The organism is Micromonospora chalcea (genome assembly GCF_028768405.1).
GTDB lineage: Bacteria > Actinomycetota > Actinomycetes > Mycobacteriales > Micromonosporaceae > Micromonospora > Micromonospora chalcea.
The window spans coordinates 1954840-2068349 of record NZ_CP118233.1 but is presented as its reverse complement, the minus strand read 5'-3'; the positions used below and the strand labels follow the sequence as shown (position 1 = coordinate 2068349).

109 protein-coding genes (2 of these 109 only partly in view) are annotated in these 113510 nt (G+C 72.7%); 60 read left to right on the top strand and 49 right to left on the bottom strand.

Annotated elements, in window-relative coordinates:
• The 13 genes from mvk to PVK74_RS09495 all read left to right on the top strand — a co-directional run.
• A protein-coding gene (gene mvk / locus PVK74_RS09555) for a mevalonate kinase (protein WP_274478846.1) crosses the window boundary here: on the top strand, positions 1–859 show its 3' portion. It extends 197 nt beyond the left edge of the window; the window shows 859 of its 1056 coding nt (coding positions 198–1056); the start codon falls outside the window, past its left edge; it ends in the stop codon at positions 857–859.
• Positions 849–1889, top strand: a complete 1041-nt coding sequence (gene mvaD, locus PVK74_RS09550; protein ID WP_274478845.1) for a diphosphomevalonate decarboxylase — start codon at positions 849–851, stop codon at positions 1887–1889. The genes mvk and mvaD overlap by 11 nt, the downstream gene beginning before the upstream one ends.
• The gene (locus PVK74_RS09545; protein ID WP_043323053.1) at positions 1886–2995 is read left to right on the top strand and encodes a phosphomevalonate kinase; all 1110 of its coding nucleotides are present in this window, start codon (positions 1886–1888) and stop codon (positions 2993–2995) included. The genes mvaD and PVK74_RS09545 overlap by 4 nt, the downstream gene beginning before the upstream one ends.
• Positions 2992–4074: a type 2 isopentenyl-diphosphate Delta-isomerase gene (gene fni, locus PVK74_RS09540; RefSeq protein ID WP_069088370.1), complete on the top strand. Its 1083-nt coding sequence runs from the start codon at positions 2992–2994 to the stop codon at positions 4072–4074. The genes PVK74_RS09545 and fni overlap by 4 nt, the downstream gene beginning before the upstream one ends.
• Positions 4071–5126, top strand: a complete 1056-nt coding sequence (locus PVK74_RS09535) for a hydroxymethylglutaryl-CoA reductase (RefSeq protein WP_113973015.1) — start codon at positions 4071–4073, stop codon at positions 5124–5126. The genes fni and PVK74_RS09535 overlap by 4 nt, the downstream gene beginning before the upstream one ends.
• Before the next feature lie 2 nt (positions 5127–5128).
• Complete coding sequence (locus PVK74_RS09530) at positions 5129–6304, top strand: hydroxymethylglutaryl-CoA synthase (protein ID WP_069088371.1); 1176 nt, start codon at positions 5129–5131, stop codon at positions 6302–6304.
• 51 nt (positions 6305–6355) lie between these two features.
• Positions 6356–7246 (top strand): aromatic prenyltransferase, encoded by an 891-nt coding sequence (locus tag PVK74_RS09525; RefSeq protein WP_274478843.1) that lies wholly within the window; start codon positions 6356–6358, stop codon positions 7244–7246.
• A 90-nt stretch (positions 7247–7336) separates the two neighbouring features.
• On the top strand, positions 7337–8470 hold the full coding sequence (locus tag PVK74_RS09520) for a sensor histidine kinase (RefSeq protein ID WP_069088373.1): 1134 nt from the start codon (positions 7337–7339) through the stop codon (positions 8468–8470).
• Positions 8467–9129: a response regulator gene (locus PVK74_RS09515; RefSeq protein ID WP_030499014.1), complete on the top strand. Its 663-nt coding sequence runs from the start codon at positions 8467–8469 to the stop codon at positions 9127–9129. The genes PVK74_RS09520 and PVK74_RS09515 overlap by 4 nt, the downstream gene beginning before the upstream one ends.
• A 191-nt stretch (positions 9130–9320) precedes the next feature.
• Positions 9321–9716 (top strand): DUF6223 family protein, encoded by a 396-nt coding sequence (locus PVK74_RS09510; protein WP_043323068.1) that lies wholly within the window; start codon positions 9321–9323, stop codon positions 9714–9716.
• 54 nt (positions 9717–9770) lie between these two features.
• Entirely contained in the window at positions 9771–10235 is a 465-nt protein-coding gene (locus PVK74_RS09505; protein ID WP_043323072.1) for a DUF6220 domain-containing protein, read from the top strand.
• Entirely contained in the window at positions 10232–12283 is a 2052-nt protein-coding gene (locus PVK74_RS09500; protein WP_274478841.1) for a multicopper oxidase family protein, read from the top strand. Before PVK74_RS09505 ends, PVK74_RS09500 begins: the two co-directional genes overlap by 4 nt.
• Before the next feature lie 11 nt (positions 12284–12294).
• Positions 12295–12684, top strand: coding sequence for a VOC family protein (locus PVK74_RS09495; RefSeq protein ID WP_043323075.1), 390 nt, complete (start codon positions 12295–12297; stop codon positions 12682–12684).
• A gap of 141 nt (positions 12685–12825) precedes the next feature.
• Here PVK74_RS09495 and PVK74_RS09490 read toward each other — a convergent pair whose 3' ends face one another.
• Positions 12826–13293, bottom strand: a complete 468-nt coding sequence (locus tag PVK74_RS09490) for a DUF6069 family protein (protein WP_210882358.1) — start codon at positions 13291–13293, stop codon at positions 12826–12828.
• Between the two features lie 95 nt (positions 13294–13388).
• Entirely contained in the window at positions 13389–15374 is a 1986-nt protein-coding gene (locus tag PVK74_RS09485) for an anthranilate synthase family protein (protein WP_274478839.1), read from the bottom strand.
• 214 nt (positions 15375–15588) lie between these two features.
• Here PVK74_RS09485 and PVK74_RS09480 point away from each other — a divergent pair, with 214 nt between their 5' ends.
• From PVK74_RS09480 to PVK74_RS09440, 9 genes are read left to right on the top strand one after another with little or no spacing between them, the layout of a single operon-like run.
• Positions 15589–16881, top strand: a complete 1293-nt coding sequence (locus tag PVK74_RS09480; protein ID WP_274478837.1) for an aspartate kinase — start codon at positions 15589–15591, stop codon at positions 16879–16881.
• A gap of 6 nt (positions 16882–16887) precedes the next feature.
• Positions 16888–17709, top strand: coding sequence for a 2-amino-3,7-dideoxy-D-threo-hept-6-ulosonate synthase (locus tag PVK74_RS09475; protein ID WP_064445544.1), 822 nt, complete (start codon positions 16888–16890; stop codon positions 17707–17709).
• Between the two features lie 31 nt (positions 17710–17740).
• Positions 17741–18844, top strand: a complete 1104-nt coding sequence (locus PVK74_RS09470) for a 3-dehydroquinate synthase II family protein (RefSeq protein ID WP_274478836.1) — start codon at positions 17741–17743, stop codon at positions 18842–18844.
• Between the two features lie 26 nt (positions 18845–18870).
• The gene (locus PVK74_RS09465; RefSeq protein ID WP_274478835.1) at positions 18871–19632 is read left to right on the top strand and encodes an amidohydrolase family protein; all 762 of its coding nucleotides are present in this window, start codon (positions 18871–18873) and stop codon (positions 19630–19632) included.
• Positions 19629–20945, top strand: coding sequence for a phenylacetate--CoA ligase family protein (locus tag PVK74_RS09460; RefSeq protein ID WP_187692351.1), 1317 nt, complete (start codon positions 19629–19631; stop codon positions 20943–20945). The genes PVK74_RS09465 and PVK74_RS09460 overlap by 4 nt, the downstream gene beginning before the upstream one ends.
• A 10-nt stretch (positions 20946–20955) precedes the next feature.
• A complete protein-coding gene (locus PVK74_RS09455) occupies positions 20956–22146 on the top strand; it encodes an FAD-dependent monooxygenase (protein WP_187692350.1) in 1191 nt (396 codons plus the stop codon).
• A complete protein-coding gene (locus PVK74_RS09450; RefSeq protein WP_064445549.1) occupies positions 22146–22931 on the top strand; it encodes a 2,3-dihydro-2,3-dihydroxybenzoate dehydrogenase in 786 nt (261 codons plus the stop codon). Before PVK74_RS09455 ends, PVK74_RS09450 begins: the two co-directional genes overlap by 1 nt.
• 33 nt (positions 22932–22964) lie before the next feature.
• A complete protein-coding gene (locus PVK74_RS09445) occupies positions 22965–23645 on the top strand; it encodes an isochorismatase family protein (protein WP_069088381.1) in 681 nt (226 codons plus the stop codon).
• 11 nt (positions 23646–23656) lie between these two features.
• Positions 23657–24358, top strand: coding sequence for an SDR family NAD(P)-dependent oxidoreductase (locus PVK74_RS09440; RefSeq protein WP_064445551.1), 702 nt, complete (start codon positions 23657–23659; stop codon positions 24356–24358).
• Here the strand turns inward: PVK74_RS09440 and PVK74_RS09435 are convergent.
• Entirely contained in the window at positions 24351–25091 is a 741-nt protein-coding gene (locus tag PVK74_RS09435; protein WP_069088382.1) for a DUF6081 family protein, read from the bottom strand. The two genes, PVK74_RS09440 and PVK74_RS09435, sit on opposite strands and share 8 nt — an antisense overlap.
• Before the next feature lie 195 nt (positions 25092–25286).
• Between PVK74_RS09435 and PVK74_RS09430 the strand changes: the two genes are divergently transcribed.
• From PVK74_RS09430 to PVK74_RS09395, 8 genes are all read left to right on the top strand, one after another.
• Positions 25287–25622: a DUF485 domain-containing protein gene (locus tag PVK74_RS09430; RefSeq protein ID WP_069088383.1), complete on the top strand. Its 336-nt coding sequence runs from the start codon at positions 25287–25289 to the stop codon at positions 25620–25622.
• A complete protein-coding gene (locus PVK74_RS09425) occupies positions 25619–27298 on the top strand; it encodes a solute symporter family protein (RefSeq protein WP_051610899.1) in 1680 nt (559 codons plus the stop codon). The genes PVK74_RS09430 and PVK74_RS09425 overlap by 4 nt, the downstream gene beginning before the upstream one ends.
• Positions 27299–27358: 60 nt before the next feature.
• A complete protein-coding gene (locus PVK74_RS09420) occupies positions 27359–28957 on the top strand; it encodes an FAD-dependent monooxygenase (RefSeq protein ID WP_199495996.1) in 1599 nt (532 codons plus the stop codon).
• A gap of 78 nt (positions 28958–29035) precedes the next feature.
• Positions 29036–30277: a 3-deoxy-7-phosphoheptulonate synthase gene (locus PVK74_RS09415; protein WP_274478831.1), complete on the top strand. Its 1242-nt coding sequence runs from the start codon at positions 29036–29038 to the stop codon at positions 30275–30277.
• 358 nt (positions 30278–30635) lie between these two features.
• Complete coding sequence (locus PVK74_RS09410) at positions 30636–31574, top strand: ParB/RepB/Spo0J family partition protein (protein ID WP_274478829.1); 939 nt, start codon at positions 30636–30638, stop codon at positions 31572–31574.
• 180 nt (positions 31575–31754) lie between these two features.
• The gene (locus tag PVK74_RS09405; RefSeq protein ID WP_274478828.1) at positions 31755–33236 is read left to right on the top strand and encodes a DUF6851 domain-containing protein; all 1482 of its coding nucleotides are present in this window, start codon (positions 31755–31757) and stop codon (positions 33234–33236) included.
• A gap of 108 nt (positions 33237–33344) precedes the next feature.
• Positions 33345–33683 carry a PadR family transcriptional regulator gene (locus tag PVK74_RS09400; RefSeq protein WP_043323114.1) on the top strand — a complete coding sequence of 113 codons (339 nt, stop codon included), beginning with the start codon at positions 33345–33347 and terminating at the stop codon, positions 33681–33683.
• Positions 33680–34741 (top strand): DUF1700 domain-containing protein, encoded by a 1062-nt coding sequence (locus PVK74_RS09395; RefSeq protein ID WP_274478826.1) that lies wholly within the window; start codon positions 33680–33682, stop codon positions 34739–34741. Before PVK74_RS09400 ends, PVK74_RS09395 begins: the two co-directional genes overlap by 4 nt.
• On the opposite strand, the gene PVK74_RS09390 is transcribed toward PVK74_RS09395, so the two are convergent.
• Positions 34738–36729, bottom strand: a complete 1992-nt coding sequence (locus tag PVK74_RS09390; RefSeq protein WP_064445557.1) for an acyl-CoA dehydrogenase family protein — start codon at positions 36727–36729, stop codon at positions 34738–34740. The genes PVK74_RS09395 and PVK74_RS09390 overlap by 4 nt on opposite strands.
• Before the next feature lie 176 nt (positions 36730–36905).
• Between PVK74_RS09390 and PVK74_RS09385 the strand changes: the two genes are divergently transcribed.
• From PVK74_RS09385 to PVK74_RS09375, 3 genes are read left to right on the top strand one after another with little or no spacing between them, the layout of a single operon-like run.
• Positions 36906–38627, top strand: coding sequence for an ABC transporter ATP-binding protein (locus PVK74_RS09385; protein ID WP_113972998.1), 1722 nt, complete (start codon positions 36906–36908; stop codon positions 38625–38627).
• Entirely contained in the window at positions 38624–40408 is a 1785-nt protein-coding gene (locus tag PVK74_RS09380; protein ID WP_274478825.1) for an ABC transporter ATP-binding protein, read from the top strand. The genes PVK74_RS09385 and PVK74_RS09380 overlap by 4 nt, the downstream gene beginning before the upstream one ends.
• A 34-nt stretch (positions 40409–40442) precedes the next feature.
• Positions 40443–41966: a class I SAM-dependent methyltransferase gene (locus PVK74_RS09375; RefSeq protein ID WP_274478824.1), complete on the top strand. Its 1524-nt coding sequence runs from the start codon at positions 40443–40445 to the stop codon at positions 41964–41966.
• Between the two features lie 41 nt (positions 41967–42007).
• Here PVK74_RS09375 and PVK74_RS09370 read toward each other — a convergent pair whose 3' ends face one another.
• The 7 genes from PVK74_RS09370 to PVK74_RS09340 are packed head-to-tail and all read right to left on the bottom strand — an operon-like array spanning position 42008 to position 47109.
• Positions 42008–42706: a LysE family translocator gene (locus PVK74_RS09370; protein ID WP_113972995.1), complete on the bottom strand. Its 699-nt coding sequence runs from the start codon at positions 42704–42706 to the stop codon at positions 42008–42010.
• Positions 42699–43079 carry an avidin-fold protein gene (locus PVK74_RS09365; protein ID WP_233607666.1) on the bottom strand — a complete coding sequence of 127 codons (381 nt, stop codon included), beginning with the start codon at positions 43077–43079 and terminating at the stop codon, positions 42699–42701. The genes PVK74_RS09370 and PVK74_RS09365 overlap by 8 nt, the downstream gene beginning before the upstream one ends.
• Positions 43080–43084: 5 nt before the next feature.
• On the bottom strand, positions 43085–44344 hold the full coding sequence (locus PVK74_RS09360) for a lysine N(6)-hydroxylase/L-ornithine N(5)-oxygenase family protein (RefSeq protein ID WP_104112319.1): 1260 nt from the start codon (positions 44342–44344) through the stop codon (positions 43085–43087).
• Positions 44345–44360: 16 nt separating this feature from the next.
• Complete coding sequence (locus tag PVK74_RS09355; protein ID WP_274479260.1) at positions 44361–45119, bottom strand: FAD-dependent oxidoreductase; 759 nt, start codon at positions 45117–45119, stop codon at positions 44361–44363.
• The gene (locus PVK74_RS09350) at positions 45062–45382 is read right to left on the bottom strand and encodes a hypothetical protein (protein ID WP_274478821.1); all 321 of its coding nucleotides are present in this window, start codon (positions 45380–45382) and stop codon (positions 45062–45064) included. The genes PVK74_RS09355 and PVK74_RS09350 overlap by 58 nt, the downstream gene beginning before the upstream one ends.
• Complete coding sequence (locus tag PVK74_RS09345; RefSeq protein ID WP_166456214.1) at positions 45375–46739, bottom strand: class I tRNA ligase family protein; 1365 nt, start codon at positions 46737–46739, stop codon at positions 45375–45377. Before PVK74_RS09345 ends, PVK74_RS09350 begins: the two co-directional genes overlap by 8 nt.
• Positions 46732–47109, bottom strand: coding sequence for a cupin domain-containing protein (locus tag PVK74_RS09340; RefSeq protein ID WP_166456215.1), 378 nt, complete (start codon positions 47107–47109; stop codon positions 46732–46734). The genes PVK74_RS09345 and PVK74_RS09340 overlap by 8 nt, the downstream gene beginning before the upstream one ends.
• A 298-nt stretch (positions 47110–47407) precedes the next feature.
• Here PVK74_RS09340 and PVK74_RS09335 point away from each other — a divergent pair, with 298 nt between their 5' ends.
• Positions 47408–48313, top strand: a complete 906-nt coding sequence (locus PVK74_RS09335) for a helix-turn-helix domain-containing protein (RefSeq protein ID WP_205796698.1) — start codon at positions 47408–47410, stop codon at positions 48311–48313.
• A 31-nt stretch (positions 48314–48344) separates the two neighbouring features.
• Here the strand turns inward: PVK74_RS09335 and PVK74_RS09330 are convergent, their stop codons facing one another.
• From PVK74_RS09330 to PVK74_RS09305, 6 genes are all read right to left on the bottom strand, one after another.
• Positions 48345–49019 (bottom strand): pyridoxamine 5'-phosphate oxidase family protein, encoded by a 675-nt coding sequence (locus tag PVK74_RS09330; protein WP_069088392.1) that lies wholly within the window; start codon positions 49017–49019, stop codon positions 48345–48347.
• 118 nt (positions 49020–49137) lie between these two features.
• Entirely contained in the window at positions 49138–49500 is a 363-nt protein-coding gene (locus tag PVK74_RS09325) for an ArsR/SmtB family transcription factor (protein ID WP_043323144.1), read from the bottom strand.
• Positions 49501–49578: 78 nt separating this feature from the next.
• On the bottom strand, positions 49579–49986 hold the full coding sequence (locus PVK74_RS09320; protein WP_210882423.1) for an arsenate reductase ArsC: 408 nt from the start codon (positions 49984–49986) through the stop codon (positions 49579–49581).
• 56 nt (positions 49987–50042) lie between these two features.
• Positions 50043–51128: an ACR3 family arsenite efflux transporter gene (gene arsB / locus PVK74_RS09315; RefSeq protein WP_113972990.1), complete on the bottom strand. Its 1086-nt coding sequence runs from the start codon at positions 51126–51128 to the stop codon at positions 50043–50045.
• A 100-nt stretch (positions 51129–51228) separates the two neighbouring features.
• Positions 51229–51921, bottom strand: a complete 693-nt coding sequence (locus tag PVK74_RS09310) for an arsenate reductase/protein-tyrosine-phosphatase family protein (RefSeq protein WP_069088395.1) — start codon at positions 51919–51921, stop codon at positions 51229–51231.
• 83 nt (positions 51922–52004) lie between these two features.
• A complete protein-coding gene (locus tag PVK74_RS09305) occupies positions 52005–52388 on the bottom strand; it encodes an ArsR/SmtB family transcription factor (RefSeq protein ID WP_064445568.1) in 384 nt (127 codons plus the stop codon).
• A 328-nt stretch (positions 52389–52716) separates the two neighbouring features.
• On the opposite strand from PVK74_RS09305, the gene PVK74_RS09300 reads away from it, so the two are divergent.
• The 3 genes from PVK74_RS09300 to PVK74_RS09290 are packed head-to-tail and all read left to right on the top strand — an operon-like array spanning position 52717 to position 54699.
• Positions 52717–53043 (top strand): ArsR/SmtB family transcription factor, encoded by a 327-nt coding sequence (locus PVK74_RS09300; RefSeq protein WP_369799347.1) that lies wholly within the window; start codon positions 52717–52719, stop codon positions 53041–53043.
• 55 nt (positions 53044–53098) lie between these two features.
• Entirely contained in the window at positions 53099–54514 is a 1416-nt protein-coding gene (locus PVK74_RS09295) for an NAD(P)-binding domain-containing protein (RefSeq protein ID WP_104112323.1), read from the top strand.
• A complete protein-coding gene (locus PVK74_RS09290; protein ID WP_274478816.1) occupies positions 54514–54699 on the top strand; it encodes a hypothetical protein in 186 nt (61 codons plus the stop codon). Before PVK74_RS09295 ends, PVK74_RS09290 begins: the two co-directional genes overlap by 1 nt.
• Here PVK74_RS09290 and PVK74_RS09285 read toward each other — a convergent pair.
• Together PVK74_RS09285 and PVK74_RS09280 are read right to left on the bottom strand one after the other, a co-directional pair.
• Positions 54696–55478, bottom strand: coding sequence for a DUF2470 domain-containing protein (locus PVK74_RS09285; RefSeq protein ID WP_274478815.1), 783 nt, complete (start codon positions 55476–55478; stop codon positions 54696–54698). The two genes, PVK74_RS09290 and PVK74_RS09285, sit on opposite strands and share 4 nt — an antisense overlap.
• A gap of 151 nt (positions 55479–55629) precedes the next feature.
• Positions 55630–55926, bottom strand: a complete 297-nt coding sequence (locus PVK74_RS09280) for a DUF1540 domain-containing protein (protein ID WP_064445572.1) — start codon at positions 55924–55926, stop codon at positions 55630–55632.
• Positions 55927–56561: 635 nt separating this feature from the next.
• On the opposite strand from PVK74_RS09280, the gene PVK74_RS09275 reads away from it, so the two are divergent.
• Positions 56562–57137 carry a VanZ family protein gene (locus PVK74_RS09275; protein WP_113972987.1) on the top strand — a complete coding sequence of 192 codons (576 nt, stop codon included), beginning with the start codon at positions 56562–56564 and terminating at the stop codon, positions 57135–57137.
• A gap of 84 nt (positions 57138–57221) precedes the next feature.
• Here the strand turns inward: PVK74_RS09275 and PVK74_RS09270 are convergent, their stop codons facing one another.
• Positions 57222–59942, bottom strand: a complete 2721-nt coding sequence (locus PVK74_RS09270) for a sugar-binding protein (RefSeq protein WP_043323166.1) — start codon at positions 59940–59942, stop codon at positions 57222–57224.
• 508 nt (positions 59943–60450) lie between these two features.
• Between PVK74_RS09270 and PVK74_RS09265 the strand changes: the two genes are divergently transcribed.
• The 7 genes from PVK74_RS09265 (at position 60451) to PVK74_RS09235 (ending at position 69093) form a co-directional block, all read left to right on the top strand.
• Complete coding sequence (locus tag PVK74_RS09265; RefSeq protein ID WP_043323169.1) at positions 60451–61599, top strand: ROK family transcriptional regulator; 1149 nt, start codon at positions 60451–60453, stop codon at positions 61597–61599.
• Positions 61600–61854: 255 nt separating this feature from the next.
• Positions 61855–62907, top strand: coding sequence for an extracellular solute-binding protein (locus PVK74_RS09260; RefSeq protein ID WP_064445575.1), 1053 nt, complete (start codon positions 61855–61857; stop codon positions 62905–62907).
• Positions 62908–62968: 61 nt separating this feature from the next.
• Positions 62969–64042 carry an ABC transporter ATP-binding protein gene (locus tag PVK74_RS09255; protein WP_187693398.1) on the top strand — a complete coding sequence of 358 codons (1074 nt, stop codon included), beginning with the start codon at positions 62969–62971 and terminating at the stop codon, positions 64040–64042.
• Positions 64039–65787: an ABC transporter permease gene (locus PVK74_RS09250; protein WP_064445576.1), complete on the top strand. Its 1749-nt coding sequence runs from the start codon at positions 64039–64041 to the stop codon at positions 65785–65787. The genes PVK74_RS09255 and PVK74_RS09250 overlap by 4 nt, the downstream gene beginning before the upstream one ends.
• A complete protein-coding gene (locus tag PVK74_RS09245) occupies positions 65775–66596 on the top strand; it encodes a creatininase family protein (protein WP_209962362.1) in 822 nt (273 codons plus the stop codon). Before PVK74_RS09250 ends, PVK74_RS09245 begins: the two co-directional genes overlap by 13 nt.
• A gap of 47 nt (positions 66597–66643) precedes the next feature.
• The gene (locus PVK74_RS09240) at positions 66644–68098 is read left to right on the top strand and encodes an argininosuccinate lyase (protein WP_043330003.1); all 1455 of its coding nucleotides are present in this window, start codon (positions 66644–66646) and stop codon (positions 68096–68098) included.
• Between the two features lie 95 nt (positions 68099–68193).
• Positions 68194–69093: an ROK family protein gene (locus PVK74_RS09235; protein ID WP_043323180.1), complete on the top strand. Its 900-nt coding sequence runs from the start codon at positions 68194–68196 to the stop codon at positions 69091–69093.
• A gap of 70 nt (positions 69094–69163) precedes the next feature.
• Here the strand turns inward: PVK74_RS09235 and PVK74_RS09230 are convergent, their stop codons facing one another.
• From PVK74_RS09230 to PVK74_RS09120, 23 genes are all read right to left on the bottom strand, one after another.
• Positions 69164–70024: an HpcH/HpaI aldolase/citrate lyase family protein gene (locus PVK74_RS09230; RefSeq protein ID WP_274478813.1), complete on the bottom strand. Its 861-nt coding sequence runs from the start codon at positions 70022–70024 to the stop codon at positions 69164–69166.
• Between the two features lie 11 nt (positions 70025–70035).
• Positions 70036–71499 carry a dihydroorotase gene (locus PVK74_RS09225; protein WP_274478812.1) on the bottom strand — a complete coding sequence of 488 codons (1464 nt, stop codon included), beginning with the start codon at positions 71497–71499 and terminating at the stop codon, positions 70036–70038.
• A 22-nt stretch (positions 71500–71521) separates the two neighbouring features.
• A complete protein-coding gene (locus PVK74_RS09220; RefSeq protein ID WP_064445579.1) occupies positions 71522–72928 on the bottom strand; it encodes an MmgE/PrpD family protein in 1407 nt (468 codons plus the stop codon).
• Positions 72921–73760: a cyclase family protein gene (locus PVK74_RS09215; RefSeq protein ID WP_043323192.1), complete on the bottom strand. Its 840-nt coding sequence runs from the start codon at positions 73758–73760 to the stop codon at positions 72921–72923. Before PVK74_RS09215 ends, PVK74_RS09220 begins: the two co-directional genes overlap by 8 nt.
• 31 nt (positions 73761–73791) lie before the next feature.
• Positions 73792–74991, bottom strand: coding sequence for a CaiB/BaiF CoA transferase family protein (locus PVK74_RS09210; RefSeq protein WP_043330005.1), 1200 nt, complete (start codon positions 74989–74991; stop codon positions 73792–73794).
• Positions 74984–75844 (bottom strand): IclR family transcriptional regulator, encoded by an 861-nt coding sequence (locus PVK74_RS09205; protein ID WP_043323194.1) that lies wholly within the window; start codon positions 75842–75844, stop codon positions 74984–74986. Before PVK74_RS09205 ends, PVK74_RS09210 begins: the two co-directional genes overlap by 8 nt.
• Before the next feature lie 42 nt (positions 75845–75886).
• Positions 75887–76876, bottom strand: coding sequence for an EamA family transporter (locus PVK74_RS09200; protein WP_069088405.1), 990 nt, complete (start codon positions 76874–76876; stop codon positions 75887–75889).
• Positions 76863–77327: an Ohr family peroxiredoxin gene (locus PVK74_RS09195; RefSeq protein WP_274478810.1), complete on the bottom strand. Its 465-nt coding sequence runs from the start codon at positions 77325–77327 to the stop codon at positions 76863–76865. The genes PVK74_RS09200 and PVK74_RS09195 overlap by 14 nt, the downstream gene beginning before the upstream one ends.
• Positions 77324–78151: an alpha/beta fold hydrolase gene (locus PVK74_RS09190; protein ID WP_064445582.1), complete on the bottom strand. Its 828-nt coding sequence runs from the start codon at positions 78149–78151 to the stop codon at positions 77324–77326. Before PVK74_RS09190 ends, PVK74_RS09195 begins: the two co-directional genes overlap by 4 nt.
• Complete coding sequence (locus PVK74_RS09185) at positions 78148–79512, bottom strand: M20/M25/M40 family metallo-hydrolase (RefSeq protein WP_274478809.1); 1365 nt, start codon at positions 79510–79512, stop codon at positions 78148–78150. The genes PVK74_RS09190 and PVK74_RS09185 overlap by 4 nt, the downstream gene beginning before the upstream one ends.
• 34 nt (positions 79513–79546) lie before the next feature.
• The gene (locus tag PVK74_RS09180) at positions 79547–80293 is read right to left on the bottom strand and encodes an SDR family NAD(P)-dependent oxidoreductase (protein ID WP_043323206.1); all 747 of its coding nucleotides are present in this window, start codon (positions 80291–80293) and stop codon (positions 79547–79549) included.
• A 100-nt stretch (positions 80294–80393) separates the two neighbouring features.
• Positions 80394–81245 (bottom strand): ABC transporter permease, encoded by an 852-nt coding sequence (locus PVK74_RS09175; RefSeq protein ID WP_043323208.1) that lies wholly within the window; start codon positions 81243–81245, stop codon positions 80394–80396.
• A gap of 12 nt (positions 81246–81257) precedes the next feature.
• Entirely contained in the window at positions 81258–82037 is a 780-nt protein-coding gene (locus PVK74_RS09170; RefSeq protein WP_043330007.1) for an ABC transporter ATP-binding protein, read from the bottom strand.
• Positions 82038–82112: 75 nt separating this feature from the next.
• The gene (locus PVK74_RS09165) at positions 82113–83222 is read right to left on the bottom strand and encodes an ABC transporter substrate-binding protein (RefSeq protein WP_043323209.1); all 1110 of its coding nucleotides are present in this window, start codon (positions 83220–83222) and stop codon (positions 82113–82115) included.
• A gap of 128 nt (positions 83223–83350) precedes the next feature.
• On the bottom strand, positions 83351–83737 hold the full coding sequence (locus PVK74_RS09160) for a nuclear transport factor 2-like protein (RefSeq protein ID WP_043323211.1): 387 nt from the start codon (positions 83735–83737) through the stop codon (positions 83351–83353).
• Complete coding sequence (locus PVK74_RS09155) at positions 83737–84048, bottom strand: hypothetical protein (RefSeq protein WP_064445583.1); 312 nt, start codon at positions 84046–84048, stop codon at positions 83737–83739. Before PVK74_RS09155 ends, PVK74_RS09160 begins: the two co-directional genes overlap by 1 nt.
• A complete protein-coding gene (locus PVK74_RS09150) occupies positions 84048–85124 on the bottom strand; it encodes a class I SAM-dependent methyltransferase (protein WP_043323216.1) in 1077 nt (358 codons plus the stop codon). Before PVK74_RS09150 ends, PVK74_RS09155 begins: the two co-directional genes overlap by 1 nt.
• Before the next feature lie 63 nt (positions 85125–85187).
• Entirely contained in the window at positions 85188–87215 is a 2028-nt protein-coding gene (locus tag PVK74_RS09145) for an oxidoreductase (RefSeq protein WP_274478807.1), read from the bottom strand.
• Positions 87216–87576: 361 nt separating this feature from the next.
• On the bottom strand, positions 87577–88161 hold the full coding sequence (locus PVK74_RS09140) for a TetR/AcrR family transcriptional regulator (protein WP_043323222.1): 585 nt from the start codon (positions 88159–88161) through the stop codon (positions 87577–87579).
• Positions 88162–88219: 58 nt separating this feature from the next.
• On the bottom strand, positions 88220–88945 hold the full coding sequence (locus PVK74_RS09135) for an ABC transporter ATP-binding protein (RefSeq protein WP_069088408.1): 726 nt from the start codon (positions 88943–88945) through the stop codon (positions 88220–88222).
• Positions 88942–90072 carry an ABC transporter permease gene (locus PVK74_RS09130; RefSeq protein ID WP_166456226.1) on the bottom strand — a complete coding sequence of 377 codons (1131 nt, stop codon included), beginning with the start codon at positions 90070–90072 and terminating at the stop codon, positions 88942–88944. Before PVK74_RS09130 ends, PVK74_RS09135 begins: the two co-directional genes overlap by 4 nt.
• A 115-nt stretch (positions 90073–90187) precedes the next feature.
• Complete coding sequence (locus PVK74_RS09125) at positions 90188–90655, bottom strand: SRPBCC family protein (RefSeq protein WP_069088410.1); 468 nt, start codon at positions 90653–90655, stop codon at positions 90188–90190.
• Positions 90609–90989 (bottom strand): ArsR/SmtB family transcription factor, encoded by a 381-nt coding sequence (locus PVK74_RS09120; protein ID WP_176722809.1) that lies wholly within the window; start codon positions 90987–90989, stop codon positions 90609–90611. The genes PVK74_RS09125 and PVK74_RS09120 overlap by 47 nt, the downstream gene beginning before the upstream one ends.
• Positions 90990–91313: 324 nt before the next feature.
• On the opposite strand from PVK74_RS09120, the gene PVK74_RS09115 reads away from it, so the two are divergent.
• The 10 genes from PVK74_RS09115 to PVK74_RS09070 all read left to right on the top strand — a co-directional run bounded on the left by PVK74_RS09115 (position 91314) and on the right by PVK74_RS09070 (position 102116).
• Positions 91314–92516, top strand: a complete 1203-nt coding sequence (locus PVK74_RS09115; RefSeq protein ID WP_274478804.1) for a dipeptidase — start codon at positions 91314–91316, stop codon at positions 92514–92516.
• Positions 92513–94138: an ABC transporter substrate-binding protein gene (locus tag PVK74_RS09110; RefSeq protein ID WP_043323235.1), complete on the top strand. Its 1626-nt coding sequence runs from the start codon at positions 92513–92515 to the stop codon at positions 94136–94138. Before PVK74_RS09115 ends, PVK74_RS09110 begins: the two co-directional genes overlap by 4 nt.
• A 32-nt stretch (positions 94139–94170) precedes the next feature.
• Positions 94171–95124, top strand: a complete 954-nt coding sequence (locus PVK74_RS09105; RefSeq protein WP_043323238.1) for an ABC transporter permease — start codon at positions 94171–94173, stop codon at positions 95122–95124.
• A 64-nt stretch (positions 95125–95188) separates the two neighbouring features.
• Positions 95189–96070, top strand: coding sequence for an ABC transporter permease (locus PVK74_RS09100; RefSeq protein ID WP_223200978.1), 882 nt, complete (start codon positions 95189–95191; stop codon positions 96068–96070).
• 2 nt (positions 96071–96072) lie between these two features.
• A complete protein-coding gene (locus PVK74_RS09095) occupies positions 96073–97254 on the top strand; it encodes a M24 family metallopeptidase (protein WP_210869383.1) in 1182 nt (393 codons plus the stop codon).
• Positions 97251–98087, top strand: a complete 837-nt coding sequence (locus PVK74_RS09090) for an alpha/beta fold hydrolase (RefSeq protein WP_043323247.1) — start codon at positions 97251–97253, stop codon at positions 98085–98087. Before PVK74_RS09095 ends, PVK74_RS09090 begins: the two co-directional genes overlap by 4 nt.
• Complete coding sequence (locus PVK74_RS09085; protein ID WP_043323248.1) at positions 98084–99067, top strand: ABC transporter ATP-binding protein; 984 nt, start codon at positions 98084–98086, stop codon at positions 99065–99067. Before PVK74_RS09090 ends, PVK74_RS09085 begins: the two co-directional genes overlap by 4 nt.
• The gene (locus PVK74_RS09080; protein ID WP_043323250.1) at positions 99051–100040 is read left to right on the top strand and encodes an ABC transporter ATP-binding protein; all 990 of its coding nucleotides are present in this window, start codon (positions 99051–99053) and stop codon (positions 100038–100040) included. Before PVK74_RS09085 ends, PVK74_RS09080 begins: the two co-directional genes overlap by 17 nt.
• A 30-nt stretch (positions 100041–100070) precedes the next feature.
• Positions 100071–101273 (top strand): dipeptidase, encoded by a 1203-nt coding sequence (locus PVK74_RS09075; RefSeq protein ID WP_274478800.1) that lies wholly within the window; start codon positions 100071–100073, stop codon positions 101271–101273.
• An 87-nt stretch (positions 101274–101360) separates the two neighbouring features.
• Complete coding sequence (locus PVK74_RS09070; RefSeq protein WP_064445588.1) at positions 101361–102116, top strand: GntR family transcriptional regulator; 756 nt, start codon at positions 101361–101363, stop codon at positions 102114–102116.
• A gap of 67 nt (positions 102117–102183) precedes the next feature.
• Here PVK74_RS09070 and PVK74_RS09065 read toward each other — a convergent pair whose 3' ends face one another.
• Positions 102184–103551, bottom strand: a complete 1368-nt coding sequence (locus tag PVK74_RS09065) for an extracellular catalytic domain type 1 short-chain-length polyhydroxyalkanoate depolymerase (RefSeq protein ID WP_082930904.1) — start codon at positions 103549–103551, stop codon at positions 102184–102186.
• Between the two features lie 242 nt (positions 103552–103793).
• On the opposite strand from PVK74_RS09065, the gene PVK74_RS09060 reads away from it, so the two are divergent.
• The 4 genes from PVK74_RS09060 to PVK74_RS09045 all read left to right on the top strand — a co-directional run bounded on the left by PVK74_RS09060 (position 103794) and on the right by PVK74_RS09045 (position 107743).
• On the top strand, positions 103794–104765 hold the full coding sequence (locus PVK74_RS09060) for a PaaX family transcriptional regulator (protein ID WP_064445590.1): 972 nt from the start codon (positions 103794–103796) through the stop codon (positions 104763–104765).
• A gap of 76 nt (positions 104766–104841) precedes the next feature.
• The gene (locus PVK74_RS09055) at positions 104842–106095 is read left to right on the top strand and encodes a cytochrome P450 (RefSeq protein ID WP_274478798.1); all 1254 of its coding nucleotides are present in this window, start codon (positions 104842–104844) and stop codon (positions 106093–106095) included.
• Positions 106096–106190: 95 nt separating this feature from the next.
• The gene (locus PVK74_RS09050) at positions 106191–106451 is read left to right on the top strand and encodes an acyl carrier protein (protein ID WP_030499102.1); all 261 of its coding nucleotides are present in this window, start codon (positions 106191–106193) and stop codon (positions 106449–106451) included.
• A 53-nt stretch (positions 106452–106504) separates the two neighbouring features.
• A complete protein-coding gene (locus PVK74_RS09045) occupies positions 106505–107743 on the top strand; it encodes a beta-ketoacyl-[acyl-carrier-protein] synthase family protein (RefSeq protein ID WP_274478796.1) in 1239 nt (412 codons plus the stop codon).
• A gap of 8 nt (positions 107744–107751) precedes the next feature.
• Here PVK74_RS09045 and PVK74_RS09040 read toward each other — a convergent pair whose 3' ends face one another.
• The 3 genes from PVK74_RS09040 to PVK74_RS09030 form a co-directional block, all read right to left on the bottom strand.
• On the bottom strand, positions 107752–109074 hold the full coding sequence (locus PVK74_RS09040) for a glycosyltransferase family 2 protein (RefSeq protein WP_274478795.1): 1323 nt from the start codon (positions 109072–109074) through the stop codon (positions 107752–107754).
• Between the two features lie 2 nt (positions 109075–109076).
• Complete coding sequence (locus PVK74_RS09035) at positions 109077–109346, bottom strand: phosphopantetheine-binding protein (protein WP_030499105.1); 270 nt, start codon at positions 109344–109346, stop codon at positions 109077–109079.
• Positions 109347–109432: 86 nt separating this feature from the next.
• A complete protein-coding gene (locus tag PVK74_RS09030; protein ID WP_274478793.1) occupies positions 109433–110113 on the bottom strand; it encodes a 4'-phosphopantetheinyl transferase family protein in 681 nt (226 codons plus the stop codon).
• Positions 110114–110178: 65 nt separating this feature from the next.
• On the opposite strand from PVK74_RS09030, the gene PVK74_RS09025 reads away from it, so the two are divergent.
• Complete coding sequence (locus PVK74_RS09025) at positions 110179–111585, top strand: condensation domain-containing protein (RefSeq protein ID WP_187692816.1); 1407 nt, start codon at positions 110179–110181, stop codon at positions 111583–111585.
• Between the two features lie 16 nt (positions 111586–111601).
• Here the strand turns inward: PVK74_RS09025 and PVK74_RS09020 are convergent, their stop codons facing one another.
• Positions 111602–112804: a cytochrome P450 gene (locus PVK74_RS09020; RefSeq protein ID WP_043323260.1), complete on the bottom strand. Its 1203-nt coding sequence runs from the start codon at positions 112802–112804 to the stop codon at positions 111602–111604.
• A gap of 10 nt (positions 112805–112814) precedes the next feature.
• Positions 112815–113510, bottom strand: the 3' portion of a protein-coding gene (locus PVK74_RS09015) for a nucleotide disphospho-sugar-binding domain-containing protein (RefSeq protein ID WP_274478792.1). 468 nt of this gene lie beyond the right edge of the window; 696 of the gene's 1164 nt are visible here — the last part of the coding sequence; the start codon falls outside the window, past its right edge — the gene reads right to left on this strand; it ends in the stop codon at positions 112815–112817.

The following is a 113510-nucleotide window of genomic DNA, read 5'->3' as shown; positions in this document are numbered from 1 at the left end:
CGACGGCCCGGACGAGATCTCGTTCGCCATCGCCGGGCTGGAGAGCCCGGAGGTGACGTCGCTGCCGACCGACGGTCTGCAGCACCTGGTGACGGAGTTCCGGCAGCGGGCCGCCGTCACCGAGCCGATGCGCGTCGACGTGCTCGTGGACTGCGCGATCCCGCAGGGCCGGGGGCTCGGGTCGAGCGCCGCCTGCGCCCGCGCCGCGGTGCTGGCCCTCGCGGACGCGTTCGACCGCCGCCTCGACGCCGGCACGGTGTTCGATCTGGTGCAGGCCTCGGAGAACGTGGCGCACGGCCGGGCCAGCGGCATCGACGCGCTGGCCACCGGCGCGACCGCGCCGCTGATCTTCCGCGACGGCGTCGGCCGGGAACTGCCGGTCGCCATGGCGGGCTCCGCGCGGCTGTCCGACCCGGCCGGGTTCGACGCGGTGCTCGTCATCGCGGACAGCGGCGTCAGCGGCAGCACCAGGGACGCGGTGGAGTTGCTGCGTGGGGCTTTCGAACGCTCCCCGCGCACGCGCGACGAGTTCGTCAGCCGGGTCACCAGCCTGACCGAGGCGGCGGCGCACGACCTGCTCCAGGGCCGGGTCGCCGACTTCGGCGCGCGGCTGACCGAGAACCACCGGCTGTTGCGTGACGTGGGGGTCAGCACCGACCGGATCGACCGGATGGTCGACGCCGCGCTCGCCGCGGGCAGCCCGGGCGCCAAGATCAGTGGCGGTGGGCTGGGCGGCTGCATGATCGCGCTGGCCGGGGACCGCCGGGAGTCCGCGGCGGTGGTGCGCGGCGTCCGGCAGGCGGGCGCCGTCCGCACCTGGGTCGTCCCGATGGGGAGGTTCGCCGGCCATGACGACTGACCACCGGACGCAGCAGCCCACGCCGGCGCTGGACCGGCGGGCGACCGCGGTGGCCCATCCGAACATCGCACTGATCAAGTACTGGGGCAAGCGCGACGAGCAGCTCATGATCCCGTACGCCGACAGCCTGTCGATGACGCTCGACATCTTCCCGACCACCACCACCGTCCGGATCGACAGCGGCGCGCCGGCCGACGAGGTGGTCCTCGACGGCTCACCCGCCGGCGGCGAGCGGCGACAGCGCGTCGTCGCCTTCCTGGACCTGCTGCGGCAACTGGCGGGGCGCACGGAACGGGCCCACGTCGACACCCGCAACTCCGTACCGACCGGCGCCGGCCTGGCGTCCTCGGCGAGCGGATTCGCCGCCCTCGCGCTCGCCGGCGCCGCCGCGTACGGCCTCGACCTGGACGCCACCGCGCTGTCCCGGCTGGCCCGGCGGGGGTCCGTGTCGGCCTCCCGGTCGGTCTTCGGCGGCTTCGCGATCTGCCACGCGGGCCCCGGCGCCGGGGCCGCCGCGGACCTCGGCTCCTACGCCGAGCCGGTGCCGGTCGCGCCGTTCGACGTCGTGCTGGTGGTCGCCATCGTCGACGCCGAGCCGAAGGCGGTGTCGAGCCGTGAGGGGATGCGGCGGACCGTCCGGACCTCGCCGCTCTATCCGTCGTGGGTGGCCTCCGGCCGGGCCGACCTGGCCGAGATGCGGACCGCGCTGCTGCGGGGCGACCTGGACGCCGTCGGCGAGATCGCCGAACGCAACGCCCTCGGCATGCACGCCACCATGCTGGCGGCCCGGCCGGCGGTGCGCTACCTGGCGCCGGTCACGGTGGCCGTGCTCGACAGCGTGCTGCGCCTGCGCGCCGACGGCGTCGGCGCCTACGCCACCATGGACGCGGGACCGAACGTCAAGGTGCTCTGCCGCCGTGCCGACGCCGACCGGGTGGCCGACACCCTGCGCGACGTCGCGCCGGGCTGCGCCGTGGTCGTCGCCGGACCGGGCCCGGCGGCCGCGCCGGACCCGGGCAGCCGGCCGTGACCGGGCCGGGCGCCGTGCGCCACCACGCGCCGGGCAAGCTGTTCATCGCCGGTGAGTACGCGGTGCTGGAGCCGGGTCACCCGGCGCTGCTGGTGGCTGTCGACAGGGGAGTGGACGTCACCGTCTCCGGCGCCGACGCCCACCTCGTGGTCGACTCCGACCTCCGCCCGGACCGGGCGCGCCTGCGGTGGCAGGACGGCCGGCTCGTCGCCGCGGACGACGGGCAGCCGGCGCCCGCCGACCTCGGCGCCGTGACCTCCGCGATCGAGGTGGTCGGCGAACTCCTGGCCGGGCGCGGACTGCGCCCGCTGCCGATGCGGGTGGCGATCACCAGCCGGCTGCACCGGGCCGGGACGAAGTTCGGGCTCGGGTCGAGCGGGGCGGTGAGCGTCGCCACGGTGACCGCCGTGGCCGCGTACCACGGGGTGGAGCTGTCGCTCGAATCGCGGTTCCGGCTGGCGATGCTGGCGACGGTGCGCGACGGCGCCGACGCCTCCGGCGGTGACCTGGCCGCGAGCGTCTGGGGCGGCTGGATCGCCTACCAGGCGCCCGACCGCGCCGCCGTACGCGACATGGCGCGGCGGCGCGGCGTGGAGGAGACGATGCGCGCGCCCTGGCCGGGCCTGCGGGTCCGGCGGCTGCCGCCACCGCGTGGCCTCGCGCTGGAGGTGGGCTGGACCGGGGAGCCGGCCAGCAGCAGCGCGCTGACCGGGCGGCTGGCCGCCTCCCGGTGGCGGGGCAGCGCCGCGCGGTGGAGCTTCACCAGCCGCAGCCAGGAGTGCGTACGCACCGCGATCGACGCGCTGGAGCGGGGCGACGACCAGGAACTGCTGCACCAGGTCCGGCGGGCCCGGCACGTGCTCGCCGAGCTGGACGACGAGGTCCGGCTCGGCATCTTCACCCCCCGCCTGACGGCGCTGTGCGACGCCGCCGAGACCGTCGGCGGCGCGGCCAAACCGTCCGGCGCCGGCGGCGGCGACTGCGGCATCGCGTTGCTGGACGCCGCCGCCGCGACGCAGACCGCGCGGCTGCGCGAGCAGTGGGCCGCCGCCGGGGTGCTCCCCATGCCGGTCCAGGTCCACCAGACGAACGGGAGCGCGCGATGATCGCCAACCGCAAGGACGACCACGTCCGGCTCGCCGCCGAGCAGCAGGACCGGCTCGGCGGTCACCACGAGTTCGACGACGTGTCGTTCGTGCACCACGCACTGGCCGGCATCGACCGGTCCGACGTCTCGCTGGCCACCTCGTTCGGCGGCATCGACTGGCCGGTGCCACTGTGCATCAACGCGATGACCGGCGGCAGCACCAAGACCGGCCTGATCAACCGGGACCTGGCGATCGCGGCCCGGGAGACCGGCGTACCCGTCGCGACCGGGTCGATGAGCGCCTACTTCGCCGACGAGTCGGTGGCCGAGACGTTCAGCGTGATGCGCCGGGAGAACCCGGACGGGTTCATCATGGCCAACGTCAACGCCACCGCCACGGTCGAGCGGGCCCGGCGGGCCGTCGACCTGATGCGGGCCGACGCGCTGCAGATCCACCTGAACACCATCCAGGAGACGGTGATGCCGGAGGGCGACAGGTCGTTCGCCGCCTGGGGACCGCGGATCGAACAGATCGTCGCCGGCGTCGGTGTCCCGGTGATCGTCAAGGAGGTCGGCTTCGGGCTCAGCCGCGAGACGCTGCTGCGGCTGCGGGACATGGGTGTCCGGGTGGCCGACGTCGCCGGCCGGGGCGGCACGAACTTCGCCCGGATCGAGAACGACCGGCGCGACGCCGCCGACTACTCCTTCCTCGACGGGTGGGGGCAGTCGACACCCGCCTGCCTGCTCGACGCCCAGGGCGTCGACCTGCCCGTGCTGGCCTCCGGCGGGGTCCGTAACCCGCTCGACGTGGTCCGTGGGCTGGCGCTCGGCGCCGGCGCCGCCGGGGTGTCCGGGCTGTTCCTGCGGACGCTCCTGGACGGCGGCGTGCCGGCGCTGCTGTCGCTGATCTCCACCTGGCTCGACCAGATCGAAGCCCTGATGACCGCCCTGGGCGCGCGCACGCCGGCCGACCTGACCCGGTGCGACCTGCTGATCCACGGACGGCTGAGCGCGTTCTGCGCGGCCCGGGGCATCGACACCCACCGCCTCGCCACCCGCTCCGGCGCCACCCACGAGATGATCGGAGGCATTCGATGAACGACGCCATCGCCGGTGTGCCCATGAAATGGGTGGGTCCCGTGCGGATCTCGGGCAACGTGGCACAGGTCGAGACGGAGGTCCCGCTCGCCACGTACGAGTCGCCGCTGTGGCCGTCCGTGGGCCGGGGCGCGAAGATCTCCCGGCTGGTCGAGGCGGGCATCGTCGCCACGCTCGTCGACGAGCGCATGACCCGCTCGGTGTTCGTGCGCGCCAAGGACGCGCAGACCGCCTACCTGGCCTCGCTGGAGGTCGACGCGCGGTTCGACGAGCTGCGTGACATCGTGCGCACCTGCGGCAGGTTCGTCGAGCTGATCGGGTTCCACCACGAGATCACCGCGAATCTGCTGTTCCTGCGGTTCAGTTTCACCACCGGTGACGCGTCCGGGCACAACATGGCGACGCTGGCCGCCGACGCGCTGCTGAAGCACATCCTGGACACCATTCCCGGAATCTCGTACGGCTCGATCTCGGGCAACTACTGCACCGACAAGAAGGCCACCGCGATAAACGGCATTCTCGGCCGGGGCAAGAACGTGGTCACCGAACTGGTGGTGCCACGGGAGATCGTCCACGACAGACTGCACACGACGGCGGCCGCGATCGCCCAGTTGAACGTGCACAAGAACATGATCGGCACATTGCTCGCCGGCGGTGTCCGCTCGGCCAACGCGCACTACGCGAACATGCTGCTCGGGTTCTACCTGGCGACCGGGCAGGACGCCGCGAACATCGTCGAGGGCTCCCAGGGAGTGACGGTCGCCGAGGACCGCGACGGCGACCTCTATTTCTCCTGCACGCTGCCCAACCTGATCGTGGGCACCGTCGGCAACGGCAAGGGTCTCGGCTTCGTGGCGGAGAACCTGGAACGGCTCGGCTGCCGCGCCGCGCGTGATCCGGGCGAGAACGCCCGGCGGCTCGCGGTCATCGCGGCCGCGACGGTGCTCTGCGGCGAACTGTCCCTGCTCGCCGCGCAGACCAACCCGGGCGAGCTGATGCGGGCGCACGTCCGGCTCGAACGCCCGACCGAGACCACGAAGATCGGAGCCTGACGATGGCCGCGAGACCCGCCGTCGGCATCCACGACCTGTCCGCCGCGACGACGCACCACGTGCTGACGCATGCCACGCTGGCCGCCACCAACGGCACCGACGTGGCCAAGTACCACCGGGGCATCGGCCTGCGGGCGATGAGCGTGCCCGCCCCGGACGAGGACATCGTGACCATGGCCGCTGCCGCCGCCGCGCCGGTCGTCGCCCGCCACGGCACCGACCGGATCCGGACCATCGTGTTCGCCACCGAGTCGTCGGTCGACCAGGCGAAGGCGGCCGGGATACACGTCCACTCCCTGCTCGGCTTCCCCTCGGCCACCCGGGTGGTCGAGCTGAAGCAGGCCTGCTACGGCGGTACGGCGGGACTGCAGTTCGCCGTCGGCCTGGTGCACCGCGACCCGTCGCAGCAGGTCCTGGTGATCGCCAGCGACGTGTCGAAGTACGCGCTGGGCGAGCCCGGCGAGGCGACCCAGGGCGCCGCGGCGGTCGCCATGCTCGTCGGCGCGGACCCGGCGCTGGTACGCGTCGAGGACCCGTCGGGCATGTTCACCGCCGACGTCATGGACTTCTGGCGGCCGAACTACCGCACCACCGCCCTGGTCGACGGGCACGAGTCCATCTCCGCCTACCTGCAGGCGGTGGAGGGCTCGTGGAAGGACTACACCGAGCGCGGCGGCCGCGCGCTGGACGAGTTCGGCGCGTTCTGCTACCACCAGCCGTTCCCCAGGATGGCCGACAAGGCGCACCGGCACCTGCTCAACTACTGCGGGCGCGACGTCGACGACGCGCTGGTCGCCGGCGCCATCGGGCACACCACCGGGTACAACGCCGAGATCGGCAACAGCTACACCGCGTCGATGTACCTCGGGCTCGCGGCGCTGCTCGACACCGCCGACGACCTGAGCGGCCGGACCATCGGCTTCCTCAGCTACGGGTCCGGCAGCGTCGCCGAGTTCTTCGCCGGCACCGTCGTGCCCGGGTACCGCGAGCACACGCGACCCGACCAGCACCGCGCGGCGATCGACCGGCGGCAGGAGGTCGACTACGACACGTACCGGGAGCTGCACGAGCACGCCTTCCCGGTCGACGGCGGTGACTATCCCGTGCCGGCGGTGACCACCGGCCCGTACCGGCTGGCCGGGCTCTCCGGCCACAAGCGCGTCTACGAGCCGCGATAGCGACCGGCCACGCCGGGCGCCCCGACCGAACGACACATGCTTGGAGGATCGATGTCCGGAACTCCCGAGGTGGCCGAGCTCTACTCGACCATCGAGGAATCGGCCCGGCAGCTGGACGTGCCCTGTTCGCGCGACCGGGTCTGGCCCGTCCTGTCCGCGTACGGCGACGCGTTCGCGCATCCCGAGGCGGTGGTCGCCTTCCGGGTGGCGACCGCGCTGCGTCACGCGGGCGAGCTGGACTGCCGGTTCCGGACGCATCCGGACGACCGGGACCCGTACGCCTCGGCGATCGCCCGGGGCCTCACCCCGCGGACCGACCACCCCATCGGCGGCCTGCTCGCCGAGGTGCACCGGCGCTGCCCGGTGGAGAGCCACGGCATCGACTTCGGGGTGGTCGGCGGCTTCAAGAAGATCTACGCGGCCTTCGCCCCGGACGAGCTGCAGGTGGCCTCGGTGCTCGCCGGCATCCCGGCGATGCCCCGCAGTCTCGCCGCGAACGCCGGGTTCTTCACCCGGCACGGTCTCGACGACCGGGTCGGCGTGCTGGGCTTCGACTACCCGGCCCGGACCGTGAACGTCTACTTCAACGACGTACCGCGCGAGTGCTTCGAGCCGGAGACGATCCGGTCGACGCTGCGGCGGACCGGGATGGCCGAGCCGAGCGAGCAGATGCTGCGGCTCGGCGCCGGGGCGTTCGGGCTCTACGTGACGCTGGGCTGGGACTCCCCGGGGATCGAACGGATCTGCTACGCCGCGGCGACAACGGATCTGACCACGCTTCCCGTACCCGTGGAACCGGAGATCGAGAAGTTCGTGAAAAGCGTTCCGTACGGCGGCGGGGACCGCAAGTTCGTCTACGGCGTGGCGCTGACCCCGAAGGGCGAGTACTACAAACTCGAGTCGCACTACAAATGGAAGCCGGGCGCGGTGAACTTCATTTGAACACCCGCCGGTGCCGCCCGGCCGGCGGCACCGGGATCAATGCCTGTTCGCTCGGGGCTCAACCCTGGCACCCTCCGCTAAAGTGCGATTATGAGGACTGGACTGTCCAGTGTGTGGGCCCGGGTGAAGAACTGGGTCATCGCGGTCGGTGTGGCGGCGGTGCTGCTGATCAGCGCGCTGGCCGGTGACCATCCCGCCCCCGACGGCCTCGGGCTGCTCGGCTACGCGCTGGTGGTGGCGAGCGGCCTGGCGCTGGCCGCCAGTCGCCGGGCTCCGGTCGCCGTGCTGGTCGCCACCGGGCTGTGCGTGGTGGGCTACAACGCGGTCGGCTTCGGGGTGCCGGCCATCGCGTACCTGTTCGCGGTGTACGCGGCGGTCCGGGCCGGGCACCGGCTCGTCACGCTCGGGGTGAGCGCGGCCCTGCTCGTCGTGCTGCCGCTGGCGATCATGGTCTCGCCGGCGGACGGCGCCCTCAAGGAGGCGCTCGCGCAGTCGCGGGGCGTGCTCGAACTGGCCTGGCTGGTCGCCGCGGCGGCGGCCGGTGAGGCGTTGCGGCAGGCCGAGCGGCGGGCGGACGAGGCGGAGCGCACCCGCGAGGAGACCGCCCGGCTGCGCGCGACCCAGGAGCGGCTGCACATCGCACGGGAGCTGCACGACTCGCTCACCCACCAGATCTCGATCATCAAGGTGCAGGCGGAGGTCGCGGTCCACCTGGCCCGTAAGCGCGGCGAGCAGGTGCCGGAGTCGCTGCTGGCGATCCAGGAGGCCGGCCGGGCGGCGACCCGGGAGCTGCGCGCGACCCTGGAGACGCTGCGCGACCTGACCAAGTCCCCGTCGCACGGTCTCGACCACCTCCCGGAACTGCTGGCCGGGGCCGAGAAGATCGGCCTGGCCACCACGCTGACGATCGAGGGTGACCAGCGGGACGTGCCGGAGGCGGTGGGCCGCACCGCGTACCGGATCGTCCAGGAGTCGCTCACCAACACGGCCCGGCACGCCTCCGCCGCGGCCGCCGCGGTCCGCATCGACTACCGCCCGGACGCGCTGAGCATCCGGATCGACGACGACGGCACGGCCCGGCCGGGCGCCGCCCCGGTGCCCGGCGTCGGACTGCTCGGGATGCACGAGCGGGTCCTCGCGCTGGGTGGCCGGCTCCGGGCGGAACCCCGCAGCGGCGGCGGGTTCACCGTCCAGGCCGAACTACCGGTGGTGCGCGTCCCATGATCAGGATCATGCTGCTCGACGACCAGCCGCTGCTGCGCAGCGGGTTCCGCGCGCTGCTGGACGCCGAGGACGACATCGAGGTGGTGGCCGAGGGCGGGAACGGCCGGGAGGGCCTGGCCCTGGCCCGGCACCACCTGCCCGACCTCGCCCTGATCGACATCCAGATGCCGGTCATGGACGGCGTCGAGACGACCCGGCAGATCGTCGCGGACCCGGCGCTGGCCGGGGTACGCGTGGTCATCCTGACCAACTACGGCCTCGACGAGTACGTCTTCCACGCGCTGCGCGCCGGCGCCACCGGCTTCCTGGTCAAGGACATCGAGCCGGACGACCTGCTGCACGCCGTGCGGGTAGCCGCGCGCGGGGACGCGCTGCTCGCGCCGTCGATCACCCGGATGCTGATCAACAGGTACGTGTCGGAGCCGCTCTGCGCGGACGTCACGCCCGGCATGGAGGAGCTGACCAACCGGGAACGCGAGGCGGTCGCGCTGGCCGCCCGGGGCCTGTCCAACGACGAGATCGCCGATCGCATGGTGATCAGCCCGCTGACCGCGAAGACCCACGTCAACCGCGCCATGACCAAGCTCCAGGCCCGTGACCGCGCACAGCTGGTGGTGTTCGCCTACGAGTCCGGCCTGGTGTCACCCGGCAATCGCTGACCGGGCGGCACGGCCCGGTCTGTCGCTCGCAGTGCTGCGACTGCGGTATACGGCTGCTCCGCGCGCAGACGCCGCACCGCGGGAATACCGTCACCGCAGTAGATCGATTGTCTCCATCGGCATGACGACCCGTAGCGGAGTCGTTACCTACGCTGGCGCAGATGCCTGTTCCCACAGCCGAAGGGGCTCCCATGTTCATCCGTCGTCTGCTCACCGCCGCCGCAACCGGCGTCCTCGGTGGGCTCGCACTCGTCGCGCCGGCGGCCGCGCAGGTGACGGCCGCCGACGGTGACGGTGGTTCCGGCCGGGCCGGGTCCGTGCTGGCGCTCGCGCTCGCGTTGCTCGGCCTCGTCCTGGGCGTGTGGGCGTTGCGCTCCGCGGGGCGCGGCGGCGGTCGTGGCAACGCGATCGCCGCGCTGGTGCTCGCGGTGGCCGGCCTGATCGCCGGTGTGGTCGCCCTGGCCGGCTCCGACGGCGGTGTCGGCAGCGGCAACGGCCGTGGCGGCGCCATCGTGTCCGTCGTGCTGGCGCTGATCGGGATCGCCGTCGGCGGTCTGGCATTCACCCGCTCCCGGCGCGCCGCCTGACCGGCGCCGCCGACCGAACACCCCGGTGACCCAACCGACCCGAAGGGGAGTCCCATGCGCAAAGTGTTCGCCGGACTGGCAGCGTTCCTGCTGCTCGTGCTCGTGGTGCAGTTCTTCCTGGCCGCCAGCGGCGCGTTCAGCAACGAGGCCAACGAGGAGGCGTTCCGCCCCCACCGGATCCTCGGTCTGGGGAGCATCCTCGTCGCCGTGGTGCTGACGGTGGCCGCCGCGGTGATGCGGATGCCCGGCCGGATCATCGGCCTGTCCGGCCTGGTCGCCGGGCTGGGGATCCTGCAGGCCCTGATCGCGGTCATCGCCAAGGCGTTCGGCGACTCGGCCGGCGACTCGGCCGTCGGCCGGTACGTGTTCGGCCTGCACGCGGTCAACGGGCTGGTGATGGTGGCCGTCGCCCGCGTCATCCTGCGCAGCGTCCGGCCGGGGCCGGACACGACGACCACGCCCGGCGTGGACACCACTGTGACCGGCCCGGCGGCCGACTCGGCGCGAACGGCCTCATGAGCACGCTCCAATGGATCCTCGTGGACCACGTCGTGGCACTGCTCGGTGTCGCGACGTGGTTCGCGGCAGGCGTGACCGCCGCGCTCGGCCGCAACCGCCTCGCGCTGGGCCTGCTCGCCGCCGCGGTGCTCGTGACGATCACCCGGCTGGGCACCGTGGCGCTGCTGGCCGGGCGCGGCTGGTGGTTTGTCCAGGAGAAGGTTCTGCTGGGGCTGCCGCTGCTCTTCGCCGCCGGGATCGTCGCGGTGCTCCTCGCCGGCCCGCGGCTGCTCGCGGCCCGGCAGTCGCCGGCCACGGGCCTGCCGGCCGGCGGGCTCGTCGCGCTGCTGACCGCCGGTTACGCCGCGCTGGCCGGCCTGGTGGTGACGTTCACCGCCGGCTACCCGTTGACGTTGAGCACCTCGCTGATCGCCGTCGCCGTCGTCTGCGCCGGCGCGCTGCTCACCGCCCGGGTGGTCGGACGACCCACCGGGCAGGGCGCGGACGCGGGCGCCCCGGAACGCTCGGCGGTGGCGGACGCGGCTTCCGCCGAACGCTCGGCGGCGGCGGACGCGGGCTCTCCCGAACAAGCGCCGGTGGCGGCCGGGGCGTCGGCGCTGTCCCGCCGCCGGTTCCTCGGCGTGGCCGGGGGCGTCGTCGCGGCGGGCGCCGGCGCCACCGGCGTCGGCCTGCTCTTCCGGGAGCCCGAGGCGATGGTCACCGGAGGCGGCCCCGGACACGCTGGTGGCGCCGGCCCGAAGGTTTCCGTGGCGGACCTGCGCGGCCCCGGCGCTCCGGCGGCGGGCGGCACCGCGCGACGCCACGTGCTCACCGCCCGGACGGGCACCGTCACGCTGCCGGAAGGGCGTCCGATCGACGCCTGGAGCTACGAGGGCCGGCTGCCCGGGCCGGCCATCACCGCGACCGAGGGCGACCTGATCGAGGTGACGCTCCGCAACGCCGACATCGAGAACGGTGTCACCCTGCACTGGCACGGGTACGACGTGCCGTGCGGCGAGGACGGCGCGCCGGGCGCCACGCAGCACGCGGTGCGGCCCGGCGGAGAGTTCGTCTACCGGTTCCAGGCGGACCAGGTGGGAACGTACTGGTACCACACCCACCAGGCGTCGCACCCCGCCGTGCGCAAGGGGCTGTACGGGACGCTCGTCGTGACGCCGCGCGAGGACCGGCCGGACGCGGAGCGCGGGCTGGACCTGACGCTGCCGGTGCACACCTTCGACGACGTCGTGATCCTCGGCGACCAGGAGGGACGCGCCGTCCACGACGTCCGCCCGGGACAGCCGGTGCGGCTGCGTCTGATCAACACCGACTCGAACCCGCACTGGTTCGCCGTCGCCGGCTCGGCGTTCCGGCTGGTGGCCGTCGACGGCCGCGACCTCAACCAGCCGGGCGAGGTACGCGAGGTCGGCCTCCGCCTGCCCGCCGGTGGCCGGTACGACGTGGTCCTGACCATGCCGGACGCCACTGTCACGCTGCTGCTCGACCACGACCCCGACCAGGGCGTCCTGCTGCGCCCGGCCGGCGCCGGCGGCGGCGACCGCACCCTGCCGGACACCGGCGACTGGCCCGAGCTGGACCTGCTGGAATACGGCGAGCCGGCACCCGTGCCGTTCGACGGCGACGACGCCGACCGGCACTTCACCATCGTCCTCGACCGCGCCCTGGCCATGGTCGACGGCAAGCCCGCCTATGCCCAGGCCGTCGACGGCCGCGCGCACCCCTCCGTCCCGGACCAGCTCGTCCGGGAGGGTGACGTCGTGCGCTTCACGGTGGTCAACCGGAGCCTGGAGACCCACCCGTGGCACCTGCACGGTCATCCGGTGCTGATCCTGTCCCGCGACGGCCGGCGCTACTCCGGCAGCCCGCTGTGGATGGACACGTTCGACGTGCGGCCGGGAGAGGTCTGGGACGTGGCGTTCCGGGCGGACAATCCGGGTGTCTGGATGAACCACTGCCACAACCTGCCGCACCAGGAGCAGGGCATGATGCTGCGGCTCGTCTACGACGGTGTCACCACGCCCTTCGACAGCACGAGCCACGCACACTGAGGGGGACTGTCATGACCGCAGACGTGCACGCCCTGGCCGGCGTCCGTTACGTCGTCGACGACGTGCCGGCGGCGATCGAGTTCTACACCGCCCACCTGGGTTTCACGGTGTCGACCGCGTTCCCGCCGGCCTTCGCGGACGTGGTGCGCGGGCCGCTGCGGCTGCTGCTGTCCGGTCCGGCCAGCTCGGGCGCCCGGGTCACGCCGGCGGACGCGGCCGGGTGCGGGCGCAACCGTATCCACCTGATCGTCGACGACGTCGACGCGGAACGGGAGCGGCTGCAGCGGGCCGGGGTGACGTTGCGCAGTGACATCGTGTCCGGGCCGGGCGGTCGTCAGTTCCTGGTCGCCGACCCGGCCGGCAACCTGGTCGAGATCTTCGAGCCGACGGCCCGCGGCTGAGCCACCGGACCCGACCGCCTCCCGTCTACCCCGGACCGTCCGCGCCGATCTTGCACTTACCGCCCTTCCGGTGCCGGGGATATCCCTTTTGCGAGGGCCGAAAGTGCAAGATCGCGGAGGCCGGGAGGGACGGTGGCGGGATCAGTACCGGTTCGTGGTGGGTGCGGAGAGCCGGGCGGCCAGGATGGGGATGATCACCGCGCCGGCGATCACGTGGGTGCCGGCGAGGACGAGCTGCGTGGACACGGCGGTGTCCTGGGCGAAGGCCGGCGCGGCGAGGGACAGCACTGTGAACGCGACAGTGCCGGCCACGAAGACGCGTACGGGCCGCCGGGCCCGCCGGGCCGCGACCACCGCCAGGACGATCCCGCCGATCGACCAGAGTACGACGCTGCGGGCGATGGCGCCCACCGGGATCGCCTGCGCCTGCTCCTCCCAGACCCCCGCCGCCTTCATCGGTACGCCGAGACCCCGGGCGGCGAGCGTGAACGCCTCCGCGGCCACCGCCCCGGCGAGGGTGGCCAGGACGCCGACCAACCACACCGGAGTGGTGGCCGGCGACCGGTTCGACCGCGCCGCGACGGGGGGTCGGTGAGTGGCCTCATCCACGGCGTCGCCTCCGGTCCGGTGCCTCGATGTGTTCTTCGGGAGAATGCGGGGACGCCACGACGGCAGTCAATCGTGGACAGTTGAACGCCGGGGCGTCACGGCCGGGTCCCGCGCCGGCCCGCCGCCTCGGCCGCGGCGGCGGCCGTGCCCTCGGCGAGCAGGGAGACCAGCAGCTCGCCCAGGATCCGCGGGCCGTGCTGGGTGAGGACGGACTCCAGGTGGAACTGGACGGAGCGGAATCCCGCGCCGCGCAGCGCGTGCACGTCACCGCTGTCCGGGCTGCGGCTGATCTCGATCGGGCCCCGCCGGCCACCGGCCACCACGTCGTGCGCGGAGCGGGCCGTGTACGTGTTGTAGAACCCCACCAGCTCCGGCCGGCCGAACAGGTCGATCCGCTTCTGCACGCCCTGGTTGGGCACGGCGCGCCGGGCGAGGGGAAACCCCAGCTCGGCGGCGAGCACCTGGTGGCCCAGGCAGATGGACAGGAACGGCACCGTCCCGGCGAGCAGGTCGCGGGTGAGCCCGCGCAGAGTCCGCATCCGCCTGTCGCTCAGGTCGCCCGGGTCGCCGGGGCCGGGGCCGACGACGACGAGGTCGTATCCGTCCGGCCGCAGCGGGCTGTCGAACCGGACGATGCTCGACCGCAGCCCGAGGGCCCGCAGCTGGTGGTCGAGCATGGCCATGAAGGTGTCCTCGTTGTCGACGACGAGCACGCGGCGCCCGGCCAGCGCCCGGTTCGGGGTTCTCCGCTCCGCGCCGTCGAGCCAGAACCTCGACAGCGTGGCGTTGCGCTCGCGCAACGCCCGCCGTACCCGGGGGTCGGTGGCCAGGGACGAGCGTGCCCGCACGGGCGTCGCCGGCCCGCCGTCCGGGCCGGCCGGGTCGACGCCGAGGCCGAGCGCCGCGCGCATGCCGCCCGCCTTGGCCCGCGTCTCGGCCACCTCCGACTCCGGCTTGGAGTCGCGTACCAGGGTGGCGCCGACGCCCAGGCGGAGCGTGCCGTCGTGGTCGATCTCGGCGGTGCGGATCATGATGGCCGAGTCGAGCGTACGGCTGCCGGCCGGGTCACTGCCGATCAACGCGAGCACGCCGCCGTAGTAGCCGCGGCCGGTCGTCTCGTGGCGGGTGATGACCCGGAACGCGTTCTCGATCGGGCTGCCGGTGACGGTCGGCGCGAGCAGCGTCTCCCGCAGCACGTCGCGTACGTCCAGGTCGCTGCGGCCGGTCAGGATGTACTCGGAGTGCGTCACCCGCGCCATTTCCTTGAGGAACGGGCCGTGCACCTGGCCGCCGGAGGCGCACATCCGCGCCATCATTTTCAGTTCCTCGTCGACCACCATGTAGAGTTCGTTCGCCTCTTTCGGGTCGTTCAGGAATTCCAGCAGACCGGAAACCGCCGGGCCGTTCGGAGGATGCCGGTACGTCCCGCTGATGGGATTCATCGAGACGGTTCCGTCGATCATGCTGACGTGCCGTTCCGGTGACGCGCCGATGAACGTGCCGGCGCCGGAGTGGAACAGAAACGTCCAGTAGGAACCCAGCTCGCCGGTCAGCAACCGGCGGAAGATCGCCAGTTCGGTGGCGGTCGAGCAGTCGGCCAGCCGCGCGGTGAAGGTGCGCCGGATGACGAAGTTGGATCCGGCGCCCTGCCCGATCTCGTCGCCCACCACCCGCTTGACGATCGCCGCGTAGTCCTCGTCGCTGAGGTCGAAGTCGGCGTCGGTCACCGGTACGGCGCGCTCGGGCAGGCCCGCCAGCGCCTGCTCGCGGTCGAGCCCGAACTGCTCGTGGACGCGCATCGCGAGCAGTGGAGCGCCGTCGTCGTGGCAGCCGTACCCCCGCTCGGTGACCTGCCGGTACGGCACCGCGACGAGCAGGTCGTGCCGCCCACCGGTCGCCGGCCCGGCGGGCAGGGGCAGCTCGGCGAGCGTGTCCACCTGGCACACCTCGCCGGTCAGAACCTCCACGTACGCGCTCCCGGCGGCGCCGGGCCGGTGCAGCAGGGCGAAGGCACGCCCGCCGCCGCCGAGACCGGACAGCAGATCCGGGAATCCGGCCACGTTCGATTCCGTCCCGTCCATGTCGCTCCCTTTGCCCTAGAGATCGCCTGTCGATAGTGCGTCCGGCAAAAGGCGTCGCGCATGACGTGTTGTCGCCGACGGCATCACGTGTTTCCGGTAACGCGCCGACGTTATGGCGTGAACGACTGAATCGGCGGGCTACTACTCGGGCGAGTAGTGCCCACGCAGATCGACCGCGATTACTGTCGACCGCAATGCCGATACGACGAGGGCGGTGAAGACGACTGTGGACGTGCTGGTCCAGAAATACGGGGGCACCTCGCTGCAGACCCTCGACCGCGTACGGCACGCCGCGCTGCGGATCGCCGCGGCTCGGCGGGACGGGTCCGCCGTGACAGTTGTCGTGTCGGCCCGCGGCAGCCGCACCGACGACCTGCTGCGGCTCGCGGCCGACGTCGGCGCCGCCGGCCCGTCCCGGGAACTCGACCAGTTGCTCGCAGTCGGCGAGTCCGAGTCGGCGGCGCTGATGGCGCTGGCGTTGACCGGGCTCGGCGTGCCGGCCGTCTCACTGACCGGGCACCAGGCGGAGATCCACACCACCGACCGGCACGGCGACGCGCTGATCTCGCGGATCGGGGCGGCGCGGGTCGAGGCGGCGCTGGGCCGCGGCGAGGTCGCCGTGGTCACCGGGTTCCAGGGGATCGACCGGGCCGGGGACGTCGCCACGCTCGGACGCGGCGGCTCCGACACGACAGCGGTGGCGCTCGCCGCCCGGCTGCGCGCGTCGGCGTGCGAGATCTACACCGACGTGGACGGCGTGTTCAGCGCCGACCCCCGCATCCTTCCGGCGGCGCGTTGCCTGCCGTGGGTCGAGCCCGGCGTCATGGCGGAGATGGCGTTCGCCGGCGCGCGGGTCCTGCACACCCGATGCATCGAGCTGGCCGCCATGGAAGGGGTCGAAGTGCGCGTGCGCAACGCGTCGTCGCAGGCACCCGGAACGACAGTCGTGGACCGGCCGGACGACCGGCCGCTGGAGACCCGGCGGGCCGTGGTGGCGGTGACCCACGACACCGACGTGGTGCGCGTGCTGGTGCACTGCCGCGACGGCCGGCGGGACATGGCGCCCGACGTGTTCGAGGTGCTGGCCGCCCACGGCGCGGTGGCGGACCTGGTGGCCCGGTCCGGGCCGTACGAGAGCGAGTTCCGGATGGGGTTCACCATCCGCCGCAGCCAGGCCGACGCGGTGCGGACCGCGCTGCACGACCTCACCGCGTCCTTCGACGGCGGCGTCCACTTCGACGAGAACGTCGGCAAGGTGTCGGTGGTCGGCATGGGCCTGCTCAGCCGCCCCGAGCACACGGCCCGGCTGATGGCGGCGCTGGCCTCGGCCGGGATCTCGACGAGCTGGATCTCCACCTCCCAGATGCGGCTGTCGGTGATCGTGTCGCGGGACCGCACCGTGGACGCCGTCGAAGCCCTGCACCGCGCGTTCCGCCTCGACCGGTCCGAGCCGGCGGACGCCACGTCCCTGACCTCCCGTCGTTCCGCCACCGCCTGTGAGAGGTAGGAAACCGTGGCCGTACTCAACGCTTCGTTCGCTCGTGGCCTGCGTCTGCGCCGACTGTTCCGGCGCGGCGACGGACGCCTGCTCGTCGTCCCGCTCGACCACTCCGTCACCGACGGGCCACTTCGCCGCGACCTGAACTCGCTGCTCGGTGAGCTCGCCGGCACCGGCGTGGACGCCGTGGTGCTGCACAAGGGCAGCCTGCGGCACGTCGACCACGGCTGGTTCGGCGACATGTCGCTGATCGTGCACCTGAGCGTGAGCACCCGGCACGCGCCGGACCCGGACGCGAAGTACCTGGTCGCGCACGTGGAGGAGGCGCTGCGGCTGGGCGCCGACGCGGTCAGCGTGCACGTCAACCTGGGCTCGCCGCAGGAGGCGCGGCAGATCGCCGACCTGGCGGCGGTGGCGGGGGAGTGCGAACGCTGGAACGTGCCGCTGCTGGCCATGGTGTACGCCCGCGGGCCGCAGATCACCGACTCCCGGGCGCCGGAACTGGTGGCGCACGCCGCGACGCTCGCCGCCGACCTCGGCGCCGACATCGTCAAGACCGACTACGCGGGTACGCCCGAGCAGATGGCCGAGGTGGTGCGTGGCTGCCCGATTCCGCTGATCGTGGCCGGCGGCCCGCGCTCGGCCGACACCGAGACGGTGCTCGCCCACGTCTCGGACGCGCTGCGCGCCGGTGTGGCCGGCATGGCCATGGGCCGCAACGTGTTCCAGGCCGAGCAGCCCGGCCTGATGGCCGCCGCCGTGGCGCGGCTGGTGCACGAACCACGGCACGTCCCGGACCGGTACGACGTCGACGACCGGCTCGCCCTTACGTCCTGAGACTCCCTGACCGTCCACCGAGGAGAAACCCGTGAAGCTGTGCTGGCTGGACATCCGTAACGTCAACGGCGCCAAGGAGGCAATCGTCGAGGAGGCGGTCCACCAGCGGGTGGACGCCGTCGTGGCGGCCGATCCGGCCGACCTGGAGACGCTCCCCCCGACGGTGAGGAAGGTGCTGTTCCCACAGGGCGGGCCGCTGCCGGAGAAGCTGGAACCGGCCGACCTGGTGATCGTCGAACCGGCCCGGCACGGCGAGCCCGCCGAACTGGCGGCCCGGTTCCCGGACGTGGAGTTCGGCCGGTACGTCGAGATCGTCGACGCGGACAGCCTGGAGGACGCCTGCCGGTCCGCGCGCCACGACCGGTGGAGCCTGCTGTACTTCCGCGACCCCACCAAGATTCCGCTGGAGATCGTGCTGGCCGCCGCGGCGGGCGCGGCGGGCAGCATCATCACGCAGGTCGCCGACGTCGAGGAGGCGGAGATCGTCTTCGGCGTGCTGGAGCACGGCTCGGACGGCGTGATGCTGGCGCCGCGCGCCGTGGGGGAGGCCACCGAGCTGCGGACCGCGGCGGTGAGCACGGCGGCGGACCTGTCGCTCGTGGAGCTGGAGGTCACCGGCATCCGGCGGGTGGGCATGGGCGAGCGCGCCTGCGTCGACACCTGCACGAACTTCCGCCTGGACGAGGGCATCCTGGTCGGCTCGCACTCCACCGGCATGATCCTGTGCTGCAGCGAGACGCATCCGCTGCCGTACATGCCGACCCGGCCGTTCCGGGTCAACGCCGGCGCGCTGCACTCGTACACGCTGTCCGCCGGCGGGCGGACCAACTACCTCAGCGAGCTGGTCTCCGGCGGCCGGGTGCTGGCCGTCGACTCGCAGGGGAAGTCCCGGGTCGTCACCGTGGGACGGGTCAAGATCGAGACGCGCCCGCTGCTGGCGATCGACGCGGTCTCCCCCTCCGGGACACCTGTCAACCTCATCGTCCAGGACGACTGGCACGTGCGCGTGCTCGGGCCCGGCGGCACGGTCCTCAACGTCACCGAGCTGACCGCCGGCACGAAGGTGCTCGGCTACCTGCCGGTGGAGAAGCGGCACGTCGGCTACCCGATCGACGAGTTCTGCATCGAGAAGTGAGCGGCGGCGGGAAGGGGAGCGGGGCGATGACCGCGCAGCCGGTGCTGGACTTCCACGTACGCCTGGCGCCCCGGCCCGGCGCGCGGGAGCGGCTGCTCGACGCGCTGGGCGAGTGCGGGCTGGCGCGGGCGGTGGTGTGCGCGGGCGGCACCATCGACCTGGACCGGCTGTCCCGCCAGCTCGTCACCGGTGGCCACGTCGAGACCGACGCCGACAACGACGCGGTGGCGGCGGCCTGCGCGGGCACCGACGGGCGGCTGGTGCCGTTCTTCTTCGCCAACCCGCACCGGCCGGCCGAGGCGTACCGGTCCCGGGCCGCCGAGTTCCGCGGCCTGGAGATCTCACCCGCCGTGCACGGCGTCGCCCTCACCGACCCGCGGGTCGCCGACCTGGTGGCCGTGGCGGCGGAGTTCGACCATCCGGTGTACGTGGTCTGCCTGGACCGTCCCGGCGCGGGCGTGGCCGACCTGGTCGGCCTGAGCCGCCGGTTCCCGCAGGTGAGCTTTGTGCTCGGGCACAGCGGCATCGGCAACATCGACCTCTACGCCCTGACCCTGATCCAGGACGAGCCGAACATCTCGCTGGAGACCTCCGGCGGCTACACCTGCGTGGCCGAGGCGGCGCTGCGCCGCCTCGGCGACGGCCGGGTGGTGTTCGGCTCCGAGTACCCGCTGCAGCACCCGGCCGTGGAGCTGGCCAAGTTCCAGGCGTTGCGACTGCCGCCGGACCAGTGGCGGCGGGTCGCCTGGGACAACGCGCATCGACTGCTAGGAGAGGAGAAGCGGTGAGCGAGCCGAGTTCGACCCTGCCCCGGCTCGGCCAGTGGCACGGCCCCGAGGACCTGCGGCGCCTTCAGGAGAAGCAACTGGCGGAGACGTTCACCTGGGCGGCCCGATCGCCGTTCTACCGGGCGCGGCTGACGTCCGGGGCGCCGCCGGTGACCCCGGCCGACCTGGCCGACCTGCCGCTGACCACCAAGCAGGACCTGCGGGACAACTACCCCTTCGGCATGCTCGCCGTGCCCCGCGAGCGGCTGGCGACCTACCACGAGTCGAGCGGCACCGCCGGCAAGCCCACCCCCTCCTACTACACCGCGGAGGACTGGACCGACTTGGCGGAGCGCTTCGCCCGCAAGTGGATCGGCATGTCCGCCGACGACGTGTTCCTGGTCCGCACGCCGTACGCGCTGCTGCTGACCGGGCACCTCGCCCACGCCGCCGCCCGGCTGCGCGGGGCCACCGTGGTGCCCGGCGACAACCGGTCGCTGGCCATGCCGTACGCCCGGGTGGTCCGGGTGATGCACGACCTGGACGTCACACTCACCTGGTCGGTGCCGACGGAGTGCCTGATCTGGGCCGCCGCGGCGATCGCGGCCGGGCACCGGCCCGACATCGACTTCCCGGCGCTGCGCGCGCTGTTCGTCGGCGGCGAGCCGATGACCGACGCCCGCCGGCGGCGGATCAGCCGCCTGTGGGGGGTGCCGGTCATCGAGGAGTACGGCTCGACGGAGACCGGCAGCCTGGCCGGGGAGTGCCCCGAGGGCCGCCTGCACCTGTGGGCCGACCGGGCGCTGTTCGAGGTGTACGACCCGGCCACCGGGACCGTCCGCGCGGACGGCGACGGCCAGCTCGTCGTCACGCCGCTGTTCCGGGAGGCGATGCCGCTGCTGCGGTACAACCTCGAGGACAACGTGTCGGTCTCCTACGACGACTGCGCGTGCGGCTGGAAGCTGCCCACCGTGCGGGTGCTCGGCCGGTCGGCGTTCGGCTACCGGGTCGGCGGCGCCACCATCACCCAGCACCGGCTGGAGGAGCTGGTCTTCTCCCTCCCCGAGGCGTACCGGGTGATGTTCTGGCGGGCCAAGGCGGAACCGGCGCTGCTGCGGGTCCAGATCGAGGTGGCCGCCGCGCACCGGGTCGCCGCCGAGGCGGAGCTGACCCACGCGATCCGGGCCGCGTTCGGCGTGGACAGCGAGGTCACCGGCCTGGCGCCGGGGAGCCTGATCCCGCTGGACGCGCTGACCAGCATGCCGGACGTGGTGAAGCCACGCAGCCTGTTCGGCCCGGACGAGGACTGGAGCAAAGCGCTCCTCTACTACTGAGGGAACCGACATGCCGCAGATGAGGGTCGCCGTGGCCGGCGCCGGCATCGCCGGGCTCGCCTTCGCCGCCGCCCTGCGCCGGGCCGGGATCGACTGCCACGTGTACGAGCAGGCCGAACAGCTGACGGAGGTGGGCGCGGGCGTGCAGGTGGCGCCGAACGCCACCCGGCTGCTGCACCGGCTGGGCCTGCGTGACCGCCTGCGTACGGTGGCGGTGGCGCCGCAGGCGATCGAGATGCGCCGCTGGGACGACGGCACGCTGCTGCAACGCACCCCGCTGGGCAGCGCGTGCGGACGCCGCTTCGGCGCGCCGTACTACGTGGTGCACCGCGCGGACCTGCACAGCAGCCTGCTGTCGCTGGTGCCGCCCGACCGGGTGCACCTGGGCGCCCGCCTCACCGCCGTGACGCAGACCGCCGACGAGGCGTACCTGCACCTGTCCAACGGCACCACCGTCGCGGCGGATCTCGTGGTGGGCGCCGACGGCATCCACTCGGTCGCGCGCGAGCAGATCGTGGCGGACCGGCCGCGCTTCTCCGGGCAGTCCATCTACCGCGGGCTGGTGCCGGCCGAGCGGGTGCCGTTCCTGCTCACCGAACCCCGGGTGCAGCTGTGGCTCGGGCCGGACCAGCACTGCGTCTGCTATCCGGTGTCCGCCGGCCGGCAGGTGAGCTTCGGCGCGACGGTGCCCGCCACCGACTGGCGGCAGGAGTCGTGGTCGGGCCGGGGCGACGTGTCGCAGCTCGCGGCCGCGTACGCCGGCTGGCACCCGGACGTCACCCGGCTGATCGCCGCGGCCGACCGGGTCGGCAGGTGGGCGCTGCACGACCGGGACAGCATCGACCGGCTCAGCGCGGGACGGGTGACGCTGATCGGCGACGCCGCGCACCCGATGCTGCCGTTCCAGGCGCAGGGCGCGAACCAGGCCGTCGAGGACGCGGTGGTGCTCGCGGTCTGCCTGGCCGGCGTGGAGCCGGCGGGCCTGGGTGCCGCGCTGCGCCGCTACGAACGGATCCGCCTGCCCCGGACCACCCGGATCCAGCGCCAGTCCCGGGCCAACGCCGAGACGTTCCACCTGGCCGACGGCGCCGACCAGCGCCGCCGGGACGTCGCCGCGCAGTCCTCGTCCGGCCTGGACCGCCACGAATGGCTCTTCGGGTACGACGCCGAGAAAGCCACCACGACCAGCGGAGGGACCTGATGGAACTGACCGGAATCGAGTCGAGGGTCGCCCTGGTCACCGGCGCGGCGCAGGGCATCGGCGCCGCCGTGGCCGGTGTGCTGGCCCGGGCGGGCGCGCAGGTGGCGGCGGTGGACCGCAACGCCGAGGCGCTGACCACAGTCGTGACGAAGCTCGCCGCCGAGGGCGACTCGGCGCGCGCCTACTGCGTCGACGTGTGCGACAGCGACGCGGTGGACGCGCTGGTGCGGCGGGTCGAGGACGAGATGGGCCCGGTCGGCATCCTGGTGAACGCCGCCGGCGTGCTGCACACCGGACCGGTCGTCGAGCTGTCCGACCGGCAGTGGCGCCGGACCTTCTCGGTGAACGCCGACGGCGTGTTCCACGTGTCCCGGGCGGTGGCGCGGCGGATGGTCGGCCGCCGCCGGGGCGCGATCGTCACCGTGGCGTCAAACGCCGCCGGGGTGCCGCGTACCGAGATGGCCGCGTACGCCGCCTCCAAGGCCGCGTCCGCCCAGTTCACCCGCTGCCTGGGGCTGGAGCTGTCCGGCTACGGCATCCGGTGCAACGTGGTCTCGCCCGGCTCCACCGACACCCCCATGTTGCGGGCGATGCTCGGCGAGGGCGCCGACCCGAGCGCGGTGATCGAGGGCACGCCGGGCGCGTACCGCGTCGGCATCCCGCTGCGCAAGCTGGCCCAGCCGCGCGACGTGGCCGAGGCGGTCGCCTACCTGGTGTCCGACCAGGCGGGCCACGTGACCATGCACGACCTGTACGTCGACGGCGGCGCGGCCCTGCACGTGTGACGCCGCCGCACGGATAACCGGAGGCGAGAACCGATGGCCATGACCCCGATCGCGCCGTACCGCATGCCCGGCGACGGCGACCTGCCCGGCACCACGCTGCCGTGGCGTCCGGACCCGGACCGGGCCGCCGTGCTGGTGCACGACCTGCAGCGCTACTTCCTGCGCCCGTTCGCGGCCGGGGAGTCCCCGATGGCCGAGCTGCTGCCCAACGTCGCGAAGCTGCTCGCCGCGGCGCGGGCGGCCGGCGTGCCGGTGCTGTACACCGCGCAGCCCGGCGGGATGAGCCGGCGGGACCGGGGGTTGCTGCACGACCTGTGGGGCCCCGGCATGAGCAGCGACGAGGACGACCGGGGCATCGTCGACGACGTCGCCCCGCAGCCGGGCGACGCGGTGCTGACCAAGTGGCGCTACAGCGCGTTCTTCCGCAGCGATCTGGAGGAGCGACTACGCGGCGCCCGGCGGGACCAGCTCGTGGTCTGCGGCGTGTACGCGCACATGGGGTGCCTGATCACCGCCTGCGACGCGTTCAGCCGCGACATCGAGGCGTTCCTGGTGGCGGACGCGCTGGCCGACCTGTCGCGTGCGGACCACCTGATGGCGCTGCGCTACGCCGCGGACCGCTGCGCGGTGCCGTTGTGGACGGCGGACGTGCTGGACGGCCTGGCGGGCGCCGCCGGCGCGGCGCGTCCGGATCGGAGCAGCATCAAACGATGAGGAGAGCATCGATGTCGGAACGGACCCGGGTCGTGGTCGTCGGCGGCACCTCGGGGATCGGGCGGCACTTCGCCCGGTTCTGCGCCGAACGCGGAGACGACGTGGTGATCACCGGCCGTTCGGCGGCCCGGACCAAGACCGTCGCGGACGAGATCGGCGGGCGGACCCGGGGACTCGCCCTCGACCTGGCCGAGCCGGAGCGGATCGCGGACGCGCTCGCCGACGTGCCGCACGTCGACCGGCTCGTGATCGCGGCGCTCGACCGCGACCACAACACCGTCCGCGCGTACCGGCCGGGCGACGCGGCGCGGCTGCTGACCGTCAAGCTGGTCGGCTACACGGCGGTCCTGCACGCCCTCGCCCCGCGGATGACCGACGAGAGCGCTGTCGTGCTGCTCGGCGGCCTGGCCAGCCACCGGCCGTACCCCGGCTCCACCACAGTCACCACCGCCAACGGCGGGATCAGCGCGCTGGTCCGGACCCTGGCGGTGGAACTCTCGCCGATCCGGGTCAACGCCCTGCACCCGAGCATCGTCTCCGACACGCCGTTCTGGAGCGACAAGCCCGCCGCGCGGGAGGCCGCCGCGACGCGCGCGCTCACCCGGCGGCCGGTCACCATGCGGGACTGCACCGAGGCGATCGACTTCCTGCTGACGAACCGCGCGATAAACGGGATCAACCTGAACATCGACGGCGGAGACGTGCTCATCTGACGCCTGCGGCGATCCGCCACGGCCCCCACCACCCGGTCGCGCCCTGCCCGTGCTCCCGCTGCTCGCGGGAGTACCGGGCCAGGTCGCGGGCGGAGAACAGCGCCATGCCGGCGTGGAATCCGGTCACCGGCACCGGAACCCGCGCCCAGTAGGCGAGCCGGCCGTCGACGTGGAACTCCACCTCCGACGTCGGCGCCCGGTAGGTGATGGCGTAGCCGTGCGCCCGGCCCGGCTCCGTCGGCACATCCAGGACCACCCGGTGGACGTAGTGCTCGTGCGGCTGGGTCACGCCGGGCAGCACCAGGCGCTCGACAGTCGCGTACACGGTGTCGTTCGTCGCGGCGGCGTTGAACACGACGCCGGTCTCCAGGTCGAACAGTGCCACCGTGCCGAACGCGTCCAGCAGGTCGTGCGGGATCTGCCGGTACGTCCGCACGCCCATCTCCACCTCGACGGCCAGCGTGCCCTCCGCCGGCACGGCGAAGCGTCGCACCGACCGGTACATCTGCTTGGCGTTGTTCTGCCGGGGATCGGTGTCGTGGAAGCGGGTGAACGGGTCGACGGTCAGCTCCAGCCGCCCGTCGCCGGTGCGGACGCGGGCGTTGCGGTCCTGGTACCTGTGGGTCTGCCCGTCCGCGCCGGTGATCGACATGACTGCCCAGCGGGCGGGGTCCAGCTCGCGGCCGGTGAAGTCGTCGTACGTCCACGCGCTGGTTCTCAGTGCCGACGTCATGCAGCCACCATCGGACGCCGGCCGGGCGCGGGCATCACCCGTTCACGCGGTTCGGCCGGGCCGGGCACGCCAATGCGCCGGCAGCCTCCCGGAAATCCCGTGATTAAGCCATGCCGCAGCGTGAGCGGTCGCCGAGACTGACGCCGCACGCCATCTCCGCATCGTCTGCGACGTTCTCACCAGGGGGAGAGAGCAATGGACACGGCAGCTCCGGCACCGGACGGCGGTCGTTACCTCGCCGTCCATCACAGCGCAGAGTTCAGGGAACTACGGCGACGATCGAGCACGGTCACGCTCTGGGCCAGCGTCGCCTTCTTCGGGTGGTGGTTCCTCGGCAGCCTGCTCGCCACCTACGCTCCGGACTTCTTCCGGGAGAAGGTGGCCGGCCCGGTCAACGTGGGCCTGCTCTTCGTCTTCCTGTCGTTCGCCTTCGTGGTGACGCTCGCCGCCTTCTACCTGCGCTACGCCCGCACGCGGCTCGACCCGCTCAGCGAGAAGATCCGCGCCGACCTGGAAGGAGCGTCCCGATGAGCGTCGTCCTCGCCGACCCGCCACCCCCGGTCGACAACACGTGGGCGACGCCCGCGATCGCCGTCCCGGTCACCGTCGTCCTCGCGCTCGCGGTGCTCTACCTGGTCCGCTCGGCGCGCGCCAGCACCACCACCGCGGACGGCTTCCTGCTGGCCGACCGGCGGATCGGGCCGGTGCAGAACGCGCTGGCGGTGGCCTCCGCGCCGCTGATGTACTCGACGATGTACATCATCACCGGCCACATCGCGCTCAGCGGCTACGACGCCATCCTGCTGATGACCGCCTTCACGATGGGCACCATGCTCGCGCTGTTCCTCTTCGCCGGGCCGGTGCGCAACGTCGGCGGCTACACGCTCGGCGACCTGCTCGCGGTGCGCGTCCGGGAACGGCCGGCGCGGATGGCCTCGGCGGTGCTCACGCTGCTGACGTACGTCATGCTGACCGTGATCATGATGGCCGCCATCGCGTTCATCTTCAACCGCTGGTTCGGCGTCGACGCGCTCGTCGGCCTGGTCCTCCCGGTCTTCGTGGTCGGCCTGGTCACCGTCGGGTACGTGTACCTCGGCGGGATGCTCGGGGTCACCCGCATCCTGGTGTTCAAGCTGGTGCTGTCGGTGGTCGTGGTGGGCGTGCTGACCGCCTGGGTGCTGGCCCGCTTCGACCTGAACCTGTTCAGCCTGCTGGAGCGGGCCGAGGCCAACGCGGCGCCGGTGCCCAGCGGCAGCGACCTGCTCGGCCCGGGCCGGCTGTTCGGCGAGGGCGCGACCACGCTCGTGCACCTGTCGAAGCTGTTCGCCATCGCGGTCGGGGTGGCGGCGATCCCGTTCCTGTTCATGCGCAACTTCGCGGTGACCAGCGGGCGGGACGCGCGCCGGTCGACCGGGTGGGCGTCGATGATCATCGTCGGGTTCTACCTGTGCCTGTCCGTCGTCGGGCTGGGCGCGGTCGCGATCCTCGGCCGGGACAACATCGGCGTCATCAAGGCCCACCGCGACATCAGCTTCCCCAAGCTCGCCGACGAGCTCGGCGGACCGGTGATGGTCGGCTCCCTCGCCGGCGTCGCGGTCCTGACGATCGTCGGGGTGTTCGCGCCGCTGCTGCACAGCGCGGTGACGACGGTGACCAAGGACCTGAACGTGCTCCGGGGCCGTCGGCTGGACCCGGCCGCCGAGCTGAAGGACATCAAGCGCAACACCCTGATCATCGGCGTCGGCTCCGTCCTGCTGGCGGTGGCCATGCTGCCGGTACGGACCCACATCTTCATCCCGACCTCGATCGACGTGGCCGGCGCGGTGGTCCTGCCGATCGTCGTCTACGCGCTGTTCTGGCGCCGATTCAACACCCGCGGCCTCCAGTGGACGGTCTACGGCGGCCTCGCGCTCACCGCGTTCCTGGTGCTGTTCTCCAACGGCGTCTCGGGCGAGCCGGACGCCATCTTCCCGGACCGCAACTTCAAGTTCGTGGACGTCGAGCCCGCGCTGATCACGGTGCCGGTCGGCTTCCTGCTCGGCTACCTCGGCTCGCTCACCAGCCGGGAGCGCGACGACGCCGCCTTCGCCGAGATGCAGGTCCGGTCCCTCACCGGCGCGGTGGCCACGGGACCGGCGCGGCCGGCCGCCGTCGACGACGAGGACCGCGACGGCCGCCAGGACCGGGCGCCCAGCCCGGTGAGCTGACCATCCGCCACGGTGTGGGGCGGCCCCCTCCGCCGTCCCACACCCCCTCGGGAGGCAACTGTGGATCCGGTACCGGTTCTGGTCGTGGGCGCGGGCCCGGTCGGCATGGTCACCGCGCTGGCGCTCGCCCGTCACGGCGTCGCCTGCGTCCTCGTCGACCAGGGCTTCGAGACGTCCGTCCATCCCAAGCTGGACTACGTCAACGCCCGCAGCATGGAGTTCTTCCGGCAGTTCGGCCTCGCCGACGACGTGCGTGCCGCCGGGGTCGCGCCCGAGCACCGGTCCGACGTGATCTGGTCGACCGGCCTCGCCGGTGAGCCGATCACCAGGTGGGGCCTGCCCTCGGTCACCGAGGAGTGGCGCCGCATCGCCGAGCACAACGACGGCACCCAGCCGGCCGAGCCGGGCCAGCGGATCTCCCAGATCGACCTGGAGCCGGTCCTGCGGGCGCGCTGCCGGCGGGAACCGCTCGTCGACCTGCGCCTCGGCGTACGGTTCGACTCGCTGACCCAGGACGACGCGGGGGTCACCAGCGTGCTGGCCGACGACACCGGCGGCGAGGTCCGGCTGCGGTCGCGGTACGTCGTCGGGTGCGACGGCGCGTCGAGCCGGGTCCGCCGGGCCGTGGGGATCGGCGAGGAGGGCTTCGACGTGCCCGGCCTGCCGGGCGCGTTCATGGTGCACTTCACCAGCCGGGACCTGGACAGCCTGCACCGGCACGGCCGGTTCTGGCACTACTTCGCGTTCCGGTACGTGATCATCGCGCAGGACGAGGTGGACACCTGGACCGCGCACGTCAACGGGATCGACCCGAACGAGTTCGACGAGCCACCGGCCGACCCGGAGGCGTTCCTGCTCGACACGATCCGCACCGAGCTGCGGATCGACAAGGTGCTGCTCACCTCGCGCTGGCGTCCCGGCTTCATGCTCGCCGACCGGTACCGCGCCGGCCGGGTGCTCCTCGCCGGGGACTCGGCGCACCGGATGTTCCCCACCGGCGCGTACGGCATGAACACCGGCATCGGTGACGCCGTCGACGTGGCCTGGAAGCTCGCCGCGGTGCTCCGGGGCTTCGGCGGCCCCGCGCTGCTCGACAGCTACGACGCCGAACGCCGCCCGGTGGGGCGGCGCAACATGCACACCTCGCACCGGCACCTGGGCGTGCACCTGCGGGCGGGGGAACTGCTGCGCGACGGCGCCCCGCTGCCGTCCGTCGCGGCCTTCCTCGACGCCGAGCGGGGCGAGAACGAGTACCGGGGCATCGAGCTGGGCTACCGCTATGCCGGCTCGCCGGTGCTCCGGCCGGAGGGCCCGGCCGAACCCCCGGACGACCCGCGGGCGTACACCCCGACGACCTGGCCCGGCGCCCGCCCGCCCAGCCTCCTGCTCAGTGGCGGGCAGCAGATCTTCGACCGGTTCGACCCGGCCTCGTTCACCCTCGTGGACTTCACCGGCGACGGCGCCGCCGATCCGCTGCTGGCGGCGGCGGCCGCGCGGGGCCTGCCGGTCACCCACACCGTGGTGACCGACGCCCGGGCCCGCGAGCTGTGGGAACGCGACCTCGTCCTGCTGCGGCCGGACCACCACGTCGCCTGGCGGGGCAACACCGCGCCGCCGGACCCCGACGCCGTGGTCCAGCGCGTACGGGGTGGCGGATAGGCGCGACGTGCCGTCACCGGCGGCCGGGTCACGCGCACACGCGACCGGCGGTCCGGCTGACTCTCGACTGGAGGACAGATGCAGCAATCCGGTTCAACGGCGGAACGCAGCCCACTCGGGCCGTGGGAGGGCAAGCCGGCGGTCCAGCAACCGGACTGGCAGGACCACCCGGCGTACGCCCAGACCTGTGCGGCGTTGGCGGCGGCCCCGCCGCTGGTCCCGCCCGGGGAGGTACGGCGGCTCCGGCAGGCGTTGTCGGAGCTGGCGTCGGCCGGCGGGCTCCTGCTGCAGTTGGGCGACTGCGCCGAGAGCCTCTACGAGTGCACCCCCCGGCACACCTCGGACAAGATCGAGGTCATCGGCCGGCTGGGGGACCGGCTCAGTGAGCTCACCGGGCGCAACGTGCTGCGGGTGGGCCGGATGGCCGGGCAGTTCGCAAAGCCCCGGTCGCAGGCGACGGAGTGGCACGACGCGCTGAGTATCCCCTCCTTCCGCGGCCACATGATCAATTCCGAGCTGGCCGCGCCCGGTACGCGCAAGGCCGACCCGCGCCGCATGTGGTGGGCGTACGAGGCGAGCGACCGGGTGCAGCGGGTGCTGCGCGCCCACCGGGAGGGGGCCGGGCGGGCCGCGCGGACCGAGGGGCCCTGGTCGAGCCACGAGGCCCTCGTTGTCGACTACGAGTCCCGGCTGATCCGCCGGGACCCGGACACGGGTGAGCGCTACCTGGCGTCGACCCACCTGCCGTGGGTGGGGGAGCGGACCCGCCGCTCCGCCGAGGCGCACGTGGCCATGCTGTCCACTGTGGCGAACCCGGTCGGCTGCAAGATCGGGCCGGACGCCGACCCGGACGAGGTTCTGCGGGTGTGCGAGGCGCTCGACCCGCGGCGCGAGCCCGGCCGTCTCGTCCTGATCCCGCGGATGGGCCGGGACCGGATCCGGGAGGCCCTGCCGCCGATCGTCCGCGCGGTGGTGAACGCGGGCCACCCGGTGCTCTGGTTGAGCGACCCCATGCACGGCAACACCGTCAAGGCCTCGGTCGGCCTGAAGACGCGGCACCTCTCCGACGTGGTCACCGAGGCGCTGCGGTTCCGCGACATCCTCGACCGGCAGCGGCAGCACGCCGCCGGGCTGCACGTCGAGGTCGCCGCCGCCGACGTGACCGAGTGCGTCGGCGGTTCGGTGGCCGGCGAGGACGACCTGGCGCGTCACTACACCTCGCTGTGCGACCCCCGGCTCAACCCGGGGCAGGCCACCGAGTTGATCGAAGCGTGGGCCAAGGACACCGCGACGGTCGGCCCGGCGCCGAGGCGGCCCTGAGGTCACCGGTCCGCATGCCGACCGTTTTCGAACTGCGGGAAAATTGACAGAAGGAGACCTGCCGGAGCAAATTCGGCCAGGCTAGCCGCGCCGCAGTTCGTCGTCCACTACCTGCGTGGGTAGTGTCTACTACCCGTGCCGGGACCGTCAGTGGTGTTGCCCAGCAGGAATCCCATCGCAATGATGTGTGGGAAGGTGTAATCCTTCGATCGGTGACGCGCGCACCTCATCTTATCCGCACGGAATCCTGTCTCGGCTGAAGCGAGTGTTTCCAATGTGGGGCAACTCAAACACGCTGGAAGTGAAGGGCAACGACGAGAGATTTCCCCTGCCGGACGCAGCTACGGAGGATCGGTCTGTGCTTGGCGAGACGGTTCCGGTTTCCGCGCTGCTGCCCGGCGACTCCCCGCGACTGGCGGGAGAGAACGTCGAGCACATCCGGCTGCTGGCCGCGATGCACGACCTCCCCCCGATCCTCGTGCAGCGCGGCACGATGCGGGTGATCGACGGCATGCACCGGCTGCGGGCCGCCAAGCTGCGCGGCGACGAGACCGTACGGGTGACGTTCTTCGACGGCGACGACGCCGCGGCGTTCCTGCTCTCGGTCGACGCCAACATCAAACACGGGCTGCCGCTGTCCCGCGCCGACCGGGAGGCCGCCGCCACCCGCATCCTGCGGTTGTATCCGCAGTGGTCGGACCGCGCCGTCGCCGCCGCCGCCGGGCTGTCCCCGACCACGGTCAGCGGCATCCGGCGCCGCCTGCTGCAACCGGCGGCGCGGGAGGGCAGCCGGGTGGGACGGGACGGACGGGTCCGCCCGCTGGAAGGCTCGGCAGGCCGCCGTCGGGCCAGCGCGGTCATCGCGCTCCGGCCGGACGCGCCCCTGCGTGCCATCGCGAAGGAGGCCGGGGTGTCAGTGGGCACGGCGCGGGACGTGCGCGCCCGGCTGCAGGCGGGCCGGGACCCGGTCCTGACCCCGCAGCGGCCGGCGGCCGAGCCCGAGCCGGCCGCCGACGACGGGTCGGAGGCGCGCAGGCGCCGGCCGGGCCAGGCCCCGGCGCCGCCCGTCGACTGGCCGGCGGTACGCGGCAACCTGATCCGCGACCCCGCGGTGAAGTACGCCGAGGTGGGCCGGGCCTTCGTCCGGTGGGCCGACGGGCACGTGGTCGACCCGGCCGCCTGGCGCGAGTTCGTCGACGCCGTGCCGCCGTACTGGCGCACATCGGTGGCCGAGCTGGCCCGCTCGTGCGCCGCCGCCTGGCTGGCGTTCGCCCAGGAACTGGAGGACCGGGCGTGAAAACGGCGGTCCGCATATTTGCGGCGGTTGTCGACAGCGCGTCGAATTCCGTTGCCGTCGCCACTACCCGATCGAGTAGTGGACCGGCGTGAATAACGCGCGTTAATGTTCCTTCGATCCGCTGCCCTCATTTTCGGTGAGCACATTTGTGCGGCGGTCCAATGGAGAGGAGAATTCCCGGTGAAGATTCTGAGGCGGCCGCGGAAACGGCATCTCGGGGGTGCCGCGGCCGTCGCCGCGGCGATCGCCCTGGTGGTGTCGCTGACAAACGGTGTGTCGGCGGCCCCGCAGGCAGCGACCTTCGACCTCGACCACGGGAACGCCCTGACCGACGTCATCTACCCGGCCCTCAACACCGAGCCGCGGGTCGAGTACAGCGGCCGGCCCGGGTCCTGGGCCGCGGACCGGGCCATGCTCATCGAACTGCCGTGGTTCGACGCCCTGGCGGCGTACCACCCCACCGCGGTCGGCATCTTCTCCACCATCGGCCGCCGTCCCGCCGAGGAGCACACCACGCGCAACAAGAACATCGCCGTCATCTACTCGGCCTACACCTCGCTCAGCAAGCTCTACCCGCAGCACGAGGCGACCTGGCAGCGGATGATGGCCACCGCGGGCCTGGACCCGGCGGTCACCGCGGAGGACCGCACCACCGCCAGCGGCATCGGCATCCTCGCCGCGAAGAACGCGATGGCGGCGCGCCGCAACGACGGCACGAATCGGGACGGCGACGCGGGCGGGCGCCGCTACAACCGCGAGCCGTACGCCGACCACACCGGCTACCGGCCGGTCAACAGCCCGTACGAGCTGCGCTTCCCGTCGCGCTGGCAGCCGAACACCATCTCCAAGCGCGAGGTCGTCAACACGCAGGAGTTCGCGACGCCCCAGTTCGGCCGGGTCAAGCCGATCACCTTCGACCGGCCCGAGCAGTTCCGGCTCACCCCGCCGGTGAACCACCACCTGCTGAACCCGAAGGGCTACCGCAAGCAGGCCGACGACGTGCTGCGCGCCTCGGCCGGCCTGGACGACCGCAAGAAGATGAGCGCGGAGATCTTCAGCGACAACATCACGCCGTACGGCGCCATCGCGCACACGCTGCTGCGGGGCCGGTACAACACCGAGGACTCCGTCCGGTTCATCGTGATGACGGACGTCGCCGGGTTCGACGTGGCGATCGCGTCCTGGTACTACATGCGCAAGTACGATTCGGTGCAGCCGTTCAGCGCGATCCGCCACCTGTACCCGAACAAGAAGCTGACCGCGTGGGGCGGCCCGGGCCGGGGCACCGTCAACGACATCACCGGCACCCAATGGCGTAGCTACCTCAGCTCGGTCGCCATCGCCGCTCCGGAGTACCCGTCGGTAAACGCGGCGGTCTGCGTCGCGTACGCCCAGGTCGCGCGCCGGTTCACCGGCACCGACAAGCTGACCGTGGTGATCCCGGTGCGCAAGGGCTCCTCGATCGTGGAGCCGGGCGTGACCCCGGCCGCCGACATGATGCTGACCTGGAACAGCTACTCGGAGTGGGCCGCCGAGTGCGGGCAGAGCCGGGTCTGGGCCGGCGAGAACTTCCCCGCCTCGGTCGCGGCCGTCGACCAGTACGCGCCGCAGCTCGGTGACCGTGCCTTCGACTTCGTCCAGCGCAAGCTGAACGGGCGCTGATCCCCGCTGTACCGGTCCGCGCTGCCGGCCATGCCCTCGGGCGTGGCCGGCAGCGCGCGTTCCGACCCCCTCACCACATGTCTTGCATAGCAAGGTATCTTGCGAGGCATGGACGGGGCACGTGAGCGGATCACCACGAACATCCGCAAGGGCGTGCTGGAGTACTGCGTGCTCGCGCTGCTCTCACGGCGCGACATGTACGGCCTGGAACTGGCCGACTGGCTCGCCGTGCGCGGCCTGACCGCCAGCGAGGGCAGCCTGTATCCGCTGCTCGCCCGCATGCGGCAGGCCGGCACCGTGCAGACCCGGTGGGTGGCCCCCGAGCAGGGGCACGCCCGGCGGTACTACGCGATCACCGACCAGGGGCGGGCGCACCTGCGGGTGTTCGCGACGGTGTGGCGGGAGATCCAGCCGCACGTGGACGAGTTGATGGGGGAGGAAGGATGAGCGACGACGGCCTCCCGGAGGCGGCGTGGGCCTACCTGCGGGCGCTGGACGCGGAGTTGTCGGACGTCCCGTCCGGCACGGCGGAGGAGATCGTCGCGGATGTCCGCGCGCACATCGCCGACGCCCTCGACAGCGGGCGGAGCGCCGACGAGGTCCTCGCCGGCCTGGGTGCCGCGCCGGACGTGGCCCGGCAGGCGCGGGAGGAGCTGGGGCTACCGGACCAGGACCGCCCGGAGCGGGTCGGCCGGACGCTGTCCCTGGTCGCGTCGGCGGTCGGCGTGCTGATCGCCGTGTGCGTGAGCTTCCTGCTGCCGTCCACAGTGCCGGTCGAGCCGATCCAGGCCGACGCCGGCGAGCAGGGCGTCCTCGGCCGGCTCGGTCCGGGAATCGCGCTGCTCACGCTGCTACCGGCGCTCGTCGCGGCCGCGCCGCTCGTGGCGCCCGCCCGGGTACGCGCCGGGTCGCGGCTCGCCGGCGCGATCGCGCTGACCATGTTCGCCTGCGCGGCCGGCGAGACGGGCCTGTACTACTTCCCGCTCGCGCTGGTGGCCTGGGCGGCGGCGTTCGTGCCGTGGGCCGTGCGGCGAGGCGCCGGGGGACGGTGGTGGCACGTCCTGGCCGGTGGGATCGTGGCGATGCCCGGCGTACTCGTGGCGGTCGCGTCGGCCGGCGGCTCGGTCGGTGCCGGCTGGGTGGGCGCGGCGCTGTGGATCGCCGGGCCGGTCGCGGCCGGTGCGCTGTGCGCCTACGGATTCCGGGCCGGGTACGCGGTGACCGCGCTGGCCGGCGCGCTGGTCATGATCCTCGCGATGGCCGAGCGCGGCTTCCTGTTCGCCGCCTTCTGGCTGTTCGGCGGGCTGTACCTGGCGCTCGGCGCCGCCGGGTACGCGGCGGCGCGGCCGGCCGACGGCGACCCCGCCACCGCGCGGGCGGCCGACGGTGACCCCACCTCACCGCCCGTCGACGGCGACCCCGCCGGGGCGCCCGGCGCACCGGCCCGGCCGCGACCCGCCCCGGCCACGGAGGCGGACCCGGAGGCCGCGGCGCCGGCCGGCTAGGCCGGCACGGCCTGCTGATCCGCGGCGGCGTCGTGCGCGGCCATCGCCTCCTGGCGTCCGGGCTCCTCGCGCAGGATCGCGGCGTGCAGCCAGGCGTCCGGGATGGCGAACCCGTCCACGAGCGTGCGCATGTACGGGCGCAGCTCCTTGAGCAGCCCGTTCACCACGCTGGTGATCGTCTTCGAGCGGGCCGGGGTGAGCCGGCCGTGCTCCAGCAGCCAGCCCTTGTTCGCCTCGATCACGGTGAGCGCGTACAGGTCGCAGACCCGGGACAGCAGCTCCTTGACCGCCGGATCGGCGGTGGCGTCGATCCCGGCGACGAACGCCTCCAGCGTCACCCGGTCGATATGCGCGGCGGCGACGGCGAGGACGTGGTCCTGGACGTCGTTGAAGATGTCGAAGGGGCGATCCTTCTTGGTCGACGCGCCACCGCGCAGGCGGCGCACCGCGCTGTCGAGCAGGTGCTCCTCGCGGTCCTCGAAGAGCTTGAGCTGCCAGCCCCGGTCGGTGACCGCGACCTCGTCGTCGCGGCCCGGCACCGCGCTGACCAGACGTGCGATCAGCGCCCGGGCGGCGGTGCGCTCCAGCACCATCTCGCGTACCTGCTCGGCGACGAAGGAGGCGCGTCCCCAGCCGTCGAGCGAGCCGAACTCGTCCCGGTAACCGGTCAGCAACCCCTTGGCGACCAGTTGCAGCAGCACCGTGTTGTCGCCCTCGAACGTGGTGAAGACATCGGTGTCGGCCTTGAGGCTGGGCAGGCGGTTCTCCGACAGGTAGCCGGCGCCGCCACACGCCTCCCGGCACATCTGGATGGTGCGGGTGGCGTGCCAGGTCTGCGCCGCCTTCAGCCCGGCGGCCCGGGACTCCAGCTCCCGCTGCCGGTGTTCGTCGACCGGCCCGTCGCCGCCCTGGATCTCGTCCAGCGCCGCGACCAGCTCCGCCTGGGCGAAGGTCAGCGCGTACGTGGTGGCCAGCGCGGGCAGCAGCTTGCGCTGGTGCGCCAGGTAGTCGTTGAGCAGCACCTCGCGGTCGCCGTCGGCGTCGCTGAACTGCCGGCGGATGTCGCCGTAGCGCACCGCGATGGCCAGCGCCGCCTTGGTGGCCGCCGACGCCGCGCCGCCCACGCTCACCCGGCCCCGGACCAGGGTGCCCAGCATGGTGAAGAAGCGCCGGGAGTCGTTCTCGATCGGGCTGGAGTACGTGCCGTCCTCGGCGACCTGCGCGTACCGGTCCAGCAGCATGTCCCGCGGCACCCGCACGTGGTCGAAGCTGAGCCGCCCGTTGTCCACGCCGAGCAGGCCGGCCTTGGGTCCGGCGTCGCCGATGGTCACGCCGGGCATCGGCCGGCCGTGCTCGTCGCGGATCGGCACCAGCCAGGCGTGCACGCCGTGCCGGCGCCCGCCGGTGACGAGCTGGGCGAAGACCACAGCCATCCGCCCGTCCCGGGCCGCGTTGCCGATGTAGTCCTTGCGCGCCGCCTCGTGCGGCGTGTGCAGGTCGAAGGTCTGGGTCTGCGGGTCGTACACGCAGGTGGTGCGCAGTTGCTGCACGTCCGAGCCGTGGCCGGTCTCGGTCATCGCGAAGCAGCCGAAGAGCCGGCCCGCGACGATGTCGGGCAGGTAGGCGTCGTGGTGCCGCTTCGTGCCGAGCGCGGCGACCGCGCCGCCGAACAGGCCCCACTGGACGCCGGCCTTCACCATCAGTGACAGGTCCACCTGGGCCAGCATCTCGGTGGCGACGATCGAGGCGCCCACGTCGCCGCGGCCGCCGTACTCGACGGGGAAGCCCGAGGCGATGCCCAGTTCGACAGGGAGTTCGGACAGCAGCCGGGTGATGCGCTCGCGAGCCTGGTCACCGGTCTCGCCGTACACCGGGAGGAAGCGTTCGTCGAGGTGTTCGCGGTGCGCCCGGCGGACGTCGGCCCACCGGCCGTCAAGCGTTTCCCGCAGGCGTGCGATGTCGATGCGGCCGGCTGCGTGATCGAACATTGTCACTCCTCGGTGCAGTGGACATTTGCGTACACTCTCGGCCTGATCAACATTACCGGCGGTGATCGCGCGCCGCTGGCGGAGCGCGTGGTGAGCCCGGCCACCCCCCGGCGGTTCGGCTGCCCGCGAAGCTGAGGTTAGGCTGTCCTCACTTCAAGCACTGGAGGCATCCCCTCGTGTCCCCGCTTCCCCCCGGCAGCGCCGTCACCGCCCGGCACGTGCTCCGCCAGGCGCTGCGCCGCCAGCGCCGCCCGGTGCTGATCGGCGTGACCCTGCTCGGGCTGCACCAGGTCACCGAGGCGCTCGTGCCGGTGGCGATCGGCGTCATCATCGACCGGGCCGTGGTGACCGGCGACCCGTGGGCGCTCGCGTACTCCGTCGCCGGCCTCGCCGCCCTGTTCACCGTGCTGGCGTTCGCCTACCGCAACGGCGCCCGCCAGGCGTTCGCGGCCGTGGAGCGGGAGGCGCACCTGCTACGGGTGGAACTGGCCGAGCGCGCGCTCGACCCGCGCGGGCACCGCTCCGGCCTACGCGACGGCGAACTGCTCTCGGTCGCCGCCTCCGACGCCGAACTCTCCGCGTACGTGGTCCGGGTGGCCGGCTTCGGCGTCGCCGCGGTGAGCGCGCTGACCGTCGCGGCCGTCGCGCTGCTGGTCATCGACGTCCCGCTCGGACTCGGCGTGCTCATCGGCGTACCGGTGCTGGTCCTGGCGCTGCAACGGATGGCACCGCTGCTGTCCCGGCGCAGCGCCTCCCAGCAGGAGGCCCTCGCCGAGACCACGGCGCTCGCCGTCGACCTCGTCTCCGGCCTGCGCGTGCTGCGCGGCATCGGCGCCCAGCACCACGCCGCCGGCCGGTACGCCGCCGCCAGCCGGCGCGCCCTCGCCGTGACGCTGCGCGCCGCCAACACCAAGGGCCTGCACCTCGGGCTCACCACCGCCGCGAACGGCCTATTCCTCGCCGCTGTCGCCGGTGCCGCCGGCTGGCTCGCCCTGCGTGGCCGGCTCACCATCGGTGAACTGGTGACAGTGGTCGGGCTCGCGCAGTTCGTCGCCGAGCCGGTGCAGACGCTGGGCTACTGCGTGCAGTTGTTCGCGATGGCCCGCGCCTCCGCGGCCCGGGTCGCGCGCGTGCTCGGCGCCGAGCCGCTGACCCGGCCGGGCGCCGCGTCCCGGCCGGACCGTACGGACGGGCCGCGGCTCGTCCTCGACCACGTCGGGCACGCCGCGCTGGACGGGGTGTGCCTGCGCGTCGACCCGGGGGAGATCGTCGGCGTGCTGGCGTACGACCCGGCCGACGCGGACGCGCTGGTCGCATTGCTGTCCGGACGGGTGCCCGCGGACCGGCGCCGGGGCGCGGTACGCGTCGACGGCGTACCCGCCGACGACCTGGACATCGACGCGCTGCGCGGCGCCGTGCTGGTCGAGCCGCACGACGTGACGCTGTTCGAGGGAACCGTGGCCGCCAACCTCGCCGCCGGCCGCAGCACCGACGAGGGACGCCTGCGCGCCGCGGTCCGGGCGGCCGCGGCGGACGACGTGGTGGACGGGCACCCCGGCGGCCTCGGCCACCGGCTCGTCGAGCGCGGCGCCAACCTCTCCGGCGGCCAGCGCCAGCGGCTCGGGCTGGCGCGGGCGTTGCACGCCGACCCGCCGGTGCTCGTGCTGCACGACCCCACGACCGCAGTGGACGCCGCCACCGAGGCCCAACTCGCCGACGGACTGGCCGGCGCGCGCCGCGACGCACCCCGGGGCACGCTGCTGGTCACCAGCAGCCCCGCCCTGCTGCGGATCACCGACCGGGTGGTGGTGATCGCCGACGGCCGGGTGACCGCCGAAGGGACGCACGAGCACCTGCTGGCCACCGACGCCCGCTACCGCGAGGAGACACTGCGGTGACCGCTGACCCGCGTACCGCCGAACCCGGCCGGGCGTTGCTGCCCACCGCGACCGCCCGGCGGACCTGGACGACGCTCGGCGCGGAGTTCCGGCGGCGGCCCGGCCTCAGCGCCGCCGCGACCGCCGTGCTCGTCGCCGCCGCCACCGGTGGGCTGGTCGCGCCCTGGGTGCTCGGCCGCCTCGTCGACGACGTCATCGCCGATGCCCCGGTCTCCCGGATCGCCGGCCGGGTCGCGGTGATCGCCGGCGCGGCAGTGCTCACCGGACTGCTCACCGCCGCCGGGGCCGCGCTCGCGTCCCGCCTGGGCGAGACGGTGCTGGCCCGGCTGCGCGAGCGGGTGCTCGACCGGGCGCTGCACCTGCCCTCGGCGACGCTGGAACGGGCCGGCACCGGTGACCTGCTGGCCCGGGTCGGCGACGACGTGGCGGTGGTGACGAACGTGATCGCGGTCAGCGGTCCGGCGTTCGTCGGCGCGCTGCTGTCCGTGGTGCTGACCGTGTTCGGGCTGGTCGCGCTCGACTGGCGGCTCGGCCTCGCCGGGCTGGTGGCAGCGCCCGCGTACGCGCTGGCGCTGCGCTGGTACCTGCGCCGGTCCGCGCCGTACTACGCCCGCGAGCGCGTCGCCACCGGCGAGCGGACACAGGCCATGGCCGGCGCGCTGCGGGGCGCGGCGACAGTGCGCGCGTACCGGACCGAGGACGCGCACGTCGCGGCGATCGCCGAGCGTTCCGGCGTGGCGCGCGACCTGTCGCTGGAGATCTTCAACCTGCACACCCGCTTCGGGCTGCGGATCAACAGGTCGGAGTTCCTCGGCCTGGCCGCGGTGCTCGTCGCCGGGTTCTTCCTGGTCCGCGCCGACCTGGTCACGGTGGGCGCGGCGACCACCGCCGCGCTCTACTTCCACCGGCTGTTCAACCCGATCGGCCTGCTGCTGATGGAGTCCGACTCGGTGCTGCAGGCCGGCGCGAGCCTCGCCCGGCTGGTCGGCGTGGCCACGCTGCCCGACACCGCGCCGTCCGCGCCGTCGGCGGCCGGGCGGCGCGGCCCGGCGGCGCTGGACGTCACGGTCCGCCGGCACCGCTACGACGACGACGGCGCCCTGGTCCTGGCCGACGTCGAGCTGCGCCTGGCCCCGGGTGAGCGGGTCGCGCTCGTGGGCGCCAGCGGCGCGGGCAAGAGCACGCTCGCCGGCATCGCCGCCGGGATCATCGCGCCCACCGACGGGTCGGTACGCCTGGGCGGCGTGCCGCTGACCGAGCGGGGCGAGCACGCCGTGCGGCGCGACGTCGCGCTGGTCAGCCAGGAGGTGCACGTCTTCGCCGGGCCGCTCGCCGAGGACCTGCGCCTGGCCGCCCCGGACGCCACCGACGCGGAACTGCTCGACGCGCTGGACCGGGTCGGCGCCACCACCTGGCTGCGCGCGCTGCCGGACGGGCTGGCCACGGCGGTCGGCGAGGGCGGCCACCGGCTCACCGCCGCGCAGGCCCAGCAGGTCGCCCTGGCCCGGCTGGTGCTGGCCGCGCCCGCCGTCGCCGTGCTGGACGAGGCGACCGCCGAGGCCGGCAGCGCCGGAGCGCGTGACCTGGACCGGGCGGCGCTGGCCGCCACCGAGGGACGGACCACGCTGATCGTGGCGCACCGGCTCAGCCAGGCGGTCGCCGCCGACCGGATCGTCCTGCTCGACCACGGGCGGATCGTGGAGCAGGGCACGCACTCGGAACTGCTCGCCGCCGACGGCCGGTACGGGCGTCTGTGGCGCTCCTGGAGCGTCCCGGTATGACCGCGCACCGCCCATCGACCCAGGTGAGGGGAACATGACCGACGCGCCGGCCCGCTTCGTGCTCTTCCCGGGGCGGCACCACCTGCTGACCCGGTTCCAGGCCGACTACCTGTGCCGGCTGGCCGGGGACGAGGCCACAGTGGTCTGGGCGGTGACGTCGGCCAACCACGAGAACACCAGACGCAACCCGGTGCCGTACCACCGGCGGGAAGCCGCGATCGAGCGGTTCAGCGTGCTGAGCGGGCTGCGCTCGGTGGTGGTGCCGATCTTCGACACCGCGTACACCGACGCGTTCGCCGAGGTGACGCTGAAATCCATCGCGGTGGCCACCGGGCTCGAACTCACCCCCGCCGACACGCTGCTGGCCTGCTCCACGCCGGAGGTCGCGAAACTGTACGAGCGGCTCGGCTTCCGGATCGCGCCGGTCGAGGCGGACCCGGACCTGCCCGAGCCGCCCGAACGGCCGTGGGACGTGCTGCTGCGCCTGGCCGCCGGGGACGAGACCTGGCGCGCGCTCACCCACCCGGCCACCATCGACGTGTTCGAGCGCTACCGCCTGGTCGAGTCGATCCGATCGGTGGTGAACGACCCGCTCGTCGGCGACGAGGGCGGCCTCACCGTGACCCGGGACTACCGCACCTACGTGGAGGCGTTCGCCACTGCCGCGCAGCGCAAGTGGGACTCGGTGCGCGGGTACGTGCAGCCCGGCCGCATCGTGGACATCGGCTGCGGCGCGGGCGCGGTCCTGGAGCTGGCCGACCGGGAGGCCGCGCTGCGCGAGAGCGACCTGATCGGCGTGGAGGTCGCCCGCCACCTCTACCAGGAGTGCCTGCACAAGAAGGCGCAGGGCGTGTTCCGCAACGCCAACGTCTACTTCTTCCACCGCAACGTCCTCGGCGGCGCGGTGTTCAAGGACCGCTCGGTCGACACCACGCTCACGTTCGCGCTGACCCACGAGATCTGGTCGTACGGGCGGCAGCGGGAGTCGCTGCTGCAGTTCGCCCGCCGCATCCACGACCACACGGTGCCCGGCGGCGTCTGGATCAACAGCGACGTGTGCGGTCCGGACGACCCCGGGCGGCAGGTGCTGCTGCGGCTGTCGGCCGACGACGGCGACAACCCGGCCGCGCCCCGCCGCGATCTCGCCGAGCTGACCTCGGCGGAGGTCCGGCGCTACGTCGGCGGGCTGTCGACGCGGGCGCGGCTGGACCAGTTCGCCGTCGACTTCGCGTTCGGGTTCGACCACGAGCCGCTTCCGGACGGCGCGGTACGCCTGTCGCTGGGCGCGGCGATGGACTACCTGACCCGCAAGGACTACACGGACAACTGGCTGTCGGAGACGCAGGAGCAGTTCTGCGGCCTGAGTTTCGCCGACTGGACGGCGCTGCTCACCGAGGCGGGGTTCGAGATCGGCCCGGCGTCGGCGCCGGTGCGCAACGAGTGGGTGATCGACAACCGGATCGCACCGGTCGCGTCCCTCACCGACCTCGACGGCCGGCCGCTGGACTGGCCGACCACCCACGTCCTCACCGTCGCCCACCGCCCCCGCAACCAGTGAGACCGACGGCGCCCGCAGCTGTCGGCGGGCGCCGTCGCCGCTCACCGGCTCAGCGCGATCCGGATCGCCAGGACGATCAGGATGAGCCCGGTCAGCCGTTCGATCACCAGCAGCACTGACGGCCGGGTCAGCCAGGGCTGCAACCTGTCGATGAGCATGATGTAGCAGGCCCACCAGAGCACGGCGAGACCGATGAACGTGGCGGCCAGCACCGCCGTGCGGGCCGCCGCCCCGTCGCCGGGCCTGACGAACTGCGGCACGAACGAGACGTAGAAGACGACCACCTTGACGTTCAACAGCTGGCTGGTGACGCCCATGACGAACGAGCGGCGGGCCACGTGCGGCTCGTCGGCGGCCGGGGCCTCCGGCACCGGCGCGGGGCCGGTGTCCGGGTCCGGCCCGGCGCCGCCCGCGCCGACCGGGACCGGCTGCGCCGCCGGGACCGCCCGGCGCGGCCGGGTCGCCCAGAGGATCGTGCCGCCCAGGTAGAGCAGGTACAGCGCGCCGGCGACGCGCAGCACCGTGTAGAGCGTCGGCGAGGAGACCAGCAGCGCGGACAGGCCGGCGGTGGCGAACGACGCGTGCACCAGCGCGGCGACGAACAGCCCGGCCAGCACCACGAACCCGGCCCGCCGGCCGTACCTGACGGTCTGCCGGGTGACGAGCGCGAAGTCGACGCCCGGCACGATGATGATGAGCAGGCTGGCGGCGACGAAACTGATGATCTGGATGTCAGACACGACGCCGGCTCTCCTGTCCTGCGGCGAGCGCCGGCGCCGCCTCCTCGATGACGGAGACACCGCTGTCCTGGCGTGGCCCGTGCCGGCGCCACTGTTCCCGCAGCCGGATCCGGCCGTCCGGCAGCCGCTCGGGCCGGGACTCGCACTCGCCGACCACTATGGTGCCGTCGGTGAGCACCTCCAGGTAGGCGAAGCGCACCACGCCCTGGGCGTCGCAGGTTCCCGCGAGCCGGCCGTGCCGGACCGGGCCGCCGGTGATCTCCGCCCAGACCAGGTCGCCGCGCTGGTGGTAGTGCCCCCGCAGCGGCTCGGCGCCGTCACCGGCGTGGTCGACGGAGACGAAGACGCGGCCGTCGTAGTCGAATGTCGTCATCGCGCTCACGCCCACCGGGTGCTCACGTAGTCGTCACGGAACCGGCAGACCGTGCGGCCGGCGATCGAGTTCAGGATCATCGCGCTGCGGATCGGCAGGATGCTCAGGTTGGAGTCGACGAGCCCCTGCACGTACCGCCCCCGGTTCAGCACGAAGATCTTGTGGTCGTCGGCGTGCTTCCACCGGATCGAGTAGTCCGACTCGATCACCGGTTCGCCGCGCTCGTCCACGTCGATCAGCGCGGACAGCTCCGGATCGAAGGGGAGCGGGGCGAGCCGCCGGCCCGCCGCGACGATCACGTTCACCGCCCGGTGCCGTTCCTCGCCGCTGCCGGCGGTGAGGCACTCCAGCTCCACCTCCCCGTCGAGCTGCCGGGCGCCGGTCACGGTACGGCTCGGCATGATCGTGACCGGGAACCGCCCGGTCCGCAGCCGCTCCTCGTAGTTGTGCTGGTAGACGCCGCGCAGCGTGCCGGGGGAGATGCCGTCGCTGGTGAGGATCTGCCCGGAGACGAGCCGTTCCCGCACGTCCCGGGACAGCGAGAGGAACGCCTCCTGGTAGGCGGGCCGGTACAGGTCGTTCGCCGAGGGGGAGTCCTCCAGCGGCGCGAACCAGGACCGCCGGCCGATCCACTTGATGTCGCGGCAGCCGCGGGCGAGCAGCGCTGCGACGCACTCCGCGCTGGTCTGGCCGCTGCCGATCACGACCCACGGCACGTCCGGCTCGTCGGGCACGCCGGCCAGGCGCCGGTTCAGCTCGTCGGCGACGAACAGGTGCCGGGGGTCGAGGGCGTCCAGGAAGTCCGGTACGAAGGGGACGGTCCCGCTGCCGAGCACCAGGTGCTGGGAGCGGGCGACCTCGACGCCGCCGCTGCGGGTGACTATCGCGCCGTCGAACTCGACCCGGTCGACGCGGGCGCCGTAGGTGATGCGCGGCAACTGCTCCGCCGCCCACACCAGGTACTGCTGGTACTCGATCCGGGGGATGGTGTCGAAACCGGCGCCCAGCAGGGCGTAGACCCGGCCGGTGGTGACCAGGTAGTTGAGGAACGACAGCGGGTGCGTCGGGTCGTAGAGCGAGACCAGGTCCTTGACCCAGCCGGTCTGCATGCGCACGCCGCTGTGCAGCATCCCGTCGTGCCAGCCCGGCTGGTCCCGCGCCTCGAACAGCGCGATGTCGTGCGGCGCGAGCGCGTCGTACATCGCGGCGAGGCTCAGGTTCGCCGGCCCCGCGCCAATTCCCACTGTGTGATAGGTCTGCGTCATCAGTCTGCCTCTGTGTCTAGCCGTGCGGGACACGGATCGCGGATCGGGAGTTCAGCAGGGCGGTGGCGGCGAGCCGGCTGGCGGCCAGGACGGTCTTGGCGGCGCCGCCGCTGCCGCCGGTGAAGGTGTGCACGGCACCGGCCACTGCGCGCAGGGCCAGGCCGGGCGGGTCGCTGTAGCAGTCGACGGCGCTGACCGGCGGGCCGTCCGGGCGCGGGTCCAGGCCGGGCAGCCGCCGCGCGGCGACCGCCCGCACCCGAGCCGCCAGGCCGGAGTCCGGCGCGGGCGCGGGCGGGTCGACGTCCCAGCGGTCGCTGGGCAGCCCGAGAAGGACACGCCCCGGACCGGCGGGCCGCCCGTACAGGCCGCTCGTCTCATCGACGAAACACGGCAGGTCGGCCCGGCCGGTGCGGTGGTGGGCGTACTGGATGTGCTTGGTGCGCAGCGTGCTCGGCAGCCCGGCGGCGCGCAGCAGGCCCGGCGTCCACGCCCCGGCCGCCACCACGACCAGGTCACCGGTGAGGCGGCGGCCGTCGCGCAGGTCGACCGCGCCGTCGCCGAGGCGGGCCACCGGCGTGGTCTCGGTCCGGTCCAGGCCCCGCAGGACGCTGCGGCGCAACCGGTCCGGGTCGAGGTAGCCGGCCCGGCGTTCCCAGACCCCCACCGTGCCGTCCGGGAGCCGGTCGAAGCCGAACCGCCGGGAGACCTCGTCGCGGGTCAGCACCTCGGCCCCGGCCACGCCGGCCGCCGCACCGGCGTCGACGGCGTCGAGCAGGTAGAGCGAGCCGGTGGCCCGCCACCCGGCGGCCGCGGCGAGCGCCGGGTCGTCCCGCAGTTCGGCAGGGCCCGGGCGGCCGGATCGGGCTCGAAGGCGCGTACCAGGCCACCGGAGGCGGCGGTGGCGTCGGCGTGCCCGCCGGCCGGGCCGCCGCCGTGCGGGCCGACCAGCACCGCCTCGGCGCCCGCGTCCCGCAGCCGCCGGGCGAGCAGGACACCGGCGAGGCCCGCGCCGACGACGAGCACGCGGGGCTCACCCACCGGAGGCCGCCGGTTCCGCGCCGCCGACGACGTCGAGCAGGCGGGCCGCCCGGTCCGGGTCACCGGGGTACGCGGCCAGCGCCGCCCGGACGACGGTGGCGCTGTCGAAGTGCGCCGGGCGCAGCGCCTGCTCACCCCGGGTCAGCTCGACGTCGGCGAGCACACCGTCCAGACCGGGTACGGCCCCGGCGAGCGTGGCGGCGTAGCGCGCCTTGAACGCCTCGTACGCCTCGGGCCGGAAGTCCGACTCGTAGCGGTCCGGCCGGTCCCAGCTCAGGAACGCCCGCACCACTGCGGGGTCCTCGTCGGCGAGGAACTCGTGCGCCCAGATCGCGTGCCCCCGGCTGGTGGAGAACTTCGCGCCGGTGAGCCGGTAGAACTCGTTCACCACCAGGCCGGTCGGCCGGTCGGGCAGCCCGGCGGCCAGGTGCAGGGCGGGGATGAGCAGCGCGTAGTAGAAGGCGTTGTCCACCCCGAGGAAGATCCACTGCTCGTCCACGTCCCGCCACGCGTCGAGGTACCCGGCCAGGGTGTCCGCGTCCGGCCGCAGGTGGCGGGCGGGCAGCAGCAGGTTCGCCAGGGCCATCTCGGCCCAGACGTCGATGCGCAGGCCGTCGTCCCACTCGATGCCCCAGTCCGTCGGGTACGCCAGCGGCACCTCCGGCAGCCCGCCGTCGAGGTACGACGCGACGAGCCGGCGCAGCCGGGGCGGTAGCACCGCCCCGGACCAGAACCCGGCGAGCCGTTCCCGGTGCTCGTCCAGCCGCAGCACCGGCACCGTGTGGGTGACCGGCTCCGGTGGCGCGTCGCAGCAGGTGGACCGCGCGTCGACCAGGTTCGCGGCGCTGCAGAAACCGCCGCACCCCTCGCAGGTGCCGCCGTTCGCGCCTGCCCCGCAGGCCGGGCAGCGCCCCGCGACCCGCACGTGGTGCAGGGTCCGCCGGCAGGCCGCGCAGGCGCGCAGCGACACCGGCGCGACCTCGACCACCTTCGCCTCGACCAGTTCGGTGAGCAGGCCGGCCACCGCCCGGCGGTACGCCTCGTCGGCCAGTGGGTCGGCCATCACGTCGTACCGGATCCGCGCGGCGCGCAACGCGGCGTGGATCAGCGACCCGTAGCGGGCGACCGTGTCGGCCGGCGTCTCGCCGTTCGCCTCCGCCCGGGCGAGCACGTAGTTCTGGTGGGCGTCCAGCCCGCACTGGGTCACCACCCGCCGGCCGGCGGCGCGCAGCGCGCGGGCCGCCACGTCCCCGGCGACGTACGGGCCGCTGAGGTGCCCGAGGTGCAGCGGACCGTTAGGGGTCGGCGGCGGGGTGACCAGGAGCACCGCGCCCCGCCCGGCCGGATCGTCAGCCACGGCCGGTCCCGTCGCCCGCGTCCGGCCGGCCGGTCTCGGGGCGCGGCATCCAGTAGACGCTCAGGATGGTCAGCGGCTGCTCGGGGGAGGGGTTGTGGATGACGTGGCGCTGCTCGGGTTCGAGCAGGATCACCCCGCCGGTCGGCACCTCGACCTTCTCGCCGCCCGCCTCGTAGATGGCGGTCCCGCGGGTCACCACGGCGAACTCCACCTCGGGGTGGACGTCCTCGGTGCTGCTGCCGCCGGGCGGGATCACGCACCACATGGCGTCGAACGGCAACGGGCCGAGATCGCGGTACTGGGTCCAGCGGCCGATCTGGATGCCGTACTCGTCGGTGAGCTCGGCGGTGTCGCTGACGTACCTTCGCATGTTCGTCCTCCTGGTCGGCGCGATGCCCGTCGGGCGCGCCGGACGGATCTGGGTTTGCGGAGAGTGACCGGAAGTGGTGCTTCTGCGACGCAGAGCCAACCGCCTGCCGGAGTGGCAATTCGACTTCGGTCGATAGCGTCGGACCCACTGTGGACCTAACCTCGGCTGGCCAACAGGAGCTACACCGGCAGATCACCGGCAATGGCGCTACTGATTGCCCGCTCAGTGGCCGCGCAGCGGTGGTCCGCCTGTACGAATCCACCAGAACCGGTACGGAGACGACGCTGTGATCGGCTACATGGATACGTTGGGTGACGAAATTGCTACCGCTCGGCGACGAGCCAACCTGACTCAGGAGGAACTGGCCGCCCGCACCGGGCTGAGCGTCCGGAGCATCCGCAACCTGGAGTCGTCGCGGGTGACCCGCCCGCGCCCGGCGACAGTGCGGCTGCTGCGCGACGTGCTCGGCCTGCCGGCACACCCGGCGCCGGCCCGGATCCGCCCCATGCAGTTGCCGCTGGAGATTCCCGGCTTCACCGGCCGTTCGGCACAACTACGGCAACTCGACCGGCTGCTCGACGGCGGACCGCGGCGGATGTCCAGCGTGGTGGTCTGCGTCCTGTCCGGACGCTCCGGGATCGGCAAGACGGCGCTGGCGCTGCGCTGGGCCCACCGGTCCGCCGCACGGTTCGTCGACGGGGTGCTGCACGTCCAGCTCGGCGGAAGCGACTCGCGCCGGCCGGCGGTGGCGCCAGCGGAGGCGCTCGCCGGCCTCATCGAGGCGCTCGACGTGCCCGGCGGCATTCCCTGCGGTCCGGCCGCGCGCACCGGGCTGTACCGCAGCGTGCTCGCCGGGCGCCGGATGCTCATCGTGCTCGACGACGCGCGCGACGCCGAACAGGTCCGGCCGCTGCTACCCGGTGTCCCCGGCTGCATGGTGGTGGTGACCAGCCGGGACCGCCTCACCGGACTGGTCGTCGGCGAGGCCGCGCGTCCGGTCGTGGTGGACGAGCTGGCGGCCGGTGAGGCGTGGGAGCTGCTGGCGGCCCGTCTCGGCGAGCGTCGCCTCACCGCCGAACGCGAGGCGGTACGGCAGATCATCGCCCACTGCGCGGGGGTGCCCCGGGCGCTGGCGGTGGTCGCCGCCCGCGCCGCCGTCGCGCCCCGGCTGCCGCTGGCGGAGGTGGCCCGCCAACTGCGGTAGGGACCGGCGGACCGGGGCGCGGGCGCCCCGGTCAGCGCCGGTCGGCGCGGGTGCCGGCGCGGGCGGCCACGTGGGCCGGCACCGGCGCGGTCGGCGGGAGCGCCGGGTCGGTCACCGGCTGCTCCCAGCGGGCCACGAGCGGAAGCTCGCCGGCCCAGAGTCCGAGCGCGGCGTCCGGGCTGTCGCCGTCGTCCGGCGGGCCGCTGCGCGTCTTCACCGACGCCTCGGCCAGCGGCAGCGCCAGCAGGGCCGTGGCCGCCAGCTCCCGCCGGTTCGGGCGGCGGGCGTGGTCCCACTGGCCAGGGGCGACGTGCTCGGTGAGCAGGCGGAGTCCGTGCAGCTTCTCCTCGGTGCCGGTCACCCACCGGGGCCGGCCGTAGATCATCGCGCTGCGGTAGTTGACGCCGTGCTCGAACACCGAGCGCGCCAGCACCAGGCCGTCGACCACGGTGACCGTGACGCAGACGTCGGTGTCGGTGGTGAGGCTCCGGCTGGCCACCGAGCCGTGCAGGTAGAGGTGCCGGTCGTCGAACCCGTAGACGGTCGGCACCACCATCGGGTGACCGTCCACCAGGACGCCGAGGTGGCAGACGAACCCGGCCCGGAGCACGTCGAACAGGGCGGCGCGGTCGCGGTGCCCCTTCTCCTTCATCCGGCGCAGGCTCGTGCGGGGCGTCGCGGACAACTGCCCGTCGGCATCGGTCATAGCTGATCTCCCGTCGGTCCCGCCGTTTCTACCGGGCCGGACGGCGCTCCTCAAGAGGGCCGGCGGGGGCGACCCGGTCAGGTCGGCGGGTGCTCGCGGCAGCCCCGCGGTCGCCTGCTCAGCGGACCTTCCTCGTCGGTCGCTTACGAGGCGGCGTCAGCAGCTCGGCGATCGCCGAGATCGCGGACGGCACCAGACGGTAGTACGCCCACACACCCCGCTTCTCACGCTCGATCAGACCGGCCTCGGTGAGGATCCGAAGGTGATGGCTGACGGTCGGCTGGGAGAGCCCGAGCGGCGCGGTGAGGTCGCTGACGGACGCCTCGCCCTCCGGAGCGGACTGGATCAGGCTGAGCAGGCGCAGCCGGGCCGGGTCGGCCAACGCCTTCAGCACTCCCGCGAGGCGTTCGGCATCGGCACGCTTGATCGGCTCGCCGGTCAGCGGCGAGATGGCAGGGGTGGCAGTTTTCGCAGTTCCCACGCTTGCATCGTTGCATCAACGGCCGCCGCATGCCTGTGCAACCAGGACCGGATCATGGTGAGTCGCACGACAGGGGTGTCAGGCGGTGGGGCGCAGGTCGGCGAGCAGCCGTTCCACCCGGGCGCGGATCTCGTCCCGGATGGGGCGTACCGCGTCGACGCCCTTGCCCGCGGGGTCTTCCAGCTTCCAGTCCTCGTATCGCCTGCCCGGGAAGACGGGGCAGGCGTCACCGCAGCCCATGGTGACGATGACGTCCGAGGACTCCGCCGTCTCGTACTCCAGGCGCTTGGGGGTCTGGTCGGTGATGTCGATGCCGACCTCCCGCATGGCCTCGACGGCGGCGGGGTTGACCTGGCCGGCGGGCGCGCTTCCGGCGGAGCGGACCTCGACGGTGTCGCCGGCGAGGTGGCGCAGCCACCCGGCGGCCATCTGGGAACGGCCGGCGTTGTGCACGCAGACGAACAGGACGCTGGGTTTGTCGCTCATCGGGTCTCCATGATCCTGATGGTTGCCGTGACGTGCCGCGGCGCGGTCGGGGCATCTCATGGCCGGGTTCCCGGCGCGGGGAACAGGCGGGCACGGGCCCACAGCGACACGTAGACCAGGCCGACGAGAACCGGGACCTCGATCAGCGGGCCGACGACGCCGGCGAGGGCCTGGCCGGAGGCGATCCCGAAGGTGCCGATCGCGACCGCGATCGCCAGTTCGAAGTTGTTGCCCGCCGCGGTGAAGGCCAGGGTGGTGGTGCGTTCGTAGTTCAGGCCGATGGCCCGGCCGAGCAGGTAGGAGCCGGCCCACATGAGGGCGAAGTAGGCCAGCAGCGGCAGGGCGATGCGGGCCACGTCGACCGGCCGGTCGGTGATGGCCTCACCCTGCAGGGCGAACAGGACGACGATGGTGAACAGCAGTCCGTACAGGGCGACGGGTCCGACCCTGGGCAGGAATCGCCGCTCGTACCAGTCGCGGCCCCTGGTCCGTTCGCCGAGGCGGCGGGACAGGTAGCCGGCGAGCAGGGGGATGCCGAGGAAGACGAGCACGTTGCCGGCGATCTCCCAGCCGGAGACCTGCAGCGCGGCGCCGTCCAGACCCAGCCAGCCCGGCAGCACCGACAGGTAGAACCAGCCGAGCAGGCCGAACGCGAGGACCTGGAACACCGAGTTGACGGCGACGAGGACCGCTGCCGCCTCCCGGTCGCCGCAGGCCAGGTCGTTCCAGATGATGACCATCGCGATGCAGCGGGCCAGGCCGACGATGATCAGACCGGTGCGGTACTCCGGCTGGTCGGCCAGGAACATCCAGGCCAGGGCGAACATGACGGCGGGACCGACGATCCAGTTGAGGATCAGCGACGAGACCAGGAGGCGCCGGTCACCGGTGACGGTGTCGAGGCGGTCGTAACGGACCTTGGCCAGTACCGGATACATCATGATCAGCAGGCCGAGGGCGATGGGCAGGGAGATGCCACCGACCTGGACGGCGTCGAGAGCGTCGTCCAGGCCGGGAACGATCCGGCCGAGCAGCAGGCCGGCGACCATGGCCAGGCCGATCCAGACCGGCAGGAACCGGTCGAGGCGCGAGAGGCGTGCCACCAACGGTGGGGCGTGTTCGGCTCTGGTGGCGGTGCTCATCGGTCTGCTCCCGTGGATCGTCGGTGCCGGCGCGTGCGCGTCGGGTGGGGTCGCCCTGTGCCGGGCGGCTGCGTCGGGCGCCCGCAGACTGAGGCGGTGATCAGGCCGGCTTCCCGCAGGGTGCGGCGGTGTGCGGGGCGACGCGATCGACGCGGTCGGCGAGGTCGGCGTAGGCCGCCTCGAACGCTTCGTCGGTGTCGACGCGGGCCGGGTCCGGCACGGACCAGTGCAGGCGGGGGCGGACCGGCCCGGTGAGTTCCTCGTGGGCGTTGTCGCAGACGGCGATGACCAGGTCGCCGTCCCGGACGACGTCGTCGACGTGTGCGGTGCCGGCCGGGTCGAGGTCGAGGGCGTGGCGGTGGGCCACGGCGAGCGCGCGGGGATGGACCCGCGGCGCCGGCCTGGTGCCGGCGGATGCGGCGTCGCCGTTGGCGCGCTGCCTCCACAGGGCCGCGGCCAGTTGCGAGCGGGCGGAGTTGTGGGTGCAGACGAAGACGACCCGATGCGCGCCCGCCAGTGGTGGCGGCGTGAGGGCGGAGAGGGCGGCCGGTCGGAGTCGAAGGTAGATGCGTCGCCGATCGCCCTCCGACCGGCCCCGGACGACGAGGCCCGCGTCGGCGAGGACCTTGACGTGATGGGCGACCAGGTTCGTCGGCATGGCGAGGGTGTGTGCGATCTCCCCGGGTGAGGCGTCGCCCAGGGTGAGCGCGTCCACGATGGCCAGGCGGGCCGGGTCGCCCAACGCCGCATGGACCCGCGCGCGCTCGACCAGCGAGTAAGACTCAATGTCCATTGACTCAATAATTTCTGATTAATCTGGAGGCGTCAAGCCGGCGCGGCCGGATCCCCCGGGAGCGCGAGTCGCCGCGCGGTGGTCTACCGCTGCGCCGCGGCGGTCGGCTCGATCGACAGCAGGCCGGCGAGCTGGCGCAGGATCTGTGGCCGCGCCCGGTAGTAGACCCACGTGCCCCGCCGTTCGGCGTCCACCAGGCCTGCCTCGCGCAAGGTCTTGAGGTGATGAGAGATCGTCGGCCCGGTCAGGTCGAACGCCGGCGTCAGGTCGCACACGCAGGCCTCGCCGCCGTCGGCGGAGGCGATCATCGACATCAGCTGCAGCCGTACCGGATCACCGAGGGCCTTGAACGCGGGCGCGAGGATCGCGGCCGTCTCTGCCGGGACCCGGCGCTGCGCCAGTGGGGGGCAGCACGGCGCGTCGGCGTCGAGGTCGACGAGGGGGATCGGCGCTTGGCGCTTCGGCATGCCTCTAGGTTGACATCCATCTAATCAGCGTGCAACTCTCTGTTTAGACATATGTCAAGACAAGGTGCTCCCAGGAAATGAGGCTCGTCATGTTCGGCTTCCCGCGTCGCCGGCCGTCATCCGTGGCAGGGGTCCGGTTCTGCGACTCCTGCGCCCGGGTGTCCACTCCCGCGCAGAGGATCGCCCGCCTCCGCGACCGCGCCCGCACCACCGCCTACGCGCTGACGGCACCCCGCTGAGAAGCGGGACCGCTGCCCTGCGGATCGCCCGCTCCGGCGCCTGCTAGGCTTCCATCGTCAATCGGCGATTAACGATGGAGGGAGAGATGATGGGGGACCTCCTCGACCGCGACACCGCGCAGACCTATGCCTCGTGGTTCCGGGCCCTCGCGGACCCGACGCGGGTGCAGGTGGTGGAGTACCTGGCCCGCCACGCCCGGCCGATGAGTGTGGGGGAGATCGTCGCCGCCGTCGGGCTCGCCCAGTCCACCGTCTCCCAGCACCTGAAGATCCTCACCGAGGTGCGGTTCGTGCTCGTCGAGCCGGTCGGCACCGCACGCCACTACCGCATCAACGACGCCTGTGTCGGGTGCTTCCCGTCCGCCGCCGACGTCGTCATGGGCCGCCCGGCCCCCGATCCGGTCGGAGCCTGCTGAGGCAGGCGTCACCCGCACCTCTTGATCCGCCATTCTCAACACCGAGGAGTTCCCGATGAGTGTCCTGGACGAGTCGCCCGTCGTGGTGATCGGCGCGGGCCCGGTGGGTCTCGCCGCCGCCGCCCACCTGCACGAGCGTGAGCTGCCCTTCCTCGTCCTGGAGGCCGGGGACACCACCGGCGCGGCGGTGCGGCAGTGGGGGCACGTGCGGCTGTTCTCCCCGTGGCGCTACAACGTCGACCCCGCCGCCCGCCGGCTGCTCGACGACGCCGGCTGGGTCGCCCCGGTCGAGGATGCCCTGCCCACCGGCGCCGAGCTGGTCACCGACTATCTCCAGCCGCTCGCGGACCTGCCGCAGCTCAAGCCCCACCTGCGCTACGGCGCGCGGGTGGAGGCGATCAGCCGGCTCGGCCTGGACCGGCTGCGCACCGCCGGCCGCGAACAGACGCCGTTCCTGATCCGCCTCGCCGACGGCGACGAGTTGCTCGCCCGCGCCGTCATCGACGCCTCCGGCACCTGGGGCACCCCCAACGTCCTCGGCGCCTCCGGCCTGCCCGCCCGCGGCGAGACGGACGCCGCGGCGTTCCTCGAGCACGCCCTGCCCGACGTGCTCGGCAGCGGCCGGGACCGCTTCGCCGGCCGGCACACCCTCGTCGTCGGCGCCGGCCACTCCGCCGCGAACACCCTGCTCTCCCTGGCCGAGCTGGCCACCGCCGAACCCGGCACCGAGGTGACCTGGGCGATCCGCTCGGCCAGCCCCGCCCGCACCTACGGCGGCGGAGACGCCGACGCCCTGCCCGCCCGCGGCGCGCTCGGCGCCCGGCTGCGCGACCACGTCGACGCCGGCCGGATCAGGCTGCTCACCGGTTTCTCCGTACACGCCCTCACCCCGGCCGAGGGCCGGGTCACCGTGGCCGTCCGGCACGCCGACGGCACCGACGAGTCCGTCACCGTGGACCGCGTCGTCGCCGCCACCGGCTTCCGCCCCGACCACTCCATCGCGGCCGAGCTGCGCCTGGACCTCGACCCGGTCATGGGAGCCACCCGCGCCCTCGCCCCGCTGATCGACCCGAACGAGCACTCCTGCGGCACCGTCCCGCCGCACGGCGCCGCCGAACTCGCGCACCCCGAGGTCGGCTACTACGCCGTCGGCATGAAGAGCTACGGCCGCGCGCCGACGTTCCTGATGGCCACCGGCTACGAGCAGGTCCGCTCCGTCGTCGCCGCTCTCGCCGGCGACTGGGACGCCGCCCGCGACGTCCAGCTCGACCTGCCCGAGACCGGCGTCTGCAACAGCAACCCCGCCGACTCCACCGGCGCGGACAGCTGCTGCGGCCCCGACCCGGCGGCCACGCCGGCCGCACAAGGGCTGGCGACCGGAATCTCCGGGGGCCTGCTCTCCGCGCCGCTCAGCCTGGTCAGCCTCGACACCCCGACCAACGGTGAGACCGGCGGCTGCTGCACCAGCTGATGACCACCACGACGGCGCCCGCCGGCCCCGCGGCCGGCGGGCGTCACGGGTGGCGCCTCGTCGCCGCCCTCGCCGTCACCAGCACCATCGGGTACGGCACCCTCCACCGCCTGCTGGCCGCGGTCACCACCGCCCGCCTTCTCGCCGCCGCCGCGATGCGCTCGGTAGGAAGCGGGCAGCCCTAGCCGAGCAGCGTCCGCAGCGCCCCGGCGAGGCCGGCGCCGGCGGTGACCGGGTGGAGGAAGGACAACCGGATGTCGGCGTGACCGTCCGGCCGCTCCGCGCGCAGCACGATGCCCTCGGCGTCGAGCGCGACCGGGACCATCCGCGTCGCGCCGGCGCTGACGGCGCTGTCGACGAGCGCACCGAGCCGGTCCAGGAGGTCGCCGTGGCACCGGGTCAGGTGCGCGAGGTGGGCGGCCTCGTCGACGGCGATCGGGTCCGGGCGGGCGGCACGGTACGTGCCGAGGTCCACCGCGACGGGTTCGGTGGCCCGGTCGAGGAGGATCTCGTCCGGCTCGATCGCCCACAGCGCCACCGGCGGCAGGTCGAGCAGCGACATCACGGTGGCCGGGTCGCAGGCGTCGAGCGCGGCCGGGTCGAAGCGGCGGGCGGTGCCCAGGATCCGCAGCCGGTCCCGCACCCGCGAGCGTACGGCGACCGGAGCGAGGTGGGTCACGTCCACGCGTACCGCACCGCGGTGACCGCGCGCGGCCACCAGCAGGCCGCCGGTGCGGCTCATCGCGTCGACCGCGAGGACGATCGTGCCGTCGGGGAGGACTGCGTGGGCGGACAGGAGGTCGGCGGTGGTGTCGCCGAGCGTCAGCCGCAGCGACGAGGCAGAGCTCAGCACGCACCGGGCGGCGACGGCGTCCCGGGGCGTGGAGGTGACCGGAGACGGCCCGGCGGCGACCGGGGTGACGCCGGTCGACGGGGCCGGGCGCCCGGCGGGGTGCAACGCCATGTCTGTCTCCTCGGCCGGAAGGGGTGAAGTCGGCCCAGGTCAGACGGTAGTAGGTAAGCCTTACCTGTGCAACGGCGGGTCGGGTGCCGGAGACGCATACGGGTCACGACGGTGACCGTCGTGACCCGTACGGGCGTGGGTGTCCGCTTTGTCAGGCGGGCTGGTAGGTCAGGCAGTCGCTGACGGTGGCGCCGGGGCCCACCGTGATCGACTCGGCCGTGCAGGCGAGGTTGGTGTTGAACACGCACTCGGCCCGCGCGCACGCGCCCACCGCGCCGGTGACCTCCGCGATCCCGCCGCTCATCGACGACTCGACGAACGTCGCGCAGGACGCCGCGTCGGCGCTCGCCGCCACGGTGATCGCGGGCGCGTGACAACCGTTGTCGTTGAAACTGCACGCCGTGGCGGCGCACTCACGTACCGGCGGAGACTGCAACAGCGTCTTCATGGTGCCTCCAAGTCATGCGGGCCGGCGGTGCGACGGCCGGCCTCGTGGTGCTCGAATGCCATTCGGTATTAGCCCTGCGAGCGGGGCTTCAAACCTGTCCGCCCGAAGTGAGGATCATGCTCACCATAGCAGCGCAATGCGGCGTCGGCGGCGGTAAACCGTCGATCCCGCGCGAACTCCCGGGCGGGCGAAGATGAGGCTTACCTTTGTAAGGAAAGCCTTTGTTTGCCGGTGCGAGGTGGGCATGCGCTGGCCCCGTCCGCGCTGGTCCGAGCGCAGGGTGCGGTCCGGCGAACGGCCTGGAGCGCGCCGAGGGTCATGCGCCGGATCGGGGAGGTGAATTGATGTGCGGAAATCGGCGCTCCGGAGCCGGGAATTGGTTTCGCCGCCCGGGGCGGAAATCGAATTTCCGCAGCGCCGGTTCCGTACACGGAATTGTGCGCCCGCGCCGGTCGGCGGCGGTGGGTCGGCCGGGGGTCCGCGTCGTGCCCGTGCGCCGGGCTGTCGTCCGCGCGGGCCGCCCGGGGCGGGGGCCCGCGGGGTGGCGGGCAGGATGGCACCCTGGGCGCGCCGGGACGCCGGTCCGCGCCGGTCGGACCTGGCAGGATCCCCGGGCGGACAGAAGGTGAGGCGGCGTGGTCGAGGGGTGGCACGGCTGGTTCGGCACGATCAACGGGGTCGTGCTCGTCACGGTGGCCGCGCTGCCGTTGGCCGCGCTGGTGGTGTGGCTCCTCGCGCGCCGGCGCGGCGGCGGGCCGGCCTGGCGGCTGTCGCTGGCCGAGGTCGGCATCGTCTACGGGACCGCGCCGTGGGTCTGGATGATCATGCTCCCGGGGGACGGCGCCGGTGTGGTTCCGGGCCGGGTGAGCCTGGTGCCGCTGCGGGACCTGCTGACCGTCCTCGCGAGCGGGCCGCTGACGGTGGCGGTCCAGATCGTCGGCAACCTGCTGGTGTTCGCGGCGCTCGGGTTCTTCGGCCCGCTGCGGTTCGCGGCGCTGGCGTCGGTGCCGCGGATCCTGGCGCTCGCGGCGGGCTGCTCGGTCCTGGTCGAGGTCGCGCAGTACGTCCTGCGGCTGGACCGGGTGTCCTCGGTGGACGACGTCCTGCTCAACACCGCCGGCGCCGGACTGGCCGCGCTGGCCTCGCGCCGCTGGTGGCCGGCCCCGGCGTCTCCGGACCGGCCCCTGCCGGTGCCGGCGGCGAAACGCTGAACGGCCCGGATACGGCACGATGGGCCGGACCTCACGGCCCGGCCCATCGCGTCAGCGCGTCAGGTCGACGCGTTCACCGTCCGGTCAGCACAGCTTCTTCGCCAGAGCGGTGGTGGCGCCACCGCTCTCGTAGGAGACGAGCAGCGAGGTGCCGGCCGGGAGCGACCCGCTCAGCGGCAGGACGAGCGTGCCGTCCTTCCGCAGGCTGGCCTGGGTCTGCGCCACGACCCGGCTGCCGTCCCAGACGAAGACCCGGGCGGTGCCGGCCTTCTTCACCTGGAGCTGCACCGAGACCTTGTTGGCGGTGCGGGTGACCTTCTTGAGCTTCACCGTGTTGTCCGCCAGCTTGGCGTAACCACCCGGTGCGACCCCGTCCGAGACGGACTGCAGCAGGGTCTGCGGCGAGTCCACGCTCAGCGCCGCGGTGTCGGGCATGATCGGAGCCTTCGGCGCCGACGGCTGCGCCGGCAGGCCCGGCAGGAGCGCGTTGCCCCAGCGCCACGGGTCGGCCCGCACGCCGCTCCAGGTCGACCAGCCGACCCGGGTCTGCGAGCTGAGGTCCTGCGTGTCCGAGTCGTTGACCAGGATGTTCAGGCCCATCCGGCTCGGGTCGATGGTGTCCGGCAGCACGCTGAACGGAATCTTGACCTCGATCCGGTAACCCGTGTACGGGTTGCTGGTCACCACGGAGGCGATCTCCACACCCGGCGCGGTCTCCGGGCCGCCCTGGTGGTTGTCCCGCTCCCGGGCGAAGCACGGCGGGTTCCCGTTGGCCGGGTCGTTCGTGGCCGGGAAGAGCGCCATGTTGAACACCGTGGAGGTGTTCGCCGAGTTGCCGCGCGGGTCGATGCCGAACTCGATGTTGTCGTTACGCCGCGGACGCTTGCAGTCCTCCGGCGGCAGGACGGTGCCGAGCACGTCATCGGTGATGTTGAAGATGGCGTACAGGGCGTCGTCGGTGTGGGTCAGCTGGGCGGTGCCGGAGATGTCCGACGCCGGGGCGGCGGTGCCCTCCCAGCGGGTGGAGATGTCGATGACCTCGCCGGTGTACTCGTGGTCGTGCCCGTGACCGTCCACCGTCGGCGCGGTGGTGGCCTTCGGGATCGTGGTGGTCGGGACCAGGTTGAACGCGCCCGGCTCGGTGGCGCTGCCACCGACGTAGCTGGTCTCGATCTGCACCCGGTAGGCGCCGTTGTCCGGCGCCCGGTTGGCCGTCGGCAGCGACGTGTCGGTGTTGCTGACGGTGAACGTCACCGAGGTGGTGGCGCCCGGCCGCAGGCCGCTGTACGGCACCTGCTGCTCGGCCACCGAGAAGCCGGCGGGAACGTTCAGCTTGACCGAGCCGGACTCGACCCGGGTGCCGTGGTTGGTCAGGTTGACCTTGACGCTGCGGGTGCCGCCGCTGGGGATGTTCAGCAGGGACTCGATGAGCGCGTCGAGCTGCTGGGTCTTGTTCCGCACGGTCCAGGCGCGGAAGTCGGCGATCTCCTCCAGCGGCTCCAGGGTGCCGCGCACCGGAGCGGTGCCCTGCACCTGGGCGCTGCTGACGCCGCTGCCGTCCTTCTTGCTGGTCAGCGTGGCGTTGAGCCGGAAGCGGGTGCCCACCTCGACCTGCGCGGGCGGGGTGACGGTGAAGGTCTTCACGACCTCCTTGCCCGGGGTCAGCGTGCCGACGTTGCCGTTGCCGCTGACGCTCCAGCCGGCCGGGACGTCCAGGGCGACCTTGGCGCCCGGGATGGCCTTCTCGGCGTACAGGACGGTGTCCACCTTGATGGGCTGGCCGCCGACGGCCTCCCAGGTGCGCGGACGCACGTGGATCTCGGTGCCGAGCGGCAGGCCGCCCGGGGCACGCAGGGTGGCGCCCTGCAGCGCGCCGGTGCCGGCGCCCACGTTCGGGTCCGGGTACGGCGTGCGGGTGTCGATCAGCGTCAGCCGGTTACAGCCGATCGCGTCCGGGTTGGTCGTCGGGAAGGAGCTGTTGCCCCAGCCCTGCGACACGTACTCCCGGCGGGCCCAGGTCTGGACCGTGTTCCACCGGTTGCCGTCGTGCCGCGCCGACTCGTAGCCCTGCCAGGTGCCGAAGATGACGTTGCTGGCCTCGGCCGGCGTGAACGTGGTCTCGCAGGCGGGGCCGTTGGTGCCGGTGGTGCCGCTGCCACCGGTCTGGAAGATGCGGGAGACCCGCCAGGGCTTGAGCCCTTCCTTCTTGATCTGCTCCGGGAACGCCTTCGGGTCGGCCGCCGCGTAGAAGGCCTCCACGGCCAGCATGGCCGCCTTCTGGTGGTTGCCGTGGTTGCCCTGCGTCGCCGAGGGGTTCATCGTGAGGATGACCTCGGGCTTGGTGGTCCGCAGGACCCGCACGATCCGGGACAGCGTCTCCTGGTGGCCCCAGACCTCCTCGGTCAGCGGGGCGCTCGCGGTGTACCAGAAGTCGAGCGCGTCCAGGTTGTAGATGTGCTCGACGCCGGCCCAGCCGACGGCCTTGCGCTCCTCGGCCTCCCGCAGGATGCCGAGCTCCGGGCCCTCCTCGAGACCGGTGGCGTTGCCACCGCCCTCGCCGCGGGTGGTGGTGATGACGCCGGCCTTCATGCCGTGATACTCGTTCCAGTATCCGAGCATGCCGAGCTGGCCTGCCTCGTCGTCCGGGTGCGCGCCGATGAACATGATGTCCAGGTCGACGGGCTTGTCGGACTTCTTGGCCTGTGGCTTCGGTGCTGCGTTCTGGGGGTTGGCCTGGGCCGGAGTGGCCAGGCCCAACGACAGAAGACCGCACATGGCGATCGCTGCCGTGGTGCGCCATCTCATGGGCATACCTCTTCGTCTCGAAGCGAGAGTGCTGCGGCTGGGGGACGGGTCACGGGCCCGGCGCGCGCCGGGTCGTGACGCGGACAGCTGTCCATTGAGGACTGTCGGGTCCTCGCTGGTCGTGGTGCTCGACAACGGGGTGATGGTGTACGCGCACCGTCACGGCGTGAGCGGTGCACACGGTGGCGACGGATCGGTCCACCGGAAGGCCTTCGGGCCGTAACCTAGGGATCTTGCGGAGGCGTCGTCAATAGGCCCGGACGACTTTCTTCCTTATTCGAAGAAACAATCCCCGCAGCTCAGTGGCCCGGCTTCCCGGCCTGCATCAGCCGGAGGGGGCGCTTTGCCCTATTTTGGGCACCCAATGTGGACGCGAGGGCCCGGTTTTGCGCGCCATGTCGGGGTGGCCTGGCGCGTCCGGCTTGCCACTTCCCAAATTTCCGCTGGCCGGAGCTCCGAGATCATCTCGTTACTTGACGTCTCATTTTTTTCACACTAGGAAGAAAGAGTGTCTGACAAAGCCCCGACCAGCCCGGTCAGCCGTGAGCGGTCCCGTGAGATCAAGCGTCTCTCGGTGATCTTGGCCGCCCGGCAGGCCCGGCGGCTGTCCCGAGTGGACCTGGCCGAGATGACCGGCCTCTCGGCGGCCACGGTCACCGCGCTCGTGCGGGAACTCGTCGCCGAGGGCTACCTCATCGAACGCGGGCCCGGCGCGCCCACCACCGGCCGGCCCCGGGAGATGCTCGAGTTCAACCCCCGCGCCGAGCTCGTCGCGGCGGTGTCGCTGGAGCCACCCCGGATCAGCTGCGAGATCGCCGACAGCGAGGGCGCGGTCATCGCGCACCGCGTCGCGCGGCTCGGCGCGAACGTGGTGGAGACCGTCTGCGAGTTCGTCCTCGACCTCGTCGGCGACAACCTGCCCTCGCTGCGCGGCGTCGCGATCGCGGTGCCCGGCGTCTCCACCAACGGCGCGGTACGCCTCGCGCCGTCGGTCGGACTGGTCGAGGCGTGGCCGATCGGCGAGTCCGTGCAACGGCGGCTCGGCGTACCCGTGGTCGTCGACAACGACGTGAACCTCATGGCCGCCGGCGAGTGCGTCGCCGGCGCCGGCGCGGACGTGGCGAACCTGCTGCTGATCCACGTCGCCGAGGGCATCGGCGCCGGCCTCGTGCTCGACGGCAAGGTCCGCCGGGGCGCCAGCGGAGCCGCCGGCGAGGTCGGCTTCCTGCCGCTGGGCGGCACGACCGAGCGTCGCTACAGCGGTGTCGGCGACTTCGAGGCCCGGTGGTCGGTGAACGCCATCGCGGAGCGGGTCGTCGCGCTCAACCCGGGCCGCCGGCCCGAGTCACCGGTACGGGAGCTGAGCCGCCTCGCCGCGACGTCTGCGCCCGCCCGCGAGTACCTCGACGAGGTCCTCGGCGCCTGGGCCGGGCTCATCCTCTCCTGCGCCTGCGTCGTCGATCCGGGACTGGTGCTGCTCAGCGGCGCCGCCGCGGAACTGGACGACGCGGCCCTCGACCAGCTTCAGACCCTCGTCTCCGCCCGGACCCCGGCCCCCACCGAGGTACGCCGGGCCACCCTCGGTGACCAGGCAGTGCTGCACGGAGCGATCAGCTACGCGCTCTCGGCCGCGGTGCCCCGCCCCTCGCTTCCCTGACCACCACCCGACCCCGGCCCCCGACGACCCCGACCCCGACACCCACCCACCACACCCACAGTCACCGTCGCGGCGACCGCGTCCGGATCCCGGACGACAGGTCGCGGCGCGATGCGGCGCGCCCCGGTCCGGGCGCGACCCGCGGACCTTCGACCCCGAGCCCGGGGGGCCGGCGAACCCGCCGGCGTCCCCGGGCCGGCACCGCACACCGTCTTTCTCCGCTCCCGATAGTTCCCCCGCAAAATGGAGGTACCAATGAAACGTCGTTTGGCCCTGGCCGTCGCGTTCAGCGCGCTGCTGGCCGTCAGCGCGTGCGGCAGCAGTGACGACGACAAGGACACCGGCTCCTCCGGCGCCGCGCCGGCCGAGAAGGTCGTCATCTACAGCGCCCGCGACAAGTCGGTCACCGACTACGTCGTGGAGCAGTTCACGACCAAGAACCCCGAGTACAAGGGCAAGGTCGAGGTGCTCAACATGGGCGCCCAGGAGGTGCTCGAGCGGGTCCGCGCCGAGAAGGCCAACCCGCAGGCGTCGGTCTGGTGGGGCGGCACCCAGCAGGGGCTGGCCGCCGGCGCGTCCGAGGGGCTGCTGGAGTCCTGGCAGCCGTCGTTCGCCTCGAAGATCGACGCGCGGTACAAGGACGCCGAGGGCCGCTGGTTCGGCGAGATCCTGCTGCCCGAGGTCATCATGTACAACAACAAGGCGCTGACCCCGGAGACCGCGCCGAAGGACTGGGACGACCTGGTCGACCCGAAGTGGAAAGACAAGATCATCATCCGGGACGTGGCCGCCTCCGGCACCATGCGCTCGATCTACGCCTCGATGATCCAGCGCTACACCCCCGACGGGTCGAACCCGCAGCCCGGCTACGACTGGCTGCGCAAGCTCGACGCCAACACCGTCGAGTACGCCGCCAACCCGAGCGACCTCTACCTGAAGATGTCGCGTGAGCAGGGCGTGGTCAGCGCCTGGAACCTCCAGGACATCCTGCTGCAGGCCAACGAGAAGATGCCGTTCGGCTACGTCATGCCGGCCTCCGGCGCGCCGGTGCTCGTCGACGGCGTGGCCGCGGTCAAGGGCGGCAACACCGAGGGCGCGAAGAAGTTCCTCGAGTTCCTCTTCGACGACTCGCTGCGGGCCAGCCTGGCCAAGGACTACTTCCAGATCCCCGCGGTCGAGATCGCCGAGAAGCCCGAGTGGCTGACCAAGCTCGACCTCAAGCCGATGGACGTCAACTGGGACGTGATCGGCAAGAACGAGACCGCCTGGATCACCCACTGGAACGCCCAGATCAAGGGCAAGGGCTAAGACGCTCGGAACCGGGCCGTGCTGCGGCACGGCCCGGCTTCGTCCTGGAAGGACCCACGAAATGATCGATGTCCGACTGACGGCGGTCAGTAAGCGCTTCGCCAAGTCGAGCGACTCCGCGGCGGTCGATGACGTCACCGTCACCATCGGAGCCGGCGAGTTCTTCACGCTGCTCGGACCGAGCGGCTGCGGCAAGACGACGACGCTGCGCATGGTGGCCGGCTTCTACTTCCCGACCTCCGGTCACATCCACTTCGGCGACGACGACGTCACCCACTGGACGCCGAACAAGCGGGACACCGGCATGGTGTTCCAGAACTACGCGCTGTTCCCGCACATGACTGTGGCGCAGAACGTCGCGTACGGGCTCAAGGTCCGCCGGGTCTCCCGCGCCGACCAGGCCCGCCGGGTCACCGAGGCGCTCGAACAGGTGCACCTCGCCGGGTACGGCGACCGGCGCATCGACGCGCTCTCCGGCGGCCAGCAGCAGCGGGTCGCGCTGGCGCGGGCCCTGGTCATCCGCCCGCGCACCATGCTGCTCGACGAGCCGCTGTCGAACCTCGACGCGAAGCTGCGCGAGGAGACCCGCGCCGAGATCCGGCGCATCCAGCGGGAGAGCGGCACCACCTCGATCTACGTGACGCACGACCAGGCCGAGGCGATGGCGATGTCGGACCGGATCGCCGTCATGGAGTCCGGCCGGGTCCAGCAGGTCGGCACCCCGCACGAGATCTACTACAAGCCCGCGAACGCGTTCGTGGCCCGGTTCATCGGGCGCAGCAACGTGCTGAGCCTGCCGGTGACCGGCGCGACCGACGACAGCGTCGCGGTGCGCCTGCCCGGCGGCGCCACCATCGACGTCGGCGCGCCCGCCGGGCACGGGCTCGGCGCGGGCGACACCGCGCTCGTCTCCGCGCGCCCCGAGCACATCGCGCTCGGCGGCGACGACGACACGGCGGCCATGCGCGGCCGGATCAGCCACGTCGAGTTCACCGGCATGGCCACCAACATCAGCGTCGACGTGGACGGCAACGAGGTGATGGCGGCGCTGATCGACGCGCCGGCCGGCCTGGAGCTCGGCGACGTGGTGGGACTGCGGCTCGTACCGGAGCGCCTCTGGGTGGTCAAGCCGTGACCGCTGCGACCCGGACCGCCCCCGCCTGGGCGGCGGCCCTCGGCCGGCGTCTGTCCGGCGGGGCCAATTCCCGCTGGTTCCCGTACCTGCTGGTGCTGCCGCTGGTCCTGGTGCTCTGGGGCTTCGTCGTCCAGCCGATGTTCGCCACCTTCCGCGAGAGCGTCAGCGCCAACGGCTCTGACAACTACCTGCAGTTCCTCTCCTCCTCCGGGGTGGCCCGCGAGTCGCTGTTCACCTCGCTGTTCATCTCGGCCGCCAGCGTGCTGCTCTGCGGCATCGTCGGCGTGGCGATGGCGTTCCTGCTCAAGCGGTTCCACTTCCGCGGCCGGCGGCTCATCGAGGCGTTCATCCTGGTGCCGGCGGCCCTGCCGCCGCTGATCGGCGCCGTGTCCTTCCAGCTGCTCTACAGCAACATCGGCATCGTGCCGCGCGGCCTGCAGGCGCTGCTCGGCACCGAGAAGCCGGTCCTGGCCTTCGACGGCATCGCCGGTGTGCTCGTGGTGCACACGTTCACCATGTACCCGTTCTTCTTCCTGGCCGCCTCCGCGGCGCTGGCCGGGATGGACCCGTCGGTCGAGGAGGCGGCGTACAACCTCGGCGCGGGCCGGTTCCGGGTGTGGCGCACGGTCCTGCTGCCGATGCTCACCCCCGCGCTGATCTCGGCGTCGCTGCTGGTCTTCATGACGTCGCTGGCGTCGTACACCGCGCCGCTGCTGTTCAACGTCAGCCAGACCATGACGATGCAGATCTACATCAACCGCACCAACGGCGACCTGCCGATGGCCTCGGCGTACGCCTCGGTGCTCGGCATCGTCTCGATCATCTTCCTGCTGGCGATGCGCTGGTACGAGGGACGGCGCAACTACCAGTCGCAGTCCAAGGGCATCTCGGCGGTCCGGCGGGAGATCACCAACCCGATCGGCCGCTGGCTCGCGCCGCTCGCCTCGGTGCTGGCCACGCTGGTCCTGCTCGCCCCGGTCGCCGCGATCGCGCTCGTCGCCTTCTCCGAGGACCGGTCCTGGACCACCGAGGTGCTGCCGCCGACGTACACGTTCGAGAACTTCGTGACCATCTTCACCGACCCCAAGGCGTTCGAGCCGATCCTCAACTCGGTGCAGATGAGCCTGATCGCGGTCGTGGGCTGTGTGGTGATCGGCGTGCTCATCGCGTACGCGGTGCGGCGGCTGAAGTTCGTCGGGCGCGGCCTGCTCGACGTGGCCGTCATGATCGCCTGGGCGCTGCCCGGCACGGTCGTCGCGATCAACCTGATCTCGGCGTTCAGCACCGGCAACGCGTTCAGCTTCGGGCAGGTGCTGGTCGGCACGTTCTGGATCCTGCCGCTGGCCTACTTCGTGCGGTTCCTGCCGATCGTGTTCCGGTCCAGCTCCGCGACGCTGGCGCTGATCGACCCGTCGCTGGAGGACGCCGCCCGTAACCTCGGCGCCTCCTGGCTGCGCGCGTTCTACACGATCACCGTGCGGCTGATGCTGCCCGGCGTGCTCGCCGGCGCGCTGCTGGCGTTCGTGCACGGCGTCGGCGAGTTCGTCGCCTCGGTGCTCATCTACACCTCGTCGACGGTGCCGATCTCGGTCGCCATCAACAACCGGATGTACAGCTTCGAGCTGGGCACCGCGGCCGCCTACGGCATGCTCCAGGTGCTGCTCATCTTCGTGGTGATGTGGTTCTCCGGTCGGCTGGAGAGCAGCCGGACCGCGACCCGGAGGGCCGAGCAGTGGACGAACTGATCGAGCGGTGGCGGACCGGGGGAGGGCTGCTCCCGGTCACCCGGGTACCCGGGCACGCGTTCGCCGCCGTGACCGAGGCGGCCGACCTGGCGGTGCTGCCGGTCGGCGCGGTCGAGTGGCACGGCCCCCACCTGCCGATCGGAACCGACCTGATCCTGGCCGAGGGCTTCGCCGGGGAACTGGCCACCGGGCCGGCCCGGGCGGTGCTGTTCCCGGCCACGCCGTACGCCGCCTGCCCGGGCCAGACCCGGCCGTGGCCGGGCACGGTGGCGCTGCGACCGGAGATCGCCGTCGGCTACCTCGCCGACGTGCTCGCCGGCATCGTCGAGGCGGGCTTTCCCCGGGTGCTCGTGGTCAACGGGCACGACGCCAACATGTCCACCGTCCGCGCCGCGATGGAGTGGGTCTCCGGCCGGCACCGGGCCAGCATGATGCTGGTGAACTGGTTCCAGCTCGTCGGCCCGGACGAGACCACCGAGATGTTCGGTGAGCTGCCCGCCCGGGGGCACGGCGGCGCGTACGAGAGCTCCGCGGTGCTGGGCTTCGACCCGGACGCGGTGCGCCTGGACGCCGCGCCGGACCTGCCGCCGAAGCCGAAACTGCCCACCCCGTACCCGTACGTGCTCGTGGAGTCGCGGCCCGACCCGTGGCAGGGCTGGTCGGGCCATGTCTCGCTGGCCGGGGAGGAGGCCGGCGGCCGGATCCGCGCCACCGCCGGCGCACGCCTGCGCGAGCTGGTCGTGGCGTGGCTCGCCGCGCCGCTGCCCGGGCCCCCCGGCGCCGACGGGCCGGACCAGACGACCGGATGACCACGCGCGGCACGCCGCACGACAACGCACCACCTCGGGAGGCCACCATGAGCCCGTCACTGACCGTCTATCAACAGCACCACCTCCGGGTGGTGTTCGACCACCACGTCGCCCACCTCTACCCGGCGATGGTCACGGCCAGCAAGGCCCACGTCGTCATGCTCGCCGAGCAGGGACTGATCACCGACGAGGCCGCCGCCACGATGCTGCGCGGCCTGGTCACCCTCACCGGGGACCGGCCCGAGGAACTGGAGTACGACGGCAGCGTCGAGGACGTCTACTACACGCTGGAGAAGCGGCTCGCCGCCGCGGCCGGCATCGAGCCGTCGCAGCTCAGCGTGCAGCTCGCGCGCAGCCGCAACGACCTCGACGCCGGCGTGTTCCGGATGGTGCTGCGCGACCAGCTGCTCCAGGTGCTCGACGCGCTGCTGGCCACCGGCCGTACCGTGCTGGACCGCGCGGACCGGCACGCCGACGTGGTGGTCACCGGCTACACGCACCGCCGCCCGGCCCAGCCGACCAGCATCGGGCACGTCTTCGCCGGCTACGCCGAGGCTCTTGCCGGTGAGGCCGCCGCGTACGCCGACCTGCTGGACGAGATGAACCGCTCGCCGCTGGGCTCCTGCGCGTTCGCCGGCACCGACCTGGACATCTCGCCCCGGCGGCTGGCCGACCTGCTCGGCTTCGACCAGCTGATCGTCAACTCGTACGAGGCGGTGGCCGGCGCGGACCACCTGGTCCGGGTCGCCACGCTCAACGCGCAGGCGCTCGCCACCGGCGCCCGGCTGGCCCGCACGCTGATGGACTGGCTGAGCTGGGGCTGGGTGGTCACGCCGGGCGAGTTCACCCAGGGCAGCAGCATCATGCCGCAGAAGCGCAACCCGGTGGTGCTGGAGCACCTCGTCTCGATGGCGGGCGCCGCGGCGGCCGACGCGGCCAGCGTGCTGAACAACGTCGGCGCCGCCTGGTGGGAGGACTCCAACAACGCCACCACCGACGTGCAGGCCCGGCTCTGGGACGGCGACGACCGGGCGTACCGGTTCTTCTCGCTGCTCGGCGGCCTGATCGAGAAGCTGGACCCGCTGCGCCCGCCGTCCGCTGAGGAGATCGTCGCCTCCGGCGCCACCACCACCGCCGCGGCCGACGCGCTGGCCCGCCATGGTGTGCCGTTCCGGGGTGCCCACTCGCTGCTCGGCCGGCTGGTACGCGGCGGCGCGCCCGCCACCTGGACCGGGGACCTGGTCCGGTCCACCGCCGCCGAGCTGGGTCTGACGCTCGACGACGCCGCGGTGCGGGACCTGCTGGCCGCCGCGGTCCGCCCCGAACTCGTGCTGCGCCGTGCCCAGGCCGACGGGCCCGGCGAGGCGGCCGTCCGGGACCAGGTCGGACGACTGTCTACAATGCTCGACGCGGTGCAGGAGCGGGCGCAGGCGTTGCGCGAGCGGCTGACCCGTGCCGACACGGCTCTCGCCGAGGCGGTCGCGGCGAGGGTAGGCCCGTGACGGGGCGACAGACGCAGCTGGCCGTGGTCGCGGACGTCGTGTCGCGGCGACCACGTGATCTGGACCGACGGCCCGAAGGGCGATCTGACATCACCATGGAACGACCGGCAAATCCGCGCCTGCTCGGCATCGACTTCGGCGGCACCAAGATGGCCATCGGCGTGGGCGACGCCGACGGCCGGCTGCTCGTCTCCGAGCGCCTGCCCACCAATGCCGAGCAGGGCGCGCAGCAGGCCCTCACCCGGGCGCTGGACCGGGCCCGCGAACTCGCCGAGCAGACCGGCGGCACGCTCGTCGCGGCGGGCATCGCCTCGCCCGGCGTGGTCCACGACGAGGGCATCGAACTGGCGCCGAACGTGCCCGGCTGGGAGCAGCTGCGGCTCGCCGACGCGGTCCGCGCCCACCTGAACCTGGCGCACGTGCGGGTCACGAACGACCTGAAGGCAGCCGCCCACGCCGAGCTGCGGCTCGGGGCGCTGCGCGACGCGGACCCGGGACTCGTCGTCGGGCTCGGGACCGGCGTCGCGGCGGCGGTCACCGTCAACGGCGAGGTGCTGCCGGGCCGCCACGGCGCCGCCGGGGAGATCGCCTACGGGCTGACCGACCACAGCTGGCCGCCCCGCCTGGAACCGATGCTGGAGGCGACGTTCTCCGGCCGGGCCCTGGACGAGCTGGCGCAGCGGCTGGGCGTGGACGGCCGGGCGGCCGGTCTGTGCGCGGCCGCGCAACAGCCGGGCGAGGTACGCGAACAGCTCCGCCGACGCGTCGACGAACTCGCCCGCCACCTCGTCACCTGCTGCCTCGTGCTCGACCCGCAGCGGATCGTGCTGGTGGGCAGCGTCGCCGGCAACGACCTGGTGCGGGCGCTGCTGACCGAACGGCTCACCCACACGCTGCCGTACCCGCCGGAGATCGTGCTGTCGGACTTCGCGCAGGACGCCGCGCTGCTCGGTTCGCTCGCCATGGCCGTCGAGGCCCAGCCAGCGGTGGTCTGAGCGGGCCGGGCGCCGGGAACGGATCGGGCGGGGCGCGGTGGGGCGCCCCGCCCGGTCGTTTCTCGCGGGTTCAGTCGGTGGACGCCTCGGCGCGGCGTACCACCTCGGCGGCGGCCCGCACCACCGCCCGGTCCAGCAGCCGCCCGTCGGCGTCGGTGGCCACCCCGGAGCCGCCGCGTTCGGCCCGCTCCAGCGCCGCCAGCACGGCCCGCGCCGAGGCCACCTCGGCCTCGGTGGGGGTGAACACCTCGTTGATCGTCGCGATCTGCCCGGGGTGGATGGCGCTGCGGGCCCGGAAGCCCTGCCGCAGCAGCGCCCGGGTGGTCAGCTCCAGCCGTTCCGGGTCGCGCAGCGTCGTCTCCACCGGTCCCACCGGCGGGGTGATGCCGGCCGCCGCCGACGCGACCACGACCTGGGAGCGGATCGGCGCGAACTCCGCCCGCTCCGGTCCCGGCTGCAACCCCAGCTCACCGGCGAGGTCCGCCTCGCCGAGGCCGAGCCGCAGCACCCGTGGCGCCTCGGCCACCCGCGGCGCGGTGAGCACGCCCCGGGCGGTCTCGATCAGCGCCACCACCCGGAACGCCGGGGCGTCCGGGCCGATCCGCCGCTGCACCCGGGCCAGCGCGGCGTCGACCTCGGCGAGCAGCTCCGGCTCGGCCTTCGGCACCCAGACCCCGGCCGCCGCCGGCGAGAGCACCTCGACGTCCGCCGCGACCTGGTCGCTGTTGATCCGCACCCACAGCTCGGGGCCGGCCGGCGCGGCGGCGCCCAGGTACCCGGCGACCGTCTCCCGGGCGTGCGCCTTGCGGGCCGGCGTGACCGCGTCCTCCAGGTCGAGCACGAGCGCGTCCGCGCCGCGCCCGGCCGCCTTGTCCAGCAGGTCCGCCCGGTCGCCCGGCACGTACAGGTAACTGCGCGCCACCGCCGCCATCAGTCGTTCCCCTACCGCTGCGGGCGGGCGAGGTAGCGGCCGGCCGGCTCGCCGGTCACCTTGCCGTCGACGAGCACGTGCCGCCCGCGCACGAAGGTGTCAGTGACCCGGGCGGTCAGCTCGAAGCCCTCGAACGGCGTGTACTCCTGCGTCGACTCGGAGTCCTCCGCGCGCACCGTCCAGGTCGAGTTCGGGTCGACCAGGCAGATGTCGGCGTCGTAGCCCTGCGCGATCGCGCCCTTGTTGCGCAGGCCGAAGCGCTGGGCCGGGTTCCACGAGGTCAGCTCCGCCACCCGCTGGTAGGACAGGCCGCGCCGGTTGCCCTCGGTGACCAGGCCGGGCAGCAGGTACTCGGCGCCGCCGAAGCCGGACTTGGCGACGAAGATGTCGTCGCGCGGCTCACCGAACTTGACCTCGTCCTTGCAGCAGGCGTGGTCGCTGACCACCCAGTCGATCTTGCCGTCCAGGACGTACCCCCAGAGCGCCTCGACGTCGGCGCGCGGGCGCAGCGGCGGGTTGACCTTGCCGCCCAGGCCGTGCGCGGTGTCGATGTCGGCCACCAGGTGCCCGATGGTCACCTCGCGGCGGAAGTCGATGTGCGGGAACGCCCGCGCCATCCGCAGCGCCGCGTCGACCGCCTTCTCCGAGGTCAGGTGCAGCAGGTTGATCTTCGGCAGACCGGTCTCGTGCGCCAGGTACGACGCGATCGACACGGCCAGTCCCTCGGAGTGCGGCGGCCGCGACGCGTGGTACGCCTCCAGCCCGCGCAGCGTGCCGTCCTGCTCGACCTGCTTGGTGTACGCGCTCATGATCTCGGCGGTCTCGCAGTGCAGCGACAGCGAGATCTCGTCGGCCAGCTCGGGGAAGCGCTCCCGGGCCGCCTGGACGCCCCGCATCACGAACTCGAAGTGGGCGTAGTCGTACCGCTCGCCCTCCGGGATCATCAGGAACGAGTTCTGGTCGGCGGAGCGGCCGTGCAGGCCGTGGCTGCCGTAGAACATGAAGATCTTGAACGAGGTGACCCCGTGCTCCTCCACCAGCGACGGCACCTCGCCGATGTGCTCCCGCGACATGGGCGCCAGGTGGAAGCCGTAGTCGATGTAGGAGCGGCCCTCGGTCGCGGCCAGGACCTCGGGGAAGAAGTCTGCGTACCGGCCGCCCCGGTTGAGGTAGTACTGCCCGGTGCGCATGTAGTTCAGCGCCGTGGTGACGCCGCCCTGCACCGACGCGCGGCTCTCCGAGACGGCGTCCTCGCTCAGCGGGTTGTAGATGCCCCAGTGCTGGTGCGCGTCGACCACGCCGGGGAAGGCGAGCCGGCCGCCGCCGTCGACGACCTGGGCGGCCTCCGCCCGGTCGATCTGCGGGGCGACGCGGCTGATCCGCCCGTCGGTGACGCCGATGTCCATCAGCTCGGGCTCGGGCCGGTCGTGCCGGACCACGCGGACGTTTGTCAACAGCAGGTCGTAGATGCTCATGGTGTTGCTCCTCGTGCTCGGTTCAGCGGCGGTTGATCAGGCCCATCAGGCCGTGGACGTCGGGGGCCTGGTCGAGCCGGTGGACCTCGTCGGCGATGCGGGCGGCGGTGGCCTCGGGCAGGGACGCGGCGTTCGTGCGGAACTTCACCGCCAGCTCGGCGTCGCTGAGCGGACGCTGCGGGCCGCCCCGGTTGGCCAGGACCTCCTGCACCCACTCGCGTCCGTCCCGGGTGACGATCCGCAGCACCGCCGGGAACTGGTGCGGGAAGATCTCGTCGCACCGCTCGTCGGCCACCACGTCGACCCGCGCCATCAGCGCCCGCCGTTGCGGGTCGTGCGCCAGGGCGTCGGTGAAGTCGGCCAGCTCCACGCCCAGACCGCCGCCGCCGATCAGGCCGGCGGCGACCGCGTACGGGCCGCTGAACTGCGCCTCGTAGCCGGTCTGCGGCGCGCGCTTGCGCTCGATCGGCTGGCCGATGGTACGCACCGTCGGCGTGGGCACGCCGAGCGTGATCGACTCGATCTCGTCCAGCGGCAGCCCGCGCTCGCGCAGCGCGATCGCCGCGTCGATGGCGGCGTGGGTGAAGTGGTTCGCCGGGTACGGCTTGAAGAAGATGCCGGGCACCGCCCACTCGGAGCCGAGCCCGCGGACGATCTCGTCGCCGTCGAACTCGCCGCGCAGGAACGCCTGGAAGAAGCCGAAGCGCCCCTCCAGCACGGTCGGCGGGCCGGTCACGCCGTGCCGGGCCAGCTGCGCGGCGCTGACCGCCGCGTGCGCCGCCCAGCCGCAGTGGATCCGCTTGACGGTGCCGCCGTTGCGGTTGGACTCGATCAGCCCGGCCGCCATCGAGGCGGACACCCCGAGCGCGTCGAGCGTGCCGCCCGCGTCCAGCTTCAGCAGCCGGGCCGCGGCCACCGCCCCGCCCAGCGTGCCGCAGATCGAGGTGGCGTGCTGGCCGTGCTCGAAGAAGACCGAGTTGCCGGCCGCCGGGTCGTAGCCGGCCATGCCGAGGCGTACGCACGCCTCCAGGCCCACCGCGATCGCGGCCACCGTCTCCTGCCCGGAGGCGCCGGACAGCTCGGCGGCGGCGAGCGCGGCCGGCACCACCGTGGCACTGGGGTGCAGCACCGACGGCAGGTGCGTGTCGTCGTAGTCGAGGGAGTGCGCCAGCACGCCGTTGGCGAACGCGGCCAGCGCGGCGGGGACCTTCTCGTCCACGCCGACGGCGGTGGCCTGGCCACGGCCGCCCTGCTCGGCGACGTACGCCAGCGCGGCCTGGCTGGTCGGCAGCGGCTGCGCCGCCACGCAGAGCCCGAGCACGTCCAGCACGCGGGCCCGGACGCTGGCGACCACCTCGTCGGGCAGCGTCGCGGCGGAGGTGTCGGCGGCGAAGGCGGCCAGGTGCCGGCCCAGGGTCGGCTCAGCCACGGCTGACCACCGCCAGCGGACGCACCGGGGAGCCGGTGGCGCCGTACAGCGGCAGCGGGGCCATGACGAAGGTGAACTCGTGCACCCCGTCGCGGGCCAGCTCCTCCAGCGCCATCGTCTCGATCAGGTAGATGCCGTGCTCCACCAGCAGGATCCGGTGCGCCGGCAGCGTGCTGTGGCCCTTGCCCGGCGGCAGGCACTCGAAGGCGATGGTGTCCGCGCCGGCCGCGTGCACGCCCCGCTGCGCCAGCCAGCCGGCGCCGTCCGCGCCGACCCCCGGTACGCCGGAGTCCTTGCCGATGTACTGGTTGCGGTCCTCGTGGTCGAACAGCCGGCCCCAGCCGCTGCGGATGAGCACCACGTCGCCCGCGCCCACCGGCGTGCCCTGCCGGGACACGGTGGCGTCCAGGTCGGCGGGGGTGATCTCGTAGCCGGCCTCGCAGCCCTCCAGGCCCAGCGTGGCGGGCACGTCCAGCAGCACGCCGCGGCGGACCATCGGCGCGACGGTGTGCACGCCCAGCTCGTCGAACCGGCCGCCGACCTGCGCCGCGGCGGCGTCGGCGCCGCCGTGCAGCCGGCCGTCCTGGGACACGTGCGCGAGGGCGTCGACGTGCGTGCCGACGTGCGTGCCCATGACCAGCAGGTCGTTGGCGGCGGAGCCGCCGTCGGCGCGCACCATGTCGCCGTGCCGGCGCGGCAGGGTGAGCCCGAACGCCGGGTGGTTCGGTGACTGCGGCATGCCGACGGTCAGCCGCCGGCCCAGGTCGTAGATCGTGACGCCGGCCTGCACGGCGTCGAGCAGGCGGTCGGCGGTTCTGGCAGTGGTGCCCACGGGGTTCCTCGCGTTTCGGCTGTCGGCGTCGTCAGGCGACGACGCCACGGGCTTTCAGGTCGGCGATCTCGGCCGGGTCGCAGCCGAGCTCCTCGACGAGCAGGGCGTCGGTGTCGGCGCCGGGGGAGCGGCCGGTGAAGCGGATCCGGCCCGGCGTCTCCGACATCCGCCACATGACGTTGTGCATCCGCATCGGGCCCAGGTCCGGGTCGTCGACCTTCGTGATCATCTCGGTGGCCTGGACGTGCGGGTCCTCGACGATGTCCTTGGCGCTGTAGACCGGTGCGACGGCGGCGCCGGCCTCGGCGAAGGCCGCGGCCACCTCGTCGCGGGTCCGCTCACCGATCCACGACCCGACGTACTCGTCGAGCAGGTCCGCGTGCGCCACCCGGCCGACGCCGGTACGGAACCACGGCTCGTCGATCACCTCCGGGTGGCCCACCAGCCGCAGCACCCGCTCGGCGATCGCCTGGGCGCTGGTGGAGATGGCGACCCACGACCCGTCCTTGGTCTGGTACGTGTTGCGCGGCGCGTTGTTCGTCGACCGGTTGCCCTGCCGCTGCTCCACCACGCCGAGCTGGTCGTAGACGGTGGGACCCGGGCCGACGGCGGTCATGATCGGCTCCAGCAGGCTCATGTCGATCACCTGGCCCCGGCCGCCGGAACGCTCCCGGTGCCACAGCGCCATCATCACCGCCGAGGAGGTGGCGATGCCGCAGATGCTGTCGGCCAGCCCGAACGCGGGCAGCGTCGGCGGGCCGTCCGCCGTGCCGGTCAGGTGGGCGAACCCGCTCATCGCCTCGGCCAGCGTGCCGAACCCGGCCCGGGAGGCGTACGGGCCGGTCTGCCCGAAGCCGGTGATCCGGGCGATCACCAGGCCGGGGTTGACCCGGTGCAGCTCCTCCGGACCGATGCCCCAGCGCTCCAGCGTGCCCGGGCGGAAGTTCTCCACCAGCACGTCGGCCCGCTCGGCCAGCCGCAGCAGCAGCGCCGCGCCGTCCGGCGCGGACAGGTTCAGCCCGATCAGCCGCTTGTTGCGGGAGATCTCCTTCCACCACAGGGGATGGCCGTCCTTGGTCTTGCCGTGGCCGCGCATGCTGTCACCCATGGTCGGGTGCTCGATCTTCACCACGTCGGCGCCGTAGTCGCCGAGGATCTGACAGCACAGCGGTCCGGCGAGGATCGTCGAGACGTCCAGCACGCGCAGGCCCGTCAGCGGTCCGTCACTCACCTGTTCCACCTCCCCAGTTCTGTTCCTGACCCGTCCGTCCGGCGGCACGTTGCGCCGGCGGCCGGAAACCCAGTTCGGCGGATATCTCCGCCGCCGCCGCGGCGACCAGCGCGCCGTGCGCGGCGCAGACCTCCGGGGTGAACCGGTTCTGCGGCCCGCACAACGAGATCGAGCCGAACACCTGCCCGGTCGCGTAGCGCACCGGCGCGGCCACGCTGCCCGCGCCGTTCTGCCGCTCGCCCATGCTCACCGCGTACCCCTGGCGGCGGACCCGGCCCAGCTCGGACCGCAGCTTCGCGGTGGAGGTGATGGTGGCCGAGGTGACCGCGTCCAGCGGGTGGTGGTCGAGGTAGTCCTCGATCTCCGCGTCCGGCAGCGCCGCGAGGATCGCCTTCGACGACGACCCGGAGTGCAGTGCGTGGCTGGTGCCCAGGGACACCGACATGCGTACCTCGTGCGGCGAGAGCACCTGGTCGATGTAGACGCGGGTCCAGCCCTGCCGCACCGACAGTGTCGCGGTCTCGCCGCTGTCGCGCACCAGCCGGACCAGGTACCGGCGGGCGATGTCCGGCACGTCCAGCGCGCGCAGCGCGGCCAGTCCCACCGCCAGCGCGCCGCTGCCCAGCCGGTACCGCTTGGTCTCCTCGTTGAAGGTGAGGAAGCTGTCGGCCACCAGTTCCTTGAGGATCCGGTGCGCGACCGCCTTGGGCAGTCCCAGCTCCCGCGCGATCGTCGACACGCCGAGGGTCTCCGGCGCCCGTTCGGCGATGATGTTGACGATGTCGAGGGCGCGTCCGAGGCCGGAGCGGGTCCGGCCGGCGGTGGCGCTCTCGACAACCGCTGTGGTGATCATCTTCTCTCCTCCACTGTCGACGTAGGGCGGGATCGCCGGGCCTCAGGCGGGCGCGACCGGAGTCTTCCCGGGCGGCAGGCCGTCCGGCTGCCGGGGTCGCTCCCGCGCGATCACCAGTGCCACCGAGGCGAGCACCACGGCGCCGGCGAGCACCTGACGTCCGGACAACGACTCATCCAGCACCATCATGCCGAGCAGGACCGCCACCACCGGGTTGACGTACGCGTAGGTGGACGCGAGCTGGATCGGCGCGTTGCGCAGCAGCCACGTGTAGACGCTGAAGCCGACCACCGTGGACACGAGCATCAGGTAGGTCCACGCCAGCCAGGACCGGCCCGTCACGTCGGCCAGGCGGAACCCGCTCAGCTCACCGCTGACCACGCTGGCCACCGCCACCGCGAGACCGCCCACGAGCATCTGCCAGCCGGTGCCGACCAGGTGGTCGGCCGGCATGCGCAGCCGCTGCGACAGCGTCGAGCCCAGCGCCCACACCATCGTGGAGAGCACCACCAGCAGCATCCCGCCGAGGTGCCACCCCTGTGTCGGCACCGCGAACAGCAGCGCCAGCCCGACCACACCGCCGAGTACGCCCACGGCTGCCAGCGGGGACGGCCGCGGACCGACCACCAGCCGCAGCACCAGCACCCACAGCGGCATCCCGGCCACCAGCAGCGAGGTCAGACCCGTCGGCACGTACAGCTGGCCCAGCGCCAGCAGCGCGCTGCCGGCGCCGACCATCAGCAGCCCGCTGGCACCCACCCCGGTCCACTGCCGCCGGGGCAGCAGCAGCCCCGCCGGTCCCCGCCACAGCGCCGCCACCGCGAACAGCAGCAGCGCCGCGGCCAGGAACCGGGCCGAGGTGGCCACCAGCGGCGGAATGCTGTCCAGGGCCACCCGGTTGCCCAGGTAGGTCGAGCCCCAGATCAGGTAGACCGCGCCGAGCCCGACGGCCAGGGCCATCGGGCCGGCGGGCCGCGGCGGATCCGCCGGGTGGCGGGCCGCCGCGGGCCGGGTCAGATCAGCGGTGTCCATTTGCCCGGATCGCCACCGCGGTGTTGCCCCGGAGGGCGTTCGAGTACGGACACATCCGGTCGGCCAGCTCCACCGCGCGCTCCAGGTCGGCCTGCGGGCACTGCGGCGCGGACACGTCCAGCACCACGGCGATCGCGTACCGGCCGTCGTCGGTCTGCCCGAGGGAGACCGAGGCGGTGACAGTCGTCGGGCCGGGCTTGACGCCGGCCTGGCGGGCGGCGACGGCGAGCGCGCTGTCGAAGCACGCGGCGTAGCCGGCGGCGAACAGCTCCTCCGGGTCGGTGCCGGGCGCGTCCGGGCCCCGCTGGGCGGGACGGGTCAGGTCGACCCGCAGCGACCCGGTCAGCGACCGGGCGCTTCCGCCCCGGCCGCCGGACACCTCCACCTTCGCGGTGTAGACGGTGTTCGCCGGTACGACCTTCGCCTCGGACGCCGGGGTGCCGACGTTCATGCCGGCACCTCCGTTCCCAGGTCCGCGTGCACCTGCGCGGCGACCGCGTCGGCGAACGCCTCCGGCTGCTCATCGGCCACGAAGTCGGTGCCGCCGGGGATGGTGACCAGCTCGGCGCTGGGCAGCGCGGCCCGCACCTGCGGCGTCATCCGGTCCAGCAGGTCGTCGGCGCCGTGCAGCAGCACGATGGGCAGCGCGTCCAGGGCGGCCGTGTCGACGTGGTGGTCGAACACCGCCCGGTACGCGGTGGCGTAGTCCGGACCGGTCAGCAGGTACTCGGTGACCTGGCGGTTCGCCTCCTCCGGGGTCAGCGCCGGGTACAGGCCGTACACCCGGTCCCAGATCACCTTCAGGTGCCCGCCGTCGCGGTCCGGGGAGTAGCCGGGCGCGTACGACCGCTTCTTCTCCGCCCGCTCCTGCTCGTCGTAGAGCGGGATGCCCTGCAGGATCAGCCGGTGCACCCGCTCCGGCGCCGACATCATCGCCTGCGCGCCGACGATCGCGCCGGTGTGCTGCCCGAGCAGGTGCACCTTGGACAGCCCGAGGGCGTCGGCGAACTGCCACACGCCGGCCGCGTACTCGGGGATGGACCACGGGCGCGGCGGGGCGTCGGACATCCCGAAGCCCGGCGTGTCCGGGGCGATCACCCGCAGGCCGCGGCGGGCCAGCGGCTCGATGACCGCGTCGTAGGTGGCCGAGGAGAGCGGGGACTGGTGCAGGATCAGCAGCACCGGGGCGTCGGCGTCGCCGCCGTGCCGGTAGTGCACCTGACCCCACGGCACGTCGACGTAGGCGCGGCGGGCCACGCCGCGGGCCCGGGTCACTCGGCCACCGCCAGCGCCGCCATGACCTCGATGACGTGCTTGATGCCGGCCTTGTAGTCGTCCAGCCGGATGTTCTCGTTCGGGCCGTCCACACCGGAGTCCGCGCGGGAGACGCCGACGCCGACGATGGGCCGGTCGGCGATCACGCCCTGGTTGCCGATCCACTGCGTGTACGGCTCGATCACCGGCTCGGTCCCGTACACCCGGCGGGCCGCGTCCGCGACGAGCGCGACGAACGGGTCCCGGTGGTCGGTGAGGTTGGGCCGGCTGGTCGCCATCACCTCGATGCGCAGGTCACCGAAGCCGGTCGCGGCCAGGTGGTCGCGCACGCACCCGAGGACGCGCTCCGGGTCCTGGCCCGGCACCAGCCGGATCTCCAGCTTCGCCGACGCCGTCGACGGGATGCCCAGCGTCACGTCGTCACGCATGTCGCCACCGGCGATGCCGGCCACGGTCAGCGTCGGCACGGTCCGGATGGCCACCGCCGCGGCCTGGTCGTCCAGGTCGCCGGTGAACCGCTCGACCTGGGCCCGCTTGCGCAGGAAGTCCCCGTCGAACGCCACCTTCTCCAGCAGCGCCCGCTCCTCGTCCGTCGGCAGCCGTGCGTCGTCGGCGAAGCCGGGGATCGTCACGGTGCCGTCGGGCCGCTGCAGCTGCGCCAGGGCGGCGGCCAGGCGCGCCGTGGCGGCCGGCAGCAGCGCGGTGTTCTGGCTGGTCAGGTCACGCGGCAGGGTCTGCGCGGTGAGGCGCAGGTAGAGCACGCCCTTCTCGGCCAGCTTGAGCAGCAGCCGGTCCTCGCCGTCGAGCCAGGAGTTCTCCCACAGCGCCGCGTCGCTGGCGAGCCGGTCGGCGTGCGCCTGCACGAACGAGCCCAGACCCGGGCTGTGCAGCCACTTCTTGCCCTCGAAGATGATCCGGTTGGTCACCGGCGGGGTGAGCCCGGCGAGCTTCCAGGCCGCCGCCGCGTGGATGCGGGACATGATGACGCCCTTGTCGTCGGCCACGCCCCGGGCGTAGAGCCGGCCGTCGTGGATCTCCGCCGCGTAGGGCGGGCTGATCCAGTCGGCGTCGTCACCGGCCGGCTCGACCTCCACGTCGTAGTGCGTGAAGTGCAGCAGCGCCTTGTCGCCCTCGCCGGCCACCTCGGCCAGCACGTACGGGTACGACTGCTCCCACGGGATGATCTCGGCCTCGCCGCCCCAGCGGCGGACCGATCCGGCGATGAACTCGGCGGTGGCCTCCATCTGCTCCGGCTCCTGGCGGCGGCTGCGGATGCGGCACAGCTGCTGGAGCTCCTCGACGAACTCGTCGAAGTGGGCGTCGACGGCCGCCAGCGCGGCCGCGGTATCCGGTTTGGGCATGGTGGTCCTCACAGAAGGGGTCGGAGAGGGGAAGTCAGTGGATGGTGACGCCGCCGTCGACGAAGATCGTCTGGCCGGTGGTCATGGCGGCGGCGTCGCTCAGCAGGTAGGCGACCGCGTTGGCGACGTCCTGCGGCTGCGCCATCCGGCCCAGCGGGATGCTCGCCATCTTGTCCGCGAGGTACGCCTCGTCGCCACGTACGTCGGAGGTCATGTCGGTGGGCACGATGGTCGGTCCGACCGCGTTGACCCGGATCCGGTCGGGCGCCCACTCCAGGGCCAGCACACGCGCCATGTGCATCACGCCGGCCTTGCTCACGCAGTAGCCGAGCGTGTTCAGCACCGCGATGTGCCCGTTCGTGGAGCCGATGTTCACCACCGCGCCGCTCGTCTGCCGCAGCGCCGGGTACGCGGCCTGGCACATCCGGAACGTGCCGGTGAGGTTGACGTCCAGGACGTCGGTGAAGTCCTGCTCGGACATCGTGGCCGCCGGCCCGCGCCGGACGATCCCGGCGTTGTTCACCAGCAGGTCCAGGCGGCCGTGGGAGTCCAGGACCTCGTCCACCAGCGCGGCGCAGGAGCCGGCCGACCGGACGTCGACCCGGTGCCGGGTGTGCGCGCCGCCGGACAGCTCGGCCTCGCTCCAGTCGTCGAGCAGGTCGGCCTGGGCCACGGTGGCCCCGCGCTGCGCGAGCGTCGCCGCGATGCGGGCCCCGATGCCGCGGGCCGCCCCGGTCACCACTGCCACCCGGCCGTCGAACCGGTTCGGGTCGGTGTTCATGTCGCGTGTCCTGCCTTTCCGGTCCGGCCACCGGCCGGGCGGGCGTTGCGCACGCCCGACCGGTGCCCCCAACACGTGACGGCGGTCCCGTCCACTGCCGTCACGCGCCGATCACCTTCGTGTCCTCGGCCCAGAAGGCCAGCCGCTTCTGCAGCAGCCGGATCACGAAGTGCGCCACCAGACCCATCAGCGACAGCACCACCAGCACGGCGAACATGCCGGCGATGTCGAAGTTGTAGTTGGTCTGCAGCAGCAGGTAGCCCAGGCCCTCCTTGGCGCCGATGAACTCGCCGACGACCGCGCCGAGGATGGCGAAGACGATGCCGATGTCCAGGCCGGCGAAGATGAACGGCAGCGCGCTGGGCAGCCGCACCATCCGGAAGATCTGCGCCTTGCTCGCGCCGAACACCGTCAGCATCTGGATCTTGTCGGCGTCGGCCGCGCGCAGACCCTCGATGACGTTCACCAGCATCGGGAAGAACGAGATCACCGCGGCCATGACCACCTTGCTGGTCAGGCCGAAACCGAACCAGACCACGAACAGCGGGGCCAGGGCGACCTTGGGCACGGTCTGGAAGGCCACGATGTACGGCATCAGCGTGGCTTCGACGATCTTGATCTGGGAGATGAACGTGCCGAGCACCAGGGCGGCGCCGACGCCGATCACGAACCCGAGCAGCGCCTCCTGCGTGGTCACCCAGAAGTGACCCCAGAACTGGTCGTCGCCGAGCTGCTGCCACAGCGACTCGACCACGCTCGACGGCAGCGGCAGGACGTACTCGTCCACGCCGAGGAGCTGGACGCCGTACTCCCAGGCCAGCACGACCACGACGAAGACCGTCGGGACCAGCCAGAGCTGGGGCTTCTCCCGCAGGTCGAACTTGCGCCGGGCGGGCCGGGCGGACGGCGCCGGTGGCTGGGCCGGCTTGCGGACCAGGTTGCTTGTTGCCATGGCTGTCCCTCGTCAGTCGATTACGCCGGCGGCGTTGAAGTGTCGGCGGATCCGTTCCACATAGACCCCGGCCCGGTCGGACGACATGATGCCGAGCTCACGCGGCCGTTCCAGGTCGATGTCCATGACCTCGGCGATCCGGCCCGGCCGCGGGCTGAGCACCACCACCCGGTCGGAGAGGAAGACCGCCTCCGGGATGGAGTGCGTGACCAGCACGATCGTCTGGTTGCTCTCCTGCCAGATCCGCAGCAGCTCCACGTTCATGTACTCGCGGGTCATCGCGTCGAGCGCGCCGAACGGCTCGTCCATCAGCAGCACCGCCGGGTCGTGCACGAGCGCCCGGCAGATGCCGGCCCGCTGCTGCATACCGCCGCTGAGCTCGTGCGGGTACTTCTGCTCGAAGCCGTTGAGACCGACCATCTCGAGCAGTTGCTGCGCGCGTTCCCGGTGCCGGCGGGGATCCAGTCGCTGGATCTCCGCCGGCACCATCACGTTGTCGAAGATGGTGCGCCAGGGCAGCAGCGTCGGTGCCTGGAACACCATCCCGACCTCGGGAAGGGGCTTCGTCACGTCCCGCCCGGCGATCCGTACCGCGCCGCCGGTCTTCGGGCTGAGCCCGGCGAGGATCTTCAGCAAAGTGGTCTTGCCGCACCCGGACGGTCCCACGACCGAGATGAACTCGCCGCGACGTACCGTCAGGTTGATGTCGCTCAACGCCAGGGTCGGTGCCGACTTCCGGGGCCGGTACTCCTTGTCCAGCCCGTCGATCTCGATCCAGGAGTCTTCCGACACCGATGCCGGAGCCTGCGTCTGCGCCCGGCGGGCCGTCGCCTTGATGGCCATCGAAATCCCTTCCGCTGTCCGCTGCTAGGCGGTGTAGTTCGCGGCCTTGCTGAGCACCGCGGCCTTGTCGAAGTTGTTCGCGCCGGAGAGCAGGCTCGGGTCCCAGAGCTTCTTCAGGTCGACGTCACCGGAGATCTGGCCGGCCTCCTTGGTGTACGCCTGGGTCTTCGCCCACTCGTCGTCGCTGATCGCGCCCCAGTCACCGAACTGCTCCGGCTCGCCGCTGGCCGGCGTGGCCGTCTTCAGCCACGCGGCGAGGCTCTCGGTGTCCGCCTTGAGCCGCTCGTCGGCGGACTTGCCGGCGAGGATCTGCGGGAAGACCTTGTAGCCGATCTTCATGGCGGCCTCGGGGTTCTTGGCCGAGAAGAGCATCGCCTTGTACGCCGCGCGCAGGAACCGCTCGTACGAGTCCTTCTTGGCGTCGAAGTCACGGGCGCCGACGCTGAAGGTGAGCGACCGGATGCCGGTGAACACGTCCGGGTTGGTCAGGTACTTCAGCTGGGTGCCGGCGTTCTCGATGACCGCGTACGCCTGGGTGTAGAGCGCCAGCATGTCGACCTTGCCGTCGTTGAGCGCGGCGGCGGCCTGCGCGCCGACGCCCACCGGCAGCAGCTCGACGTCCTTGGCCGGGTCCAGCCCGGCGGCCTTGACGTAGGCGCGGGCGTACGGGGCCGAGCCGGAGGCAAGGCTGATCACGCCGATCTTCTTGCCGCGCAGGTCCGCGCCGCCGGTGATCGGGGAGTCCGGCTTCACCGCCATCACCCACGGCCAGTTCTGCACCAGGCCGCCGATTGCCTTGATCGGCACGTTCTTCTCCACCGCGCCGAGCGCCGAGCCGGCGTCGGCCGGGGTGATGTCGCCGCTGCCGGAGGCGACCGCCTGGAGGGCGGCGACCGAGCCGTCGGCGTTGATCGTCTCGACGGTCAGCTTCTCCTCGGCGAAGTAGCCGAGTTCCTTGGCGACCGCGTAGACGGCCACCTCCTCCTTCGGGCCGATCACGGCCGAGGCGATGGCCATGGTCAGCTTCGCCTCCTTGCCCTCGCCGCCGGCCTCGTCGTCGGAGCCGCCGCCGCAGGCGGAGAGAACCAGCGTGGCGGCCAGCGCCGCCGGGAGCAGTGCCCACTTCCGTTTCATATGCACACACCTCGTCGTGAGTCGGGGGAGACCGCCTCCGCCGCCGTGGCGGCGGAGGCGGGGTATCAGGCGTCGCGGCGCGACGCGACAGTTGCCGTCAGGCGTCGCGCGGCGACGCCCCAGTGCCCTCAGGCGTCGCGCAGCGACGCGACCAGTGCCAGGTCGTTGTAGACGTGCTGCTCGACGATCAGCGCGCCGTCGAGCACGAACACGTCCGCGTAGCGGATGTCCTCGAACGGCGTGCCGTCGAGCCACTCCCCGTACAGCCGCCCGAGCGAGGTCACGGTGACCCGCCCGTTGTCGTCACCCACCAGGTAGCGGTCCCGGTGCTTGCGCACCCACCGGTAGGTCCCGGTCGAGGCGGCCGCCATCTCCCGCAGCGAGGAGTACTCCCGGCCGCCCGGGAAGACCAGCCGGGCCTGCGGCGCGAGGAACGCGCCGGCCTCGTCGAGCCGGCGGTCCTCACACAGCTGCAGGTAGCTGTCGATCAGCCCGGGCGCGTCCGGTGCGCTCATCAGCCGGTCTTCTCGCTCAGCGCCGCCTCCCACTGGTCCCGCAGCGGGTGCTCCGCGGGGCCGTGCTCGGTGAGGATGCGCATCAGGCGGGCCAGCAGCGCGTCCCGCTCGCGGTCGAGGACCTGCTGCTCCTCCTCGGTGGAGGCGAACCCGTCGACGGCGCCCTCGGTCAGCACGCCGGAACGGGTCAGCAGCGCCTCGACCACACGTACCCGCTGCCGGGTCACGTGCAGCTCGGTGGAGAGCTGCAGCACCAGGTCGAGCAGCTTGCCGACCTTGGGGTCTCCGAAGTAGTCGAACTCGGTGCTCATCACGCCTCCGGCTTGGTCGCGGCCAGTACGGCCCAGGGGAAGTGCCACTCGGGACGGTCGCCCCAGCCCTGCGGCTGGACGCCGTTGCGGCGCTCGTCGAACGGGGTCCACGACACGTCGGTCAGGCCCGCCTCGGCGCAGACCTCGATCAGGTCCGAGCCGAACAGGTCGTGGAAGAACGGCTCGTTGTTGCGCTCGGCGTGCTCGTAGACGGTGGCGTCGCGCAGCGGGTCGCCGGTGAGCATGAACTCCAGGAAGCGCAGCGAGCCGCCCGGCTTGAGCAGGCGCGCCGCCTCCACGATCGTTTCCCGGATCGCGGTGGCCGGCATCTCGTGCAGCACCATCGTGCCGGTGACCACGTCGCAGCTGCCCGACTCGATGCCGGTGGCCCGGCCGTCGGCCTGCCGGTAGTCGATCGCCAGTCCGGTCGCCTCGGCCTCGGCGTGGGCCAGCCGCAGACCCGGCGCGGCCAGGTCCACGCCGATCACCTGCGCGGACGGGTACTTCGCGGGCAGCGGCCGGGTGCTCTTGCCGAAGCCGCATCCGATGTCCACGATCCGGGTCGCCGCGGGCAGCTCGGGCAGGGCGGTCTTGGCGAACAGCGTGTGGAACTTGTAGCCGTCGTTGTCGCGCAGCATGACGATGCGCGCCCCGAACTCGTACACGTAGGCCGACATGTCGTCGGAGAAGAAGCTGCCGGGCTGGATGTGGATGTCGTAGTCGGTGTACCAGTCGGGCAGTTCCAGGTCGGGGTTCAGCTCCAGCGAGCCCTTCGGCTGCTCGGGCACCGACGTCAGCTGGTCGGTCAGCTCCTCGCGGCGGCTGAGCACCGCGTCGCCGGCGACCTTCCACAGCATCTTCTGCTGCACCCGCTCCAGGTGGCTGAACCACGGGTAGAGCGGAAGGCCGCGCAGCACCTGGCTCGCGTCGCCGACCGTGGTGGCCGCCGCGCCGGTGGCGCCGTACTCCTCGCGCAGCGCCGGGTAGACGGTGTCCGCCCAGCGCTTGCGCAGGCCGAGGACGAAGTCCACGGCGGAACGCTCATCCAGGGTGAGGCGCTCCTCGATGTCCAGCATGCGTGTCTCCTCTTCAGGTGGGGGAGGACCGGTCCGCGGCGGGCCGCGACCGGGATGGACGGGTCAGTGGGCGTACCGCACGCGATCTGCGGACGCGGTGTCGTAGCGGCCGAGGAACGCACCCGCCATGCGTCCCTCGTAGACGGCCTCGAAGGCCGTGCGGGGGGCGTTCGCGTCGCCGACGACGTGGATCCGGGGACCGTCGGGCAGCGCGTCGAGCTGCCGGTACAACTCGTCGGCGGCCTGCGGCGAGCCGGCGTCGACGACGATGGTGACGCCCTCGACGAGGGTGTCGGCGCCGGCGAGCGGACCGCCCAGGGCGACCGCGTCGGCGCCCGCCGGGCGCGCCGTGCGCATCGGGTGCACCGCGATCCCCAGGTCCGCGAAGCGCTTGAGCAGCGCCAGCCGCGAGTACGTGGTGATCTTGGCGCTCACCGAGGCGGTGGGGGAGACCAGGTGGACGCGGGCGCCGCGCCGGGCCAGCCCTTCGGCCACCGAGGCGGCGGCCCAGGTGCCCTCGTCGTCGAGCACGACGACGGCGCCGGTCGGCCGGAAGTCGGGGTCGCTCAGCGCGTCGACGGCCTGCCAGATGTCGATCACCGGCGGGCCGCCGGGCAGCTCCCGCCGGGTGGGCCGGGAGCCGGTGGCCAGGACGACGTCCTGGTAGCCGCCGGCCAGCACGTCCTCGACGCCGATGCGGTGGTCGAGGCGTACCGGGATGCCGGCGGCCTCGACGTCGCGGGCCAGGTCGCGGGTGAGCAGGCCGAGCCGCTCCCGTCCGGGTACGCGCGCGGCCAGTTCCACCTGCCCGCCGAGGTGCCCGCGCGCCTCGACCACCGACACCTGGTGCCCGGCCCGGTGGGCGGAGAGGGCGGCCTCCAGGCCGGCCGGGCCGCCACCGACGACGAGGACCTTGCGCGCGCCGGACGGTCCGGGCAGCTCCGGCCAGGCCTGCGCCCATTCCCGCTCGGCGCCGACCTCCGGGTTGACCACGCAGGAGATCGGCAGGCTGGTCTCCAGCCGGCCGATGCAGCCCTGGTTGCAGGCGAGGCAGGCGCGTACCTCGTGCTGGCGGCCCTGCTCGGCCTTGCGGACCAGGTGCGGGTCGGCGATGTGCGGGCGGGCCAGGCCGACCAGGTCGGCCTCGCCGGCGGCGACGAGCTCGGCGGCCTCCGGCAGGCTGTCCAGCCGGCACACCGCGAGCACCGGCAGGTCCGGGAACTCCTGCTTGAACAGCGCCGCGTGGTGCCGGAACGGGGCGTGGCCGAAGCTCATGTCCGCCATCTGCGTCGCGAGCGACCAGCTGCCGTGGTAGGCGGAGTGGCTGACGTGCACGTAGGCGAGCGGGAAGTCGGCGCGCAGCTTGCCGACGATCTCCAGCACCGCGGCCGGGTCGAGACCGCCGGGCAGGAACTCGTCGGCGCTGACCCGCAGTCCGACGGGCAGGTCCGGCGCGGCGGCCAGCACCGCGGTGAGCACCTCACGGGTCAGCCGCATCCGGTTGTCGAGGCTGCCGCCGTAGGAGTCGGCGCGGGTGTTGGTGTGCGGCGAGAGGAACTGCTGCAGCAAATGGCCGTGGCCGGCGTGCACCTCCAGGCCGTCGAAGCCGGCATCACGCATCCGCCGGGCGGCGGCGGCGAACGCCTCGACGACGACGGCGATGTCCCGGCGTCCCATCGCGTGCGGCACGTGTGAGCCGGCCGCCCACGGCACCGGTGACGAGGACCAGGCGGCGGTGCGGGTCGCGTCCCCGTTCGCCTGCCGGCCGGCGTGCATGATCTGGGCGAAGATGCGCGCGCCGTGCTCGTGCACGGCCTCGGTCACCGCCGCGTACGCCGGGATCGACGAGTCGTCGAAGCTGCCGAGGCTGATGCTGCGGCCCGCGCTCGTGGGGTGCACGCGGATCGCCTCGGTGATGATCAGGCCGACGCCGCCCCGGGCGCGCTCCGCGTGGTAGGCCACGTGGCGCCCGGTGGGCACGTTGTTCAGTCCGAAGTTGGTGGTGTGACCGGGGACGAAGACCCGGTTCCGCAGTGTGAGACGACCGAGCCGGGTGGGGGAGAGAAGAGCGAGAAGCTTGTCGTCAGGCATGCCTCGGACTTCCTGTTTCGGGCCGCGCTCGGCATGGCCGAGAGCGTTCGGTTGAACCGTACGCCGTTCGATTGAGTGGAACGGTAGGGGTGACGCCGGTCTCCGTCAACAGGCTACTGATCGGTAACTTACCGAACCGTACTGCCTCTGACCTGCTGTTCCACTAGGCGGAACGCAAGCGGGCAAGGTTCGTCGATTCGTGGCTCGATCGTTCGGGCGGCCACGGGAGATGACAGTGCCGCCGCCCGGCGACCGCCCGGCGGTCCGTTTCGATCGTTCGGTCGGCCGGGTCGGCACTGTCCGGTTCGGAGGGACGCTCGCCGCGAGGCGGCCGGGTGGGACGTGCCGGCGGTGGCGGGGGTCAGGCAGCGGCGGGGCGCACGTACGGCGTGAGCAGCTCGCGGGCGAGGCCGGTGGCCGAGGGAAGGTCGAGGCCGTTCTCGATCATGCGGCTGAGGGCGTAGACGATCGACTGGATGACCTCGGCCATCCGGTTCGGGTCGCTCGCCCCGTGGTCGGCGAGAGCGGCGCGCAGCGGCGCCTCGAGGCTGTCGTGCAGGAGGCGGCTGGAGGTCGCGAGCACCTCGCTGTTGCCGACTGTCGCCATCGCCCGGGCCAGCGCGTGGTCGCCCCGGGCAACCAGTTGCAGGTTGGCCTCGACGTACGCCAGGATCCGCGACCCGGGCGTGCGGGCCTCGGCCATCCGGTTCTCGACGAAGGCCGACCACCGCGGAAAGGTGTCGGCGACGAGCACGTCGAACATGTCGGTGCGTGACTTGAAGTAGGAGTACGCGCTGGACCGGGCCAGGCCGGCGTGCCGCGCCACGTCGGCGAGGCTGGGGATCTGGTCCGGGTGTTGCGAGAGCAGGGCGCGGGCGGCGTCGAGCAGCGCCGCCCGCTGGGCGGCCCGGTGCTCGGCGACGGTTGAGGCCTGGATCTTCGGCACGCCAACCTCCAAGTCTCCGGTGCGCGCACCGGGTCCGCGTCGCGCCCTGCCGTCGCGGTCAGCTGCTCGTGGCGAGCTTGCCGTCGATCATCTCGTAGACGGTGTCACAGTACTGCAGCACGTCGTGATCGTGAGTGACCATGACCACCGCCACCGACCGCTCCCGTGCCTCCTGGGCGAGCAGCTGGACGATGTCGTGGCTGCGGGCCCGGTCCAGCGCCGCTGTCGGTTCGTCCACCAGCAGCACGGACGGCTGTGTCATCAGCGCCCGGGCGATGCCGACGCGCTGGCGCTCGCCGCCGGAGAGCTGGTGCGGCCGGCGGTCGGCCTTACCGGCCAGGCCGACGTGCGCGAGCATCTCCAGCGGGTCGCGTCCGGCGCGGTCCCGCCGCCCGCCCAGTCGCAGCGGCAGGCGCAGCTGGTCGGCGGCGGTCAGCGCGGGCAGCAGGTTGCCCGACTGGAACACGAACCCGACGTGCCGGCGGCGAAGCTCGGTGCGCGCCCGGCGGCTGGACACGGTCATGTCGTGGCCGGCCACTGTGACGGCGCCCTGATCGGGGCGGGCCAGCCCGCCGGCGACGGCGAGCAGGCTGGACTTGCCCGCGCCGGACGGCCCGACGATCGCGGCCAGCTCGCCCGGCGCGACGGTCAGGTCCACGTTGTCGAGCGCGTGCACGGTCTCCGCGCCGTCGCCGTGCCGCAGGTGGACGCCGCGCATGACCAGGCCGAGGTCGGCCGGCGCGGTGCCCGTCGTCGAGGGGGACGCTGTGGTCCGGCTGCTCATCGGTTGCCTCCCAGGGCGGTCGCCGGGTCGATGGAGGTGAGGCGGACGACGGCGGCTGCCGCGCCGACCAGGCCGAGCACGAGCAGTCCGGCCGCGGCGGCGGCGATGCTCTGCGGGTGCAGCGCGAACGGCACGTTGCCGCCGGAGATCAGCGCGCCGAGGCCGAGTCCGATCCCCATGCCGACGGCGATGGCGAGGGCCAGCAGGATCAGCGCCTGGGTGAGGGCGTCGCGCAGCACCCAGCCGGTCGAGGCGCCCAGCGCCCGCAGCACGGCGACCTCCTGCTTGCGCTGGATCGCCCAGACCGCGAAGAACGCGCCGGCCACGAGCGCCGAGATCGCGTAGAGGAAGCCCTGGATCAGCTGGAGCGTCGTCGTCTCGGCGGTGTAGCCCGGCGAGGCGCCGTAGGACTCCTCCAGCGTCAGGCTCTCCGTGCCGGCGGCCTTGTCGCCCGCGGCCAGGTCCACCGAGTCGCCGTCGGCCGCGCGGACCGCGACGGCGGTGATCTCCTGGGTGGCCTGCGCCGACACCTGCGTGCCGGCCGGCGTGCCGGACTTGACCGCCTGCCAGGTGGCCAGCGGCACGTACGCCACGTCGACGTGGCCGAAGGTGTCCTGCTGCTCGGTGACGCCGACGACCCGCAGCTTCGTGCCGAGCCGGTCCACCGTCACGGTGTCGCCGACGCGCAGGCCCGCGTCGATCGCGGTGGGGCTCACCACGATCCCGTCCGCCGGGCCGAGCCGGTCGCCCTCGCTGACCGCGGGCGACAGGAACGAGTCGGTCTCGACGCCGAACAGCGCCAGGTCGACCTCGGTGCCCCGGTCGGTACGCCCGTTGATGAGCGTGTTGCCGAACGGGGTCGCCTCCGCCACCCCGGGCTGCTCGCGCCAGGTGTCCACCGTCGAGGCGTCCACCACGCTGCGCGAGAACGCCGAGTCGTGCTGCACGCCGTGGGCGAACGCGAACGAGGTGACCGGAAGGTTCTGCAGCCCGGAGACGCCGTCGCGGACCAGTCCGACGGACAGGCCGGACAGCATCACCATCAGCACCGAGATCAGCACGATCACGGCTCCCATCAGGGCGAATCGCAGCCGCGCGAACCCCAGCTCACGAATGGCCAGGAACATCAGCCGCCACCTCTCATGTTTGTCGACACCATGTCGCGATCTTACCAACGCGGTGTCGGCAAAAAGCGGGATCCGGCGCTGTCTACCCGACCACAATCCGTGACGGCTCGGCCGGTCAGCCGGGCGAGGGCAGCGTCCCGCGCTCCCGCGTCAGGTACGCCTCGATGCGGGCGAACGCCCCGGTCCACACCTCGGTGGCGAAGAAGTCGCGCAGCTCCGGTGCCGGGAAGCCGCTCTGCGTCACGGTCATCAGCGTGCCGCCGTCCTTCTCCTCGAAGGTGACCTCGACGCGGGTGGTCATCGTCTCGCCGTCCGGGCTGCTGCCGGAGGACTCGGTGACCAGGCGGTGCGGGCGGTCGATCTCCAGGAACGTCTGGGTCTCGCGGAACAGCATGTCGGGGGAGGGCCCCCAGACGGCTGTCTGCTTCCCGCCGACCCGCAGGTCGACGTCGATCTCCACGATGCCCGGCTCCTCGTCCAGGATGCCGAACCAGATCTTCTGTTTGCCGGCGTCGGTGTAGGCGTCGAACGCCTCCTCAGGCGTGCCCGGAAGCTGTCGGGTCAGGTGGATCTGGAGCGTCATGGTCACGGTCCTCCGTGGTGAGAGTGAGATAGGCGTCGAGGCCGTCCAGGCGGCGTGCCCAGAGGCGCCGGTAGAAGCTGATCCAGGCCATCGCCGTGTCCAGCGGGGCCTCGCTGAGCCGGCACTGCCGGGACCGGCCGACCTTCTGCGTCACCACGAGACCGGCGTCCTCCAGCGCGCGGACGTGCTTGCGCATGCCGGTGAGGCTCATCCCGGTGGGCCCGGTGAGCTCGCTGATGGTGGCCGGACCCGTGCCGAGCCGGATCAGGATGTCGCGTCGGGTGGGGTCGGCCAGGCTGGCGAAGACCCGGTCGAGCGTCTCTTGCTGAACCACATGGTTCACCGTACAACACTGAACCCCTTGGTTCACCATTGCCGCGCAGTCGGCGTGCATTTCGCGGTCGAGTGGTCTGACCACTGGGGGTGATCGAGGCGCGGTCCGCCGTTCGGCCCGATCGCCTCGTGCATTCGGCCGGGGCCGGCTCAGTTGCTCGGCCCGCTTGCCGGAGCCCGGTCCCGACCTGCGGGAATGTTCCCCGATTCCGGTAACGGAAAGGTCACGAGGTATTCCTGTGCCGTGCTTGCGCTCGGTACGTTCCACGAGGCATGAGGTCAGACCTCACTCCTCATGCCTCTAGCTGACGAGGTGAGTAGACCAGTGCAGGAACCCGCCCCCCGCTACGCCGGATACCGGTCCTTCGACTACCTGGTGCCGCATGTGGACTACAAGGTCTTCGAGCTCGCGCCACAGATCGGCCGGGTGCCGGAACACGACCTTGGCCTGACCGACGACCAGCGTGCCCGCGTCTCCCGGCTGCTGCGCGAGCACATGGCCATCTCGCTGCACGAGCACCCGAAGATCCTGCCGGCCGACGTGACGCAGTTGCGCGACTACAACCGCACCGGCCGCAACTCCTTCGGGTTCGAGGGCCTGGCCCGGTCCGGCATGACCGCGGTCTTCGACAACTTCATGAACGGCACCGGCTGCGTGACCAGCGAGCACGCCTGGAAGTGGGACGACGTCATCTACGACATCGGCCTGCGCTTCGCCGACGTCGCCAAGCAGGGCCACGTGGTGGTGGCGACCACGCTCGAACAGATCTTCGAGGCCAAGCGCAACGGGCAGATCGCCCTGGTGGCCGGCCTGGAAGCAGCCACGATGATCGAGAACGAGCTGGACCGGATCGACGTCCTCTACGGCTTCGGGGTACGCCAGATGGGCATCGCGTACAGCCAGGCGAACATGCTCGGTTCCGGCCTCTCCGAGGACCGCGACGGCGGGTTGACCCACTTCGGCCGGCGCGCGGTGGACCGGATGAACAAGCTCGGGATCGCCATCGACATCTCGCACTCCGGCGACCAGACGTCGCTGGACGTGATCGAGGCCAGCCGGGTGCCGGTGTTCATCACCCACGCCGGCGCCCGCTCGGTCTGGAACACCCCCCGGATGAAGCCGGACGAGGTGATCCGGGCCTGCGCCGAGCGGGGTGGCGTGATCGGCATCGAGGCCGCTCCGCACACCACCCTCTCCGGCGACCACCCGCACCACTCGATCGAGTCGGTGATGGACCACTTCACCTACTGCGTGGAACTGGTCGGCATCGACCACGTCGCGTTCGGCCCGGACACCAATTTCGGTGACCACGTCGGACTGCACGACAGCTTTACCCAGCACCTGGCGATCGGAAAGGCCCACGGAGTGGTGGACCACCCTCGGGTTCCGTACGTGAGTGGCATGGAGAACCCGGCGGAGTGCTTCAGCAACATCGTCGGGTGGTTGGTCACGCACGGTTACTCCGACGACGAGATCGCCAAGGTCATCGGCGGCAACATCATCCGGGTTCTTCAGGAGGTTTGGTGAACAAGACAGTCAAGGGTCGGTGGCGGCTCGCTGTCGCGCTCGGCGTGGCGGCCACGCTCGGTGTCTCCGGCTGCGGTCTGAACGAGGAGACCTCCTCCTCCAGCGGCTCGTCGTCGGACTCGGTGCTGCGGATCGGCACCACCACCGACGTGAGCAACTTCAACCCGCTCCAGTCGTTGAGCAAGACCGACTCGTGGATCCTCAACGCGATGTACCCGCACCTGCTGCGGATCGACGAGAACGCGAAGAAGTCGCCCGAGCTGGCCAAGGAGTACCGCTACGAGGACGACGGCAAGACCGCCGTCTTCGTGCTGCGCGACGACTTCAAGTGGACCGACGGCAAGCCGGTGGTCGCCGAGGACGTGAAGTTCTCCGCCGAGTCGATCATGAAGTACAAGCTCGGCAACGTCGCGGCGAAGCTGACCTGGGTCGAGTCGGTCGAGGCGCCGGACGCGACCACTGTGAAGTTCAAGCTCTCGCAGCCGTACGCGCCGTTCGCCGAGGGCGTCGGCTTCTGGATGTCGGTCGTGCCGAAGCACGTCTTCGAGCCGGCCGGTGACCTGTCCAAGTTCGCCAACGACTCCAACTGGGTCGGCGCCGGGCCGTTCGTCCTGGACAGCATCACCAAGGGCCAGCGCTACGTCATGAAGCGCAACGAGCACTACCCGCTCGCGCCGGGTGGCAAGGCCGCGGTGAGCCAGGTCGAGTACCGGGTCTACCCGGACGTGAACACCATGATGCTGGCGCTGCGCAACGGCGACATCGACATGATGGGCACCCCGGTGCCGGTCTCGGCGGCGAAGACCTTCGAGAACGACGACAAGATCAAGCTGAAGAAGGTCGGCGCACTCGGCTTCGCGCACCTGACCTACAACATGAAGAACAAGTACCTCGCCGACCAGGACGTCCGGCAGGCGCTGTCGATGGCGGTCGACACCAAGGGGATCATCTCGGCCGTGCTGCAGGGCGACGGCCAGCAGATGGCCGGCCCGATCTCGCCGATCTTCTCCGAGTACGACAACACCGAGCTGCAGCCGTACCCGTTCGACCCGGAGGGCGCGAAGGCCAAGCTGAGCGCGGCCGGCTACAAGGACGCCAACAACGACGGCTTCTTCGACGAGCTGAAGTTCGGCGTGGCGTGCGACCAGTCCAACGCCAACATCACCCGGGTTGTGCAGCTGTTCCGGGAGAGCGCGGCCAAGGCCGGCGTGAAGCTGGAGAACGAGTGCGTGGAGCGGAACACCTTCCTCACCCGCACCAAGAACGGCGAGTACGACATCGACGCCTCGCAGTGGGGTGTCTTCGACAACCCGATGGACCAGCTGCGCAGCACCTACCTGTCCAGCAACCCGGGTGGCATCAACTACAACCTGCTCGAGTCGGCGGAGATGGACGCGCTGATCAACGACGCGGCCGGCACCACCGACGTGGAGGCGTTCAAGACCAAGATCAAGAACATTGACAAGGTCGTGCACGAGCAGGCGTACCTGACCCCGCTGTACGTGGAGAACTTCCAGTTCGCCTACAACGCCAGCAAGTTCACCGGCTTCGTCCCGTCGCCGTCGGACCTGCTCGGCATGGTCACCGCGTACTCGCTGGCCCAGGTCACCCCGGTCAAGTAACCCACCCAACCAGAGGAGAGGAGGGGTCCCCCGTGGCGCGTTTCGTGCTCAGCCGGGCACTGAAGGCCGTCCTGACCGTGTGGATCGCGATCACTTCGACGTTCTTTCTGCTCCGGCTCCTGCCGGGGGACCCCACGACCCTCATGGTCGAGGGCGACATGACACCGGAGATGCAGGCGGCGCTGCTCAAGACGTACGGCCTGGACCGTCCGCTGTGGGAGCAGTACGTGTCGTACCTGCGCGAGCTGGTCCAGGGCAACCTAGGCATCTCGTTCCGTCAGATCCAGCCGGTCACCGACATCATCCTCGACCGGCTTCCCTGGACGTTGCTGCTGGCCGGCAGCGCGTTCGTCCTGACCGTCGCCGTCGGCATCCCGATCGGCGTGGCCGCCGCGGTCAACCGCGGCAAGTGGCTCGACCGCGCGTTGCAGGGCTTCGGGATCAGCGCCAACGCGCTGTTCGTGCCGAGCGTCGCGATCCTGCTGCTGGTCTTCTTCGGCGCCCAGCTCGGCTGGTTTCCGATCGGCGGGGCGATCGACCCGGACACCCGGGGCGCGGCGGCCTACCTGAGCCTGGCACACCACCTGGTGCTGCCGGTGCTCTCCCTGGTCCTGGTGCAGCTCGGCCCGTACGCGCTGACCCTCCGTACCAACATGATCGAGGTCCTCGGTGAGGACTACATCCGCGCCGCGCAGGCGCGTGGTCTCTCGGCCCGGCGTCGGGTGTGGAAGCACGGCCTGCGCAACGCGATCCTGCCGGCGCTGACCCTGATGGGCCTGCAACTGGGCACCCTGGTCGGCGGCGCGGTGCTGACCGAGACGGTCTTCGCCTACCCCGGGGTCGGCCGGCTGATCTACGAGGCGGTCGGGCAGCAGGACTACCCGGTGATCCAGGGGGCGTTCATCATGCTCGCCGTCACCGTGGTGATCGCCAACGCCCTGACCGACATGCTCTACGCGGTCCTCAACCCCCGGATCCGGCTGTGAGCGCGCGCCGCGTCCCGGCGCGTCGCCCGGATCCGTTCGCCGCCACCACCGAAGGGAGGGTGCCGTGAGTGCCCCCGTGCTGACCGAGCAGGCGCTCCCGCCGGCCCCGGCCGCGCCCAGGCGGTCCTTCCTCTCCGGCTACCTGCGTCAGCCCGTCGTGGCGTTGTCGGTGCTGGTGCTGCTCGTGATGGCGGTGCTGGCGGTCTTCGCGCCGCTGATCGCCGACGAGCCCGCCGGCGCCGGCGCGGACGTGCTGCAACCGCCCTCCGGGGCGCACTGGTTCGGCACCGACGACCTCGGGCAGGACATCTTCGCCCAGGTGGTCTGGGGCACCCGGACCAGCATGGTGATCGGCCTGGCCGCCTCGCTGCTCGCCATCGTGCTGGGCACCGCGATCGGGCTGGCCGCGGCGTACTTCCGGCCGTTCGACGCGGTCGCCACGGTGATCACCGACGTGATGCTGGCGCTGCCCACCCTGCCGCTGATGATCATGCTGGCGGCGGTGGTGAGCCCGAGCGTCACGACGCTGACCCTGATCATCGGGTTCTTCGCCTGGCCCGAGGTGGCCCGGCTGATCCGGTCACAGGGCCTGGTGATCAGCGCGATGCCCTACATCGACGGTGCGCGGGTGCTCGGCGCCACCGGCTGGCGGATCGTCACCCGGGAGATCCTGCCCGCCGTCGTCTCGCTGATGGTGGTCAGCGTGCTGCTCACCGCCTCCCGGGCGGTGATCTCCGAGGCCGGCCTGAGCTTCCTCGGGCTCGGCGACCCGGACGCCTGGTCCTGGGGACGCATCCTGCTCAACGCCCAGCGCAGCGGCACGATCGCGATCGCCTGGTGGCAGACGCTCTTCCCGTCCCTGGCGATCCTGTTCCTGGTGCTGGCGGCGACCCTCGCCGGAACCCGGTTCAACGACACCCGCGACCCCCGTCGCAACGGAGGCTGACCATGCGACTGCCCGAGAGCTTCTACCACAGCGTCCGTGGCCGGCTCGCCGAGGCGCTCGAACAACGAGGGCTGGACGGGTTCCTGGCCACCTCGCCGGCGGAGGTCGCCTTCCTCAGTGGCTTCTTCTACATCGCCACCGAACGTCCGGTGTACCTCTGGCTGCCGCGGACGGGGGATCCGCTGCTGGTGATCCCGCGCCTCGACGAGGAGTACGCGGCCCAGCAGGGCGTGACGGTCCAGACCGTCACGTACTTCGAGTACCCGGGCGTGGTCACCGCCGAGGAGACGCTCGCCTCGGCGCTGTCCCGTCCGGGCGGTCCGGTCCGCCGTATCGGCGTGGGCGCGGGCCTTTCGGTCGGCGCGTTCCGGGCGCTGTCCCGGGCCATCGGCGGGGCCACGCTGGAGACCACCGACGCGGTCGCCGAGCTGCGGCTGCGCAAGTTCCCCGAGGAGATCCCGTTCCACGAGGCGGCCGCGCGGATCTGCGACGAGATGCTGGCCGCCGGACGGGCCCTGATCGAGGAGGCGCTCGCCGCCGGGCGGCCGCTGCCGCGTGAGGACGAGATCGCCCGGCACGTGATCGGCTTCGGCACCGACCGGATGTACGCCGAGTACGACCTGGTCGTCTACACCACCAAGCTGGCCGGCGGGCTGGTCTACGCCGGCCCGAACTCCGCCCTGCCGCACGGCCTGCCGACCCGTCGGCGGCTCCAGCCGGGCGACACCCTGATCCTCTCCCTCGGCGCGGCGGTGGCCAGCCGGTTCGTGGAGAGCGAGCGGACGTTCGTCATCGGCGAGCCCACCGCCGAGCAGGTGCGCTACTACGAGGCCGACCGGGAGGCGCAGGAGGTGGGCACCCAGGCGATGATCGCCGGGCGTACCTGCGCCGAGGTCAACCGGATCTGCCTGGACGTCCTGCGGGACCGGGGCCTGGGCGACTACATCCGGCACCGGCAGGGCCACGGCATCGGGCTGCAGAACCACGAGGCGCCCTGGGTCGAGGACGGCGACCACACCGTGCTGGCCCCCGGGATGCTGCTGTCCAGCGAGCCCGGCGTCTACGTGCCCGGCCACGCCGGCTACCGCATCTCCGACACGGTCCTGGTACAGGACGACGGCCCGCGCCGGCTCACCCGGTACCCGCGTGACCTGGCGTCCAACATCATCGAGGGGATCCGATGAGAATCAACGGAGCGGAACTGGTCGTCGAGGCGTTCGGCCCGGTCGACGGCCCGGCGATGATCGTGCACCACGGTGCGCCGGGCCTCGGCTCCCGCCAGGAGCCGAAGCGCTCGTTCGGCCCGTTCGCCGACCGCATGCGGGTCATCGTCTTCGACGCCCGCGGCTCCGGCGAGTCCAGCGACGACGAACCGTTCACCCACGAGCAGTGGGTGGCCGACGTGGACGCCATCCGCGCGCACTTCGGCTACGAGACGATCGTCATGGCCGGCGGCTCGTACGGCGGGTTCATCGCCATGGAGTACGCCATCGCCCACCCGGAGCGGGTCTCCGCGCTGGTGCTGCGGGACACCGCCGCGGACACCGCGCACGACCACCTCGCGGTGGAGCGGGCCCGTAACACCGACCGTTCGGTGATCCCGGAGTGGGTCATCGACCGGATCGGCACCGGCCGGTTCGAGAGCAACGAGCAGTTGCGCGAGTACTGGAAAGCGATCCTGCCGCTCTACGACCACCAGCACGACCCGGCAAAGGACGAGGCGCGGCTGGCCGCCACCCGGTTCCACTACCGCACCCACAACGCCGCCTTCGGGCAGAACATGCCCCGCTACGACCTGAAGCCGAAGCTGCCGTCGATCACGTGCCCGACCCTGGTGACGGTGGGCCGGCACGACTGGCGTACCCCGGTGGCCGCCTCGCAGGTCATCGCGGACCTGGTGCCCCGCGGCGAGCTGGTGGTCTTCGAGTCCTCCGGCCACTCGCCGCAACTGGAGGAGCCGGAGCTGTTCCAGCAGGTGGTGCGGGACTTCCTCAGCCGCGCCGGAGTGCTCCGATGAGCCTGCTGGAGATCGCCGACCTGAAGGTCGCGTTCCCCGGTCCGACCGGGCCGGTCAACGCGGTGAACGGGGTGTCGCTGCGGATCGAGTCGGGGCAGACCCTGGCCATCCTCGGTGAGTCCGGCTCCGGCAAGAGCGTCACCGCGCAGGCGGTGACGGGCATCCTCGACGTGCCGCCGGCGACGGTCAGCGGCTCGGTCCAGCTGCGGGGCAGGGAACTGCTGACCCTGTCACGCAAGCAGCGGGAGCGGGTCAGCGGCGAGGAGATCGGGATGGTCTTCCAGGACGCGATGGCCGCGCTCAACCCGGTCTTCACCGTCGGGCACCAGATCGTGGAGGTGCTGCGGGTCCGGCGGGGCATGTCCCGGGCCGACGCCCGCCGCCGCGCCGTCGAACTGGTCGACCGGGTGCGGATCCCGGCGGCCAAGGACCGGATGCGGGACTATCCGCACCAGTTCTCCGGGGGCATGCGCCAGCGCATCATGATCGCGCTGGCCATCGCCCTGGAACCGGACCTGCTGATCGCGGACGAGCCCACCACCGCGCTGGACGTGACGGTGCAGGCCCAGGTGATGGAGTTGCTCGCGGAGATCCAGCGGGACAGCGGAATGGGCCTGCTGCTGATCACCCACGACCTGGGGGTGGTCGCCGAGGTCGCCGACGACGTGGCGGTGATGTACGCCGGCCGGATCGTCGAACGGGGCACCGTCGAGCAGATCTTCGCCGGTCCGGCGCACCCCTACACCGAGGGGCTGCTCAACTCGATGCCCCGGGTGGACCGGCGCGACGAGCAGCTCTACGCGATTCCCGGCGCTCCGCCCAACCCGGCTCGGCTCCCTGCCGGCTGCCCGTTCCACCTGCGTTGCCCCCGGGCCACCGACGAGTGCCGGGTCGTCCTGCCGCCGCTGCTGGCGCTGCCGGCCGATCGCGCCAGCGCCTGTCACCACCACGAGGAGGTGCTCGATGCCACCCGGCGATGAGGTCGTGCTGCGGGTCGAGAACCTGGTCAAGCACTTCCCGGTCAAGGGACGGGTCCCGTTCACCTCCGGCGGCGTGGTCAAGGCCGTCGACGGTGTCTCCTTCGACCTGCGCCGGGGCGAGACGCTCGGCGTGGTGGGCGAGTCCGGCTGCGGCAAGAGCACGCTGGCCCGCATGCTCGTCGGGCTGGAGCAGCCCACCTCCGGCGCGGTGCGCTTCGGCACGTCAGTGGTGCACCAGGCCAGGGGACGGGAGCTGCGGGCCCTGCGCCGGCGGATCCAGATCGTGCTCCAGGACCCGTACACGTCGCTGAACCCCCGCCGCACGATCCGGGAGATCCTGCTCCAGCCGTTCGAGATCCATCCGGACGTGCTGGACCGCCGGCGCCGGATCGAGCGGATCAAGGAGCTGCTCGACCTGGTCGGTCTCGACCCCGGCCTGCACCTGGACCGCTACCCGCACCAGTTCTCCGGCGGGCAGCGCCAGCGCATCGGCATCGCCCGGGCGCTCGCGCTGAGCCCCGACGTCATCGTCTGCGACGAGCCCGTCTCCGCCCTGGACGTGTCGGTCCAGGCGCAGGTGGTCAACCTCCTGGAGCGGCTCCAGGAGGAACTCGGCGTGGCGTACGTCTTCATCGCCCACGACCTGTCCGTGGTGCGCCACATCTCCGACCGGGTGGCAGTGATGTACCTGGGCAAGCTCGTGGAGACCGGCCCCGAGGTCAGCCTCTACGAGTCGCCCCGGCACCCGTACACCCGGGCGCTGCTGTCGGCGGTGCCGGTGCCGGACCCGGCCGGCCGGCAGGGGCGGCAGCGGATCCTGCTGGCCGGCGACCCGCCCAGTCCGGTGGATCCGCCCTCGGGCTGCCGGTTCCGGACCCGTTGCTGGCAGGCGGCCGACACCTGTGCCACCACCGAACCACCGCTGGCCGCCGGCGCGCATCCGGTCGCCTGCCACTTCCCGCTGGCCGCGTGACGGCCGGCGATCGTCCAAAGGAGAAGCGTCTTGCTGCAAGAACCCGCCCCCCGGTACAAGGGTCACAGGTCGTACTCGTACCTGGAGCCGCACTCGGACTACCGGGTGTTCACGCTGGCCGAGGAGATCGGCCGGGTGCCGGAGCACGACCTCGGCCTGACCGACGCTCAGCGTGCGCGGGTGACGCGGCTGCTCACCGAGCACGCCGCCATCTCGCTGCACGAGCATCCGGTGGTCCTGCCGGCCGACGTCAGCGAGCTGCGGGCCTACAACCGCACCGCCCGCCAGCGCACCGGATACGAGGGGCTGGCGCGCTCCGGCCTGACCGCCGTCTTCGACAACTTCATGGCCGGCGCCTCCTGCGTGACGAGCGAGAACGGCTGGAAGTGGAACGACCTCGTCTACGCCCTCGGCATGCGGATGAGTGACCTCTACAAGCAGGACCACGTCTTCCTGGCCACGTCCCTGGACGACATCCACGCCGCGAAGCGGGACGGCCGGCTGGCCCTGGTCGCGGGCCTGGAGTGCAGCAGCCCGATCGAGAACGAGCTGGACCGGATCGACATCCTCTACGGCTTCGGCGTACGCCAGCTCGGCATCGCGTACAGCCAGGCGAACATGCTCGGCGGGGGCCTGTCGGAGAAGCACGACGGCGGGCTGACGCACTTCGGCCGCCGGGCGGTGGACCGGATGAACAAGCTCGGGATCGCCATCGACATCTCGCACTCCGGCGACCAGACGTCGCTGGACGTGATCGAGGCCAGCCGGGTGCCGGTGTTCATCACCCACGCCGGCGCCCGCTCGGTCTGGGACACCTCCCGGATGAAGCCGGACGAGGTGATCCGGGCCTGCGCCGAGCGGGGTGGCGTGATCGGCATCGAGGCCGCCCCGCACACCACGCTCTCGCAGGCGCACCAGCACCACTCGATCGAGTCGGTGATGGACCACTTCACCTATTGCGTGGACCTGGTCGGCATCGACCACGTCACGTTCGGTCCGGACACCATGTTCGGCGACCACGTGGGGGTGCACGACACCTACGCCGGCAACTACGCCCACGACGCCGGGAACCGTCCGCAGCACCCGCGGGTGGAGTACGTGTCCGGGCTGGAGAATCCGGGCGAGGCGTTCGGGAACATCGTGGGCTGGCTGGTGGCGCACGACTACTCCGACGACGAGATCGCCAAGGTGATCGGCGGCAACACCATCCGGGTGCTGGAGCAGGTGTGGTGAGGCCGTGCCGGTGATCGTCCGAGCGGACGTGGACGAACTACACTCCGTACGCCGACGCGGCGGCGGGCAGTGATGAGGTGAGGGCGGATGGCTCGGCGGGAAACCGCGCTACAGGCGGCGCACGGCCGGCTGCGGCAGCTGATCGGCAGCGAGTTCCGGTCGGGTGAGAAGCTGCCCAACGAGCGGGACCTGGCTGATCGTCTGGAGGTCAGCCGCGCGACGGTGCGCGAGGTGCTGGGGCAGCTCGCCGCCGAGGGGGTGGTGACCCGGACCTGGGGGATCGGCACCTTCGTGCACGATGACGCCGAGCGGGTGCCGGTGTCCATCGGTGACGTCACCGCGCTGCGGGACCGGATCACCGCCACGGGTCACCGTCCGACGCTTCAGGACGCGTCGGTCAGCCGGGCGAAGTGCCCGGCCGACTGCGCGCGCGTCCTCGGACTGGAGCCGGGCTCGCCGGTGTGGCGGGTCGACCGGCTCTTCGCCGTGGACGGGGTCCCGGCGGCCTGGATCCGTGATCACCTGCCGCTGCGGTTCGACGGCCGCGACCTCGACCCGTCCGGGCTGCTCAGCATCGACCTGGACATGTTCGAGTTCCTGGCCAGCGCGACCGGTATGCCGGTGCGGCGGGCGGAGATCGAACTCACCGCGGTGCTCGCCGACGACGAGGCCACCGAGCGGCTCGGCGTGGCGGTCGGACATCCGCTGGTCACCGCGACCCAGGTCGGTTACGGGACGGGCGGAGCGGCGCTGTTCCACGGCCACATCACGGTTCGCACCGATGTGTTGACGCTGCGGATCAGCCGCGGCGGGGCTCCGGAACCGGCCCCGCCGGCCGGGTAGCCGGCGGCCCCGCGACGCGGGGTCGCGGGGCCGCCGTCCGGACGTCACCGGGGTCGGGGTACGCCGGTCAGGTGAGCGTGCAGGACTGGCCGTTGAGGGTGAACGAGCTGGGCCGCCCGGCGTTGCCGGTGTGCGTGGCCTGGAAGCCGATGGTGGTCGAGCCGCCGGCCGGGATGGCCGCGTTGTAGGAGACGTTGCGCGCCGTCACCTGGCCCGAGGAGGGGGAGTACGAGGCGTTCCAGCCGGAGGTGATGGTCTGGCCGCCGGGCAGCGTGAACGCCAGCGACCAGCCGTTCACCGCGGTCGAGCCGGTGTTGCTGATGGTGATGTTCTCGGTCAGGCCGTTGTTCCAGGCGTTCAGCTCGATGCGCACCGAGCAGGCGCCGGTGCCGGGCGGCGGCGTGGTCGGTCCCGGCGGCGGGGTGGTGGGGCCGGGCGGGGGCGTGGTCGGCCCCGGCGGCGGAGTGGTCGGTCCCGGCGGGGGCGTGGTCGGCCCGGGCGTGCTGGTCAGGCCGAAGAAGGCGATCGCCGCCGCGGCCATGCCGGACGACGGCAGGCTGTGCCCGGCGCCCTGGATGCTGTACGCCTCGACCTGCACGGTGCCGGTGGAGTCGGCGTAGCGCCGCCGGTTCCAGCCGGACTGCGGCGTGTCGGTGGAGGTGGGGTTCTGGCTGAGCCCGAACACGTTCGTCCACTGCTCGATCGTCTCCTGCAGCAGCGAGTACGGCACGAGCGTGTCGTTGGTGCCGTGCCACAGCTGCACGCGGGGACGCGGCCCGGTGTAGCCGGGGTACGCCTGGCGGACCGCGTCACCCCACTGCTGCGGGGTGCGGTTCATGTTCCCGCCGGTGCACTGGCTGGACCCGGGCGGGTAGTCGGAGGCGCCGGCGAAGCAGTTGAACGGCACCCCCATGAACGCCGCACCGGCCTTGAAGACGTCCGGGTAGAGCGCCAGCATGTGGTTGGTCATCATGCCGCCGGACGAGCTGCCGGTGGCGTAGACCCGGTCCGGGTCGGCGCCGTACTGCTGCTGCACGTAGCGGACCATCGAGATGAGCGACACCGGGTCACTGCCGCCGCCGCGGCGCTTGGCCGCGTCGGACCAGGTGTCGAAGCAGTTGCCGAACCCGGCCTGCTGGGTGGCGCTGGGATAGATCACGATGAAGCCGTACCGGTCGGCCAGCCCGGCGAACTCGCTGCCGGAGTAGAAGCCGGGGCCGGAACCGCCGCAGCCGTGCATGGCCACCACCGTGGCCGGCCGGGACGGGCGGTTGTCCGGCACGTAGACGTGCATGCGCATGCGCCCGGGGTTGTCGCCGAAGCTGGTCACCTCGGCCAGCGACGCCGCGTACGCGGGTTGCACGGTGGGGATCACCAGGCCGGCCGCCACCAGCGACGCGGCCAGGGCCACCACCATCTTGGCTCTGATTCTCACGGAGACTCCTTCGATCGCCTGTGTGCAGGCGGGAATGAGCGGTCACGCGCCGCGCCGGCCGCCCGGACGGCAGCGGTGTCGCGCCTCGCTCACGGAATGTGGCTTGCCCGGCCCGGCTCCGCGCTCATATGGCACATAGTGTTCCCGTCGGGCGGTGAACTGTCAATCGAAGCACGCCGATATGCTGCGGCGGCGTTCGTCTAGAGTCGATGCTCCGTCCCTGAGCCGAGCCCGGAGCGCGTGTGCCAAGCCCGTTCGACATCGAGGAGATCTACCCGGACGAGGCGCCCACGCCACGGCTGCCCCGGCGGCAGGCCGGCACCTCGCCGCAGAGCGTGGCGGTGACCCTCCTGGCCGACTACACGCTGCGTACCCGGGCCCCGCTGCCGTCCGCCGCGATCGTCGAGCTGCTCGCCGAGACCGGGGTGACGAGCGCCGGCGCGCGTACCGCGATCAGCCGGCTGGCCCGGCGCGGCGTGCTGGAGGGCAGCCGGCAGGGCCGCAACAGCTTCTACCGGCTCAGTCGTGGCGCCGCCGCCGACCTCTCCGCCGGCGGCAGCTGGATCGTCGCCTCCACCGCCGACACGCAGGCGTGGGACGGGTGCTGGACGGTGGTCGCGTTCTCGCTGCCGCAGGACCGCGGCACGCAGCGCCGCGCCCTGCGCGGGCAACTGCGCTGGCTCGGCTTCGCGCCGCTGTACGACGGGCTGTGGATCTCCCCGTACGAGCTGGCGGAGCCGGCCCGGTCGCGACTGGCGCAGCTCGCGCCCGGCGCGGTCACCGTGTTCCGGGGCCGGCAGGACGCGCTCGACGTGACCGGCCAGCGCGCCCCCGTCGACGCCTGGGACATCGCCGCGATCAGCGCCCAGTACGAGGATTTCCTGCGCCGGTGGACCCCGCTGGCGTCCCGGCTGGAGTCGGTCGACGGTCCGGCGGCGGTGCGGGCCCGCACCGAGGTGATGGACACCTACCGGCGGTTCCCCACGCTCGACCCGCGGCTGCCGCTGGAGCTGCTTCCGGCCGGATGGCTGCGCCGGCCGGCCCGGGACCTGTTCACCGCCGTCTACGACGGACTGGCCGAACCCGCGCAACGGCACGTGCGGGCGGTCGTCGCGCGGTTCGCCGATCCGGTGCCGCCCGGCATCCAGGCGCACACGACCGCCGACATGCTCGCCGGCGTACGCGAGGACGCCTGCGGGGCGGGCCCGGACTGACCGCCGGCCGTCCCGTGGACACATCGGCGCCGGTGAGTCTATGGTCACGGGACTGCGGTGACCGCGAGGAGTGGCCATGAGCGTCCGCGTCTCCCTCGACGAGCTGCTCGGCGACGAGGTGCGGCGCGACCCGTACCCCTTCTACGCCCGGCTGCACGAGGCGGGGGAGGCGGCCCGGCTGCGGCCGGGCGACCCGCACGCGCTCGTCGTGCACGGCTACGAAGCGGTCAACCGGGTGCTGCGCGACCCGGTGTTCCGGGTGCTCGGCGCCGACTACCTGGACCGGGCCGGCGTCCGCTGGCGCCAGCACCAGGTGACCCGGATCCTCCAGTCGTCCATGCTCAACGCCGCCGAACGCGACCACCTCCGGGTCCGGCACCTGTTCTCCCAGGCGCTCACCCCGCGCCGGGTCGCCGCGCTGGAACCGGCCATCGGGCGCATCGCCGACGACCTGCTCGACCGGCTCGCCGAGTCGGGCGCGGACGGCCGGCCCGTCGACTTCATGGCGCGCTTCGCGCTGCGGCTGCCCAGCGACGTCATCGGCGAGCTGCTGGGCGTGCCGGAGGAGGACCGGGAGTGGTTCCCGCCCCGGGTCCGCGCGTTCGACGCGGTGCTGGAGATCGGCCGCCGGTCCATGCGCGAGGTCCGGGCCGCCAACGTCGCGGCGGCGGAGCTGACCGCGTACTTCACCGACCTGGTCGCCGCGCGCCGGGCGACCCCGCGTGACGACTTCGTCTCCGCGCTGCTGCGCGGCCTGGACGACGAACCCGGCCGGCTGACCGCCGACGAGCTGCTCGCCAACCTGATCATCATGTACAACGCCGGGTTCCGGACCACCGCGAACCTGCTCGGCAACGGGCTGGTGCTGCTCACCGAACGGCCGGACGCGCGGGCCGCGCTGCGCGCCGACCCGTCGCTGGCGGCGTCCTACGTGGAGGAGATCCTGCGGTACGAGCCGCCGGTGCACTTCGCGGTCCGGTACGCCGCGGTGGACACCGAGGTCGCCGGCCTGCCGGTGCCGGCCGGGCGGACGGTGGTCGTGCTGACCGGCGCGGCGAACCGGGATCCGCGCCGCTTCCCCGACCCGGACCGGTTCGACCCGTCCCGCGCCGACAACCGGCACCTGGCGTTCAGCGCCGGGCCGCACTACTGCTTCGGGGCGACGCTGGCCCGGGCCGAGGGGCGGCTGGTGCTGCCCCGCCTGCTGGACCGCTTCCCGGCGCTGACCGCCGAACCGGGGCCGCGCCGCGCGCTGATGCTGCGCGGGTACGACCGGCTGCCGGTACGGCTGACCGATCGGGTGCCTTGTCAAACCAACCTGATCGAGTAAGGTCGATGCTACGCGGAGTGTCCGCTCCGCGCCTCACAGGTTCCGTCGAGCAGGTCGAGCGCGCCGCCAGGCACCGTGGAAGGGAAACACCGGACATGACCGATGAGATCCGCGCGTTCCTCCTCGCCGCACTGACCGAGATGAAGTACGACGTCGGCGACGTCGACGACGACACCGTCTTCGGCCCGGCCGGGCTCGACGTGGACTCCCTCGGCCTGGCCGAGCTCGCGGTGCGGGTGGAGGACCGGTTCGGGGTCGCGTTCGACGACGACGAGGCGGAGGAGCTGGCGATGATGACAGTCGGCGAGTTCAGCCGCGCGGTCGCGGCGCGGATCGCCCCGGCCTCGGCGCACTGACCGATGCCAGGGCACGGCACCCGGCCGCGTCACGCCCCGGCGCGCCGGTTCCGGTGAGCGTGCGCGAACGGGTCACGGTCACCGGCATCGGGCTCGTCAGCCCGGTCGGCGCGACCGCCGCCGAGGTGTTCGAAGAGGTCTGCGACGGCCGCTCCGGGCTCACCCGGCCACCGCACGACCATCCGCTGCACGGCGTCGTCGACGTCGCCGCGTTCGCCCCGGCGATCGATCCGGCCACCGTGCTGCCCGGCCCGGAGTCCCGCGTCGTGGACCGGTCGATAGTCATGGTGCTGCGCGCGGCCGAGGACGCGCTCGCCGACGCCGGACTGCGGATCGGCCACGACGTCGACAGCTACCGGGTGGCGGTCGTCGTCTCCGGCGTCGGCGGACTGTCCACGCTGGAGGAACAGGTGCTCGCCCGCGCCGGGCGCGGACGGTTCGGGGTCAGCCCGTACATGCTGCCCGGCACGCTGCCCAACATGGGCGCGGCCCGGATCGCGATCAAGTTCGGCATCCACGGCTACACCTCGTCGATCGGCACGGCGTGCGCGGCCGGCGCGCAGTCGATCGGCGAGGCGCTGCGCATCCTGCGCGCCGGCGACGCGGACGTGGTGCTCGCCGGATGCGCCGAGGCGCCGCTGTTCCCGACGTTCGCCGACGCGTTCGGCAACGCCCGGGCGCTCGCCCGCGGCTGGGCCGACCCGGCCGCCGCGAGCCGCCCGTTCGACCGCCGCCGCAACGGGCTCGTCCTCGGCGAGGGCGCCGGGGTGTTCGTGCTGGAACGCGCCGCGCACGCCGCCGCGCGCGGCGCCCGCCGGCACGCCGACGTGCTCGGCTGGGGCGCCACCAACGACGCCCACCATCCGACCACGCCGCGTCCGGACGGCGCCGGCGCGGCCCGGTGCATGCGCCTGGCCGTCCGCGACGCCGGTCTGGAGCCCGCCGACATCGGGTACGTCAACGCGCACGGCACCAGCACCCGGGCCGGGGACGCCGCCGAGCTGGCCGCGCTCGCCGACGTCTACGGCGCGGAAGCGCCGCCGCTGAGTTCGACGAAGGGCGTCACCGGGCACATGCTCGGCGTCTCCGGCGTGATCGAGGCGGCGATCGCGGTCGAGGCGCTGCGCCGCGGCCTGCTGCCGCCCACCCGCAACCTGGACGAGCCGGAGCGCGACGGCGAGGTCGACCACATCCGTGGGCGGCCACGCGCGACGACGGTGGACGCGGTGCTGTCGAACTCGTTCGGCTTCGGCGGCCACAACGTCAGCCTCGTCCTGGCGCGGCCCGCCTGAGCGGCGGGTCAGCGGAGCGTGATCACCGTGGCCGCGTCGTACGCGGCGACGGCGACGCTGAAGTGCGGGCGCAGCATGTCGGCCACGTAGTCCAGGTCGGCGACGAGCGGCACCGGCAGCAGAGCGCGCTGGTCCAGGCCGGTACGGGAGGCGACCAGCTCGATCCGGTCGGCCTTGAGCAGCCCCCGGGTGAGGAACGCCGGCAGGTCCTCGGGGAGCAGGCAGCGCCACATGTCGACGTTGACGATCAGGTCCAGCGCGCCGGCCTTGAACTGCTGGAGCACGGTGCCGAGCAGGTGGGAGTTCGTCCCGCCGACCGGCGCGTCGTGGTCGAACGTGTGCGACCCGGGGCCCAGGTCGAGCGCGGACACGCCGTTGCCGACGACCAGCGCGGCGCTCGTGGCCAGCTCGTCGCGCAGCGACCCGGGCAGCACGTCCGGCCGGCCCAGCCCACCGGAGCGGTACGCCTCGATGGCCGCGCCGTAGAGCCGGATCCGGCCCAGGTGCCGGCCGAACGTGTTGATCCCGTACAGCACTTCGACGTCGTAGCGCAGGTGCTTGCGCAGCAGGTACTTCATGTTGTCCATCGAGGCGATCCCGTTGGACGTCTTGCGGAAGTGCGGGAGGTGGTAGGAGAGCGCGTCGACGTCCAGCCGGAACAGCTCCGGCGGGGCGCCGTGCAGGTGGAACACCCGGTAGAAGAACTCCAGGTCCTCGAAGCCCCACTTGACCATCGCCTCGTCGAAGCCACCGACCCGCCGGAACGACTCGTGGTCCACCGACGAGTTGTGGGTCAGGCCCAGCACCCAGGGCGCGCTCGGGAAGTCGCCCATCCGCTGCGGGAGGGCGATGTCCTCCAGCCGCGGGTCGCCGCGCTCGGCGTCCAGCATCGCCGGCACGACCGGCTCGCCGCGGCGCAGCGCGTCCGCGCCGGCCCAGTCCAGGTCGTACCGCTGGCCGAGCAGCACCCCGGGCCGGCCGGCGCGCCCGGCGTGGAAGTCGCGGTGCCGCTTGAGCAGCGTGGGATGCGCCACCGTGTCGGCGTCCAGGAACATCAGCGTGGCCGCGCGGGCCCGGGCCGCCGCCGCGTTGCGGTTGGCGCTGCGCCCCCGGTTCCGGTCGCTGCGCACGTACTCGATCCGCAGCCGGCCCCGGTACGCGTCCACCACCGGGCCCAGCGCGACGGCCGACCCGTCGTCGCCGACGACGACCTCGAAGTCGGCGGCCGGCAGCGTCTGCCGGGTCAGCGAGCGCAGCGTGGTGTCGAGCGCGGACGGGTTCTCGTGCGCGGGCACCACCACGCTCAGGCTGGGCCGGTCCGCTGTGGGCATGCTCAGCGCGCGGTGGAGTTGGCGGTGATGTAGTCGGCCAGGTCCCCGAGCGTCGCCATCCGGTCCTCGTCCAGCTCCTCGACGTCGATCTGGATCTCCAGCTCGTCCTCCAGCGCCAGCAGCAACTCCAGGCCGAGCGAGGAGCTGAGGCCGAGCTCGTCCATCAGCTGGGTCTGCTCGGTGACCGGCGCGTCCGGCCGCAGCATCCGGGTCAGCAGCACGGTCAGGCGGTCCACGACCTGGTCCCGGGGCGGCGCGTCGTGTTCTAGCACCGGGGCTCCCACGGATCGATCACGCGCTCCAGCATGGAGTCATCAGAGCAGGGGAGATCGGTGAGTGTCAACGGGTGCGATGGTGGTCACGGGCAGTCACCGAGGTCGGTGCGACACTCGACGGCGTACGGCTCGTCGCCGGCCAGCGCCACCGCCACCGCGTACCCCTGTGGCGCGACCAGGTCGGCGAGCCGGTGCCGGCCGGCCGGGTCGGCGCACTCGACCACGTCGGCCCGGTCCACCGGCATCCCGAGGTTGGGCCACAGCCGGCCCCCAGCCGCCTTGACGGCCGCCTCCTTGCGGGCCCACAGCCGCACGAACCGCCGCGCCCGGGCGGCCTGGTCGGGGCCGGCGGCGACGTGCCGCGCCTCCCGGGGGTGGAAGAAGCGCGCGGACGCCGGCACCGGGTCCCCGCCCGGCACGACGTGCTGGATGTCCACCCCGACCGGGCGGCCGTCGCTGAGCGCCACCGCGACCAGATCGCCGGAGTAGGACAGGCTGGTGTGCAGGCCGCGCCACGGCCCGGTCAGCGCCGGTTTGCCGTACCGGCCGCGGCGCCAGGTCAGCGCCGCCGGTGACGCGCCCGTGGCCCGCCCGGCCAGCACGCGCAGCGCGCCGTGCGCCACCGTGAACCGGTCCCGCAGCCCGTCGGCGGCGAGCCGCGCGGCCCGGGCCCGCTCGGCCGGGTCGAGCACCGCCCGGTACCGGGCCAGCACGTCCGGCGGCGCCCCGGCCGCAAGCACCCAGACCCGTACGGCGTCCCGCATGGACGGCAGCGTAACGGTGCGCCGTCGCGTTGACACACACCGATGCCCGTTGCTCTCATTGACCGGTGTTCGCGCAGACGGTCCAGGCCCACGTTCCCGTCGCGTTCGCCGGGCCGGGCGCCGGCGTCGCGCCCCTGACCTGGGGGCAGAAGGCGATCATGCAGGACATGCGGGAGACCGGCTGGACGCACAACGTCAGCGGCGCCCACCCGGTGCCGCCGGGCGTCACGGTCGAGCAGGTGGCGGCCGAGTTCGCCGCGCTGATGGCCCGGCACCCGGCGCTGCGGATGCGGCTGGGCGAGGGCGACGGCGGTCCGTGCCAGGTCGTGTCGGCCACCGGCGAGACGGTCCTGGACGTGGTGGACGTGCCCGACGACGCCGACCCGGCCGACGTGGCCACGTTCGCCTACGACCTGGGCCACGCCCGCCTGCTGAGCCACTACGACCTCTACCGCGACTGGTCGGTGAAGATGGCGGTGATCCGGCACCGGGGCGTCCTGGTGCACCGGGTGCTCACCATCGACCACCTCGTGGTCGACGGCACCGCCACGTCGCTGCTCCTGGCCGATCTGGGCCTCGCCGGCCGCCCGGTCCGCCGGGTCGCCGACCCGCGTACCGTGCAGATCCTCGACCTGGGCCGGCGGGAGGAGACGCCGCCGCTGCGCCGGGTCAGCGACCGGGCCGTGCGGCACTGGGCGGAGCACCTGCGGGACATCCCGCCGCTGACATTCGGCGAGCCGGCCGCCGGTGGGCGCCGGGGGCACCGGTACTGGCACGGCCGGTTCAGCTCACCGGCGGCGTACCTGGCGGTGCGGGCCATCGCGGCGCGGACCCGCACCGACACCTCGCGCGTGCTGCTGGCGGTCATCGCGGTCGCGATCGGCCGGGCCACCGGCGTCAGTCCGCTCACCGCCAAGCTCATCGTCGGCAATCGGTTCCGGCCGGGCTTCGCCGAGGCCATCGCCCCGCTGAGCCAGAACGGCGTGCTGCGCGTCGACACCGCCGACACCACTGTGGACGAGGTGGTGGCGCGTGCCCGCCGGGCCGCGGTGTCGGCCGGGAAGTACGCCTACTACGACCCGGCGCAGCTCGCGGAGGTCTCCGACCGGCTGGACACCGAACGCGGATACCCGGCCCGGATCAGCTGCCGGATCAACGACCGGCGGGTGGCCACGCGGCAGGCGGCCGACGTCGGGCTGCACGACGACCCGGTGACCGCCGAGCGGATCCGCCGCCGCGCCGACGAGACGTTCCTGGTCTGGGACGGCCCGCTGGACCACCTGCCCGAGCAGGTGTTCATCACCGTCGAGGACCAGCCGGAGACGGTCTACCTCCAGGTCATCTTCGACTTCGGCTGCTTCACCGAGGAACAGGCGGAACGGCTGCTGCGCGGCGTGGAGGAGGTGGCGGTGGAGGCGGCCCTCGACCCCGCCGCCCCGACCCGGGTGGTCCCGGGATCGGCGGACGGCTGACCGGTCACAGAGCCGGTCACGCGTCCCAGGTCACCGGCAGCGACTCCAGGCTGCGCACCACCAGACCAGGCCGGAACCGCAGCTGCGACTCGTCGACCGCGAGCCGCAGCCCGGGCAGCCGGCGCAGCAGGCCGCCGAGCGCCTCCTGGAGCTCCATCCGGGCCAGCGCCGCGCCGAGGCAGTGGTGCGGGCCGGCGCCGAAGGCCAGGTGCGGGTTGTGCGCGCGGGTCAGGTCGAGCGTGTCCGCGCCCGGGAACACGGTGGCGTCCCGGTTCGCCGACGCGATCGCCGGCAGCACCGCGGCGCCGGCCGGCAGGCGTACGCCACCCAGCTCCACCTCCTCGGTCGTGACGCGGGGCAGTAGCACCCCGTTGTCGCCGAGCTGAATGAAGCGGGACAGCTCCTCGACCGCCCGGGCCACCGCGACCGGGTCGTCGCCGCGCAGCGCGGCCAGTTGCTCGGGGTGGCGGGCCAGTACGAGCAGGAACAGGTTGAGCTGGTTGGTGGTGGTCTCGTGCCCGCCGACGAAGATGCCGGCGGTGACCGAGACCAGCTCCCGCTCGGTGAGGTCGTCGTGCTCGTCCCAGACCGCGATGAGCGCGCTCATCAGGTCGTCGCCGGGCTCGCGGCGGCGCTGCTCGATCAGCTCGCGGAACGCCTCCAGCGCGGCCCGGGGCGCCTCCGGGTCGGCGTCCCAGTCGCCGACGAGCGCGTCCGACCACTGACGTACCCGCTCCCGGTCCCGCTCGGGGATGCCGAACAGCGTGCTGATCACGGAGATCGGCAGCGGACCGGAGACGTGCGTGATCAGGTCGGCGGGCGGACCCGCGGCCACCAGGTCGTCGATCATGGCGTCGACGAGCGCCGCGACCCTGGGGCGCAGCTCCTCCACCCGGCGGACGGTGAACGCGTGCGACACGGCCCGGCGCATCGTGGTGTGCCGGGGCGGGTCCATCCCGATCAGCGAGTCCTCGGCGAGCGAGCCCAGCTCCCGGGTCGGGCGGTTCGGGCCGGCCGCGGCGGCCCGGCTGAACCGCTGGTCGGTGAAGACGCGGCGCACGTCGGCGTGCCGGGTGGCCAGGTACGCGCACGCCCCGTCGGGCAGCTCGACCCGGGCCACCGGGCACGTCTCGCGCATCCGGGTGTAGTCCGGCGACGGGTGGTAGATCGTCGGAGCCGGCGCGAGCGGGTACGGGATGGCCGGCGGGTCCTGCGTCATCTGCGACTCCTCAGATCGGGCCGCCCCGGGCCAGGGCGGCGAGCGTCGGCACCAGGTCGGCGGGGGTGGGCATGGCGTGGACCCGGTCGCGCATCAGCGCCGCCGCGCGCCGCCACGGGCCGTCGGCGATCAGCTCGCGGACGAGGTCCCGCACCGCGGCGGCGGTGGCCTGCTCGCGGGTCAGCCAGGCGCCCGCGCCGGTGGCCGCCAGCCGTTCGCCGTTGAAGTGCTGGTCGCTGACCTGCGGCAGGACGAGCTGCGGCACGCCGTACGCGAGCGCGGTCATGGTGGTGCCGGCCCCGCCCTGCTGCACCAGCGCGGCGCAGGTCGGCAGCACCAGCCGCATCGCCAGCGGCCCGTCGGCCAGGCGGACCCCGGCCGGCACCGGCCCCAGCGCCTCGCGCTGGCGCGGCTCGACCACGACGACGACCTCCACGTCCGGCCCGGCCACCGCGTGGATCACCCCGGCCAGGTCGAGCCGGTCGTCCAGGCCCGCGCCGGCCATCATGGTGCCCGCCGTGACGCACACCCGGGGCCGGTCCGCCGGGCGGCGCAGCCAGGGCGGCAGCACGGCCGGGCCGTTGTACGGCACGAACCGCACCGGGCGGCCGGGACGCCGCGTCGGCACCTGCATCGGCGGCGGCACCGGGTCGAGCGTGAGCACTCCGTCCAACGCCACCTCGGCGGCGGCGAGCCCGAACCGGGC

Excerpts from the sequence above, each read along its gene's own strand:
- PVK74_RS09180 (WP_043323206.1), bottom strand. The coding sequence starts at position 80,293 with ATGAACACCGACCCGAACCGGTTCGACGGCCGGGTGGCAGTGGTGACC.
- PVK74_RS09080 (WP_043323250.1), top strand. The coding sequence starts at position 99,051 with ATGCCACCCGGCGATGAGGTCGTGCTGCGGGTCGAGAACCTGGTCAAG.
- PVK74_RS09260 (WP_064445575.1), top strand. The coding sequence starts at position 61,855 with ATGAAACGTCGTTTGGCCCTGGCCGTCGCGTTCAGCGCGCTGCTGGCC.
- PVK74_RS09130 (WP_166456226.1), bottom strand. The coding sequence starts at position 90,072 with ATGTTCCTGGCCATTCGTGAGCTGGGGTTCGCGCGGCTGCGATTCGCC.
- PVK74_RS09185 (WP_274478809.1), bottom strand. The coding sequence starts at position 79,512 with ATGCCCAAACCGGATACCGCGGCCGCGCTGGCGGCCGTCGACGCCCAC.
- PVK74_RS09375 (WP_274478824.1), top strand. The coding sequence starts at position 40,443 with ATGACCGACGCGCCGGCCCGCTTCGTGCTCTTCCCGGGGCGGCACCAC.
- PVK74_RS09145 (WP_274478807.1), bottom strand. The coding sequence starts at position 87,215 with ATGCCTGACGACAAGCTTCTCGCTCTTCTCTCCCCCACCCGGCTCGGT.
- PVK74_RS09040 (WP_274478795.1), bottom strand. The coding sequence starts at position 109,074 with ATGCCCACAGCGGACCGGCCCAGCCTGAGCGTGGTGGTGCCCGCGCAC.
- PVK74_RS09090 (WP_043323247.1), top strand. The coding sequence starts at position 97,251 with ATGAGAATCAACGGAGCGGAACTGGTCGTCGAGGCGTTCGGCCCGGTC.
- PVK74_RS09300 (WP_369799347.1), top strand. The coding sequence starts at position 52,717 with ATGGGGGACCTCCTCGACCGCGACACCGCGCAGACCTATGCCTCGTGG.
- PVK74_RS09360 (WP_104112319.1), bottom strand. The coding sequence starts at position 44,344 with ATGACGCAGACCTATCACACAGTGGGAATTGGCGCGGGGCCGGCGAAC.
- mvaD (WP_274478845.1), top strand. The coding sequence starts at position 849 with ATGACGACTGACCACCGGACGCAGCAGCCCACGCCGGCGCTGGACCGG.
- PVK74_RS09510 (WP_043323068.1), top strand. The coding sequence starts at position 9,321 with ATGTTCATCCGTCGTCTGCTCACCGCCGCCGCAACCGGCGTCCTCGGT.
- PVK74_RS09320 (WP_210882423.1), bottom strand. The coding sequence starts at position 49,986 with ATGAGCGACAAACCCAGCGTCCTGTTCGTCTGCGTGCACAACGCCGGC.
- PVK74_RS09465 (WP_274478835.1), top strand. The coding sequence starts at position 18,871 with ATGACCGCGCAGCCGGTGCTGGACTTCCACGTACGCCTGGCGCCCCGG.
- PVK74_RS09175 (WP_043323208.1), bottom strand. The coding sequence starts at position 81,245 with ATGGCAACAAGCAACCTGGTCCGCAAGCCGGCCCAGCCACCGGCGCCG.
- PVK74_RS09495 (WP_043323075.1), top strand. The coding sequence starts at position 12,295 with ATGACCGCAGACGTGCACGCCCTGGCCGGCGTCCGTTACGTCGTCGAC.
- PVK74_RS09425 (WP_051610899.1), top strand. The coding sequence starts at position 25,619 with ATGAGCGTCGTCCTCGCCGACCCGCCACCCCCGGTCGACAACACGTGG.
- PVK74_RS09020 (WP_043323260.1), bottom strand. The coding sequence starts at position 112,804 with ATGACGCAGGACCCGCCGGCCATCCCGTACCCGCTCGCGCCGGCTCCG.
- PVK74_RS09415 (WP_274478831.1), top strand. The coding sequence starts at position 29,036 with ATGCAGCAATCCGGTTCAACGGCGGAACGCAGCCCACTCGGGCCGTGG.
- PVK74_RS09430 (WP_069088383.1), top strand. The coding sequence starts at position 25,287 with ATGGACACGGCAGCTCCGGCACCGGACGGCGGTCGTTACCTCGCCGTC.
- PVK74_RS09235 (WP_043323180.1), top strand. The coding sequence starts at position 68,194 with ATGGAACGACCGGCAAATCCGCGCCTGCTCGGCATCGACTTCGGCGGC.
- PVK74_RS09125 (WP_069088410.1), bottom strand. The coding sequence starts at position 90,655 with ATGACGCTCCAGATCCACCTGACCCGACAGCTTCCGGGCACGCCTGAG.
- arsB (WP_113972990.1), bottom strand. The coding sequence starts at position 51,128 with ATGAGCACCGCCACCAGAGCCGAACACGCCCCACCGTTGGTGGCACGC.
- PVK74_RS09330 (WP_069088392.1), bottom strand. The coding sequence starts at position 49,019 with ATGACCGATGCCGACGGGCAGTTGTCCGCGACGCCCCGCACGAGCCTG.
- PVK74_RS09050 (WP_030499102.1), top strand. The coding sequence starts at position 106,191 with ATGACCGATGAGATCCGCGCGTTCCTCCTCGCCGCACTGACCGAGATG.
- PVK74_RS09445 (WP_069088381.1), top strand. The coding sequence starts at position 22,965 with ATGGCCATGACCCCGATCGCGCCGTACCGCATGCCCGGCGACGGCGAC.
- fni (WP_069088370.1), top strand. The coding sequence starts at position 2,992 with ATGATCGCCAACCGCAAGGACGACCACGTCCGGCTCGCCGCCGAGCAG.
- PVK74_RS09160 (WP_043323211.1), bottom strand. The coding sequence starts at position 83,737 with ATGAGCGCACCGGACGCGCCCGGGCTGATCGACAGCTACCTGCAGCTG.
- PVK74_RS09530 (WP_069088371.1), top strand. The coding sequence starts at position 5,129 with ATGGCCGCGAGACCCGCCGTCGGCATCCACGACCTGTCCGCCGCGACG.
- PVK74_RS09030 (WP_274478793.1), bottom strand. The coding sequence starts at position 110,113 with ATGCGGGACGCCGTACGGGTCTGGGTGCTTGCGGCCGGGGCGCCGCCG.
- PVK74_RS09290 (WP_274478816.1), top strand. The coding sequence starts at position 54,514 with ATGACCACCACGACGGCGCCCGCCGGCCCCGCGGCCGGCGGGCGTCAC.
- PVK74_RS09520 (WP_069088373.1), top strand. The coding sequence starts at position 7,337 with ATGAGGACTGGACTGTCCAGTGTGTGGGCCCGGGTGAAGAACTGGGTC.
- PVK74_RS09135 (WP_069088408.1), bottom strand. The coding sequence starts at position 88,945 with ATGAGCAGCCGGACCACAGCGTCCCCCTCGACGACGGGCACCGCGCCG.
- PVK74_RS09150 (WP_043323216.1), bottom strand. The coding sequence starts at position 85,124 with ATGCTGGACATCGAGGAGCGCCTCACCCTGGATGAGCGTTCCGCCGTG.
- PVK74_RS09295 (WP_104112323.1), top strand. The coding sequence starts at position 53,099 with ATGAGTGTCCTGGACGAGTCGCCCGTCGTGGTGATCGGCGCGGGCCCG.
- PVK74_RS09390 (WP_064445557.1), bottom strand. The coding sequence starts at position 36,729 with ATGTTCGATCACGCAGCCGGCCGCATCGACATCGCACGCCTGCGGGAA.
- PVK74_RS09310 (WP_069088395.1), bottom strand. The coding sequence starts at position 51,921 with ATGGACATTGAGTCTTACTCGCTGGTCGAGCGCGCGCGGGTCCATGCG.
- PVK74_RS09395 (WP_274478826.1), top strand. The coding sequence starts at position 33,680 with ATGAGCGACGACGGCCTCCCGGAGGCGGCGTGGGCCTACCTGCGGGCG.
- PVK74_RS09525 (WP_274478843.1), top strand. The coding sequence starts at position 6,356 with ATGTCCGGAACTCCCGAGGTGGCCGAGCTCTACTCGACCATCGAGGAA.
- PVK74_RS09340 (WP_166456215.1), bottom strand. The coding sequence starts at position 47,109 with ATGCGAAGGTACGTCAGCGACACCGCCGAGCTCACCGACGAGTACGGC.
- PVK74_RS09205 (WP_043323194.1), bottom strand. The coding sequence starts at position 75,844 with ATGATCACCACAGCGGTTGTCGAGAGCGCCACCGCCGGCCGGACCCGC.
- PVK74_RS09535 (WP_113973015.1), top strand. The coding sequence starts at position 4,071 with ATGAACGACGCCATCGCCGGTGTGCCCATGAAATGGGTGGGTCCCGTG.
- PVK74_RS09485 (WP_274478839.1), bottom strand. The coding sequence starts at position 15,374 with ATGGACGGGACGGAATCGAACGTGGCCGGATTCCCGGATCTGCTGTCC.
- PVK74_RS09240 (WP_043330003.1), top strand. The coding sequence starts at position 66,644 with ATGAGCCCGTCACTGACCGTCTATCAACAGCACCACCTCCGGGTGGTG.
- PVK74_RS09280 (WP_064445572.1), bottom strand. The coding sequence starts at position 55,926 with ATGAAGACGCTGTTGCAGTCTCCGCCGGTACGTGAGTGCGCCGCCACG.
- PVK74_RS09055 (WP_274478798.1), top strand. The coding sequence starts at position 104,842 with ATGAGCGTCCGCGTCTCCCTCGACGAGCTGCTCGGCGACGAGGTGCGG.
- PVK74_RS09450 (WP_064445549.1), top strand. The coding sequence starts at position 22,146 with ATGGAACTGACCGGAATCGAGTCGAGGGTCGCCCTGGTCACCGGCGCG.
- PVK74_RS09500 (WP_274478841.1), top strand. The coding sequence starts at position 10,232 with ATGAGCACGCTCCAATGGATCCTCGTGGACCACGTCGTGGCACTGCTC.
- PVK74_RS09505 (WP_043323072.1), top strand. The coding sequence starts at position 9,771 with ATGCGCAAAGTGTTCGCCGGACTGGCAGCGTTCCTGCTGCTCGTGCTC.
- PVK74_RS09440 (WP_064445551.1), top strand. The coding sequence starts at position 23,657 with ATGTCGGAACGGACCCGGGTCGTGGTCGTCGGCGGCACCTCGGGGATC.
- PVK74_RS09515 (WP_030499014.1), top strand. The coding sequence starts at position 8,467 with ATGATCAGGATCATGCTGCTCGACGACCAGCCGCTGCTGCGCAGCGGG.
- PVK74_RS09435 (WP_069088382.1), bottom strand. The coding sequence starts at position 25,091 with ATGACGTCGGCACTGAGAACCAGCGCGTGGACGTACGACGACTTCACC.
- PVK74_RS09155 (WP_064445583.1), bottom strand. The coding sequence starts at position 84,048 with ATGAGCACCGAGTTCGACTACTTCGGAGACCCCAAGGTCGGCAAGCTG.
- PVK74_RS09285 (WP_274478815.1), bottom strand. The coding sequence starts at position 55,478 with ATGGCGTTGCACCCCGCCGGGCGCCCGGCCCCGTCGACCGGCGTCACC.
- PVK74_RS09365 (WP_233607666.1), bottom strand. The coding sequence starts at position 43,079 with ATGACGACATTCGACTACGACGGCCGCGTCTTCGTCTCCGTCGACCAC.
- PVK74_RS09335 (WP_205796698.1), top strand. The coding sequence starts at position 47,408 with ATGGATACGTTGGGTGACGAAATTGCTACCGCTCGGCGACGAGCCAAC.
- PVK74_RS09230 (WP_274478813.1), bottom strand. The coding sequence starts at position 70,024 with ATGGCGGCGGTGGCGCGCAGTTACCTGTACGTGCCGGGCGACCGGGCG.
- PVK74_RS09455 (WP_187692350.1), top strand. The coding sequence starts at position 20,956 with ATGCCGCAGATGAGGGTCGCCGTGGCCGGCGCCGGCATCGCCGGGCTC.
- PVK74_RS09165 (WP_043323209.1), bottom strand. The coding sequence starts at position 83,222 with ATGAAACGGAAGTGGGCACTGCTCCCGGCGGCGCTGGCCGCCACGCTG.
- PVK74_RS09225 (WP_274478812.1), bottom strand. The coding sequence starts at position 71,499 with ATGAGCATCTACGACCTGCTGTTGACAAACGTCCGCGTGGTCCGGCAC.
- PVK74_RS09255 (WP_187693398.1), top strand. The coding sequence starts at position 62,969 with ATGATCGATGTCCGACTGACGGCGGTCAGTAAGCGCTTCGCCAAGTCG.
- PVK74_RS09400 (WP_043323114.1), top strand. The coding sequence starts at position 33,345 with ATGGACGGGGCACGTGAGCGGATCACCACGAACATCCGCAAGGGCGTG.
- PVK74_RS09085 (WP_043323248.1), top strand. The coding sequence starts at position 98,084 with ATGAGCCTGCTGGAGATCGCCGACCTGAAGGTCGCGTTCCCCGGTCCG.
- PVK74_RS09200 (WP_069088405.1), bottom strand. The coding sequence starts at position 76,876 with ATGGACACCGCTGATCTGACCCGGCCCGCGGCGGCCCGCCACCCGGCG.
- PVK74_RS09195 (WP_274478810.1), bottom strand. The coding sequence starts at position 77,327 with ATGAACGTCGGCACCCCGGCGTCCGAGGCGAAGGTCGTACCGGCGAAC.
- PVK74_RS09270 (WP_043323166.1), bottom strand. The coding sequence starts at position 59,942 with ATGAGATGGCGCACCACGGCAGCGATCGCCATGTGCGGTCTTCTGTCG.
- PVK74_RS09305 (WP_064445568.1), bottom strand. The coding sequence starts at position 52,388 with ATGCCGAAGCGCCAAGCGCCGATCCCCCTCGTCGACCTCGACGCCGAC.
- PVK74_RS09095 (WP_210869383.1), top strand. The coding sequence starts at position 96,073 with ATGCGACTGCCCGAGAGCTTCTACCACAGCGTCCGTGGCCGGCTCGCC.
- PVK74_RS09070 (WP_064445588.1), top strand. The coding sequence starts at position 101,361 with ATGGCTCGGCGGGAAACCGCGCTACAGGCGGCGCACGGCCGGCTGCGG.